The 89,351-nt window shown below is 42.4% G+C and carries 74 protein-coding genes and 2 pseudogenes; 32 read left to right on the top strand and 44 right to left on the bottom strand.

The window, feature by feature from the left end:
* Positions 1-778, top strand: a 778-nt coding sequence (locus M9194_RS17230) for a hypothetical protein (RefSeq protein ID WP_250613928.1), incomplete at its 5' end; no start/stop codon positions are given.
* Between the two features lie 375 nt (positions 779-1,153).
* On the opposite strand, the gene M9194_RS17225 is transcribed toward M9194_RS17230, so the two are convergent.
* A complete protein-coding gene (locus tag M9194_RS17225) occupies positions 1,154-1,717 on the bottom strand; it encodes a DUF1415 domain-containing protein (protein ID WP_250613927.1) in 564 nt (187 codons plus the stop codon).
* Between the two features lie 17 nt (positions 1,718-1,734).
* Positions 1,735-2,952, bottom strand: a complete 1,218-nt coding sequence (locus M9194_RS17220) for an MFS transporter (RefSeq protein WP_250613926.1) — start codon at positions 2,950-2,952, stop codon at positions 1,735-1,737.
* Positions 2,953-3,044: 92 nt separating this feature from the next.
* Here M9194_RS17220 and M9194_RS17215 point away from each other — a divergent pair, with 92 nt between their 5' ends.
* The gene (locus M9194_RS17215; protein ID WP_250613925.1) at positions 3,045-3,914 is read left to right on the top strand and encodes a LysR family transcriptional regulator; all 870 of its coding nucleotides are present in this window, start codon (positions 3,045-3,047) and stop codon (positions 3,912-3,914) included.
* Here M9194_RS17215 and M9194_RS17210 read toward each other — a convergent pair.
* Entirely contained in the window at positions 3,911-4,690 is a 780-nt protein-coding gene (locus M9194_RS17210) for a substrate-binding periplasmic protein (protein ID WP_250613924.1), read from the bottom strand. The genes M9194_RS17215 and M9194_RS17210 overlap by 4 nt on opposite strands.
* A 180-nt stretch (positions 4,691-4,870) precedes the next feature.
* Here M9194_RS17210 and M9194_RS17205 point away from each other — a divergent pair, with 180 nt between their 5' ends.
* Positions 4,871-5,230 carry a VOC family protein gene (locus M9194_RS17205; RefSeq protein ID WP_250613923.1) on the top strand — a complete coding sequence of 120 codons (360 nt, stop codon included), beginning with the start codon at positions 4,871-4,873 and terminating at the stop codon, positions 5,228-5,230.
* On the opposite strand, the gene pilW is transcribed toward M9194_RS17205, so the two are convergent.
* Entirely contained in the window at positions 5,220-5,906 is a 687-nt protein-coding gene (gene pilW / locus M9194_RS17200; protein ID WP_250613922.1) for a type IV pilus biogenesis/stability protein PilW, read from the bottom strand. The two genes, M9194_RS17205 and pilW, sit on opposite strands and share 11 nt — an antisense overlap.
* Positions 5,907-6,035: 129 nt before the next feature.
* Positions 6,036-6,977 (bottom strand): homoserine O-acetyltransferase MetA, encoded by a 942-nt coding sequence (metA, locus tag M9194_RS17195; protein ID WP_250613921.1) that lies wholly within the window; start codon positions 6,975-6,977, stop codon positions 6,036-6,038.
* Positions 6,978-7,098: 121 nt separating this feature from the next.
* Here metA and M9194_RS17190 point away from each other — a divergent pair, with 121 nt between their 5' ends.
* Positions 7,099-7,482 carry an AAA family ATPase gene (locus M9194_RS17190; RefSeq protein ID WP_250613920.1) on the top strand — a complete coding sequence of 128 codons (384 nt, stop codon included), beginning with the start codon at positions 7,099-7,101 and terminating at the stop codon, positions 7,480-7,482.
* A 10-nt stretch (positions 7,483-7,492) separates the two neighbouring features.
* Here the strand turns inward: M9194_RS17190 and M9194_RS17185 are convergent, their stop codons facing one another.
* From M9194_RS17185 to M9194_RS17085, 21 genes are all read right to left on the bottom strand, one after another.
* Complete coding sequence (locus tag M9194_RS17185) at positions 7,493-8,284, bottom strand: protein kinase domain-containing protein (protein ID WP_250613919.1); 792 nt, start codon at positions 8,282-8,284, stop codon at positions 7,493-7,495.
* On the bottom strand, positions 8,238-11,636 hold the full coding sequence (gene tssM, locus M9194_RS17180; RefSeq protein ID WP_250613918.1) for a type VI secretion system membrane subunit TssM: 3,399 nt from the start codon (positions 11,634-11,636) through the stop codon (positions 8,238-8,240). Before tssM ends, M9194_RS17185 begins: the two co-directional genes overlap by 47 nt.
* Before the next feature lie 2 nt (positions 11,637-11,638).
* Positions 11,639-12,835 (bottom strand): type IVB secretion system protein IcmH/DotU, encoded by a 1,197-nt coding sequence (gene icmH, locus M9194_RS17175; RefSeq protein WP_250613917.1) that lies wholly within the window; start codon positions 12,833-12,835, stop codon positions 11,639-11,641.
* Between the two features lie 4 nt (positions 12,836-12,839).
* Positions 12,840-14,171 (bottom strand): type VI secretion system baseplate subunit TssK, encoded by a 1,332-nt coding sequence (tssK, locus tag M9194_RS17170; protein ID WP_250613916.1) that lies wholly within the window; start codon positions 14,169-14,171, stop codon positions 12,840-12,842.
* A gap of 37 nt (positions 14,172-14,208) precedes the next feature.
* Entirely contained in the window at positions 14,209-14,691 is a 483-nt protein-coding gene (gene tssJ / locus M9194_RS17165) for a type VI secretion system lipoprotein TssJ (RefSeq protein ID WP_250613915.1), read from the bottom strand.
* Positions 14,688-15,659, bottom strand: coding sequence for an FHA domain-containing protein (locus tag M9194_RS17160; RefSeq protein WP_250613914.1), 972 nt, complete (start codon positions 15,657-15,659; stop codon positions 14,688-14,690). The genes tssJ and M9194_RS17160 overlap by 4 nt, the downstream gene beginning before the upstream one ends.
* Positions 15,660-15,662: 3 nt before the next feature.
* On the bottom strand, positions 15,663-16,394 hold the full coding sequence (locus M9194_RS17155; RefSeq protein ID WP_250613913.1) for a substrate-binding periplasmic protein: 732 nt from the start codon (positions 16,392-16,394) through the stop codon (positions 15,663-15,665).
* The gene (locus M9194_RS17150) at positions 16,394-17,413 is read right to left on the bottom strand and encodes an ABC transporter substrate-binding protein (protein WP_250613912.1); all 1,020 of its coding nucleotides are present in this window, start codon (positions 17,411-17,413) and stop codon (positions 16,394-16,396) included. The genes M9194_RS17155 and M9194_RS17150 overlap by 1 nt, the downstream gene beginning before the upstream one ends.
* Positions 17,410-19,974 (bottom strand): MFS transporter, encoded by a 2,565-nt coding sequence (locus M9194_RS17145; RefSeq protein ID WP_250613911.1) that lies wholly within the window; start codon positions 19,972-19,974, stop codon positions 17,410-17,412. Before M9194_RS17145 ends, M9194_RS17150 begins: the two co-directional genes overlap by 4 nt.
* Before the next feature lie 18 nt (positions 19,975-19,992).
* Complete coding sequence (tssH, locus tag M9194_RS17140) at positions 19,993-22,605, bottom strand: type VI secretion system ATPase TssH (protein WP_250613910.1); 2,613 nt, start codon at positions 22,603-22,605, stop codon at positions 19,993-19,995.
* Positions 22,606-22,652: 47 nt separating this feature from the next.
* The gene (locus tag M9194_RS17135) at positions 22,653-23,579 is read right to left on the bottom strand and encodes a type VI secretion system baseplate subunit TssG (protein ID WP_250613909.1); all 927 of its coding nucleotides are present in this window, start codon (positions 23,577-23,579) and stop codon (positions 22,653-22,655) included.
* Between the two features lie 29 nt (positions 23,580-23,608).
* A complete protein-coding gene (gene tssF, locus M9194_RS17130) occupies positions 23,609-25,360 on the bottom strand; it encodes a type VI secretion system baseplate subunit TssF (protein ID WP_250613908.1) in 1,752 nt (583 codons plus the stop codon).
* The gene (locus M9194_RS17125) at positions 25,353-25,778 is read right to left on the bottom strand and encodes a GPW/gp25 family protein (RefSeq protein ID WP_250613907.1); all 426 of its coding nucleotides are present in this window, start codon (positions 25,776-25,778) and stop codon (positions 25,353-25,355) included. The genes tssF and M9194_RS17125 overlap by 8 nt, the downstream gene beginning before the upstream one ends.
* Positions 25,779-27,173: a type VI secretion system contractile sheath domain-containing protein gene (locus tag M9194_RS17120; protein ID WP_250613906.1), complete on the bottom strand. Its 1,395-nt coding sequence runs from the start codon at positions 27,171-27,173 to the stop codon at positions 25,779-25,781. It lies immediately after the preceding gene.
* A gap of 49 nt (positions 27,174-27,222) precedes the next feature.
* The gene (tssC, locus tag M9194_RS17115) at positions 27,223-28,704 is read right to left on the bottom strand and encodes a type VI secretion system contractile sheath large subunit (protein ID WP_250613905.1); all 1,482 of its coding nucleotides are present in this window, start codon (positions 28,702-28,704) and stop codon (positions 27,223-27,225) included.
* The gene (gene tssB, locus M9194_RS17110; protein WP_250613904.1) at positions 28,704-29,210 is read right to left on the bottom strand and encodes a type VI secretion system contractile sheath small subunit; all 507 of its coding nucleotides are present in this window, start codon (positions 29,208-29,210) and stop codon (positions 28,704-28,706) included. Before tssB ends, tssC begins: the two co-directional genes overlap by 1 nt.
* A 21-nt stretch (positions 29,211-29,231) precedes the next feature.
* A complete protein-coding gene (locus tag M9194_RS17105; RefSeq protein WP_250613903.1) occupies positions 29,232-29,753 on the bottom strand; it encodes an Hcp family type VI secretion system effector in 522 nt (173 codons plus the stop codon).
* Between the two features lie 30 nt (positions 29,754-29,783).
* Complete coding sequence (locus M9194_RS17100; protein WP_250613902.1) at positions 29,784-31,130, bottom strand: type VI secretion system protein TssA; 1,347 nt, start codon at positions 31,128-31,130, stop codon at positions 29,784-29,786.
* A gap of 657 nt (positions 31,131-31,787) precedes the next feature.
* The gene (locus tag M9194_RS17095; protein ID WP_250613901.1) at positions 31,788-32,090 is read right to left on the bottom strand and encodes a PAAR domain-containing protein; all 303 of its coding nucleotides are present in this window, start codon (positions 32,088-32,090) and stop codon (positions 31,788-31,790) included.
* Positions 32,087-32,665: a DUF6931 family protein gene (locus M9194_RS17090; RefSeq protein WP_250613900.1), complete on the bottom strand. Its 579-nt coding sequence runs from the start codon at positions 32,663-32,665 to the stop codon at positions 32,087-32,089. Before M9194_RS17090 ends, M9194_RS17095 begins: the two co-directional genes overlap by 4 nt.
* 1 nt (position 32,666) lies before the next feature.
* On the bottom strand, positions 32,667-34,649 hold the full coding sequence (locus M9194_RS17085; RefSeq protein WP_250613899.1) for a type VI secretion system Vgr family protein: 1,983 nt from the start codon (positions 34,647-34,649) through the stop codon (positions 32,667-32,669).
* 290 nt (positions 34,650-34,939) lie between these two features.
* On the opposite strand from M9194_RS17085, the gene prpB reads away from it, so the two are divergent.
* The 4 genes from prpB (at position 34,940) to M9194_RS17065 (ending at position 39,080) form a co-directional block, all read left to right on the top strand.
* Entirely contained in the window at positions 34,940-35,833 is an 894-nt protein-coding gene (prpB, locus tag M9194_RS17080; RefSeq protein WP_250613898.1) for a methylisocitrate lyase, read from the top strand.
* Between the two features lie 70 nt (positions 35,834-35,903).
* Entirely contained in the window at positions 35,904-37,028 is a 1,125-nt protein-coding gene (gene prpC, locus M9194_RS17075) for a bifunctional 2-methylcitrate synthase/citrate synthase (RefSeq protein ID WP_250613897.1), read from the top strand.
* Between the two features lie 37 nt (positions 37,029-37,065).
* The gene (locus tag M9194_RS17070; protein ID WP_250613896.1) at positions 37,066-38,514 is read left to right on the top strand and encodes a bifunctional 2-methylcitrate dehydratase/aconitate hydratase; all 1,449 of its coding nucleotides are present in this window, start codon (positions 37,066-37,068) and stop codon (positions 38,512-38,514) included.
* A gap of 95 nt (positions 38,515-38,609) precedes the next feature.
* A complete protein-coding gene (locus tag M9194_RS17065; protein WP_250613895.1) occupies positions 38,610-39,080 on the top strand; it encodes a GNAT family N-acetyltransferase in 471 nt (156 codons plus the stop codon).
* A 1-nt stretch (position 39,081) separates the two neighbouring features.
* Here the strand turns inward: M9194_RS17065 and M9194_RS17060 are convergent, their stop codons facing one another.
* Positions 39,082-39,885 carry a Cof-type HAD-IIB family hydrolase gene (locus M9194_RS17060; protein ID WP_250613894.1) on the bottom strand — a complete coding sequence of 268 codons (804 nt, stop codon included), beginning with the start codon at positions 39,883-39,885 and terminating at the stop codon, positions 39,082-39,084.
* Positions 39,886-40,097: 212 nt separating this feature from the next.
* Between M9194_RS17060 and queE the strand changes: the two genes are divergently transcribed.
* Together queE and queC are read left to right on the top strand one after the other, a co-directional pair.
* Complete coding sequence (gene queE / locus M9194_RS17055) at positions 40,098-40,766, top strand: 7-carboxy-7-deazaguanine synthase QueE (RefSeq protein ID WP_250613893.1); 669 nt, start codon at positions 40,098-40,100, stop codon at positions 40,764-40,766.
* A gap of 18 nt (positions 40,767-40,784) precedes the next feature.
* Positions 40,785-41,492: pseudogene (queC, locus tag M9194_RS17050) on the top strand (7-cyano-7-deazaguanine synthase QueC); the annotation flags it as partial.
* An 89-nt stretch (positions 41,493-41,581) separates the two neighbouring features.
* Here queC and M9194_RS17045 read toward each other — a convergent pair.
* Both M9194_RS17045 and M9194_RS17040 read right to left on the bottom strand, forming a co-directional pair.
* Positions 41,582-41,935, bottom strand: coding sequence for a DUF2750 domain-containing protein (locus tag M9194_RS17045; protein WP_250613891.1), 354 nt, complete (start codon positions 41,933-41,935; stop codon positions 41,582-41,584).
* 61 nt (positions 41,936-41,996) lie between these two features.
* The gene (locus tag M9194_RS17040) at positions 41,997-43,190 is read right to left on the bottom strand and encodes a class I SAM-dependent methyltransferase (RefSeq protein WP_250613890.1); all 1,194 of its coding nucleotides are present in this window, start codon (positions 43,188-43,190) and stop codon (positions 41,997-41,999) included.
* Positions 43,191-43,334: 144 nt separating this feature from the next.
* Between M9194_RS17040 and yccX the strand changes: the two are divergent.
* Positions 43,335-43,607, top strand: a pseudogene (gene yccX, locus M9194_RS17035) (acylphosphatase).
* Positions 43,608-43,632: 25 nt separating this feature from the next.
* Here yccX and M9194_RS17030 read toward each other — a convergent pair.
* The 6 genes from M9194_RS17030 to M9194_RS17005 all read right to left on the bottom strand — a co-directional run bounded on the left by M9194_RS17030 (position 43,633) and on the right by M9194_RS17005 (position 49,119).
* Positions 43,633-43,962, bottom strand: a complete 330-nt coding sequence (locus M9194_RS17030) for a TusE/DsrC/DsvC family sulfur relay protein (RefSeq protein WP_250613889.1) — start codon at positions 43,960-43,962, stop codon at positions 43,633-43,635.
* Positions 43,963-44,099: 137 nt separating this feature from the next.
* Positions 44,100-44,762 (bottom strand): Bax inhibitor-1/YccA family protein, encoded by a 663-nt coding sequence (locus M9194_RS17025; RefSeq protein ID WP_250613888.1) that lies wholly within the window; start codon positions 44,760-44,762, stop codon positions 44,100-44,102.
* 152 nt (positions 44,763-44,914) lie between these two features.
* Positions 44,915-45,679: an amino acid ABC transporter ATP-binding protein gene (locus M9194_RS17020; protein ID WP_431769418.1), complete on the bottom strand. Its 765-nt coding sequence runs from the start codon at positions 45,677-45,679 to the stop codon at positions 44,915-44,917.
* A gap of 42 nt (positions 45,680-45,721) precedes the next feature.
* Positions 45,722-46,819, bottom strand: a complete 1,098-nt coding sequence (locus tag M9194_RS17015; protein ID WP_250613887.1) for an amino acid ABC transporter permease — start codon at positions 46,817-46,819, stop codon at positions 45,722-45,724.
* A gap of 3 nt (positions 46,820-46,822) precedes the next feature.
* Entirely contained in the window at positions 46,823-48,028 is a 1,206-nt protein-coding gene (locus M9194_RS17010; RefSeq protein ID WP_250613886.1) for an amino acid ABC transporter permease, read from the bottom strand.
* A 62-nt stretch (positions 48,029-48,090) separates the two neighbouring features.
* The gene (locus tag M9194_RS17005) at positions 48,091-49,119 is read right to left on the bottom strand and encodes an amino acid ABC transporter substrate-binding protein (protein ID WP_250613885.1); all 1,029 of its coding nucleotides are present in this window, start codon (positions 49,117-49,119) and stop codon (positions 48,091-48,093) included.
* Between the two features lie 571 nt (positions 49,120-49,690).
* Between M9194_RS17005 and M9194_RS17000 the strand changes: the two genes are divergently transcribed.
* Entirely contained in the window at positions 49,691-50,629 is a 939-nt protein-coding gene (locus tag M9194_RS17000) for a precorrin-2 dehydrogenase/sirohydrochlorin ferrochelatase family protein (protein ID WP_250613884.1), read from the top strand.
* A gap of 41 nt (positions 50,630-50,670) precedes the next feature.
* On the opposite strand, the gene M9194_RS16995 is transcribed toward M9194_RS17000, so the two are convergent.
* Positions 50,671-51,156 (bottom strand): YajQ family cyclic di-GMP-binding protein, encoded by a 486-nt coding sequence (locus M9194_RS16995; protein WP_250613883.1) that lies wholly within the window; start codon positions 51,154-51,156, stop codon positions 50,671-50,673.
* 21 nt (positions 51,157-51,177) lie between these two features.
* Positions 51,178-52,230 carry a 3-deoxy-7-phosphoheptulonate synthase gene (locus tag M9194_RS16990; protein ID WP_250613882.1) on the bottom strand — a complete coding sequence of 351 codons (1,053 nt, stop codon included), beginning with the start codon at positions 52,228-52,230 and terminating at the stop codon, positions 51,178-51,180.
* 191 nt (positions 52,231-52,421) lie between these two features.
* On the opposite strand from M9194_RS16990, the gene M9194_RS16985 reads away from it, so the two are divergent.
* Positions 52,422-52,898: a DUF4442 domain-containing protein gene (locus M9194_RS16985; protein WP_250613881.1), complete on the top strand. Its 477-nt coding sequence runs from the start codon at positions 52,422-52,424 to the stop codon at positions 52,896-52,898.
* Positions 52,899-52,937: 39 nt separating this feature from the next.
* On the opposite strand, the gene M9194_RS16980 is transcribed toward M9194_RS16985, so the two are convergent.
* Complete coding sequence (locus tag M9194_RS16980) at positions 52,938-54,287, bottom strand: hypothetical protein (protein WP_250613880.1); 1,350 nt, start codon at positions 54,285-54,287, stop codon at positions 52,938-52,940.
* A 95-nt stretch (positions 54,288-54,382) separates the two neighbouring features.
* Here M9194_RS16980 and M9194_RS16975 point away from each other — a divergent pair, with 95 nt between their 5' ends.
* A complete protein-coding gene (locus M9194_RS16975; protein WP_250613879.1) occupies positions 54,383-55,216 on the top strand; it encodes a CvfB family protein in 834 nt (277 codons plus the stop codon).
* A 57-nt stretch (positions 55,217-55,273) separates the two neighbouring features.
* Here the strand turns inward: M9194_RS16975 and M9194_RS16970 are convergent, their stop codons facing one another.
* The 4 genes from M9194_RS16970 to M9194_RS16955 all read right to left on the bottom strand — a co-directional run bounded on the left by M9194_RS16970 (position 55,274) and on the right by M9194_RS16955 (position 62,390).
* Positions 55,274-56,689, bottom strand: coding sequence for a hypothetical protein (locus tag M9194_RS16970; protein WP_250613878.1), 1,416 nt, complete (start codon positions 56,687-56,689; stop codon positions 55,274-55,276).
* 283 nt (positions 56,690-56,972) lie between these two features.
* Positions 56,973-58,397 carry a 16S rRNA (cytosine(1407)-C(5))-methyltransferase RsmF gene (gene rsmF / locus M9194_RS16965; RefSeq protein WP_250613877.1) on the bottom strand — a complete coding sequence of 475 codons (1,425 nt, stop codon included), beginning with the start codon at positions 58,395-58,397 and terminating at the stop codon, positions 56,973-56,975.
* A gap of 92 nt (positions 58,398-58,489) precedes the next feature.
* On the bottom strand, positions 58,490-61,105 hold the full coding sequence (locus M9194_RS16960) for an MlaD family protein (protein WP_250613876.1): 2,616 nt from the start codon (positions 61,103-61,105) through the stop codon (positions 58,490-58,492).
* A complete protein-coding gene (locus M9194_RS16955) occupies positions 61,098-62,390 on the bottom strand; it encodes a PqiA/YebS family transporter subunit (protein WP_431769419.1) in 1,293 nt (430 codons plus the stop codon). Before M9194_RS16955 ends, M9194_RS16960 begins: the two co-directional genes overlap by 8 nt.
* 133 nt (positions 62,391-62,523) lie before the next feature.
* Here M9194_RS16955 and M9194_RS16950 point away from each other — a divergent pair, with 133 nt between their 5' ends.
* The 14 genes from M9194_RS16950 (at position 62,524) to rmf (ending at position 83,813) form a co-directional block, all read left to right on the top strand.
* Positions 62,524-62,994: a GAF domain-containing protein gene (locus M9194_RS16950; protein WP_250613874.1), complete on the top strand. Its 471-nt coding sequence runs from the start codon at positions 62,524-62,526 to the stop codon at positions 62,992-62,994.
* 100 nt (positions 62,995-63,094) lie between these two features.
* On the top strand, positions 63,095-63,712 hold the full coding sequence (gene proQ / locus M9194_RS16945) for an RNA chaperone ProQ (RefSeq protein ID WP_250613873.1): 618 nt from the start codon (positions 63,095-63,097) through the stop codon (positions 63,710-63,712).
* Positions 63,713-63,729: 17 nt separating this feature from the next.
* Positions 63,730-65,724 carry a carboxy terminal-processing peptidase gene (prc, locus tag M9194_RS16940; protein WP_250613872.1) on the top strand — a complete coding sequence of 665 codons (1,995 nt, stop codon included), beginning with the start codon at positions 63,730-63,732 and terminating at the stop codon, positions 65,722-65,724.
* 150 nt (positions 65,725-65,874) lie between these two features.
* Entirely contained in the window at positions 65,875-66,537 is a 663-nt protein-coding gene (locus M9194_RS16935; RefSeq protein WP_250613871.1) for a hypothetical protein, read from the top strand.
* Between the two features lie 123 nt (positions 66,538-66,660).
* Positions 66,661-69,267, top strand: a complete 2,607-nt coding sequence (gene pepN, locus M9194_RS16930; RefSeq protein ID WP_250613870.1) for an aminopeptidase N — start codon at positions 66,661-66,663, stop codon at positions 69,265-69,267.
* Between the two features lie 64 nt (positions 69,268-69,331).
* Positions 69,332-69,550 carry a DUF2835 domain-containing protein gene (locus M9194_RS16925; RefSeq protein WP_250613869.1) on the top strand — a complete coding sequence of 73 codons (219 nt, stop codon included), beginning with the start codon at positions 69,332-69,334 and terminating at the stop codon, positions 69,548-69,550.
* 189 nt (positions 69,551-69,739) lie between these two features.
* Positions 69,740-74,581 carry an NAD-glutamate dehydrogenase gene (locus M9194_RS16920; protein ID WP_250613868.1) on the top strand — a complete coding sequence of 1,614 codons (4,842 nt, stop codon included), beginning with the start codon at positions 69,740-69,742 and terminating at the stop codon, positions 74,579-74,581.
* Between the two features lie 339 nt (positions 74,582-74,920).
* The gene (gene pyrD / locus M9194_RS16915; protein WP_250613867.1) at positions 74,921-75,931 is read left to right on the top strand and encodes a quinone-dependent dihydroorotate dehydrogenase; all 1,011 of its coding nucleotides are present in this window, start codon (positions 74,921-74,923) and stop codon (positions 75,929-75,931) included.
* A 193-nt stretch (positions 75,932-76,124) separates the two neighbouring features.
* Positions 76,125-76,670 (top strand): cell division protein ZapC, encoded by a 546-nt coding sequence (locus M9194_RS16910; RefSeq protein ID WP_250613866.1) that lies wholly within the window; start codon positions 76,125-76,127, stop codon positions 76,668-76,670.
* 765 nt (positions 76,671-77,435) lie between these two features.
* On the top strand, positions 77,436-79,577 hold the full coding sequence (gene rlmKL / locus M9194_RS16905) for a bifunctional 23S rRNA (guanine(2069)-N(7))-methyltransferase RlmK/23S rRNA (guanine(2445)-N(2))-methyltransferase RlmL (RefSeq protein ID WP_250613929.1): 2,142 nt from the start codon (positions 77,436-77,438) through the stop codon (positions 79,575-79,577).
* Positions 79,578-79,590: 13 nt separating this feature from the next.
* Positions 79,591-79,836 (top strand): glutaredoxin family protein, encoded by a 246-nt coding sequence (locus M9194_RS16900; RefSeq protein WP_250613865.1) that lies wholly within the window; start codon positions 79,591-79,593, stop codon positions 79,834-79,836.
* Positions 79,814-81,736 (top strand): ABC transporter ATP-binding protein, encoded by a 1,923-nt coding sequence (locus M9194_RS16895; RefSeq protein WP_250613864.1) that lies wholly within the window; start codon positions 79,814-79,816, stop codon positions 81,734-81,736. The genes M9194_RS16900 and M9194_RS16895 overlap by 23 nt, the downstream gene beginning before the upstream one ends.
* Before the next feature lie 7 nt (positions 81,737-81,743).
* Complete coding sequence (locus M9194_RS16890; RefSeq protein WP_250613863.1) at positions 81,744-83,462, top strand: DUF3466 family protein; 1,719 nt, start codon at positions 81,744-81,746, stop codon at positions 83,460-83,462.
* A gap of 177 nt (positions 83,463-83,639) precedes the next feature.
* Positions 83,640-83,813 (top strand): ribosome modulation factor, encoded by a 174-nt coding sequence (rmf, locus tag M9194_RS16885; protein ID WP_250613862.1) that lies wholly within the window; start codon positions 83,640-83,642, stop codon positions 83,811-83,813.
* 147 nt (positions 83,814-83,960) lie between these two features.
* Here the strand turns inward: rmf and fabA are convergent, their stop codons facing one another.
* Both fabA and M9194_RS16875 read right to left on the bottom strand, forming a co-directional pair.
* Positions 83,961-84,479 (bottom strand): bifunctional 3-hydroxydecanoyl-ACP dehydratase/trans-2-decenoyl-ACP isomerase, encoded by a 519-nt coding sequence (gene fabA / locus M9194_RS16880; RefSeq protein WP_250613860.1) that lies wholly within the window; start codon positions 84,477-84,479, stop codon positions 83,961-83,963.
* A gap of 72 nt (positions 84,480-84,551) precedes the next feature.
* The gene (locus M9194_RS16875; RefSeq protein WP_250613859.1) at positions 84,552-86,204 is read right to left on the bottom strand and encodes a S16 family serine protease; all 1,653 of its coding nucleotides are present in this window, start codon (positions 86,202-86,204) and stop codon (positions 84,552-84,554) included.
* A gap of 162 nt (positions 86,205-86,366) precedes the next feature.
* Between M9194_RS16875 and matP the strand changes: the two genes are divergently transcribed.
* The 4 genes from matP (at position 86,367) to M9194_RS16855 (ending at position 89,239) form a co-directional block, all read left to right on the top strand.
* The gene (matP, locus tag M9194_RS16870; protein ID WP_250613858.1) at positions 86,367-86,816 is read left to right on the top strand and encodes a macrodomain Ter protein MatP; all 450 of its coding nucleotides are present in this window, start codon (positions 86,367-86,369) and stop codon (positions 86,814-86,816) included.
* A 10-nt stretch (positions 86,817-86,826) separates the two neighbouring features.
* Positions 86,827-87,144, top strand: coding sequence for a DUF3634 family protein (locus M9194_RS16865; protein WP_250613857.1), 318 nt, complete (start codon positions 86,827-86,829; stop codon positions 87,142-87,144).
* A gap of 816 nt (positions 87,145-87,960) precedes the next feature.
* Positions 87,961-88,566 carry a hypothetical protein gene (locus tag M9194_RS16860; RefSeq protein WP_250613856.1) on the top strand — a complete coding sequence of 202 codons (606 nt, stop codon included), beginning with the start codon at positions 87,961-87,963 and terminating at the stop codon, positions 88,564-88,566.
* A 70-nt stretch (positions 88,567-88,636) separates the two neighbouring features.
* A complete protein-coding gene (locus M9194_RS16855) occupies positions 88,637-89,239 on the top strand; it encodes an AAA family ATPase (RefSeq protein WP_250613855.1) in 603 nt (200 codons plus the stop codon).
* Positions 89,240-89,351: the final 112 nt, after the last annotated feature.

Here is an 89,351-nt window from a genome sequence, read left to right as displayed (position 1 = left end):
GTTTAGTCTAGGCCGAGTAATCGTTTGCTCGAATATGCTGTCCATCTATAGAGTGGACCAAGCATGGACTAGAGAACATATTATATCTTGGTTGTCATGGGATGATATATATACATCTTCTATGGCTTGGCAATCCTTGCTCTGGTCTCCAAGGCTGCATAAAGGCTTCATTTATGAAATCAGAGACTACCTAATAAATACCGCAAAATACTTTGATTATCTTGGTGAGCTGAAAAGTCAATATGTTACTTTTATGACTCATTTATCCCTACAGGGGTACTCAGAGTTTAAAATAGGAGAGTTAGCAAAAGTCTTTAATACTATTCCTAACGAATCACTATATCATGTAGCGTCGGCCCTGAAGAATATCTTGTCTAGTTCAGGAGAAAAAGTTAATGAGTTTTGGCAGAATCGGGCTAAACCGTTTTTAACAAAGGTTTGGCCAAAGCAGGCTAAGGTTGATGATAATACGGTGACTCAACTTGCCTTGATATGTATAGCCGCGAAAGAAAACTTCAACGAAGCATATAAAATAATAAGGCATAACCTGAAGCGACAAAGTGATGCAGAGTATATAACAAGAACCTTAGAGCATAGTGGTTTGATTGATATCTACCCTCAGCTCGCGTTAGATTTTTTAGATAGCGTTATTGGTGAGCCAAAATACTATCCACCAACTAAGCTAGTTAATTGCCTAGATAAAATTGCTGGTGAAGAGCCGGAAGTTATAATCAACCCTGAGTTTGTAAGGTTAAAAACCATTACAAACAAGTTTTAAAAAAGCTAAAGCCCCTAGCATACGGGGCTTTAACTGTTTGGCTAAAGAGCCCTATCAAGTTGGTGTCTATTCACTTAGTCTACGCAACTAATACTAGAAACTCAGCGAGGAGACTTTTCCCACACTAAAACTAATCCACCAATTGCTAAATTAGCAAAGTAATTAACACGTTTCTGTCCAGAAATAAGCAAAAAAGTGGTCAAACTTTTTTGTACTTTTTTGGCTCTTTGGAAATGGTAGAGCTCCATAAAACGATCAAACTTTAGCTTTAAAAATGGCTATAGCTACCAGTTTTGAGTGCAAAACCGATCAAACATAATTGTCTCCCGATACCAACGCTTTAGTTGCTCCAAAGCCTAGAGCAACTAAAGGGGATTATCGAACCAGATATGGGAATAGTCTTGCAATGTCGCTTTGTGAAAGCTGATTGACCCGATTTATGTTCGTTTCTGGAATGGATTCTGGGTTTGGAAAGTGTCGTAGTGCACGTTCTAACCCTTCTTCTCTGATGAGGTGGAAAATCGGGTAAGGGGAGCGGTTGGTTAAGTTATCTGCGTCATCAGGCTGGTTTCCCGCAAAACAATAATCGGGGTGAAAGGTAGCAACTTGATAAATACCCTCTAGCTGCTCCTGCTTGATAAGCGCTTCGACCCAGGTGATGAAAAGGTTGTAATCGTCAAAGTCGGCCAGCATATTGGGCACAACAACCAGTGTTGTTTCTAACTCGTCTTCTGCTGTACTTTGCAATATATTCAGCTGTTGCAAAATATCACTTAGGAGTGATTCTTCATCTTTGGCATCACTGACCGCTATTTTAATCTGGTTGTTTCGAGCAGGTTTAGCGGCAAATGGGCACAAATTCAAACCGATGACGACTTGTTGTAGCCACTGCTCAACGTGAGCAGTAATCGTATCTTTGTCTTTTGGGGAAACGTTCAATAGTTGTTCTCTTTACTTTAGGCCTTAACGTTTGCAATATCGTAATTATTTTTCTGCTGCGACGAATTCAGCTTTAACAGGGCGGCACTGAGAAAAATAATAATGGCTATCAGTGCTGAGCCACCAAATAACACACCAGTCCAAGCCCAGCTTTGCCAGCAGAAAAGCAATAAAAATCCGCCTAAGCTTCCACCGATATAGTAGTGCACTAAATAAAGGGCCGTTGCCGTCGCTTTGGCTTCATGTGCATTTTGGCTTACCCATGAATAAGCTAATGTATGGGTAAAAAAGCCGCCCAAACTTACTAATAGCAAACTGAGTATCATGGTCGGCATTGTATCAAAGTAAGCCACCCATATGCCAAACAAAGTAATGATCGCCCCTAAGATAATACCGTGGATTGGGTGTTTGCTTTTGCACCATTTACCTGATAACGATGAACTTAGTGTACCTGCGAGGTAACACAGAAAGATCAGCGAGGCGAATCCGATAGAAAGATTATGTGGCGGGTTAACTAACCTAAATCCCATAACGGTATAGACATTAACAAATATCGCAAAATTAGCGCCACCAATAAGCATGGCGAACCAGATCCTTGTATTAGCAAGATGCTTGACGATCGCTCGGTTGTGATAAAAGAATAAGCCTTTTTGAGGCTTAAACTGTTTCTGCTGCGGCAACAATTTAACGACGAGCAGTGCACCAATAAAAGAAAGTACTGCGATATAGAGCGCGGCTTGCTTCCAACCGAGCCATTCTGTTAGCGTGCCACCTAACACACGCCCTGCGACGCCACCCAACGAGTTTGCAGCAATATAAATACCAATTGCGTGAGAAAATGCGCTGGGCGCCAGCTCTTCAACCATATAGGCGACGGCAACAGAAGCAAAAGCGGCGATCGCAATCCCCATTAGTGCTCGGCTAATAATCAAGGTATAAAAGCTGTTACCTAATACGAGCATGACACCGACCAAAGGAATCATGAATAAGCCGAACAACATGATTTTTCGTCGACCATAAGATTCAGAGCATATCGCCCAAGGAACCAGACAGACCGACAAAGCGAGTGTAGAAGCGGCGAAAATCCAGTTTATTTTTGTTTCCGAAACAGAGAATGAATGAGATAACAAAGGGAGTATCGGTTGAATGTAGTATAAGTTACAAAAGATTAAGAATGACCCTAAAGCTAGGCTTATCACGACACGTTTGTAATCTTGGGTATTATGCTCGATCATTTTTTTGTCTCTAATCAATAGTATGATCAAACTATCACTGATATTATTATATATAAAATATATTTAAACTATGGTCAGGATATATTTTATATATGGAAGTTCGCCAACTTAAACATTTTCTTGCAGTCGCAGAATGTGGTCACTTTACTCAGGCAGCCAAATTGTTAAATATTGCTCAGCCTGCACTCAGTATTTCTATTAAAAAGTTTGAACAGCAACTAGGAGTATCATTATTTAATCGAGCGGAGAGGCGAGCTGAATTGACTCAAGAAGGTCACGTGCTTCTTACTCACGCAAAAAAAATTCTTCAACAGATTGACGATGCTAAATTAGCGATTGATGAATTAGTGGGGCTAAAAAAGGGCGAAGTCCGCTTAGGCGCGCCGAGCATGGTCGGTTCTTATTTCTTTCCTGAAATTATCATGGCATTTAAAAGTCACTACCCGCAACTTACTCTTATTCTAATTGATGCCGGCACGCAGTCGATTCGAGAGATGTTGCTAAATGGTGAGTTGGATATCGGTGTCATCATCGATCAAGACGTGCCAGATGAGCTCGAGACCGATCACTTGCTTAACTGTGAAATGTTGGCGGTGATGGGTGAACAACACGCACTGGCAAATCGCTCGTCGATAACATTTTCGGACTTCTTCGACCAAGAGTTAGTGATGTTTAAACCTGGATATTTTCATAGAGATTACATGGATAGAGCATCAAGACGTTACGGACACGAGCTAAAACTTTCTTATGAAACCAATTTGCTAGCCATGATTTTAAATATTGTAAAGCGGGAGTTTGCGGTGACCGCTCTGTTAGATTTGGTCACTGAACATGAAAAGGGAATCAAGGGTATTCCTTTCGAGGATAGGATATATTTGGATCTTGCGTTGGCGTGGAGGAAAGATGGCTATCAGTCGATGGCAGACCGCGCATTTATTGATTTTGTTAAGCAGTATGTTTAGGGGGCGGTGACCTTTTGATTGTTCAATTGGTATTTAGATATAACTTGTTGATATTCTTCGCTCGCTAACAGCTTTTCGATGGCGATGTTAATATCACTTAACTTATCAATAAAACTAGACTTTTTCGATACCATTACATACATGAAATAGGGTTCAAAATTCACTCGGGTTTTAATGATTTCACCGTCGAGATTTAGGGTTTTAATTTGATGGTTCGCCACAATATCACCACCGATGTAGAGATCGGTTCGCTTAAGAGCGACTAAATTAATGGCTGACGAAACGCCCTTAATGTAAGTCGTTTGAATGCCTAGTGGTGCAAGGTTAGCCTTGTACCATCCATTGCCTAAGTAAGTGACGACGGTGAGCTGTTCTGACACTATATCGTTTGGCGTAGTAATGTTGTTTATGGTATCAAGGCGCTCATGATCCCGATAAGTGTAAACACTATTGTTGATATGATAAATCGGTTTTTCAGAAGCGACAGAGTATTTGATTCGCTCAGGCGTGTTGACTGTGACCATGAAGTCAATCAAGCCTGCTGCTATGTAGTTTTGGCAGCGCTTCCAAGGTAACTGCCTATATTCAATTTCCCAGCCAAGTTGTTGTTTAAACAGCACTCGTGTTAAATCAACAAATAACCCTGACGGTTTATTATTCTCATCTAAGTAATGAACTGGAGACCAAGGGCCAAAGCAATAGGTTATTTTAGGCGCAGCATGTAATTTGCCAGCTAGAATAACTGCAAATAAAGCGATGAATAGCAAGCTTCTCATTATCAAATTTCGCTTTTAGGCAAAAATATGGGCTATATTGCGGCAAACTTTCATAAAATAAGTCTTAATTTACATGATTGAGATGTTTATCAGTATGGCTCAACAGGTCGAGTTTTCAAGAGAATCACGTTTAGGAGCTTTTCCGTTAAATTGGGTATAGTTGTATCGTATGGAGAGAATATGAAAGAACATGAAAAGCTCAATTATGTTGAGTTTGCGGCGAAAGATTTGTCTGCAACCAAAGCCTTTTTTGAATCCGTTTTCGGTTGGACGTTTACAGATTTTGGGCCAGAATACACTGCGTTTTCTAACCAAGGGTTAGATGGCGGCTTTTACCACTCTAACGTCAGATGCGATGTCAAAACTGGTGGCGCATTGCTGGTTTTTTACAGCGCAAACATTCAACTAACCATGGACAAAGTGATTGATGCTGGTGGAACGATTGTGCGGCCAATCTTCGAGTTTCCGGGAGGATGCCGGTTTCACTTTCAAGAGCCGAGTGGTAATGAGTTCGCCGTTTGGTCTGAACTCAGTTCTTAACAGTTGTATCTAGCTTCTCAAGCTTGAGGAGTAATTCTAGAGTGACTTTTTGTGGACCGAATGATTGCTGGTACGCTTTGAGTTTGGCCTTTGCGCTTCGATAGTTTTTTCGCTTGATATCTATTTGGCACGCTTGAACAAGAGAAATGACGCGATCTGGTTGATAGGCCAATGCTCTCTCAAAGCTTTCTTTCGCTTTTATCTCTTCTCCTGATTTTAATAAACACAGTCCCAAATTTTCATAACTTGCTGCGATAAAAAGATATGACGAGTTCGATAACGCTTTATTGAAAAGCGTTTGAGCTTGAGTGTATTTCTCTTGTTTGCACAGAAATGCCGCATAGTTATTGAGTGCGTAGCTATCTTCAGGAAAGCTGCGCAGAGCGGATTGGTAAGAGAGGTTGGCTGAGTTGGTGTCGCCAACAACATCATAATAATGTGCGAAAGATAAGAGCACATATAGATTGTTGGGCGCTAAAGAGTAAGCCTTGATAAGGTTCTCTCGTGCAATGGTCGGGTTGTTATTGTTTAAGTAAGCAATACCAAGCTTAGCACGCGAAAGTGCCAGTGTTTCGTTGTCAGCGATGGGGATGTTGGGTGTCTGAGTAGGGGCTGTATTGGCGCATGCGGTAACGAAACCAAGACTTAGACTAATAGTGACTAGCATCTTTATCATAGGTGCCCCTAAATGTGTGTTGAACACCTATGATACGCGTACTGTATGTAGAGAAAGGCGCTAGCCTGTAAATCTACGAAAGGTATATCTCAAACTAATGCGATGACCACATGAGCTTTCGAAAAAATCTCAATCATCCACCGTAAAACGATCTTCACTGAAATGTGCCAAGTCGTAAGGAGTTTGTTGATAGACGCAATAGTTTAGCCAGTTAGAAAACAACAAATGGCCATGGCTTCGCCAGCTCGCTTTCGGTACGCTATTAGTATCATTATTTGGATAGTAGTTGACCGGGATGGCTGGTTCTAAACCTTCACTGAGATCACGTGTGTATTCCGTATGTAAGGTGAGCGCGTCGTACTCAGGATGCCCAGTAACAAATACGTTTCGCTTGTCTTTAGTTGCCGCCAAATACACGCCAGCAATATCGGAAGTGGCGAGAATGTCCAAATCTGTATTTTCTTCAATTGAGGTAGACGAAAAGTCAGCATATCGGGAGTGAGGCGCTAAAAAAGTATCGTCAAACCCTCTTAATATCGGATGAAATGGTTGATGAATTTCGTGTTGATACACACCAGAGAGTTTCTCTTGTCGGGTTTGCTTCGGCAAATTATACAAAAGTTTAAGTCCGGCTTGAGCGGCCCAGCAAACATATAGGGTTGACGTTACGTGGTCACTTGCCCAGTTCATGATTGTCTGCAAATGTTCCCAATAAATGACATCTTCAAACTGAACCAGCCCAAGCGGCGCACCGGTAATAATGAGTCCATCGTAATTTTGGTTCTTGATGGTTTCAAACTGACGGTAAAAGTTATCTAGGTGTTCCGAAGGCGTATTTTTGCTTGGCCGATTATCTATGCGTAACAATTCAACATCTACTTGCAGGGGGCTGTTAGAAAGCAGTCGGAGAAATTGCGTTTCTGTTTCTATTTTCTTAGGCATTAGATTTAGAATAAGCACTTTCAGTGGCCGTATTTCCTGACTAGAGGCCCGAGTTTCAGGCATAACAAAGATATTTTCTTGCCTCAATACATCAGATGCAGGTAATTGATCGGGAATTTTAATTGGCAAAGCAGTCTCCGTGTGCAATATAGACGTCTATACTTCTAAAGCTAACGCAATTGGGCTAAGTTGTCGATAGATAGGCGAGGATTTCTTTATCAAAACAAGTCAGTTATAGATAGGATAGATAATGAGCGATGATTTAACACTGACACTAATAAGGGGCTTGCCAGGTTCGGGAAAGTCAACCTTGGCGAAAACCTTTGGGGCCGCACATTTTGAAGCAGATATGTATTTTTTGGACAGTAACGGTGTGTATGTGTTTGACCCATCGAAATTGAGGCAAGCGCACGCATGGTGTCAGCTTAAAACAGGACAAGCCTTATCACTAGGCCAAAGCGTTGTGGTTTCTAATACCTTTTGTCGGCTATGGGAAATGCGCCCGTATGAGAAACTTGCTAAGCGTTACCGTGCGCAATTGCGAATATTGGAATGCACAGGTCAATACGATAACGTTCACGGAGTGCCTGATGAAGCTATTCGTGCGATGAAGAATAAATGGCAAGCGATTTAGACAGCCCTTTTTAAGGTGCTAAGAGTCTCGAAAGCAACCGGATTCTTTTCAATACAATCAGTTGATAGTGCGCTGGAAGTGAATTTATTTGAATCTCATTTTTCTCTAAGATGACCTCGTTAAGAGGTTTACCTTCGTACGGATGTTGACCCTGTAGTACAGCAAAAAGAATCGCAACCGAATACCAATCATCGAGTGCGTGGGCACTTAAGTGGTCCATCGAAGGATGAATGCCTGAAAAACTGGGTGTCCATGTGTTTACCAAACAATCTTTCAAGGGTGTGCCAATTTTGCGGCAGCTACCAAAGTCAATCAGACTCAGCTGGCCGTTATTGGGGTTGAAAATAATATTGCTTGGCTTGATATCGCCATGTACATAGCCTGTTTGGTGTAAAGCAAGTAAAAGGCGTTCTAATTGCTGCCTTGTGACAGGGTTCGGGGCATTGTTTTTGATCAACTCAGAGAGGGGAGATCCCTCAATGTAATTAATCACGAGTGCATCTATGGTTCTAAATGAGGTGTAATCAATGATACGAGGCCAGTGTGTGGCCGGATTACTGTTCAAAAACTCGGCTTCATTTTTTAGAATAGCTTTTCGAGGGGTAGACTTTGCAAACTTGAGTGTAATTTGACCCATGCTAGGGTGCTGGGCCAAAAATACATGGCTACTCAGTGGTGCCAAAAACTCAATGCCAGATTTACGAAAATAGCCAATGATGCTTTGATAGGCATCATTGGCTAACTGACCGGAGATCTTAGATTGCACTTGGTAAATTAAATGCTGAGAAGAACCCTGGAACAAATGGGTTTTCTCTTCCTTGTGTTTTTATTGCCAGCCTGACTTTGTCTTTACCAAAATCAAACTCAACTTGTGTGTCTTGGGCTGTTGTGTCTTTCACTCTTGGTTCGATCAGTCGGAACCAATTCCAATTACCTTGGTAGCTTTCTTTCGCAATGGTTTTAGATTGCGAGCTGACATCGACACTGAGAAGGTCTTCAAGTTGTGATTCTCCTTGCCATGATTGCTGGCTCCAAAGCGTCGGGCCGTGGCGATAAGTGAAAATAGGTTTATCCGTCGAGATGGAAAACTCTGTAATGCTAGGACTCATGTCCACCGCTTTCATCTGGAAACGTATAGAGATATTGTTGGGATCCGACAAGAATAGTGCTTTGCGAATATCTTTTGATTTATCCAACATTGTCCATAACTTAGGTGCGAGGGCGAGACCAGAGTTGGGTAGCAAGCCAGGTAAATAAGGTGTTTTGTTCGATTCGAAAGAGAAGTTTTTCAACGTTGTGTTGTAAAACTTATTAAGTATTCCTTCTGTTCCAAAAAAGGCCTTCACATCGGCGACGCTAGCATCCACTTTCGATTTTTTGTCAAACGGATAGAAAGGCTTGATTGTTTGTTGATAAGGTTTGTACACACTGGCGTTCCAACTAGAATTCAAATAGTCGTGTGCCAAAGACATGACCATGTCGTTACTTTGCTGAGTGACGTCAGTTAATAACGTGTTCACTAACGTAGGTTGACCGGAAGCCGACTTAGCTAACGTGCTAATTGGGTTTTGCACTTTCAAGGTTGCTGATAACGTCTGGAACGCAAGCTTCTCAGGCTCTTCACTGGTGTAGAACTTATCCAACCAGGTTTTCGCCTTAGTAATGGATTTCATTAAGCCATCTATCGGTCTCATGTTTTGAGAATTTTCATTCATTAATGTGTGATAGCTTCTAAAGTTAACCGTGATTTGTCTTGCTGATCGCTTAGAGTCCTGATCTTGCTGAAGCGCTTCTTTAGCCGCTTGCTTTTCTCCTTCCGTTTTTTGAACTTTAGGCATGGCCAGCTCAACAGATGTATATTTATTGACCACAGTTAGCAACTTGGTCATTGGATTGTCTGAGGTATTGGCGAGTAAATTGATTGCATTATTTAACTCGCTAGGGTTTTTGATGGGCTTCACCTTAACGTTGTTAACGAAATTGCGCCAATAATTGATGTAGTCATTTTGGTACATCTGTCTAAGGTCGCGGCTAATACGATACATTTCGATAGCACTTGGTGCCGTTCCCGCAACACCCTCATAGGCTTGAAGAGCGTCTTGAATGGCTGGAGAGTCCACAGACAAATCCAGATCATTGAACCCAGTTGGCGTATAGAGGTAAGGGACAAAGTATCCAACATAATTGGAGGAGAAGGAAAAGAGTTGATCAAAATTAGTGCCTAGCTCTTTTCTTATATCGATTCGATTGGCATATTTTGGCGAATGGATAATATGGTCATACAGTAGTGTCTCTATCCCAGTTTGGTTGATGACCTTTTTCGCCAGCTTTTCCAGATCCATATTGGGTTTTTTAGGTACGAGATCATTGGCAAACACGTCATCGAGCAGGGCTTTTAACTGGGCGACACTCACGGTGTCTGCATCGCCTTGGTCTTGAAGTGCATTAATGAAGTAGGACTTCAATTCTTCAATATTGGTTCGATCTGGATTAAACAACAGTCGGTAATCATTCAGCAAGGCCAGTGTTTTAGACTGATCTTCTAAGTTCACATACACGAACAGATCTTTTTCTAGCATATTTTCCATGGATGGAAGTAAAACGGCCTGTAGTTCACTAAAGTAGGCGTGCTCGACTTCTTTTTTGATACTTGGTCCAAGAATGATGGGCACCGCATACCAAGGTAGGGGCTGTCGGTATAAATCATAGATGCGATAGAGTGAATACAGATTTGGAATGTTTTCTTCCAAATTCTCAATGTCATAAGGTGAAGCTGATATTGATTCCTTATAACGTTCCAACATAGTATCGGCGCGAGAATCACGTCGACTTTGGAAATCGAAGTCTAGCTTTATCGTCATTAATACCCCAGCCAGCAATAATACCCAAAACAGAGTAAATGAGACTTGGCTAAGTATAAGAATGTTTTCCTTGCGTTTGTTTACTCCGGCTATTTCGTGTTCATTTAATACCACATGGCTCATGATTCTTTGCGCAAACAGAGTCTGATGAATCGGGATCTGTTGGTATTGGGTGAAGGTTTCATTACCCAAAGAGTGGTTGACGGTACTGGCTAACACATCATTTTGTGGATGCTCTTGGCCATTATGGGTGAAATAGAACCCGCGAAAGAATAGGCCATTACTTAATTGCTCACCACGGTACATGCGTTGCAAAAAGGCCCATAAATTTTGCTTAAGCAATCCAAATTGAAATGGTGCGCTGGCTATTGAGTTGCGAAACTCTTGGTTTAATTGGCCGGATAGGGCGTTACTCGTACTAGCAATTAACTGGCTGATTAAGTGGTCATATTCATCATTGAACCAGTTGGCATCGATTCCCCCATGTTTTTGGAAAGGAAAGGTAGCGCCAAATACGTCATCACGTTTTGATTCGTCGAAGGCGGAAAAAAACTGGCAGAAATCGCTGATACTGCCCATGTTGGTCACTATGTTATAAACGGGCAGGTTCAGACCAAATGCATGGTTATAGGTTTTGACTTGCGACTTAATTTGGTCGGCTTCATTCGATATAGTTTCGCTGTTTTCCAGTAAAAATGAAGCTTCGGTTGTCACTAAAATGCCGTTAATGGCTTGTCTTGGACGCCACTTGTTTAGGCATTTACAAAGTGTTTTTAGGTACTCTGGCCTTTGATCATCTTCGCGGCTAATAGAGATGAGTGTCGAGTGTTCGCCTAACCAAAACAGAATCGGAAATTCAATATCATTGCCGAAATCATCTACCTTATAGGCCTCGTATCCCATTTGGGTAATAATGTTTCTGTCCTGAGCTGGTTTTGAACTCAGCATCAAATATATTGGGTGATCGTACTTACTATGAAAGCGTCGCTTACGTTGTTGGAGACGCTGCATGCGATTAAAATGGGCAATCAGTAATTTACGTCTCTTATTGATGATTTCAGCTTCATTTGACGCTTCTTTTTTGTTGCCCTTGATGCGATTAAATAGCCAATAGGTCAGGACGCCAATGAGTAAAGCGAAAACGAAGTTGATCAGCAACATCAGGATCAAGTTAGACTTTAATGGCGTCAGCATCACAGCAGCGGCACCTGCTGTGTAGAAAAAGACAGAGGTGAGCGCTGAAAAGCTTAACGCCTTGCGTCGATTGGGTTTAGAAGATTTATCATCAGCCATAGTTACTTAGACTCTTCCTTGCTATTTGATGGTGAATCACCCCGAACGAGAATTGGTTTGATATTGGTATTATCTTGATACCATGATTTTACCGTCCGTGCGTTGTCTGCTGAACTAGTACGAACAATAACTCGATAATAATTTTTATATGGCAAGATTTCTGTTTTGTATTTCGAAGGTGCGAGCTTTGAAACAAATTTTTCAGCATTGTTTTTATTAGAGAATGTCGCAAGTTGAACAAACCAGGTCGATTTACTGGTGGCTAGGGTGCTCGGCGGTGTTTGAGACACGAGCTCAACTTTGCTTGCCCGTTTTGGAGCGGTAGCCAAATCAGAATCTTCACTAATAAATACAATGTCTTTAACTTGTCCAGATAGAACGTAACGTTCACTAAACTGCGGCAGAAAAGTGAAATCTCGCGCCCGTTGCGGCAGAGTTTTGGTGTACCAGAATTTTGTTAAGCCTAGACAAGTTGCAATAAGGATAAGGAAAAACAGCGACGTCATAAACGCTCTTTTTCTGCGAGTGGGTTTGCGTGTTTTAGGTAAAGACACCTTGGTATGGCAATAGATACTACCTGACTGCCGATACTGACTGATGATTTGTTCCAGTTGATGGACGAACAATTTGAGTTGTTCGCTGCCAGTTTCCCTATATTGCCCTTTAAACCCGACATTAATGAACAAATAGATAAGCTCTATTAGGTCTATCAGCTTATGGGGCTGTCTTACCGCTTTTTCCGCGACAGTGAAAAATAGTTCGCCGCCATTTCGCATCCCAAACAGATCGCTGAGTAGAGTTTTATTTTCCCACCCGCGTTTTTCTCCCCATTCGGTATAAATGATAAATTCATCGATGACAACGGCATAAAGAAAACACAGCTTATCGATGACAGCGACAGGGTAGGTGAGGCTTGCTCCTTTGGCTTTAATCGTGTTGATATCTTCAACCAAACGGCTTCTAAGCGAAGCGAGATCTTCTGGCTCTGGTAAGGTCGAAATTTTCAGAACCGTCGCTAACAACTCGCCACTAATATTGATCAGCTGATTTTCGGCTTTATCAAAGTGACGTAAAAACTCGACCTGAGCACTGGAGACCTTCACTCTGGCTTTTGAAGAGTTACCAGAAGCCTGTTGTTGCTCGTCTGTATCAGCCTCTTTTTCATCCCAGATCAGGGTGGCTTCATCTAAGTAATCCATAACTTTATCTCAGCGCATAAAGAACGACTTCTAATTCTGAAATACGTGCGTCAACGTGCAACGCGAGTGCATCCCTTGTTTCAAGCATATCTAACCAATTTCTATCACTTGCATCGACTTCGAAATAAGCGACTCCCTGCATGGGTTTTAGTTCGTTGGGTGCCAATGGTAATGGTGTCAGTGAGATCCCGGACAGTGAATTTCTTACCAGTTCAACGATTCTAGAGTTGCTACTGAGTTTGGCGGAAATTGGGAATAATTCGTTGAGCTCAGTACTACTGATATTGGATTTTACACTAAGGACAAAGCGGCGATTTGCTACGCTACTTGGGTCTTTAATGATGGTTCTAAGTAATCGACGTTTTTCAAATAGGGCGGTATCCCAGTGGAATTCAATAACAGAGTCCTGTTGAACCAACGTAAGCATATTACGCAAGCTGGAGAATAGAGGATTAAAGCTGCTGTATAAGTGATGGTATTGCAGTGGCAGGCTTGGATCTGGTATTGCGGGCGTCAATGCCATCACTTGGGCTTCAAACTGTCTTAGCTTCTCATAGAGAATATGTGTTTGCAGCTTTGGGTTAGCAATGGTCAGATCAAACCACGGAAGCCATGTGTTGAGTGTTTGCAACCATAGATAGTCTTGCATCATAGACTGGGCGCTTTTTTGTCCTTGGCCCGCTCGTATTCGTTGCAATAGGTTTTGCGCTCGATTGCTGGTCAACGCATGGATTTCTTTTAGTCTCTCTGTCAGAAACTGCGAAGCGCCGTAGTGCAAGCAAGCAGGGATGAAAGCCCTGTCTAATACCACGTCTCCCGACTCACTGCTTTCTAGGATCTTGGCAACAGGAATCAGTGTAAAACCCGAAGTGTCATCGTTATCTAATTTTAAAGTGGTGTTAAGGTGGGCAACATCAATTGAGATGCTCGCGTTCGCAGAAGTTGAGGTATCAAAAACATTGATGCCTCGGGTGAGATAGCGACTTTGGTCGGATTCGTCTTCACTGTAATCATTGTTGCCTTGAAGAGAAATAGGCAGCGCTAGGTGTGCGACTGTTTCAATGGTTCCCTGTGGGATATCAATGGCAATCTCATTGGAGAGTTCAAAATGGGTGCCGTCTGGGAAGACGCCAGCACAAGACGAGATTGAAAGTTTGCCTATTCTTAATAAGTCGTGATTAATAGTCAGTTCTGTAATGCCATAAAATGGCGAAAACCCCGCCAACGTTTCCACATTTTGACGGATATAATTTTGGACATATCGATCCTGTTGTTGAAAATGTTGGGGGGCAATAAACATACCTTCTTGCCAAACAACTTTTTTATATGCGTCCACGTTAATTCCCTATGTTCGTCGCCTATGCCAACTAGGCTTAAAATATTTGCCACCAACTAGATTTTGGTGTCACAACTTTTAACGTTGATTTGTTGTCCTTTATATCCAGTTCTAAATATTGTTTAGTCTGAGTCGGCACAAGCGTGACAGCTTTTGGCTGGCCATCTTGATAATTGGCAAACTCAACCAGAGTCGCGATGTATCTTGTGTCTTTGCTGACATCGAGTTCTATGTCTTTCTTACTTTTCGGTAAGACGACGGGTAAAACTTGTTTGGAGACCAAACTTGAACCGAGCAACTGTACGTCATTACTATACAGATCAATAAATGCTAGTTGTTTGAAAACCTGTTGATCTTTTAACTGATAAAGCTTCACGACCACAGGGTTTGATACGTTATTTTGATATTGATTGATACTAGCATCTGCGTTTACCACCAGTTTATATTTTGTAATGGCTGGTGTTGGATCTGAAGAGCAGCCGTAAAGTAACACTGAAAGCAATACTAGCCACTTTGTCATTTACTTTCCTTACTTTGTTTTTGCATGTTTTCCATGAATAGCGCTTTAAATTGTCTTTGAAAGTCACCACTTTCTTGTCGATGTTTGAAGTGTTTCCGATAAATGCGCCAATATTTCTTGTCTTTATTGGAAAATATCCCTCCGATATACTCATTAAATTGCTTCTCGAGGTTTCTTGGTTCGAAGTGCTCCAAAAATTCGTCGACGGTTTGTTCTAACGCGATAAACAGAGCTTCATGTTGTAACTGAGGGTTTTGTAAATACTGTTCATTTTTCTCCGCCATGGTAATTAATTTATCTATGGACTCGCGTAAATAGGTGCCGCGAGCCGCGACGGTATTAACGGGCAAATACTCTGAGTCTGATTCAGGAGCGGTAAATGGCCCGCTTGAGTCCATAGAATGCATATCCTCAAAGGGCTCAGCTTCAATGTTGGGTTCTATTTTGCTTTTCTCGATATCCTCAAATGGATCTGATTCGAAAGGGTCATCACTTAATACGTGATCTTGAGAAAAGCTTGATTTCGTTTGAGCTTGAGTATCAAATCCATTGGTATCCAAAAAGTCGGTCTCATCTTCTTGTAGTTCTAGGGTAAAATTTTGCGCAAATGGTTCGTCTGGTACTTCCTGTGGTTTAGGCTTTGCTTTTGAGTTGACTAGTGTGCTGATCAATATGGTGTAATTCTCGACCTTTAGAATATCACCATCGTTAAGTGGATATTCTTTGTCTCTTAACAGAGGTTTGTCGTTCAGCATCGACCGGTTAGGGCTTGTGTGCTGTACGGTGTAACCATTATCTGTCAGTTTTATTTGGCCATGAACGCGAGATATGCGCTTACTTTGGTCGGGTAGAGCAATATCACAAGATGGCGCACGACCAAAATTCCCACCGCTTTCCGGCAAATAAATCACTCGGGAAGCGACTACTTCTTCTTCAGGTATAGAAATTAAGTGAACACTTATCGACACCGCTTACCCCTCGCATTTTAAAATGGCGGCATTAAAGCTTTTCAGAAAACCTGGATACTTTTCTAAGAAGCGTTTAGAGAAATACACGCCCATGTTTTCGGTCTTTAATACTTTGTGTTTAAAATAATCGAGAGGCAGTGAGGCTTGTTTGAGCGCCTCGTTAAAAACAAGCTCATCCTCTAGTGCCACATCGATATCCCTATCTTTCAACAACTTCAATAACACTTTAGCATTACGAGGTTGCTTTACGACGTTAAATCCGTGACGTTTTAGCCAAAACCACTTGTTGGATCCGAACTTGGCTGAAAATTTCAAGTTTATCTTTGATAATTCAGTCACATTTGGCTCTATCCCAGGAGCGAAGTACCATTCTAGTTTCTGCTCTGCAATTGGCAGAGAAAGTGTGGCGTATTCGTCCCTTTCCTTGGTTTGGGTGGCGACAAAAAAGCCGTGTTGGTTGCCACTGTGTACTTTAAGTTGTGCTTCAGACCATTTCGTCATGGTTATCTGATATGGCTGTCCCATTTTACTTAATGCGCACTTAACTCTATCAAGAGCAATGCCTTGCATGGTGCCATTCTTATACTCTTGATATGGTGGCCAGTTTTGTGTGGTAAGCAATAGCCGAGCGGGTCCCACACTTGCCGTTTCAGCAAAAGCGGAGCCCGTCACACATAGAATACTTAACGTGACTACCCTGATATGATGTTTAGAGAGTATGAATTGCTTTAACATCAATTTTTATTTCCTACAAGTTCAGATATTTTCAAAATGGACACAGGTGGGTAATAGTCAAGTTGCTTCGCTGCCTCCATGTTCACGATGTAAGAATACTGACTCAAAGAGTCTATTGGGATTTTGCTAACATTCCGTTTGTTATCGAGTATTTGCTCAGCTTTATATGCAGCAAACTGTCCTGCATTATAGTATCGACTTACCACGCCAAATAAAGCATCGTATTTGCGAATTGGTGTTTCTGTTGCAGAAAACGTTGGAATGTTGGCACTTTGTAGCTTTTGAACTACCGCTTTTCCGTTAGCAATGATATAAGAATCAGGTGGTAAGTAAGCCAAATCAATATGATTCTCTTTCATTTTTGTGACGATATGATCCAAGGAGCCTAAGTTAGGTTGATTTTTGATTAGCCCAAGTGGATAGAGATAGACGTTCATTTTGAATTGACTAGCCAGAGCCATCATTTTTTTTGCAGTCAAAATCGAGTTGTGCTCGAGCGGGTTGTAGATGATGCCTATGGACCTGACACCTTTTAGCTGTGAGATTGCTTTGAACTGCACGGGTAATGGGACGATATGGCTGACACCAGTAAAATCTCGATGGCGTTCGCCAGTTTTTGGGATGAGCTTCGAACCAACGGGATCGGTAACGACGTTAAAGACCACTGGAATGTCATGCGTTTGTTCAAACTTTGAGGGATGTTCGTAGGTACCAAGTAATTCACGACTAATGGTTGTGCCAAAGGTGTAGATTAAATCTGGGTGATAGCTATCGATTGTGCGAATGTATTCTTTTAGTTTGTCCTTGTTTCTGTCCGCATTGAGGATAATAAATTCTACGTTTACTCTTGCCGAAAGGTAGTCCATAAAGCCTTTCTCAGCGTTGGTAACCCCTCGCCAAAGCAGCATAACCACATGTTTTTTTTCGGGTTGATTAGAGGTTGCTTGTTGAGCGTTTGCAACCGGGACGATGAATATAATGAAACTGAGTAGGGCGGATATCCACTTATTTAATTTCATGACACCACCTCAATACTACGCTGTTTGTCTTTTTTATAGAAAATGGAGTAAAAAATAAACAGAATGAAGGCGCTGAGTAATAAGGCAAAACCAAACACGACAATGGTTGTGTCGTAGCCTAATATTCCCAGTGCTAATCCTCCCAGTAGTGGCCCTGCAACGTTTCCTATTCGTTCAGTTAGCCTGAAAATGCCAATGACTTTTCCTTTGTCTACACCTTGATCTTGTAATAGCTCCATAACTAATGGTATTTGCGGAGATACACTGACACCGTGTGCAATACCAATCAGAATGACAATCAACAAAATACCAAACGAGCCTGAGAAGAACGTAAAGTTCAACATTGCTAGAGCAGAGAGAAGGCCACCGAAAACGATGAAGGCTATCTTGTTGCTGAACTTATCGACCAACATGGCACTGAGAGGAGAAATGATGATAATGGCTAAGCCATAGCCCATCATGATACGGCCTGAAGCGGCACTACTTTCGCCTAAATACTTTAAGTAGACCGGGACAATATAGTAAAGGAATCCAGTTAGGACGATTTTGGCAGGAATGGCACTGAAGAAGGTAATCAGCGCAAAGTATTTATTGCCTAGCAAAATTTTAAAGTCTTGTAACTTAACAGGTTTACTCGCGCTGTTGACACTGGACTTGTCGAAAAAGATAGCAACTAGGCCTGCACTAGCGAGTGCGAGCATCGACGCCATCAAAAACGTTTCAGAGTAGCCTAATTTGTCCGCGATAATTCCTCCAATTGCTGCGCCACATAATGAACCAGAAAAAAAGGCGGACAAGAAAGTCGCCATGCCTTTGGTTCTGTTTGAGTTGTTGGTTGCGTCTGTTACATAGCCTTGTGCAGAAATAAAGACGATACCGTAACCAACAGCGGTCAGCGCTCTTGTCAGTAGGAGGAGCTCGAGAGAGGAAGTCATTGCCGTAGCAAACAAACCAAAGCTGGTAATTAATGCGCCTGCGATTAACGAGAACCGTCGGCCAACCTTATCTGACCAATAGCCAGCAAACGGCAAGGACACCGCCCAAACAAGCATAAAGAGTGAGATAGGTAGGCTGGTGACCAGATGCTCTGGAATGAGGCTGTTCGAGTTATCTAACGATGCCACATAGTTGGGGAAGAATGCCAGTGAAGATGCTTCTGCGAATACCAAAAGAAACAACGGCAGTCGAATAAATCGGCAATCTCGCCTGTCGATATATTGGACGGGGTTATTTGGATTAAGTGAAACAACCGCCGTATTTATCTTGTTCAGCAGGCGACCAATTTCGTCTCCAGAGGTCACTTTAACCAGATAATTCACAATGTCTCTGTTGACCGAAATAAGGGATTGTTTGAGCTGCTGCCATGGAGAAAGAATCATAAAGTGGCAGAGGAACAAAATGATTTCGGCCACGACCAAGCTTGAGGCGACCAGCACGGTGATCATATCTAAAAAGCTGTCTTTTAATAGCTGGATAATGATGTTGTTATCAGTGATCAGTTTTAGAGTAATGCCTGTGTTTTTGCCAATGGGGATTTCATGGCCGATATCATTGGAAGTATCAGCATGACTATCTTGGTAGTCGTAAAGGTTGTTGCCATTTTTTTCTAGTGAAATGGCAACCAAGTCGTCGTGTCCAAGCACATAGTGTTTAAATTCCTGATCGAGTCCGTTTAGCTGGTTAACGGGCACGCCATGTTTGAGAAGTCGTTCTATCATGATGGAGAGCGAGTCACCAATTAGGTTAGACTTTTGCTCCAGTTTTTGCTGATATACGTTTGAAAATGTATTGATTGACTGATACGAAGAGCCTAAGTTGGCAACGATAGTCAGCAAAATAACCAAACCAATGATTAGTATTGGAAATTTTCTGAATTTAAATAATGCCCATTTACCGTCAGACTTAGTGGCGGTGATGGCCTTGTGTGCGCTGTTTAATTGCGCTGAATAATCATCATCTTGTGTACTATCTGACAGGTGGTTGCTTGCGCTTTTTACCTTGTTTAATAAGCCATCAAGTAAAAACTTCAAAGAGATAAAACCGACGGCGACGCACACCAATATCCAGCTCGCCGCATAAATAAGCTGGATTTTTAGTAGGCTGTTGATGACGCGATCTAATCGGGATGTTGAATAGTAAAGGCGAATTTCACCCACCTTTACACCAAATGTATTGTTGATGGGTACGGATAACAGCCGTTCACCAGTTGTAGAGTGGCTTCCCGAGCCAAACAGCCTTTTTCCATCTGTATCGACCACACTGAGTTCATTAATGCCTTGAACTAGCTTGGTTCGTCTTTCTAATATCGATTGAATATTGCTGATTGAGGATAAGGGCAAGCCCAAACTGATGGCTTGTGAAATGTCATTATGCGTCTCATCGACAACCGTCTGATAGATTGAATCAGACGTGCCAATGAGACGTTTTTCGAAGTTTAAGAAATTTAGGGTGGTATTGAGTCCAACAGAAAAGAGCAAAACAGAAACAATAGCCAAAACCAGTTTCACTCTAAGTGATAACGCAAATTTAGGTGTTTTGTTGTGAGATACAAGGTCCGTCATGCTCTTTTTAGTCCATTTTTAGCTGATATTTAACTCAAAGTCTTCACCGTTGTTTGACGCCGATACAGAAACTTGAGTAATAGGTTCTTTTCGACTTAACCTACCGATACATTCTTCTGCCAGTTTTGGCATTAGAGAGCGGTTAATGATTTGCTCAACGGCCCGGCCTCCCGTGGTTGGGTCGGTGTTTCTCCCTACAACGAATTCAATGAAAGCATCATCCCAGGTAAAGCTTGCTTGATATTGCTCTGCGATTTTTTTCTTGATGCGGTTGAGGGAAATCTCGGTGATTTTGCTCAGTTCGTCATCGTTAAGAGGGTAGTAAGGCACGATAGTTGTACGACCAAGAAACGCAGGCTTAAAGTATCGTTGTAAATCTGGCCTGATGGCTTCTAACAGTTCGTCGTTGTCTACTTTTTCAGAAGCGTCGGCACAAACATCACAAATAGCTTGGTCGGCTGCGTTGGATGTCATAATGATAATGGTGTTTTTGAAATCCACATTGCGACCTTCACTGTCTTTGATGTGGCCTTTATCGAAAATCTGATAGAAGAGATCATGAACACCAGGGTGTGCTTTTTCCATTTCATCTAACAGCAGAACCGAGTAGGGGTTACGGCGTATGGCTTCTGTTAACACGCCGCCTTCACCGAATCCAACATAGCCAGCTGGGGAGCCAAGTAACATAGATATCTTATGCTCCTCCTTAAATTCGGTCATGTTGATGATGGTGAGATCGTTATTACCTCCATACAGTTGCTCGGCCAGCGCCATGGCGGTTTCTGTCTTACCCACACCACTAGGGCCACACATTAAGAATACGCCGATCGGTTTTCTTGCGTCTGTTAGGCCTGCACGCGATATACGAATGGCTTTCGCTAGCTCTTGTTTGGCAACATCTTGACCGATCACTCGTTTGTTAAGTTCTTCTTCCAGAGTGAGCAGTTTTGCGATTTCATCACTCATCATGTTGCCGACAGGGATACCAGTCCAGCTCGCAATGACTTGAGCGATGGTGTTGGCGTCAACCATGGCGTTGACCAGCGGCTCTTCACCTTGCAACTCTTCGAGCTTATCTAACAGCTTATTGAGCTCGTCTTGCTTGGCTTTATCTACATTGCCTTCCAATTGCTGTTCAGTAATTTCTTGTTGAACAAGCTTAACTTGATCAACCAGCTCGACTTCTTTTTCCCATCGTTCTTGAAGCTTTTCCAATGTTGCTTGGTTGGCTTCAAGCTCGCTGGTGATTTCTTTAATTTGCTCAGCACTGTTACTAAATAGCGCTTCTTCTTTTTCCAGTGCGGCTTTTTCATTTTCTTGGTAGCGTATAGTTTGCTCTAAGCTTTCTATGACTTCAGGTTTAGCACCTTGAGTCAAAGCGATGCGAGCACTTGCTGTGTCAAGAAGGCTGATGGCTTTGTCAGGGAGTTGACGGCTTGGTAAATAGCGAATCGATAAATGTACGGCGGCTTCAATGGCGGACTCCGCGATAAAGGCACCATGGTGTTCTTGTAGAGACGCCGCTATACCGCGAAGCATTTGCATTGCATCTTCTGCATTCGGCTCTTCACAAGTCACTAATTGGAAGCGACGAGTCAGCGCTGGATCTTTTTCAAAGTATTTCTTGTACTCAGCCCAAGTTGTCGCGGCTATGGTCTTAAATTCTCCTCGCGCAAGGGCGGGCTTCAGTAGGTTGGCTGCATCATTTTGTCCTGCTGCGCCACCTGCACCAATAAGTGTGTGAGCTTCATCGATGAAAACAATAATAGGTACATCAGAGTTTTTAACCTCATTGATGACGTCTTTTAAGCGATTTTCGAATTCACCTTTTACACTGGCTCCTGCTTGTAGCAGACCAAGATCGAGAGAGTGAATTTGAACTCCCTGAACTGCGCCTGGGACGTCACCTGCAGCGATTCTTAGTGCTAACCCTTCGACAATTGCCGTTTTACCGACACCTGGTTCACCAACGATGATAGGATTGTTTTGTCTTTTACGACAAAGGATATCAATGGCTTTGCGCACTTCGGCGTTTCGCCCTGAGATTGGATCAATTTTGCCATCTAACGCTTGTTGAGTGAGGTTAATGGTGTATTTACTCAGTGCATCATTACCACTTGGGGTCATATCCGCTGATGCGCCAGCACTACCGCCCGTCGATGCTCTAACAATTGGTGTCTTGCTGATAAGACCTTGTAAGGACTCAAGAGAAACGTTTTCTAGGCTCTCTAATTGAAGCGTCTTAACCCCTAGAACATTTTGTTGGATAAGTGCCTGAATGAGGTGCAAGCTTACAATTTGTCCATGACCATAGTTGACCGAGGCTATCATCCAAGCATCTTTTATCAGCTCAGTTAACGCGTGACTTAAAGTAGGCTGTCCTTCGTTGCCTTTGGTTAGCTGCGCTATTTTTGTGGTTAGCTCATTCACTACCGTATCTTGAGAGATCTTTTGTGAGTCGAATAGTGCGACTAATTTTTCGTCGTTTTGGGAAATGAGTTGCAACAACCAATGTTCCACTTCGATAGCTGCCACGCCCTGGTTCATAGCAGCGCCAGCGGAAGACTCAAGCGCTTGCTTTAATTCCGGTGACAGTTTGCCAACTAAATTGGTTAGGGTTACCTGGGTCATATCAATGCTCCTTGTAGCTCGATAAGCTGGTTCGTATTTCTAAGTTGTTATTTAAGCAGTATCTTTACAGTCTCGTTTGGATTTCTTTCAGGAGCTAGACAGTCGACTTCTCCCAATCTTGCGGCTTTTGCGGCGTGCGCAGAAAGCAAAGGGCGTTCTAAGTAAGAACGCTTAACGATTAAATAGATAGATATTGGTGTGTTGTCCCTCAAATAATGCTGAGTGAGCTCGAGCATCGAACTTGCCAATGCCTTGTCAGCTTGGATCTCTTCAAACTCGACTCTTGTTTTCGGGGTGATGAACAATTGAATATGATTGTATTGGGCAAGGCAGGTATTACCGATCAAAAAGCCCTGACCGATTTTACTATTGAAGTGTTCAGCTTGGCCTAGCCGGGTCAGTGAATCCAACGGCAGTTGTCGGCGTTCATGCGTTTTGCACTTAACTTTGGTTGAATACGGAAAATAGTCATTTAAGATTTGATTTAACACACCCAGACTTCGGCTTGGTTTGCTGAGTAGCAAAGCATATTGCAGAAAGTCATACTTGGTGTCTAAGTTGGCAAGGTGATCAAGTAAGCCCACTAAATCTGGCACTTGCTCCTGTTCAAGCAGAAGCCATTTTTTGATGTTTGCTCTGTAAACAATTTCAAAATGACGTTGGTTGAACACATCTAGAAAGTCTTTTAAGGCGTGATCTTCTCGGTGCAGTGCCGCAAGCAATTCTTCAAAGATATAGTTTGGAATGACCCCTTTAGCTCCGGACAAGGCTTCCATCGCCAACCTAAGTTTGGCTTTGTTGTTTTTGAGTGAAAAGTACTGAATTTCTTCAGGATTACCTGTCGGCATGGCCTCAGCTTTTAGCTGTAGCTCGATCTGATTCGGGTTCAGTTTTTTAAAGCGATATAACAGCCTCATCGCCTGAGTAAAATCATATCGTTTTGGTTGTATCGTTAGATCTTTAACAAAACTCATAAAGGGTTACTCGACACTTAGTTCCAATGTTAAAGGCTTTGCTGGCTACCATGGATTTTGGGGTACTCTCTAGCAATGCCATCACGGCCATAGATCCTTATCTTCAGCTGTACGTATCGGTCAAAACTGCAAAACTGTTGGAAAAACCGGTTTAGAACGTCACTAAAAGATAAGTAAGGGCCTGAAGTATCAAGTGTAATTTCTATTTCCGTACCGGGCGAGAAAACGTTCTGGCCCAAAATACGTATAGCAGATACCTGTGACTTAAATGTGACGGTACGAATCATTTGAATTTCACTTGATGGCACTTGCTCTCGACTGCAAAGGCTTAACATCTGCTTGAGCGTATCGGTGGCGTTTTCTGCTTGCAGTAGTGAAGAGAAGTTACAGTTCATCAGGCCAATGAATTGCCAATGTACGTTCTGATCACGTTCTTTTTCTATTGGTGCTGATGGGGGGTAAATGGTTGAGAACTCTCCCGGCAAATCAATACTTTCTTGGCATTCAAGTACACCATCAACGGCACAGGCTTGTTTGCCGTTGGTACATAGTAAGCGAGTGCCATACAGTTTGTTAAATTCTGTCCCTGTTTGCTTGTTTAGAGTAATAGAAACACAGAATTCACCATTGGAATCTTTCTTCGATTGCCAAGAATCTCTTAGTTTGTCGGCGTGATATTTTTCTCTAAATACCGGAGTGAGTATTTTCTCCCCTGTCGGGGTAATTTCGTAGACGTCCAGCACTTCAACAACTTCGATGTAGTTATCACTATGGGAGTCTGCGTTAATGGGAATAGAGAGCTGCCTTTGGTCATAGGTGACGGGCTCACCGGTATGTTCGAATAAATTGATGGCTGGTACGACATTAAGCTTGAATACGTTTTTGTTAAAAAGCCTCATAAACTCAGAAGGGAGTGAGGACATGAACAGGTTGACAACCACTTCAGAAGTATCGAGCGCGGTACAATAATCTTTGAAACCTTTTAGGCGGAAAAACTGCCGCTTTTCTTTAAAGAAGAAAAACTCGCTGAGCAGTTGGTATCCAGAGAATTGGTTACCGTGTTCAGGCAAAAACTTAAAGCTCATGTCGCTGATACGGTTTTTCATCCGTTGGCTATCTACCGTGATGTGATTGACACATTCAATATCAGAGATAGAAATACAGGTCGTATTGCTGAGCATGAGCTCGACCAAAGAATCGGCATTATTTTCAAAACCTTGCACAAAAATATCGAGATCACCGATATCAAGGTGCCTAAAGAGTATTTCAGGATCGCCAGTGGAGAGGGAGATTTGTATGACCGCCGAACTTTGATCGGCTTCTTTTGGCCGGTTGAAGTTAAAGGGTGCGCTCAACGCAGAGATATGCGTAATAAAATAGGGAGCAATATGAAGTTCATCAACGGTGCTAAAGGTACATTCCGTTTCGTTAACCGTGCCGATAAACTGAGAGCCCGAGGGTAGGGTGGCCGTCTCTATAGGTTCATCTTCTGTATGTAACTGCAAATATGCGACACTCGGTACGGTTTGGATATAAGAAGGGTAAAGGACGCCGAGTAATCCGTTGATGACTTCCGGGAGCTGATCAGAAAGCTGCTTAACTACCGTTGCATTAAGCAATGCAACCCCATCCAGTAGTCGCGCCATGTTGGGATCTTCGATTGTCCCCTGATGAATATTCAAGCTTTCAGCATGAGAAGGGTACTCTTGGCCAAATTGACCGAGCGAACGGCGAACGAAAGCCAGCTCTTGTTCATAATACCTTAACAGGGGATCAGTCATAACTATCCTCCTCTAACGTTGCGGCAAGATCATTGAGTGCAATTTTAGATTCAAATACTAACTCGTTTTCACCAAACTCAGAAACAACTGTCGCTAATATATTAAAAGAGATAGAGTTTTCTCCTTGTTTACGTTCGGTAAGCTCAACGGTGACATTGCTAAGTCTTGGTTCAAATGCTGAGATAAGCGTTGATAATCTCACTGCCAACTGGGTGGGTTCGATACTTGCGCTTAGTAATTGTGAGTCTTCGATTCCGAAGCGAAAATTGGAACGGTTTATTTGGGTAAGTCGATCATCGAAGTCGATGAGAGAGGCTTCACTTTCAAACAGTCTCGTCAGGTTGTAACGGATATCATCGATTTCTCGGGGATCTTGGCCTAACTTATTATCAGATAAAAATGTGTTATAAAAACTCATCTATTCTGCCTCATTTAATTCGGTGGTTAATACCACTTCGCCGTTAAAGTAATCGTATTGATATTGAGGCGCGATTCTAAGAGTACAGGCGAAACTTCCAGGTTGGGTGACTGATTCAGTCACGGTCACTTTTGCGAAACTAAGGGGATACCTTGATAATGTTTCTTCAGTTGCAAAGGATACGTTGCTGGAAAACTTCTCAACCCACCGGGTGAGAAAGCTTTCACACTCCGCAGCGCTGTTAAAACTGCCTATCATTTCCCTGACCTGACATTTCAAGTAATGCGCCACACGACAGCACATCATCGTGGTTTGAAGTTGACCGAGTACTTTGTCGTTGTCGCTGCCATTGTTGAGCCAGATAGAGTTGTTCCCATTAAAAAAGTATTTTTCAGTCAAGGGGCTTTTGGTTAGCGGAATAAACCCTTGTTGGGAATAAAATGTGGAGAGCTGGCCAAACAAATTAACGTCCGTGAGTGGAGATTCTAAATATTCACAAGAAAGGTTTTTACTAAGTAAGTTGATCACTGCGCCTTGGCGTTTGCCATTCCACCGAGACTTTAGAAAGCCAAACCAGTTGACTCTATGGTGTTCTCTCATCACGGTTGATAAAAATGGAAACACGGCTTTGCCGTAAAGTCCTGCGCCTGACTCGTTGTAAATAAAGCCTACCTTGGCATTTTTGTAACAACTGCGCATCCGAATATTGGGTAGAACGATACCTAGAAACCTAGCGTAGGACTTTGATCGAACGTCTTGCCAAGCTTCGTAATCTGCGCTGCTAAGGATTTTTTCAATCCGCTCAATATCGGATAACCAATCCGCTTCGTTGTTGACGAAAAAGTTACGACCGGGTGAAATGACCATAGGACATAGCGTGGCTTCACCAAGCTTACCAATGAGTTCTAGGGTGAAAAGATCATCAAAGCTTGCATCGAATTCCATTTCTAATGATATGGAATGCGTAAACGCGATACAGCCAAATGGTGTGCCACCTAATGTATTTAATTCTTTATTGCCAATTTTGTTGTAGAGTGAGCTACTGCGGATGTTGTAGGCTTGGTTGAGATCGTCGGATATTTCATGCCAACTCATATCAATTAATTTCAAGTTGGTCTTTTGGTAGTTAACTGGCAGAGAAGCTAGTCCTTTTAATCCTAACCAGTTACGTTCTAGTCTTTGAAAGTCGGGGTGGTGGAGTATGCTATCTAACTGAGTAGATAGCAGTCGATCAAGTCTGGAAATCAAACGAGCAACCACGGAACGAGCATGAAATGGCCCGTTCAGTATGTTTTCATCCAATTTTGAAAGCAAAGAAAACGCCTCTAACATAAAAGCGTCATCTTTACTGTCTAATTGATTAAAAGCGTCTAACCATTGACTATTTAGCTGCATAGAAAATACGGCCGGATTGCTCCGGCCGTGTCACTGTTAGTTGTAAATATTAACCGCCAGGAATTTTTGCGACCATACGAACCGAAGTAGTAAGCTCTTCGAGTTGTAGCCATGGTCTAAGGTGTGCTACCGCGGAATAGGCACCTGGTTTACCTGGTTGTTCTACGACAGATATGGAAGATTCAGCAAGTGGGGTCTTTGATCTCTGTTCATTACCAATGGCACCGGCATTGGTGTATTGATCGATCCAAGACTGTAGCCTTTGCTTCACATCATCGGCTTCTAGGTTGGAACCCAACCAGTCACGACCCATTACTTTTAGGTAGTGGGCAATACGTCCACTTGCCATGATGTAGGGTAGTCGAGCAGAGATGGCTGCGTTTGAGGTTGCATCTGGGTCCGTATACGTCTTCGGTTTTTGCGTAGTTTGTCCACCAATAAAGACACCGTAATTAGAGGCTTTGTAGTGAACTAAAGGCAAGAAACCTAAGTCACTTAACTCTTTCTCACGTTCATCTGTGAGGTTGACTTCTGTTGGGCATTGTTGAACAAGATCGCCAGCTTCAGTCTTGTAAGTTAAGTTTGGAAGGTTTTCTACTTTACCACCATTGTCTAGGCCACGAATTGCTGTACACCAGCCAAATGCGGTAAAGGCTTGCGTCATTTTTAGTCCTAAGTCATAGGCTGCGTTAGACCAAACTAATTCACCGTTATTCTTAGGTTTCGGATTGCCGTCCATATCAGTATCAAGCTCTTCATAATGGAACAGATCGGTACCGAGTCCTTTTTCGCCGTAAGGCAGGCGAGCCATGCTTCTTGGCAGAGTCAATGTAACGTATCGAGCGTCATCACTTTCGCGAAACGAATTCCATGCAGCATACGCTGGTGAGTCAAACCCAGCAGCGACGGGTTTGTGTTCGTCAAACGTGGTGAAGTCATCGAATTCGAACATTTGAGCATTGGCGGCAGCGATAAAGGGAGAATGGCACGCAGCAGCTACTTCACCCATGTAGCGAAGCAGAGCAACATCTTCGTCTTTTGCGCTAAATTCATAATCACCAATAAATGTGCCATAGGGTTCGCCACCTGCGGTACCAAACTCATCTTGGTACAAGGCGTTGAATAGTGGACTACGATCAATCGCTGGTGCATCTTCAAATTGCTCTAGCAATTCGTCTTGTGAGAAGTCCACCATTTTGATTTTTAGGCTGCTACCTAGCTCACTCTCTTTGACCAGCTTTTGTAAACCGAGCCAAGACCCTTCAAGCTTTTGGAAGTCATCTTGTTGCATCACGGCAGATAACTGCTTGGACAGTTTCTTGTCAATTTCAGAAATAGCATTTTCTATGGTTAAAGTGACGTTCTTGTCCCAAGTCACCGTGCCTGAGAGTGCTTGCTCAGCCAGTACAGAGAAAAGCTCTTTGGTTGTATCAGCAGGGGTTTGAGTGGTCGCGCTGATCGCGCGATCCAAAAAGCTTACTGAGCCTTCTGCAGCTTCCCCTTGTCCTTGGTTTTCGGTTTCTGCACTCATTACTCATCTCCTCCTTCTTTGTTGATTCCAAGCTCATCTGACAAAGCATTGATGGTATCTGCGCTTTGTAGAACTTCTTTTAAGAGCTTTTCTAAATCTCTAGAACGATCAGACTTTGAAAGTAAAGTTTTGAGTTGGTTTCGAGTTTCAACCAGTTTCTTCAACGGTTCTACTTGTTCAACGATGGCTTCTGGTTTGAAGTCTTTCATCGAGTTGAATTTAAGAGCCGCTTCGAACTGGCTGTCATCGTCCGCTAAGACATTGTCCACTTTTAAGGTGAGTTCAGGACCAACACGTTTCATAACCGCATCAAAGTTATCTTTGTCTAGGTTATAAAACGTGCGGTCTTCTAAATCTTCCTTATCTTGCTTATGTCCAGAATAGTCACCAATCACCCCAACAACAAAGGGGAGCTCTTTGGTTTCTAATGCGCCATTAGTTTCCACGTCATAAGTAATACTTACACGGTTTTTACTTACGCGTTTATGTTGGGAGTTTAGTGCCACGGTATTACTCCTTTAATTCAATTAGCTTGCTAATGAAGTTGCTTGTCCTTTAGGTACATCAAAGGCCACTTCTGGTCCTTTCGTGATTTTGCCGCCTTCATCTTCGTAATAGTAAGCTTTTGTGATAGTAGAATAGACTAAACTAACACTCTCGGAAGGTAGAGAACCGTCATTACAACCCATGTTATAACTAGAAACACGTGCTTCAGTTAAGGTAATAAGCATGACAGGGACCATACCTTTACCACCACGGTCTGGCTTACTTACGACGAATTCGACTTTTTTACCTGTGTCACCTGGTGAATATAGGAAAGTAGTGAGGTAAGGAGATGCGCCATCTGCACCGCGAGAAAAGTTAATTTCCCCTAACGCCACCATACCTTGGTCAGCGTTATTGGCGTTACCTACATCGATTCCTACGCCACGAACTGCAGACCATGAAAGCGAATCAATAGCAATTAAGTTTTTCTTACCTCCAATATCTTCGACTGTTGCTGCGCCTTTTGGGGTATAGCCATCAATAGTCATATATAATCCAGCCATATTGTGTTCCTCTTATTAGATTGCAGTTAATTACCATTCAAAACCTGATGAATCATCAGATGGTGAAGGTTCGGATTCTTCAGATGTTGTTTCAGTTGTTCCGAAGTCTGTAGATTTGGTTTGTTCATTGCTACTTGCTGTTGTAAGCGAATCTGGTTGTTCAGCTGATCTTCGCTTTCGAATTGGTGTATCGTGGATAGAGATACTACTTAAATCGACTGTTTCAAGGTTATCCATACCAGTGAGTTGGTTGATATGATTGAGAGAGGAGTTTTCTGAACCCATCATTTCGGAGAAAAGCTCGGGTAGGCTTAAATACCCCCAGCGAATTGCTCTCTCCAATAGAAACGAAATCGGACTGTGCGGCTCGGTTTCTTTGAAATATTCAGAAATTTTTCTCAATTCTTTAAATGCGTGGTCTCTATTTAAAATTTCACCAGGTGCAATGGCTGCGACGGTCACCGTCGCTTGTTCGTTACTTTGAGTGTTCTGTGTCTGATCTGGCTGAGATGAAGTGTCAACTGCGTCAGTGTTATCTGCACTAGGTTGTTCAGTCAGAACGCGGTATTCGTTATCAAGTGGCCAAGGGCGGATTTTCTCTCCAACTAGATATTGAATCGCTTTAATCAGCTCTTCAATATTCCCCTTGATAAAGCGAAAGCTGAGGGCGGTAGCGCCATCTTCATTACATTTTTCAGCGATGGATTTTTCTGATTGCTGAAGGTTTACATAGGCTTCCGATAGTTGAAGTAAAATCTCTCTAGATTCGTTTGAATAAGATGATCTCGCTTGGTCTTTTAACGCGTTGAGTGTGCCGTTTTTCTCGGCCCGTAGATAATCACTGTAGGTGATGTCACCGATTATTGGTAACATTTGCAGAGGAACATAAATGGATGTTGACTCAGGTGTTTCGCCAACAAGCTGCAAAAGGGGCTTAATTCTAAATTCGGCCCATTCTTTAGTGCGACCACCGTCATCGGTAGACTTTAGCTTGTCCTCTGGTGGTTTTGGGTTGAGATCATGCCAATATTTCTCGACCATACCTCTAATAAGGCCAATACTTTGGGCAAGATTTTCGAATGGGGCATTGGTAAACAGTTGGCTAGTGATGAACCAACCTAAGATTTCTAAATCTTTGGTTTTTTTGAGTAAAGCTTCTTCGGTGATGTCTCTTAATTGTCCCCAACTATTGGCGTTATTTTCAAGCAGAGTTTCATCGTTAGATGCATCAGGTGTCTCGACCAACTGACGGAAGGATGATTGAGCAGCATTAAACGCGTTTCTGATTGATCTATAAGCACTTCTATCAAGCTTTAGGTAGCTTCCACAAGGCTCATCGTCTGAAATTGGAGCTAAAAAACTCTCCGTATCTATCATAGATTTCCCGTATTAAATAGTTGAAGTTTAATTATTTTTCTCAGTAAACACTGCTGTACATCAGTTCTTAGCCAAAGCGTAAGCCCTATCAGTAGGTCGCTTGTTCATATCTAGTAGAAATCCATTGAGTGTGTTTAGAGACAGTCACCTAAACCGTGTTCTTAGCATATCCGTGAACGTTACAAGTTATAAAATACAAAATAGAAACAAATTATTAATAGAAAAGTTACAGTGAACAGTATAGCAACGTTTGGATAATTTGAATGTGACTGACAAACTTTATGTGCGGCGCATCATTGTTTGTTATGATCAATTTCATAATTGTGGGAGAATAATCACTGGCCTATCAACTTTTATTGTTAATTAAGCCATCGGATAATAAATATCATAAGAACAAGCCCGCTACCTTTTGATACTTAAAGTAACAGTTGAAGAGAGAAATAGGTGCGCTAAGGTGCTTTTAATATAGCTCTAAATGGTAATAACAGTTATTACTACAATTTGTTAACAATTGGCCTCCTAACGTACTGAAAGTATGAAGCATATGTATTGGTAAAACTGCGAGTCTACTTTCTTTGTATTTTTATGAAATTTTACTCTTAGTGATAAATTACTAAGAGTAAAATTCGCAATGGAGAGGTGGTAGGTTGGCGTTGGTTATCCGCCAATGAGTACCGTTGGCATTCCCGCAACGATCGTTCCGCCATGAGAGGTGGTATCCCCCATGCGGGCGGCAGGTTGACTGGCAAAAAGGACAGTGGCGCTGCCTTTAATTATGGAATCTGGTGGCCCTACACAGGTGCACATGCAACCCATGGTCGCGGCAGGCAAATTTGCTACCAACACGGTTGGAGCGCCTGGAGATATGATAGGCCCTCCCACATGTGGAATCGGGGGGACAGCTGGTGTTTGCATTGGACAAACGTGCATATCGGTTAATCTTGCTGCAGGTAACGTCATGCCTCGACCTCCTTACCATTGCCACCAGCGGCGATATCTAACGCGGTACTGATGGCTTTTTCGTAATATTCTTTTGTTCCATCCCAATGCGGCAAAGCAGCGGCGTGGTTTACTGCGCCAGAAACCGCTTTAGAATACAAATGCGCGTCGGGAAGAACGACTGGGAGATCCGCCGCGACGATACTTCCGGACCCATTCCAAAATACAGCTTGAGCTAGCCATGAGGGACCACAATTTTGCTCTAATCGATTCGCAAATAGCTCGGCTTTTCGTCTGAGTTCCTCACTAGGACTTTTTACCCAATCACGTGCGGTGTTCACGCATTGCATTTGAATAGGGGACCAGACATCGCTGCGCATGTCAAGGCAAAGCGAAGCCCACCAGATAGACTCTCGAACCGGTAACCCGTGGGCAAGAAACTGGATAAGATCAAAATTCAGCTCAGCCTGTTTAAGGCTCTCAATAGATTCGGGCGCTGACATATCTTCAGTGATTAGAGCAACGGCATCCTCCGAGGCTTTAAAGCGATTCAATATTTGTAGACCAGACTTGTACGGTATCTTTTTATATATCATGTTAGTTAACCTTAACTATAGCGCCTTTAAGCTCTCCTAAAACACCGCCATCAAAAGTGCCTTTTAGCCCAGATTTGAATTCTGCACTGAGTTGTCCTTGAGCGCTTAAGGTAGTTTGTGCATCAATAGTGATACTCAATCCTTTAATCGAGTTAGAGGTTTGTGCCTCTAGTGCGGTTGTTGCACCAGAAATTTTGTTCGAAGATGTCGCTTTACTTTCAACGGTAACGCCTTGCATGCTAAGCGCGTTACTGGCTTTGATATCTATACTCGTTGCTTCTATTGCAATGGATGAGGTTGACATGGTTATTTTGCTCGAGCCTACTTTTAGCTCAATGGAGCTATCGGCCTCAATCGTAATATTTTGCGCTTTTTCAGTAATATCTTTGCTAGAGGTTAGGGAGTAATTATCTTCGGTAGAGATAGTCATTTGTTTGGTGACGCTCTGCTGATATTCACCTTTGATAGTGTCGGTCTGGTTGTTGTCTATCTCTTGTGTTAAGTCTTTGGTCGCGTGCAAATACACCAATTCATTGTCTTTTTTATCATCAAAATACAGCTCGTTGCTCACACCTTGTAATTTAGTGCTCATACCCGTTTTGGTCGTATTTGCTTCTGCATACGGCGGGGCGTTTTTGCTGTTGTATACACTGCCTGTGATGATAGGTTGGTCTGGATCACCATCGATAAAAGCGACCAACACTTCATGGCCGACGCGTGGGACAAACTGAGTACCATAACTGCTGCCGGCCATCATCTGTGCAACCCTTACATAACAACTGGTTTTGTCGCCACTGGCCTCAGTGTCCCAGTGAAATTGTATTCTAACTCGACCTTGTTCATCTTGGTTAATATCCCCCGCTGTAGAACCAGCAACAACGGCACTTTGCAGTCCGTGCACCCGCTGTTTAGGTAACACATCAGGGTAGTGTGGGGTAGAGGTTGAAATCAGTTCGACTTCACTAGTGCAGTTGTTATTTTGGTCGTAGTTCGTCGTCATTTTGGTCACCAAAAAGTCACCAAGCTGAGATTTGTCCAGATGACTGCTTAGAGAGAACCAAGTACCCACATAAAAGTAATCATTTTGGGAAGTGGCTTTAACTTGGCTATAGCACTGCTCTATGTGCTCAATTCTTCTTTTTACCAAGTTGCTTGCTAAATCCGTCATATCGCCAGTGATGCCTAGCGTGGGATAATGTAAAGCGGTGAGTTTGGAGTTATTACCCACAGAGTTGCTTGATTTACTCGCTTTACTTGAGACCAATTTTGTTTGAGAGTAGTCATAGGCAGTGAGTTCGATGCTGACACCATGAAAATCGGACATTGGCATCCACTTTTCAATAAGAGGGTTGGAGCCCGTCCTGGTTTCTGTCATATCGAACTTGGCAACATCTGATTTACTAAATGGGTTTTTTGCGTCCTGTAACACCAAGGTATGGTCACCATCACTGTGCTCGAAAAAATAGTGAATACCTTCTTCTGACAATAGTCTAGAAACAAAGTCAAAATCTGATTCGTTATATTGCAAGCAATACTCTCGCTTGGTCGAAGGTAAGCTATTGACTTTGAAAGAACCACTAAAGCCTGCATTGGTAAAGATGTCTGAGACGATGTCTTTCGTTGATTTCGTTTGATATACGCGAAAAGCGTGAGTTTGAGTGAGTAACCATAGCCAAGGTCGAAGAATGATCTCATAGCTGGTGTATTGCAAAGTAGAGTCTAAGCCAGTTTGTTGAATATGCGTGATGACACCGTTGTAGCTTCTAGAGAGTTTTAAACTGCCGGATTCGTTGTCATATCGATTAACGGTAAGTTTTTGCCCTATCTGAGAGCTGACTTCAAATGTACTCGACACTAAAGTGAGCTTGATTTCAAAGGGTTTCGATAGTTCTTCAGTGACAGTAAACTCTGTAACACTGTGTTCTTTCCCTTTGTAATCTTTAGCAGAAATGGAACTGGCTGAAGCGGTATACCTATCAGACATACATATATCCTAACTGTTACTTACGATCGCTAAATTTCATTTTATTAACCAGTCAAGTGACTGATTAAGTAACAAACACGTGTAGATTTAAAGACTTAATTCGCTTTCTCTATATAAAGGTAATCCATTTTTGCATTCAAAATGTAAGTTTGCTGGTTTTGAAGTCGATTAGTGTGATGTATCAAGCAATTCTCCGCTTGATCAGATTATCCAGCCACGCTTTAGAATGCACAGCTCGAAATAAAAGATTAGCCTAGCTCATTCCACATACAAGTGAAAGGAGTAATGGTATGGGACTCAGTCCAGGAGACAAGTTTAGAAAAGAAATTGAAAATAACGATCTGGTACAAATTGTCGGTACGGTAAATCCGTACTGTGCCATGATGGCAAAGAATGTAGGTCATAAGGCCATCTATCTATCTGGTGGTGGGGTGGCCAATGCATCATATGGCGTGCCAGATCTTGGCATCACGACGCTCAATGATGTGCTTACAGATGTAAATCGTATAACCAACGCATGTGACTTACCTTTGTTGGTAGATATCGATACGGGCTTCGGAGGTACGTTTAGTATCGCGAGGACCATTAGAGAGATGGAAAAAAGTGGTGTTGCAGCCGTTCATATAGAGGACCAAGTTAGCCAAAAGCGTTGTGGCCATCGACCAAACAAAGCGCTGGTTCCTGCTGAAGAAATGTGCGACCGCATTAAATCTGCTGTTGATGCAAGAGTCGATGAGAGCTTTGTTATTATGGCTCGAACGGATGCCTTGTCCGTTGAAGGGTTCGATAAAATGGTGCAAAGGGCCATTTCCTACATAGAAAATGGCGCAGATATGCTCTTTCCAGAAGCCATGACTTCTTTAGAGCAATATCAAATTTTTTCTCAAGAGGTTGACGCTGCTCTCGGAAAACATGTCCCAATACTCGCCAATATCACAGAATTTGGTCAAACACCTTTATATGATCGTCAGCAACTCATTTCATGTGGTGTAAATATGGCGTTATATCCGCTGAGTGCATTTCGTGCCATGAACAAAGCGGCAGAAAATATCTATCAGCAGTTGCTCTCAACAGGAACTCAGCAACACCTACTCAAAGACATGCAAACTCGCGAAGAGTTATACCAGCACCTGAATTATCACCAATATGAACAAACATTAGACGATTTGTTCTCTAACAAGTAATGCCCAAAGTCTACTGATAACAATTCGAATAAAACACTATCTTATTAACTTCTAAGTGAAGGAGTTTTACATGGAACAAGGACATAAAAGTACAGGCCTACGTGGACAAACGGCTGGAACAACAGCCTTATGTACTGTTGGTCAATCTGGAACCGGACTTACGTATCGTGGGTATGATATTGCCGACTTAGCCAAATACGCTGAATTTGAAGAAGTGGCATACTTACTGTTACGTGGTCACTTACCCAATGAATCTGAGTTAGCCCAATACAAGCAAAAGCTTAAATCGTTAAGAGGTTTACCTGACGTACTTAAAAGCGTGCTAGAAAACCTTCCTGCTAACTCTCACCCTATGGATGTACTGAGAACGTCTTGCTCAGTGTTAGGTAACCTTGAACAAGAAACCTCTTTTTCAGATCAAGTCGATCACGTAGAAAGAATGTTATCTGTATTCCCAGCCGCGGTTACTTACTGGTATCGATATACGCATGATGGTGTGAAAATTGATACAGAAGACCAGACAGAAGATGGAATTGCAGGGTATTTCCTTAACCTACTTTCTGGAGACAAGCCATCAGAGCTGTTTAAACAGGTGATGAACTGCTCACTGATTCTATACGCTGAGCATGAGTTTAACGCCTCAACATTTGCCGCGCGTGTTTGTGCATCAACATTGTCCGATATTCATTCGTGTGTCACAGCTGCGATAGGGACGCTCCGCGGCAATTTGCATGGCGGCGCGAATGAAGCTGCAATGGCGATGATCGAGGATTGGAAAACACCAGATGAAGCTGAGGCAAACATTCTTGGCATGTTGTCTCGTAAAGAAAAGATCATGGGATTTGGCCACGCAATATATAAAGAGTCTGATCCGCGAAATGAGCTAATCAAATACTGGTCTGAAAAGCTATCACAACATGTGGGCGATCAGTCTCTTTACGCCGTATCAGAAAGAGTAGAAGCGGTGATGAAAAGGGAAAAAGGCTTGTTCTGCAATGCGGATTTTTTCCATGCGTCTGCTTATCACTTTATGGATATCCCAACTAAACTATTCACGCCAATTTTTGTGATGAGTCGTGTAACAGGCTGGGCGGCACATATCTTTGAACAACGAGAAAATAACCGAATTATTCGACCAAGCGCCGAATATATTGGTCCAAGCCTGCAAGCATGGACACCAATAGAAAATAGATAGTTAAAAATAGATAGTTCAAAACGTGAAGGAAAAACCTGTGTACCAAAATGTTGATGAAAATGTGCGGCCGTCTCCTGATCAACTGTTAGTTGATATTGCCGACTATGTGATGGACAGCGAAATCTGTTCCGAAGAAGCTTTTAATACCGCGCGTAACTGTCTAATCGATGCCATTGGTTGTGGCATCTTGGCCCTAAAATTTCCAGAATGTACAAAACATTTGGGGCCAATCGTGCCAGGTACAACAGTGCAGTATGGGTGTAGCGTACCGGGAACCAGCTACAAACTGGACCCGGTAACAGGGGCATTTAATATCGGATGTATGATTCGATGGTTAGATTTCAATGACACATGGCTGGCGGCAGAGTGGGGACACCCTTCGGATAACCTTGGAGCGATTCTTGCCGTTGCTGACTACGTAAGCCAGCTATCCTTGTCTAAAGGCGAAAACCCATTAACCATGAAAGACGTTCTTGTCGCAATGATTAAGGCCTATGAAATTCAGGGCATCTTAGCATTGGAGAACAGTTATAATCGCGTCGGACTTGATCATGTCTTGCTGGTGAGAGTGGCCTCTGTTGCAGTGGTAACCAAGATGCTTGGTGGTAACCGCGAACAGGTGATTAACGCGTTAACACAAGCTTGGGTTGATGGTTGTTCGTTAAGAACATATCGTCATGCGCCAAATGCGGGGTCGCGTAAGTCGTGGGCAGCTGGTGATGCAACATCACGCGCTGTTCGCCTTGCTATGATTACCCTAAAGGGTGAGATGGGCATTCCATCAGTGCTGTCGGCACCAAAATGGGGCTTTTACGATGTTCAGTTTGATGGCAAGCCGTTCAAGGTTGAGCGAGCGTACTCAAGCTATGTGATGGAAAATATCTTACTGAAGATATCCTATCCTGCTGAATTCCATTCACAAACGGCTGTAGAGTGTGCGGTGAAACTCCATCCAGAAGTGAAAGATAAACTCCACTTAATTGACAAAATAGTCATAAAAACTCATGAGTCCGCGATTCGAATCATTTCCAAACAAGGGGCTCTGAACAACCCAGCCGATCGTGATCACTGTCTGCAATACATGGTGGCTGTACCGCTTATGCTAGGTACACTTACTGCTGACCATTATGAAGACGACTTCCACAGTGCTAATCCGCTTATCGATGAACTTAGAGATAAGATACACGTCGTTGAAGAAGAGCGTTATAGCCGAGAATATCTTGAAGCAGACAAGCGCTCTATCGCCAATGCGATTCAAGTGTTCTTTACTGATGGCTCATCTACTGAAGAAGTCAGTGTTGAGTACCCAATTGGGCATCGACGGAGAAGAGAAGAGGGCATTCCTGTACTAGAGAACAAGCTGCAGACAAACCTTTCTACCTTGTATCCGGCACAGGTTGTGGATCAAATCATGCGTGTATGTAAGAATCACGAAGAATTTGAAGCATTACCCGTCAATGAATTCTTGTCAATGTTCACGACGTAATATCGGTTGATTCCGTTTCTAGGGCCGTTAATATTAGGGGACATTCCCAATGTTAATGGCCTTTAGGTTTTAGCGGAACCTAACTTGGAACTCACATGCTTTTTACTATTCTATCTGCCCAGCCGACTGACTTAGATCAACTGAACAATCTTATGTACGATCTTCACCAAGAGCACCATGCTCAATGCCCAGAGCACTTTAAGTCTGCCGATGAGGTGGTGAAAGAAAAAAGTATTGCATCCTATTTGAATAACCCAGAGTGCGTTATTTTTGTTGCAAAAGAACAAAGTCAAATTGTTGGGTTTATAACTGGACATTTTTGTGAATTAGTGTCTGAAGTGAGTAAACCTGTGCAAATGGGCAGTATCGATGAGCTCTATGTAAAAACGGACTATCGAAATCTTGGTGTGGCAAAAGCTTTAGTAGAAAAACTAGAAGAGCGCTTTGAAGAATATGGGGTAAAACAGGTATTTGTTGAAGTGTGGGAGTTTAACCAAACCGCCCAGCACTTCTACGATAAGTTACAGTTTTCTGGTCACATTCGATGGCTCAGAAAAGCGTTGTAACCTAAAGAACAAACTTCTCAATGACGCTTGCCACGCCGTCCTGTTCATTGGTTAACGTAATATAGTCAGCCACCTCTTTCGTTGAGTCCATTGCATTACCCATTGCCACTCCTAACCCTGCCAACTCAATCATATGGTTATCGTTTTCAGCATCGCCGACTGCGATCATTTGATGTATGTCGATTCCAGTGTGATTTGAAATGGCTTGCAGTGCAAAGCCCTTACTGCTTTTTGGATTTAGAAACTCTAGAAAATGGCGTGAACTACGAACAACGTTGTATGTTTTCTTAAACGATTCAGGAATCTGGGGTATCGCATTGGTTAGTTTGCTTTCATCATCAACAATCATAGCTTTGATGATTGGATGCTCGTCTTCTAAAGCGTCAAAATCAACTTCCGTGACTTTTATACCATTCACTCTGGCCTCGATTTGAGAGTAGGGGTTCTCTTTAGGGGTGATAGCGCCTTGTGTCAAACTGAATGCGTGACAATGTAACTTTAATTGCTCAGCCAGAGCATGGACTTCCTTTGCATTTTTACCAGAAAGTATTTGTTGGTAAATCACTTCACCTGATCCGAGCTCAGTGACTAAACTGCCATTGTAATGCACCACAAACTGGTTATCTCCTTGAATACCAAGTTGTTCAAGGTATGGCAGCATGCCTTCTAGTGGCCGTCCCGAAGCGAGAACGAATTTGACTCCAATCGATTGAGCACGACTAATGGCGTCTTTGGTACGTTGAGAGATTTCCTTTCGTTCGTTGAGGAGCGTTCCATCCATATCGAGGGCAACTAGCTTATACATAACTTCTCCGCTATTTTGTCCTGCTGTACCTCATTTACTCTAGGAGCAGGGCTCGGAATAAATGGGATATAACCAGGATAATTGGCTAAAATAGGATACTGCTCTAACGAGTTTAATGATTTTGCTAGCATTTAACAGATAAATTTGACCTCAGGCGTGTACTCCTTTATGGTCACGTTTCTCAAGATTGTGTGATTAGGATCGGCAGAAAATTGTATAAGATTAATGAGATGTTTCAGACTATTCAAGGAGAAGGAAACTTCACTGGAGTTCCGTCCGTATTTGTGCGGATGCAGGGTTGCCCTGTGGGTTGTGCTTGGTGCGACACTAAGCAAACATGGGACGCTGATCCTAAAGATGCCAGTACATTTGAATCAGTCTTAAACAAAACCCAAGATGGGCCTTTGTGGGCGAGTGTGAGTGCAGAAGATATCATTAATGCCTATCGAGAAGCTGGGTACAGTGCGAAACACATTGTTATCACTGGTGGTGAGCCTTGCACCTATGACTTAACATTGTTAACAGAAGCGTTTGAAAATATTGGTTGTCGATGCCAAATAGAAACCAGTGGTACATCTGAAATTCGTGCCACCGCCAATACATGGGTGACAGTGTCACCTAAGATCGCGATGAAAGGTAAACTACCGGTGCTAACCAGCGCTATGGAGCGCGCAGATGAAATCAAACATCCTGTCGCCACGTCCAAAGATATCGATCAGTTGGATGAGTTGATATCTCGCTCAAAGCTAAAAGATAATGTGGACATTGCGCTGCAACCCATTAGTCAAAAAGATAGAGCGACTAAATTGTGCATAGACACATGCATTGAAAGAAATTGGCGTTTGTCTATTCAAACACATAAGTATTTGAATATTGCGTAAGCCAATAAAAACGTTAGGAATTCGAAAATGAACAAAGCGGTTGTTGTCTTTAGTGGGGGGCAAGATTCCACTACTTGCCTAGTCAAAGCATTAGAAGAGTACGATGAAGTACATGCCATTACATTTGATTATGGACAGAGACATAAGTTAGAGATTGAAGTCGCTAAAAATATTGCCGTAGAGCTTGGCGTTTCAGCGCATAAAATCATGGACGTTAACTTGCTCGGTGAATTGGCGGCGAGCTCGTTAACGCGTGAAAATATAGAAGTGTCCCATGAGCTGCAAGAAAATGGTTTCTTAAATACCTTTGTGCCAGGAAGGAACATTATGTTTCTGACATTGGCGGGTATTTACGCTTATCAAATTGGTGCAGATACGGTCATTACAGGCGTATGTGAAACAGACTTTTCCGGTTACCCAGATTGTAGAGATGAATTTGTAAAGGCGATGAACTCCGCCCTTGTCCTTGGTATGGATAAGAAACTGGATATTAAAACGCCTTTGATGTGGCTAGATAAAGCAGAGACATGGGCGTTAGCGGATCAATATCAAGCTTTGTCTTACGTTAGAGAAAAAACCTTAACGTGCTACAACGGCGTAGTTGGAGATGGTTGTGGAGAATGTCCAGCGTGCGGCCTAAGAAAAGCTGGCTTGGACAATTATCTTAGTAACCGCGAGTCAATTAGCGCGGAAGTCAAAAGAAAGCAAGCTCAGGGCGAAGCGTAAATCGCCCAGTAAAAAGCCAACAGCAGAATTGATCAGCGGTTGGCTTTTTAGTAGCAAGATTCGAGTTGCTGTTATTCAGCGTACATTAGTTATTCGGCGTACATTTTAGCGAGCTCTTCCGGCTCAACTTCTTTACCATCTAACTGAGCATTCCAGTTGGTTCCAATCAGCACGCCATCTTCCGCTAGGGTAAGAAGCCAATCTTCAACAAAGATGTCTAGTGGAATTTCCAAAACGTCAAATTCTTCCCACTCTTCGACATTGTGTGTCTCGGCGTCTGCCTTGTTAGACCAAAAAGGCATGACTTCACTGTTTTCGAACTCAGTGGACTCGCAAGATAGCCAACCTTCTTCATTTCGTAGACCCCAGACTAGCTGGGTAGATTTGCTCTCTTGGACAAACAGTTCTAGGTTTGCCTGGGTATCTTCGGTAAGTTTACTCATGGTATTTCTCTTTATTTACCCTTTACATAAACAACAGTAGCAGGGTTGGTATACAAAAACATTACAAGACTTTGCAAGCAAAACCTTTTAAGTAGAAACCTTCGGGATATGCGCTATCGGTAACATGATCGGCGGCTTGTTCGAATCGTTCAACAAACTTTACGCTGCGATTGGCGTCAAGGGCCGCGTCTGCGATGATTTTTTGGAATAAATTGGCATCCATCAAACCAGAGCAAGAGTAGGTAAGCAACGTACCACCGGGTTTTAAAATTTGCATGGCTAACATGTTGATGTCTTTATAGCCTTTCGCGCCAGAGGTCAGGTTTTGTTTACTGGAGACGAACTTTGGCGGGTCCATAATAACAACATCAAACTGAGTGCCTTGGTCACGGTACTCTCTCAATACTTGGAATACATCAGCATTTAAAAATACTGCACGTTTTTTCGAAATATCAAAATTGTTTGCTAATGCATTTTGCTTGGCAATATCTAAGGCTGGTTGGGAAACATCAACATTGATCACGCGTTTCGCTTCGCCTTTCAGCGCGTAAAGGCCAAAAGCACCTGTATACGAGAAGCAATTAAGTACCTCTTTATTATTGACGTACTTCATTGACTCTAAACGACTATCCCGTTGGTCGAGATAGAACCCAGTTTTATGGCCTTGTTTGATATCAACGAGAATTTTTAAATCGTTTTCATTGATCGATTGTAGCTCGTCTGGAGATTGTCCGTGCAAAACGCCCGTGCGCTCTTCAAGGCCTTCCTTTTTCCGCACTGCAACGTCGGAACGTTCGTAAACGTTACAATCTGGAAACACAGCTATCAATGCTTGAACTAGGGCGTCTTTTTGGTACTCAGCACCTGCACTGAGTAACTGACAAACCAAGAAGCTATCATACTTATCGATGGTGATACCTGGCAAACCATCTGATTCAGCGGCAATTAAACGAAAGCCTGTCAGGTTTGAGCGTGCAATTGTTTCTTGTCGAATCAAATAGGCATCTCGAATGCGTTTTTCGAAAAATTGTGCATTAACGGCTTCGTTTTTATCGAAAGTCCAGATTCTCGCTCGTATTTGTGAGTGTGGTGAGTATGCCGCGCGCGCTAACCATTCACCTTTGTGAGATAAGACGTCTATGGTTTCACCAAGTTGTGGATCTCCATCTATTCTGTCTATTCCGCGCGAAAATATCCAAGGGTGTTTTCTACGTACGGATTTGTCGCGTCCTTTAGCTAGGTGAATCGCTGGCATTTCTATTCTCTAATCAACTTTCAGAAAGGGCGCCATTGTCCTGTAACTGATCCCAAAATGCAATGTAATCCGTAGAAATCAATAGACTCGGTACTTTGGCCGAAGATACTATTTTAATTCACTGATCGTTTAGAGGTGAAGAAGATGGTTAAGAAGTGTGAAAAATTTACGGTTTCTGGGATCGTTTAAGGAGTAGGCTTTCGATATCATACTGCGCATCAAGGCATGGTTCATGGCCTAACTGGGTATGCGAAAAATCTCAATGATGGAGATGTTGAAGTTGTAGTCTGTGGAGAAGAAGATCAGATCAACCAAATGGCAGAGTGGTTAAATGACGGTCCTAGGACTGCTACGGTTGATAATGTTTTAAGAGTGGATACAGAATTTAAACAATATAAGGGTTTTGAAATACTGTAGCGCTTCGCGCTACAGTAGATAGTTTTTATAAGCACTTAACAGGTTTAGGTAGACCAGCAAGCTTCGTTGCTTGTTTTGCCGGTCCTTTTTTAAATAACTTGAATAAATACTTACTGTTGCCTTTTTCTGGCCCATGGGCTTTTTCCATTGCTTTCACGAGCATTCTAACCGCTGGCGAGGTATTAAACTCTTCATAAAAATCACGCACAAAGTGAACCACTTCCAAATGTGCGTCAGTTAATTCTATGCCTTCTTCTTGAGCAAGGACGGCAATCATGCCTTCTTCCCATTCTTTGTGATTGAGTAAATAGCCCTGAGAATCTGTTTGAATTTGTTTGCCGTTATAAATAAACATTACTTTTAAATTACGGATGGTACGTTTTACGTATAAGGGTACGAGTAGGGGAAGTAAATCTCAATAGGGTGGAAAGAAAAAAAGCCTGACTAGATAACCAGTCAGGCTTTTACATGGTTCTATTTTAACTTGTTTACTTAGTCTCGAGTTAGACCAAGAATGCTTAGTAAGCTAATAAAGATGTTGTAGATGGATACAAACAAAGTAATCGTTGCTGAGATATAGTTTGTTTCTCCGCCGCGAATGATACCTTGCGTTGTGTACAAAATCGCTAACGTTGAGAAGATGATAAACAAACTACTCAATACTAAGTGAAGTGTGGTGGACTGAAGGAAAATACTGGCAATCATACCCACAATTAACACCACAAATAGCGACATGATCAAACCACCGAGCATGGATAGGTCACGTTTAGTTGTCAACGCATACGCAGATGCACCAATAAACGCCAAACCTGTACCGCCTAATGCTGTTAGGACGATATCACCCATACCTGCACCGATATACATGTTGATCAGTGGGCCAACGGTATAGCCTAAGAATCCGGTAAATAGGAAGGTAAATACCAGTCCCATTCCGTTATTGCGGTTTTTCTCTGTTAAGAAAAGCAAACCATAAAAACCAACCAGCATAATAATGATGCCAGGGCTAGGAAGGTTTAATGCCATTGTGACACCCGCTACCATTGCAGACCAAAGTAGCGTTATGGCGAGAAGCGCATAAGTATTGCGCAAAACTTTATTTGTCTGTAATGCACTTTGCTGCTGGCTTGAAGTGCGAGTATACATCGGACTAGTCATAATCTTCCTCGTTAAAGGTGTTCCTATATAATTATGTACATTTATGGGGCTGAAAGTTCAGAAAATCAAGTCTTTTATGAAAACGGGTGATCGTAATGTGTAACACGATATAACATTTTCAAGCCTGATTTCCTGCACTTCACGATAATGTTTTAGTGATGTAGAATCTGAGCTAAGAAGTTTTGTGTTCTATCCGATTGAGGGTTTTCAAAGAAATCTACAGGGTTATTCTCCTCAATGATTTCTCCTGCGTCCATAAATATGACGCGATCGGCAACTTCTTTTGCAAACCCCATTTCGTGGGTGACGCACAACATGGTCATCCCTTCTTCGGCAAGCTCTACCATCACATCCAGAACTTCTCTTACCATCTCAGGGTCAAGTGCTGAAGTGGGCTCATCAAACAACATCACTTGAGGGCTCATACACAGTGAGCGTGCGATAGCAACGCGCTGCTGTTGTCCACCAGATAGTTGTCCAGGGTATTTTTCTGCTTGATCGGGTATTTTCACCCGCTCAAGGTACTTCATCGCAATATCTTCGGCTTCTGATTTTGGTAGTTTTTTTACCCAGATAGGGGCGAGTGTACAGTTTTCTAGTACGGTTAAGTGAGGAAATAGGTTGAAGTGCTGGAAGCACATTCCCACTTCTCGGCGTACGGCTTCGATGTTTTTGAGATCTTCGGTGAGCTCGTTACCCGAGACGATAATTTGTCCTTTCTGATGTTCTTCAAGTCGGTTGATGCAGCGAATCATTGTCGATTTACCTGAACCAGATGGTCCGCAAATGACAATCTTTTCTCCTTTGCGCACATCCAAATTGATGTTTTTAAGTACATGAAATTCACCATACCATTTGTTCATGTCCCGGATATGAATCATTGGCTCTGTTGAGTTATCGCTAGTTGGTTGTGTCATAATCTTTCCTCAAGCTGAATCAATTTGCTTCTTGTTCAATGGTTATCGTTTGTGTCCTGTATGTAGCCTGTTCTCTAACCATATAGAGTACCGCGACATACCGAAGCAAAAGATCCAAAAGACCAGTGCTACAAAAACGTAACTTTCAGTGGCAAAGCCCAGCCACTCAGGGTCGGTATTGGCGGCTTGGCCGATACCTAAAACATCAAACATACCTATGATTAACACTAGGCTGGTGTCCTTAAATAAGCCGATAAAGGTGTTTACAATAGAAGGGATAGTGATTTTTAATGCTTGGGGAAGGACAATAAGCCCCATTTTTTTCCAATAGGTTAAACCTAATGCGTCAGCAGCCTCATATTGCCCTTTGGGAATGGCTTGAAGTCCTCCACGAACCACCTCGGCCATATAGGCCGCACTGAACATAACAACCCCGATGAGGGCCCTCATCAATTTATCAGTTTCTGAGCCTTCCGCCAAAAACAGTGGAAGCATGACAGATGCCATGAAAAGCACCGTGATAAGCGGTACGCCACGCCATACTTCAATGTAAACAGTACAAATGCTGCGAATGATAGGCATGTCTGATCGTCGCCCGAGCGCAAGAACTACACCTATAGGTAGAGAAACGATGATGCCGACCAATGCTATGATGAGAGTGACAAGTAATCCTCCCCACTTGTGTGTGTCGACGACTTCCAGTCCAAACACGCCACCATAGAGCAGGCCAACCATAAGAAACGGATACACAGTAACGAAAAATAAGCAGATCCATAGCCGTTTAGGTGTTTTTTCGTAGGCAAGAAGCACAGTGAAAACCGCTAGGGTTGCGTAAAACAGACGTGGACGCCAAAGCTCTGCATGAGGATAAAACCCATACATGAACTGTTCCCACCTCACGCTGATGAATACCCAACAGGCACCATCACGACTACAATCATTTCTAGTGGTTCCTGACCAGTCGGCTTGTAAAAATGCCCAATCGAAAACATTCCACAGCATGGTTAGGGCAAAATAGCCCAGCAGAATGGTGACAATAGAGTTAAAAGGCCCGCTAAATAAATTTTTTCTTAACCAACCGATGACTCCAACGGTATTAGCGGGTGGCGGTAAATCTGGCAAAAACTGATGCTTACTCATAAATCACCTCTCCACCAGTGCGACTTTTCGGTTGTACGTATTCATGATGGCTGATGTCAGCAAACTTAACGTCAGATAGACAGCCATTGTCATAGCAATAATCTCAATCGCTTGCCCTGTCTGGTTTAGTGTTGTGCCCGCAAATACAGAGACAAGATCTGGGTAGCCAATTGCCATGGCGAGAGAAGAGTTTTTCGTCAGGTTTAAATATTGGCTGGTAAGAGGCGGAATAATGATTCTTAATGCTTGTGGGATCACAACCAGCTTTAACGTTTTGGTACGAGACAGCCCTAAACTCATTGCTGCCTCGGTTTGACCATGGCTGACAGCATTAATACCAGAACGGACGATTTCAGCAATGAAGGAGGCGGTGTAAATGGACAGTGCTAACAGCAATGCCGCTAGCTCTGGTATTATGCTTATCCCTCCAGTGAAATTAAACCCTTTTAAAGCAGGGTATTCAGCGCTAATTGGTGAACCCATTAGAAAGTAAACGACGACAGGAAAAACGACACACAGCAACAAGACAATTCTTCCCATTGGGGTTTGTTGCCCGGTTAATTTTTGTTTGTTGTTTGCCCAAACGTTAATCACGACCGAAGCGCAGATACCAGCTAGCAATGCGAGCAGCACAAATGAGCTCCCTGATTCAAAGACGGGAGCGGGCATGTATAGGCCACGTACATTTAAAAAGAATGCCTCACCTAGGCTCATACTTTGCCTTGGAGAAGGTAGCGCTTGTAGTACAGCGAAGTACCAGAAGAAAATCTGAAGCAGCAGTGGGATGTTACGGAAGGTTTCAATATAAACCGCGGCAAATCGGCTGACTAACCAGTTGGAAGACAATCTAGCGATACCGATAACAAACCCAAGAACCGTCGCCAAAATTATACCTAAAAATGAGACTAATGCGGTATTGAGAAGGCCAACAACAAAGGTTCGCCCATAAGAATAGGTTTCGTTGTAATCAATTAAACTCAGGCCAATGCCAAAACCAGCCTCTTGGTGCAAAAAGTCGAATCCGGTCGCGATACCACGAGACTCTAAGTTATTTAAGGCGTTGTTAACAATGGTGTAAAAAAAGAAGAAGAGTAAGAATATGGCGATGATTTGTATGGCCGCAGCGCGAAAAGTAGGGTTGTAAAATAGGTTTTTCCCTTGCGATCGGCCGTTCTGCGAGCTTGTAGATATCTTCTCAGTAGGCTTCATACAACAATAACCTCTAAAAATGTGTAGCAAGGGCGGGTTTCCCCGCCCAGTGATTTAAACGCTTATCGAATCGGTGGTGCGTACATAATGCCGCCCGCATTCCACAGGGCATTCATGCCTCGTGAAATTTGTAACGGTGAGCCCTTACCGACAGTTCGCTCAAAGCTTTCTCCATAGTTACCCACTTGTTTCACGATCTGATAACCCCAGTCATCACGAATACCTAACCCTTTTCCTTTTGGACCTTCAAGGCCTAGGATTCTCCTGATATTCGGATCTTTCGATTTAAGCATGGCGTCTGCGTTCTTCGATGTGATGCCATATTCCTCGGAGTTCACCATTGAGAACAGCACCCATTTAGCGATGTTGAACCATTGGTCATCACCCTGGCGAACAACTGGACCTAGTGGCTCTTTTGAAATAATTTCTGGCAATACGACGGCTGAGCTCGGGTCTTTTAGGTTGAGACGCAAAGCGTATAAGCCTGATTGGTCAGTGGTTAATACGTCACAACGTCCAGCGTCAAATCCTGAGGAAGTTTGTGGTGCGGTATCAAAAACAACGGGTTTGTATTTCATGCCATTGGTTCGGAAGTAGTCCGCTAGGTTGAGCTCGGTGGTTGTGCCTGATTGAACGCAAATCGAAGCACCATCCAACTCTTTAGCACTCGTGACGCCAAGTGACTTCTTGACCATAAAGCCTTGACCGTCATAATAATTTACGCCCGCAAAGTTGAGGCCTAACGCGGTGTCACGGTGGAGCGTCCATGTTGTATTTCGTGAAAGAACGTCAATTTCACCCGATTGCAATGCAGTAAAACGCTCTTTAGCTGTAAGTGGTACGTATTTAACTTTTTTCTTATCCCCGAGTACTGCGGCTGCAATCGCTTGGCAATACTCCACATCGATACCTTCCCATTCACCTTTAGAATTCGGGTTTGAAAAACCAGGTAAACCTGCGCTTACCCCACACGTCAAAAAGTCCTGCTTGGTTACTTTCTGCAGTGTGCTATCTGCCGCTGAAGCACTGTTTGCGACCAACGCAGTAGATGCAGCTACGACGGAAGCAAGAAGTGTTAGTTTATTTGCCATTTGTTTCCTTCCTGTATGAACTTTGTTAAACCGTTAAATTCAGATACAACCTAGTGAGCAAAAATTTGTTATAACTGAGCAGGCCGCATATGAGATAAGTGACTCACATGTAAATCAACCATTTATAAGGGTAGGAAAGGATTGCAATTTTCTCAAATGCATAATTTGAAAAAGATTTTTGACATTCCTCACACCTAAGCTCATTTATTAGAATGTCCAAATGTAAATTAAATGTAAATAAAGTGTTTTGTTTCATAGCTAAGGTCAATGAAACATAATACTGATGAGTGACTAAATTAAAAGCCATTGATCTAGTTTATGCAGTGGTTTGCTAGATATTTAAATGGTATTGATACTTAAAAATGGTGAAATATATATTTTTCATTCATATTGCGGATATGTGATGGGAAAGAATAATTGGGTTAAATTGCTCTGTTTAAGGCACAAAAGTGTCGCTATTGATTTGCAGTAGACTCTTAACCAAGAATTGTTGTAATTGGTGTGAATATCAAGCTTTTTTGCTAGTCTAGAGTCCTTATCACTCTCGTAATCTTGAACAAAAAGGGTCTCGATGCAATATTTTCCACTATTTTTCGATTTAAATCGCAAATCTGTTTTGGTGGTGGGCGGGGGAGAAGTTGCAACCCGCAAAGTTGACATGTTAATGCGAGCAGGTGCAATCGTCACTCTCATCTCTCCGAAGATTGATGCTCAATTACACAGCTGGGTCAAAGCAAAGCAGGTGCACTGGATACAAAATTTCTACTCAGCGGATTTATTGTCAAAGGATTTTGTTCAGTTGTGGGCGACAACGAACAACCCTGCTATTAACCACCAGATATATCAAGATGCAAAAGATATGGGCATCTTGGTCAACGTGGTCGATGACTTACCCTATTGCGACTTCATCACGCCATCCGTCGTCAATCGTGGCAGAATTCAAATCGCAATATCGAGTGGTGGTGCATCACCTGTGTTGGTCAGAAATATAAGACAAACGTTGGAGTCAGTTCTTGCTCATAACACGGCTTTACTCGGTGACTTTGCCGCGTCAAAGAGAAATGATATCAAGGAACATTTTGCCACAGTTACTGAAAGAAAAAGTTTTTGGGAATCCTTCTTTGCGTTGACTAGTGTCGCTGAGGCAACAAGTTGGGAGCAATTGGAATCTGTATATGTGCAGAAAATAAAAGGCAAACATGTAGAGACGCCCACACTCAGTTGGATAGAAGTAGGTCAAGATGTTGAGCTTTTAACTTTCAAAGCGTTACAACAAATGCAAAAAGCGGAAACGGTATTGTATTTTAAAGATTGTCCGTTCGAATTTGTTGATCTGGTTCGACGCGACGCTAGCCGTGAAGTATATAAAGATACTATGGAATTAGTGGCGTTATTGGAAAACAAACAAGAGAACGATGAGAGTATTTGCGTTTTAATTCCTGCCGACAGCAGTGAGTTCAACTTACTGATGGGGCATGGGAAGTGCTATAAACTTGGTATGGTTCAATAGACAGACTTTTCTTGCCAACAGGCAAGAAAAGTCGCGTTTGGTCAGTCTCTAAAGTTTTCAAACTGGAATGGCTGGCCCAAGTCAGCACCTTTAATAAGCGCAATTACGGCTTGAAGATCGTCTCGCTTCTTACCTGTTACACGCACCTTTTCACCTTGGATAGCGGCTTGCACTTTTAACTTGGCGTCTTTAATTGATTTGACGATTTTCTTTGCAGTAGGCGTATCAATACCTTGCTTGAACAAGACATTTTGGCTCCACATTTTGCCTGACTGTTCGGCTGTCTGTGAGTCCATGGAGTTCACATCCACGTTGCGTTTGGTCAAGTTGCCACGCAGAATGTCTCGCATTTGTTTTAGTTGAAAGTCAGCTTCCGCGCTTAGCTTCACTGTTTCTTCTTTTGATAGTTCAAACGAAGCTTCCACGCCACGAAAGTCAAATCGAGTTGATAGTTCACGAGAGGCGTTTTCTACCGCGTTTCTTAGCTCTACCGTATTGATTTCAGAAACAATATCAAATGATGGCATAGTATTTTCCTATTAAAATTTTTAGAATCGAGTCTTAACTGCATCAGATAATAAATCAAGCATTTCTACTGTATGTTCCCAGCTTAAACATGGATCAGTAATAGATTGGCCGTATTTAAGCGCAGAGATATCGTGCATGGGTTGGTTGCCTTCTTCAATAAAGCTTTCTGCCATGATACCAGCGACTAACTGACTGCCAGATTTGATCTGCTCGCATACGTCTTTTGCAACATCGATCTGCTTTCTATGCTGCTTTTGGCAGTTCGCATGGCTAAAATCAATAACCAGTCTTTGTGGTAAGTCAAACTCAGACAGTTTTGAGCACGCTAGTTCTACTGATTTACGATCAAAGTTAGGCCCTTTATCTCCACCCCTTAAGATAACGTGTCCGTGCGGGTTTCCACTGGTTCGATACACGGTCATACGGCCACTTTTGTCAGGAGAATAAAAGTAATGGGAGGCTTTAGCGGCACGAATGGCGTCGATGGAAATCTTGACGTTACCATTGGTTCCGTTTTTAAAGCCGACAGGGCAAGAAAGAGCCGATGCCATTTCTCTGTGTATCTGTGATTCTGTGGTTCTCGCGCCAATGGCACCCCAAGTGATCAAGTCGGCAATGTACTGGCCCGTAATCATATCTAGAAACTCGGTGGCGGTGGGTAGGCCAAGCTTGTTGATATCAAGAAGTAACTGACGGGCTTTGCTCAAGCCTGTTTCAAGAGCATAGGAGCCATCCAAGTTCGGATCTGTGATTAACCCTTTCCAACCGACGACGGTTCTAGGTTTTTCAAAGTAAGTTCGCATTACTATAAACAGTTCTTTTTCATAGTGCTTTTGCACGGCTGCTAGGCGGCTAGCGTAGTCAAGTGCTGCTTCCGTGTCGTGCACTGAACAAGGCCCAACAATCACAAGTAATCTTTTGTCTTCTCCTAGAAGGATTTTTTCTACTTGCTTTCTTGATTGTGCAATTCTTTCTGCAACTTCATCGGTGATAGGGTGGGCGTTGCTAAGTTCTGCTGGTGTTGGCATAGGACCAAGTGCTTGAGTTCTGAGTTCGTCGGTTTTTAATGGCATGCTGAATTCGTTTATTATTCCTATTTCGAAGACGTAAAGATAACGGAATTACGTAGAGTAATAAACGTTTATGTTGACGATAAGGACAATTGATAGAGTTTTAGATTCGCATCACTATGTTTACGGAAGATATTTGACAATATTGAACTCTCTGGTTTAACTGGTCAGATGACTTTCTTTAGGGTTCATCCATGTTATCCAGTGTTAAAAAAGCAAATCTATACTTAAAGAGTTTTGGTTTTTTCAAAGTCCCCCTGATTTGGCTTTGTCGTCCCAAAATCATTAGTTTAGATAGTCAATCTGTCGCCGTGAGAATGCCACTAAAAAGAAAAACCAAGAATCACCTTAACAGTATGTACTTCGGTGCGTTGGCGATTGGTGCTGACGTTGCAGGTGGATTTATGGCGATGAGTAAGTCCTCTCAAAGGGGGATCAACATTTCACTCGCATTTAAAGAGGTGGAAGGCAAGTTTCTAAAGCGAGCAGAAGGAGATGTTTTATTTGAATGCTCTGATGGTAAGCTCATCGACCAAATGTTAGACGAAGCGATCGAAACTAAGCAAAGAATCAATCGCAATGTATCAATAATCGCTCGGTGCCCTAACATTGACTCAGATAGCCATGTTGCAGAATTTACCTTAATGCTTTCGGTAAAGGTGAAGGAATAGCGCTTTTGACTATAGTTCTCTTAGTTACAGCTCTCTTAGTTACAGCTCTATTTGTTCAATGGCGACGATTTTGGTTCGGTTAAGAATGATTTTCCAACGATAGTATCGCGCCGCTTTCCCTGGACTACTTTCTCGAACGATTAAATTGAAGAGATGGCGCTTATCGACGGACTCTCGTGATACCTGCCCTTTGTTTAACATGTAGACTTTGTTTGAACCTTTATCCATGAGCCGAGTAAGTGGGCGCATGCTTATAAGCAGTGCATCTTTGGTTTCTTCGTAGCCACTCATAAACCTCGACGTCGACATTTCGGTCTCACAGCGATAGTGGAGAATTTGTTCTTCTCTCTGAACCACTCGCTTTTTGCGAATGGCTTTTATCTTATCGGGTAGTACGTCTCTGATTTTATAATCGAGCCATTCGAGTTTTTGGCCAACGGTTTTCTTTGTGGTTGGATCTAAATACCGTTTGCGCCACTTTGGTTTGTTTTTTCGTACCCATCTCCAGAGTACGTCACGTAAATCGTCTTTAAAAATTTCACGTAACGCATACAAAATCGACATGATGACGATAAAAGAAACGGTGATTTCTCCCCAGTAATCTCGGGCTGTAATCGCCATGATGGTCACGAATACCATGACAAAACCTGTCGCAATTCCTTTTGAAGCGCGGCGTAAGTTTTTGCCCAATGAGAGAGTTTGTTCTTGCAGTACTATCGGGTGTTCTATCAGTCGCCGAAGAAGTCGCATTTTGTTGCTCATGCGGGTGACATCTGAACGCACTTTTTCAGAGTTGTAGTTGTGCAATTCACGATGCTGTATTTCTTTCTCGGCGATACCTATCAATCGAGCCTTGACACTCGAGTAGGTATCATTTCTTGGCAAATGTGCGACTAAAGCGAGAAAATTCTGTTCTGTATACCAGGATAGATAGTTGTCGATATTCGCGTAATAACGTTTTAGGTTTTCATCATAAGGTACGCTGCGACGTAATCGTTTTAATATATCCAATGCGAGTTCTATGATCTCATCCAGCTCTTCTTGCATGATTTCATCCTTATCTTGCCCGATAAGGTTGTTAACGGCTTTGTCTAGCGCAATGACATACTGATAAGCAAACAAGCTCAAGCTAACACGGTATTGAGTGCTGGATAGGCGTTTTCGTTTGACCAATCGGCTGTGCACTAAGGGTAGTAGGGTCTCATCACTGTAGTATGTCCTGATTTGATGAATAGCACTGTAATAGAATTCAGATTCAGTGATGATTTCAGGTGTTAGGCCTAGCTCACCAGGTACAAATAAGTAGAGGTCAAGATCGGTGCGTTGAGAAGCGCCTAATGTGTGTGATATTTTCAGTGTGATGCCGTCATGTTTGTCAACAGTGACCAACGCCGCCTCCTAACGCAATTATAATTATAATGTTATAAGGAAAGCATACTAGAGATTGGGTATAATCACCGAAATTTTGATATGAGATATTTGACATGATAAGAGTTGGACAAGTAAACAATCTAGAAGTTGTGACGCTTGCAGATTTTGGCGTATTTTTGGACGCGGATGAGTTTGGTACCACCTTGCTACCCAATAAGTACGTACCTCAAGGGACCGAAGTCGGGCATAACCTAGATGTTTTTTTGTATTTTGACTCTGAAAACCAGCTGTCAGCAACAACAGACAAACCCGTTGCTCAAGTCGGTGAATGGGGCCTAATGACAGTTCAGGGCGTAAATAGTACAGGCGCGTTTGTGAACTGGGGTATCAAAGAAAAAGACTTGCTGGTGCCATTTAGTGAGCAACGCGGGCGTTTAAAACAGGGGCAAAAGTTGCTGGTTTATGTGTACACCGATAAAGCGTCAGGCCGAGTGGTTGGAACCACAAAATTTAATAAGATTTTGGACAAGTCTCCCGCAAACTATACCAACAATCAACAGGTTGATTTAATCATAGCTGAACGAAGTGAGCTGGGCTTTAAAGCCATTGTAAATGGCCAGCACTGGGGCATGATTTTTTCCTCAGATGTGTTTGGAAAGCTGTTTATTGGTAAGCGATTAAAAGGTTACATCAAAACCGTTCGCGAAGATGGCAAAATTGACTTGTCCTTGCAAAAGCTCGGTGTGGCTAGGCTTGATGACCTTAGTAGCAAAATTATTGAGCAACTTGAAAAACAGGGGGGCTTTTTGCCACTCAACGACAAATCAACACCAGATGCTATTTTCTCCGCGTTTAGAACCAGTAAAGGTACGTTCAAGAAAACCATTGGTGGTTTGTACAAGCAAGGCAAGATAACCATTGAGAAGGAAGGAATTCGTTTAGTTTGATGTAAAAGTTAGGCATGCAGACTTCAAGGTGAAAGCTGCATGCCAGCAAATTAACTTCTAATGATCAGAGACAATGGCCTCACGTCTTGAACGGTGTTTGCGATAGTGTTTTAGGTCGCGCTCAAATTCTTCGTGCCTTGTCTTACTACGTTCAAACACTTTATCCCTTCCGCCCGCTTCATAAACAAATTGATTACGGTTGATAGACATTTTTCTCCGTCCGCTCTCAATATATGCTAAGTAGGTTTTTAAGTCTTTACTCGTCAAGCGAGGATCTCTCAGGTGTTCTCTTATTTTGGCTGCGAGAATATTGCGAACCATTTCAGCGTCCAACGTATCCTGAGACTCACCTAGTTTTGGATAATAACTAGAATCTCTAAAAACTTGTTGCAAAGTCAGACACATAGTCCGTGTCGAAATAGAGTGTGAGAGATCGAAAATTTCTTCAACCCACCGGCCGCTGTCGGAAAGTAAAGCCAATGCATCAAAATCTGAATACTTCCTAGGAGCAAATACTTCGAGTGCGACTAAGTCATTTGCTAACACGATATCTTCGGCTAATTGAAGCTTTCTGTGCCTAGTATTTAAGCTGGCTGGGTTCTTGTAACCAGTAGAACTGATTTTGCCATCGTAATGAAGTTTGCGGTCGGTTACGTTCGATAGCCTATTTCGAATCTTTTTGTCCAGCATCAGCTTGTATGAGGTAAGCTGCATTTTCCTTATCGTTTTATAAGCGGCTTCATCTTCAATGTCTGCGTGATCTAAGATGAGTTCCATCGAGTTCGCATTTACGAGATGATACGCACCAGGATATTCTTTATACACTTCAGCAAAGGCACCGTGATTGCCTATAATTGAATCGACTTCCACACGCGTGAAAGCACTAAATTTCGGCATCAGTGGTTGAAAACCAAATGAATTAACATCATTCCTACCATTTTGGTCAGCGTAGGTTAGGTGTGCGAGGCGAACGAAACGATATTTAGACATATCAGCTAAGCGTTTTGCAACTGAGCTACCAATGCTGTTGGTGCTATTCATGTCTCCAGGCACGGTGTCTTTTAAATCTAAAACGACAGAGACTTTACTCGCAAGATTATTTTTTGCCTTACCAATATATTCAACCAGTTTTAATGCTGATATACATCCCCTCGAATGGCCAATAGCGTTAATTTTAAGAGGAATGGTTGGGTTTGACTGCTTAAAATAGGCTTCGATGATTTTTAGCGCTTCTTTCGCTCGAGCGCCTGTTCCATGGGCTGTAGCTCCAAACGGGTTATTCCATCTACCTATGTCGCAGCCATTGAATGCGTGAAATTCTCCTAGAAGGGAGTGTTTTCGACGCAGTATACTAAGTTCTGCTTCAAGAAAGCCTGAGCAGGTATCAGGCTTACCGGACCGTTTAGGTTGGCCCGCTTGGTTTGTGACGACCCGCCCGGTGCCACAAAAATAGAATATCATATGGTTAGTCATGTCATATTTACCTCAGTAATTGACATCACTATAAATAGAATTCGGTAAAAAACATTGGAATATTTAAAACTATGATAAGAATAAATAAAAATCCCACTTCAATATTTAAATCTTTCCTGAAATAGATATACAATTAAATTCTTATCATAGGGAAGTATTATATTTATCTTTGGCGTTTAATTTAATGCATCTATATTAGTATTCCTAAGTTATGTGCAAAAGTCACGTACAAAAAAGATCGCCGTGGGGCGACCTGTTGGTATTAAGGATGATTGTACGGGAGCTAAAACAGGTTTTTATCTCTCACTAACTCTCTCGGTAAACCATTTTTAATTCGACTGCCTACCCACTTTCCTAGTCCGATGATGAATCCGTCGTAGCGTACTAAAACAGAGCCTTTATCGGATGGAACGTCAGGGCGTACATCACGGCCCATATACCATTCCCTCGCTTGATCCTGGTTAATATCGACACAGCGCGCCTCTTGACCTGTCGCAAGCGCGGTCGCAATTTGGTGTTGCCATTTAAAGCCACTTTTATGTGACTCTGCGATTTTTATTCCCATTCTAGAAAAGCGCAATTCACCTAACAACGGTTCTAAGGATTCGGGAAATAGCCACACATCTTTATCGCGTGTCCAAATTGAATACTGGTTAGGTAAACGCACATTGAGCTCTTTTTCTAATAGTCCAGATAATTGTTCAGTGAGTTTACGGCTGGCTTTTTCAAAAGGAAACTTGCCCAGTTTCTTTTTAACATCGGGTGGTGAAATCGATGATGTCTTTTTAAATCTGGCAACAAAAAAACCTTCACAATCATATGTCTGAGGAAAGATGTGTACATAACCTTCAGATGTAATCGATTTGTCTACATCCGAAAAGAATTCAGTTAAAGGTTCTACCTCGATAGCGCCGTTAAACGTGTCTAACACGTGCGCGCAGACTTGTTGGTTTTCTTCTTGGCTTAACGCACATGTTGAATAAACCAATGTCCCGCCCGTTTTAAGTGTATAAAAGGCGCTTTCAATGAGTTGTTTTTGCACCTCAACAATCTTTTTGCTGCTTTCTAAGCTCCAGTTTTTTAGTGCGTCTGGGTCTTTCCGGATTGTGCCTTCACCTGAGCACGGAGCGTCCAGTAGCACGGCATCAAATTGTTCGGGAAGCCAGCTGCCAAACACCGTGCCATCAAAATTGGTGAGTGCACAGTTACGGACACCACACCTTTGAATGCTCGCGTGAAGGACTTTGACGCGGCTGGAAGACAGCTCATTTGCCACGACAACGCCAGAGTGTTTCATGTTGGCAGCAATTTGAGTGGTTTTTGAACCGGGTGCAGAGGCCATGTCCAACACTGTCTCAAACTTTTCGTCCTCTTGATGAAAGAGAGCAGAAACAGGCATCATCGAACTGGCTTCTTGAATGTAAAACAGCCCTGCCATATGCTCGGCTGTGTTACCTAGAGGTGTGGTGGATTCATCTATGTCAACCCAAAATCCAGTGTCGCACCAAGGAATAGGGTCTAGCTGCCAACCTTTACGTTCAGCGCGCTGTTTAAACGAGGTAACGGAAATCTTTAAGGTGTTAACACGGATACTTTTTCTAAGAGGCCGCTGGCACGCTGCAGTAAACTCTTCAAGTGATTCGCCTTCGGGAAGAATAGAAGAGATATGAGACAAAAATTCACTGGGTAGATACACGTCTTGCTGCAATGTTAATACTCACTCGATTTGGGGTGGCGCACATTATACTCAAGCATTCGGAAGATGCGAGTGTCCACTTCAGTTGACTGTCAGTCATCGTGTTACGATTTAGGAATCGGCAATCGCCAATTTTTCCATGATTGTTCAACGGCAGGATTAAGATAAAACGTTTGATCCTGCCTAGCTGGTGGCTGTAATTCCGAATTATCAGGAGTTGAAAAAGCGATCCCCCCACGTATTAGGCTGTCTACTGTGCCGGCTTTTAAGTTAGCGCCGGTTAGACCAATGGAAACATCAACACCAGACACATTCCAAAACACGCTGTTTTTCCTCACTAAATATGCGTAGTTTTTGTCAATTGAAATGGTGGTGATAATTCTGTCTGATAGATCGCCAAGTTCAACGTTCGTCACAGTGCCAACTTCCAGATCTCGATAGAGAACCGGTGTCCCTGCTTTAATCGAGCCTTTTTGGTCGCTTTGTAAGCGAAAGGTGATGCCTTGATTCAGCCTGGGGAGCGAATGCAAAACAAAGTAGTCCTGCTTTTCACCTTCGCCGGGGGTGACATAAATGTCGGTGCCTAAAATGTTTTCAATATTTTCTATGCCTGATGGGCTGATTTTGGTCTTTGCGAGCCAAAAGTAACTGCTTTTTTTAGCAATATGTGGGAAGTACCTTGAGTAGATAGTAACGGTTACCGTGGTGGTATTATTTTTGAAATTGGGTCTGACGTCAGTCACTTTACCAATGATTGTGCCTTGGTATTTAACGTTGGCTCCAGGTTTTAGTTTTACTGGAGACTGGGTAGTCAGCGTAATAGGTGTACCTGACTGCTGAATTTGTTTAAACCCTTTGTAAAGCTTCCAATCTGTGCCCGTTTTGTTATCTATATCTTTGATCTGCTCAAAGGCGATGCCACCGAGCAGTAGGCTTTTAAGTGGACCTGCGTTAACACTAATTTGTTCGAGTGTGGCTTCTACATCAATACCTGATTGATTCCAAAACACGGTGTCATTGGTAATTAAATGGCGATACTTGTGATTGATTTTGATACGAATCACCACACCAGATTTAGACAGAGTAAAGTTGACGACTTTCCCAACGGGAAGATTACGATATAAAATGGGGCTTCCCACTGAAAGAGAGGGCAGCTCGTCGGTCACTAAATTTAGATATCGAGCACCTTCGTTTTCTTCTTTAGCAATGATGGCCAATTGCTTGCTAGCATAAAGCGGATAGCTGGCAGGCCGTTTGTTACTGCCTTCGCTGGTAAAACTGATACTGCGTCCAATAAGGCGCTTTAGAGGTGGAGCGGAAATAGCGACACCAGATTCAGTCATATCAATATGAATGCCATTGGAAATAAAAAAGCGACTTTTAGACTTTATCAAATGTGCGTATTTCTTATTGATCAATAGATCAAGCTTAACCTTGTCTTTGACTAATTTGATATTGGCAACGCTACCAACCGGCAACCCTTTAAACAGAATACTCGCTCCCTTATCAAGCCCATGTGCGTCCTCAGAAGTTAGGTGCACTATGACGGCGTCATTTTTTTGCATATCGACATTGTTGTGTCGATAGGCGATAAAATCGCGGCTAGGCGTGCCTTTGCCAGGGACAATGGTGAGAAAGTTGCCCTTCACTAAGTTGGTCAAATTATCGAGAGAATACAAAGATAGTCTAGGTTCTTCTAAGATGAAGTGCGTGTTGTTATTCAACATGTCACTGAAGGCGGGCTCTATTGCTGCGTGGGCGACAATGTGTTGCTTTTTATTGTCGAGTTGTAGCGTGGTAATTTGTCCTATTTGAAGGCCTCGATACATAATAGGAGCACCCGATGTACTGATTTTATTGTTCTCGGGTAAAGAGATGGATATAGGGATACCGCGACCTGCGGTTTCGATATCGGGGTATAACTTAAATTCTTGGCCATTGGCCACTGGGCTTCCCTCATCAGGAGAGTCGACAGCAATAGCGCCAGCAAGCAGAGCACTCATGCTGGTTAAGTGGATGTCTACGCCATTAAACCCTACCGATGCACCAATACCACTGACATTCCAAAATCGACTGTCTGTGGTGATGACGTGCTGATATTCTGGTTTAATAGAGGCGCGGATTAATACATCTTCATGTTGTTTGCCCAATTGATAACTGTAGACTTCGCCTATCGGAATGCGGCGGTAGAGAATTTGCGACCCAATTGAGATCCCACCTAAGTCTTTTGCGTTTAACTTTATATTCAGTCCACCTCGAGTAAGAATGTCCGTTGGTGCAATGTCTAAAGCGCGAAACTTCGTTTCAGGCTCAGATTCAGCCGAACTGGGTTGGACAGCGATATAGTTTCCTGAAACTAGCGCATCTAAGCCTGTCACCCCAGACAAATTCGCGGTCGGTTTTACCAACCAAAACCGTGTGTTCTTTTTCAGCAAAGTTTCCGCTTCTGGGTAAACGTCGGCTTCGACATAAATACTTTTTAAATCCTTAGACAGCACGATGTCCCGCACAATGCCGACTTCCAAGCCGTGATAGCGAATGGTGGTTCTTCCTGCGATAAGCCCTTGTGCATCAGAAAATTGTATTTGTATCGTGGTGCCTGAGTCTCGAATAGACTTAGATAAAAGCCAGCCAACTAAAATAATGGTGACGATCGGCAATATCCACAGTGGGGAAATTCTATTGCTGTTCTTAATAACGGGGTTGGATTCACTACTCATGCAAGAAGTCCGTTTGTTGGTGAATACGACGGTTTAATTTCCATATCAATCGTGCATCTAAACTTTCCGCGGATAGCATAGTGCAAACAATCACAACACCAAAAGCGACCGCACCTAAACCTGGTGTAAAGTTCAACACCTGACCTCTATCTACTAACGTCAGCATAATAGAAATGACGAAAAGGTCCACCATGGACCATTTTCCTATCCATTTTAAAATGGCGTATATCTTCATGCACTGCTTCTGATATAAAGCTTTACCATAGGAAATGGAAATCAGCACATAGCCAATACCGACAATTTTAATAATAGGGACAAGAATACTCGCAATGAATATGATGACGGCGATAAAGAGTAAATCGTGCTGAACCAGAGACAGGACTCCGGAAAATATCGTGTCTTTGATTTGTTTGCCATTGGTCATCAAAATCGAGATAGGGATAAGATTGGCAGGAAGCAAAGCAGCCGTCGCGGTAATCAAATATGCCCAGGAGCGTTGTAATGAATGAGGCTTGAATGGCGACATTTTGTTGGTGCATCTTATACACCGTGTATGTGTTGAATCTTGGGTTAAATAACAACTCCCGCACTGTATATAACGTTCTGGGCAAAAAGAATCGCAGTCAACCGGTGTAGTCGACACACATTGCCAAGCATTCCAATACTGTTCGATGTTTATTCTAGATAATAAAAGTACAGCTAAAATTTGCAGAAGAATCAGAGAAAACAGGCCAGTATCTAAAGAAATATCGGCATAGTCTTGTAGCTTAAAACAAGATATCGCGATACTGACCAAAAAGACGTCAATCATGACCCAATGTCTAATTTGGCGCATCAGCTTCAAACATCTATCTAACACATGCAACAGTCGGTATTTCAACGCGACATGCGCTAGGATAACCACAGTAAACAAGGTGAAGGGGGCAATGGAGCTACAAAACATGACCAATAGAGCAAGAAATATATACCCTTCATGCGCCAGTGCCATTACACCTGAGAATAGGCTGCCAGAGAAAGAGACACCAAATAGGTTAATTTCAATAAAGTTATAAAAGTGGGCGGGTACCAGTAACAATATGCAGGTGACAGCAAGGGCCAAATTACCAGAGAGGCTAACTTGCTTTGCCTGGTAGACAACTTTGTCACATCTTGGGCAATGTGCTTTTTGGTTTTTCTGCAATGGCACGCGCGCCATTGGCCACTGGCAACTTTGACATTGCACTACCTGATGTAACTTGCCGCTTGATTGTTCCCTAATCATTTCTAATGAGGCCTCGTCAACCATCCTTAACACGCTAATCCGTAGCGTTGAAACGGTTACCATATTGATAGCTTGAAGTATAACAGCAATGTTTCATTGCGAACTGATTTTGAGATGTGATATACATCGAGGTGTTATCAATAATTTGGAAGTAACAATGAACATCGAACACTATCATCGTCTAACGAAACAAGCTGTTGCACTTTTGGAAGGTGAAACTGACCTGATTGCAAACCTCTCTAATCTAAGCGCACTTTTAAATATGGAGCTAGATAGAATTAATTGGGTTGGGTTCTACTTATTAAAACAGGATCAGTTAGTGTTAGGACCCTTTCAAGGAAAACCTGCTTGTGTTCGTATTCCTGTCGGCAGAGGGGTATGTGGCACGTCAATTGCGACCAATACGGTTCAAAGGATTGACGATGTTCATCAATTTGAAGGTCATATTGCTTGTGATGCAGCGAGCAATTCTGAAATTGTTATTCCGTTTTCCGTTGACGGTGAACTTGTGGGCGTGCTTGATATTGATAGCCCAGAAATATCAAGATTTAGCCAGATAGATGAAGAAGGGTTGGTATTTTTAGTCCGTGAAGTCGAAAAGGTGCTTAATTCGCGCTCTAATAAATGAGATTTTAATCTTTGAGTGTGGTTTTTCATTTGCAGGTCACTATAATACTTCAAATCTTTATCTACATGCTTGCGGAAGACCGCATTAACCAGGAATCCTCATGGAAAACACTGAAAAGTTGAAGAACAGCAAAGAAGTCATTGCTTATATTGCTGAATGTTTCCCTAAGTGCTTTACTTTAGAAGGTGAAGCAAAACCTTTGAAAATTGGCATTTTTCAAGATCTTGCCGAGAGATTAAGTGAAGACCCTAAGGTCAGCAAAACTCAACTTAGAGCGGCTTTAAGGCAATATACGTCTTCTTGGCGCTATCTACATGGCGTAAAGCCAGGTGCTACTCGTGTTGACTTAGATGGAAACACATGTGGAGAGTTAGAAGAAGAGCATGTTGAGCATGCGAAAACCACACTCGCGGAGAGCAAAGCTAGAGTTCAAGCGAAACGGAAGGAACAAGCTCAAAAAACAAAAGAAGAAAAAGCGAAAAAGGTGAGAAAGACTCAACCTCGTCGCACAACGTCGAAAGCTCATAAAGACGCTAAAAAACCAGTTAAAACAAGAGCTTTGAATGCAGATGAAATGATTGTCGGCAAACAAGTGAATGTGAACATGGGCAAAGGGAATATGGCTGCAACCATTGTTGAAATCAATAAGGAAGATGTACGTGTTCAACTTGTAAACGGCTTACAAATGGTCGTTAAAGCGGAGCACTTGCGCGCCTAAAGGAGATACTCCTACGCATGAAAACCCGTTTAAAATTGACGCTGATTGCTGCTAGCCTCTGGTTAGCAGTAACCCCAGTTCAGGCACTAGAAGCCAACATCAGTAAGAAGGACCTTCCTGTACTTGCTCCTGAAACCCAACACGAAACAGCAAGTAAACGGGTAATGTGGCGATTCACTCAAAACCACTATAAGCACTTCGACCTCAATGATCAGTTCTCAGAAGGCATCTTCGAACGTTATTTAGAGCTCCTTGACTTCAACAGAAATATTTTCACCCAATCTGATATTGACTCCTTTAATAAATGGTCCGACAAACTCGACGATCAGCTGAAGTCGGGCAACAACCAAATTGCATTCGATGTTTACAACTTGTCTATGCGCAAGCGATATGATCGATTTAAATACGCGCTTTCTCTGCTAGACGAAGAAATGAAATTTGATGTTGATGAGTCACTGCAGTTAGATAGGAGCAAAGCCGCTTGGCCAAAAGATGAGGCTGAGCTCAATGAACTGTGGCGCAAGCGTGTTAAATACGATGCACTGAATCTGAAAATGACGGGTAAAACTTGGCCTGAAATTAAAGAGATTCTGGGTAAGCGGTATAACAATGCGATACGTCGTCTAAGTCAAACTCATAACGAAGACGCGTTTCAGCTTTACATGAATGCGTTTGCTCGTGAAGTCGACCCTCATACCAGCTATCTTTCTCCTAGAAATGCCGAACAATTCCAGTCAGAGATGAACTTATCTCTTGAAGGAATAGGGGCAGTATTGCAAATGACGGATGATTACACGGTCATTCGCTCTTTGGTTGCTGGTGGCCCAGCATCTAAAAGTAAACAACTGGGTGAAGGAGATCGAATAGTCGGGGTTGGTCAAGATGGAGAAGCGATAGTTGATGTGATTGGCTGGCGCTTGGATGACGTTGTACAACTGATTAAAGGTCCGAAAGGGACTAAAGTTAAGCTCGAAATACTGCCAGACAGTAAAGATGCTAAAAGTCACGTTGTCACAATAACGCGCGATAAGATCCGTCTCGAAGATAGAGCAGTCAAATCTGAGGTGATCGAGAAAGATGGCAAGAAAATTGGTGTTCTAGAGGTACCGAGTTTTTATGTTGGTTTATCAAGAGACACAGAGAAGCTACTGACGGATCTTAAATCTCAGGGCGTGGATGGGATTGTTGTCGATCTTCGCAATAATGGTGGTGGCGCATTAACAGAAGCCACCGCGCTGTCCGGGTTGTTTATTAAAAGTGGTCCTATTGTCCAAGTAAGAGATAGTTATGGTCGAGTCAATGTGAATAGTGATACTGACGGAAACATAAGCTATGAAGGTCCGATGATTGTGTTGATTAATCGCTATAGTGCGTCGGCCTCTGAAATCTTTGCCGCTGCGATGCAAGATTATGGCCGTGCTATTGTGGTTGGTGAAAACTCTTTTGGTAAGGGAACCGTGCAGCAACATCGGTCACTCAATCAGATTTACGATTTGTTCGATAAAGAGTTGGGTTACGTTCAGTATACGATTCAAAAGTTCTATCGTATCAATGGCGGAAGCACTCAAAATAAGGGCGTGGTTCCCGACATCGCTTATCCATCGTTAGTTGATCCTTCCGAAACTGGAGAGAGTGTCGAAGCTAACGCACTGCCTTGGGACCAAATTGCTCAAGCGAAATATCAGTCTCTCAATAATTTTAAGCCTCTGATTGATAAACTCTCTGAAGAGCATAAGCTTCGTATTAAAGATGATATGGAGTTTAAGTTCATTGAAGAGGATATTGAACACTACAAAGAGACAAAAGATGATAACTTCATCTCTCTAAGTGAGAAAGTCAGAGAAGAGGAAAGCGCCAAAGCCGATGACTTAAGACTTTCACGAATTAATGAAAGGCAAAAAGCAAAAGGGCTAAAACCTTATGCTTCTTTGGATGATGTTCCTAAGGATTATGAGAAACCAGATGCTTACTTAGATGAAACTGTGTCGATTATGGTGGATATGACTAAGTGACTTACATCTAAAATAAACTTCTAATAAGCGGGCTCTCGTAGCTCGCTTTTTTGTATGTATTTTATATTGATCAATATGCATATGTAATGCCAATTAGTTTCGCTTTCTCGCTTTTATGGGCCTAAGCTTTAAAAAAAGAGGGAACGTGAAATGAGATGTATGTTGCTAATTTGTGCTTGTGTGAGTTTTTCCGTTTCAAGCGCGCCGACACCAAAAAGCGTCGATTTGACTCAGTTTGATTTGCCATTTTTACTTGGCGACTGGTATCTCGTTAATCCAAACCCTAATGACTCAACAGAAAACTTTCGTACCATTAAGTTGACACTCAATTCTAATTACGATTTTCAAATCAATATTCAAAAGAAAGATTATAGCGTTGAGCACTGGCAAGGCTCGTATACTGCGGACAATGACACCTTGATACTAGGGATGAACTCTGAGGATCCTCAAGTTTATGCCTATACCGGAAACCACAATTTGTTGAGCTTGAATGGTGTCACGTTTGTCAAAGCTTTGTCGAATACGCTCGCTGGAATTTGGTCGAGCGAGCATCTCAGTGGTGATGACCTCATGGCCAGTGAGGTAGAAAAAATGGACCTTATCCTTCAGCCTGATTTCGTGTTTCTATTTCGAGTGATTAATCAAGATGGTGAAGAAGCCGTACATAAAGGGGTTTACTATACCGAGGATGACAACTTGGTTTTGATTTATGAGAATGGTGAACACAGTACTCGCTACTCACTGACAAGAGATCAGCTGACACTTGAAGGAGAAGGTGGGGGAATGTACGCGGTTCTTAACCGTGTGGAATAGCTTACCGCTTTAACAATATGTAAATAACAATACCTCAATTTTATATATTGTTCTTGTATATTGACGAAACTCCGAGTAGAAATAGACGGGTAAAATTTTTATCAGTCATAAGGATTCTCGGACATGGCGCAAACTCCTCAAGCCAAATATCGTAAAGATTATCAATCTCCTTCTCATACTATTACCGATGTCGACCTAACCTTTGAGTTGCAAGAAACTCAAACGACTGTGACTGCAATCTCCAATGTAACTCAGTTAGGTGATCAAACGTCGTTAAAGCTCGATGGTGAGTCACTGACATTAAAGACTGTATCCGTTAACGGTGAAACGTGGGCAAATTACACCGAAACAGAAGGTGGATTAGAGATACACGCGTTACCAAATCAGTTTGAACTGACCATTGTTACGGAACTCAACCCAGCAGAAAATACGGCTCTTGAAGGTTTGTATCTTTCTGATGGCGCATTTTGCACTCAATGTGAAGCGGAAGGTTTTCGTCGTATCACTTACTTTTTAGATCGTCCAGATGTACTTGCTAAATACACAACAACAGTAATAGCAGATCAAGAGAAATTTCCGTCACTACTGAGTAATGGTAACCGCATTGATCAAGGGACTCTAAAGGGTAATAAGCATTGGGTTAAGTGGCAAGATCCTCATCCAAAACCAAGCTACCTATTTGCGTTAGTGGCTGGTGACTTTGACATTCTCCGTGATAACTATAAAACGAAATCAGGAAGAGATGTTCAATTAGAGATTTATGTTGATAAAGGAAACCTGGATCGTGCTAACCACGCCATGGTCTCACTCATCAATGCGATGAAATGGGATGAAGAGCGGTTTGATCTTGAATACGATCTCGATATTTACATGATTGTAGCCGTAGATTTCTTCAATATGGGGGCAATGGAGAATAAGGGCCTGAATGTCTTTAACTCAAAGTTTGTTCTAGCCAATGAAAAAACGGCGACGGATACAGATTATCTTGGTATTGAAGCGGTGATAGGCCATGAGTATTTCCATAACTGGACAGGTAATCGTGTTACTTGTCGCGATTGGTTCCAGTTAAGCCTTAAAGAAGGTCTTACGGTATTTAGGGATCAAGAGTTTTCTTCTGACTTAGGCTCTAGAGCGGTCAATCGCATTAATAACGTACGGATTATTCGTGGGCCACAATTTGCAGAAGACGCAAGTCCAATGTCTCATCCTATTCGCCCAGAAAAAGTGATAGAAATGAATAACTTCTACACTTTAACTGTATATGAGAAGGGCAGTGAAGTTATCCGTATGATCCATACTTTGCTCGGTGAAGAGAAATTCCAAAAAGGGATAAAGCTTTATTTTGAGCGTCACGATGGGACAGCGGCGACGTGCGAAGATTTTGTTTCCGCTATGGAAGATGCTTCCGGCATTAGCCTAAAGCATTTCCGCTTATGGTACAGTCAATCGGGTACTCCTACCGTTGAAGTATCAAGTGATTTTGATGAAAGCCATTCGACTTACACACTGAAAGTTAAGCAGCACACGGCACCAACTGCTGATCAGGCAGAAAAACAAGCACTGCATATCCCATTTGCTGTCGAATTGTATAACTCTGATGGCACGACTATTGACCTAGTGTCAAATGGCCAATCTGTGTCGAACGTTTTGAGCCTGACTGAAAGCGAACAAGTGTTCACTTTCGAAGGGGTAAATGAAAAGCCAGTTCCATCATTGTTCTTAGAGTTCTCTGCGCCCGTAAAACTTGAATATGACTATGATGATCAAGAGCTTAGCTTCTTAATGGTTCATGCTAATAACGAGTTTTCTCGTTGGGACGCGGGTCAAATGCTATTGGCCAAGCACATCAAGTCTAATATTGAACGTGTTCAACAAAATCAAGAATGTATTGTTCCTGAATCGATCCTTGCAGCGTTTAAAGGTGTGCTAGCGAATAAAGAGCTCGACCCCGCGCTTGTAGCGGAAATGATGACATTGCCAAGTTTCAATGAAGTATCGGGTTGGTATGACTTGATTGACGTTGATGCTATCGATAATGTTCTGACCGTCTTTAAGGCGTCGCTTGCTAACGAGCTGAAGAGCGAACTTGAGCAGGTTTACCAAAGATTGGAGCAAGGTGAATATTCACTAGAGCATAGTGCTATTGGTCAACGTGCACTGAGAAACTGCTGTTTGGCATACTTGGCACGTACTGAAAGTGGTCAACAGCTGGTAGAGCAGCAATACCAATCGGCACACAACATGACAGACACAATGGCTGCGATGCAGGCCGCGAATAGCGCGCAGCTTTCATGCCGTAGTGGATTGATGGAAGACTACAGCCAAAAATGGAAACATGATGGTTTGGTCATGGATAAATGGTTCCAGTTGCAGGGTAGTAATCCTGATGCTGGTGCTCTCAAGGCCATCAAAGAAACGATGAATCACGAAGCGTTTTCGATGAAAAACCCTAACCGAGTCAGAAGCTTAATTGGTGCGTTTATGAATACCAACCCAGTTAACTTCCATGCTAAATCGGGTGAAGGTTATCAATTTGCTGGTGAAATTTTAAGAGAGCTTAACGAAAGTAACCCGCAAGTGGCATCAAGACTTTTAGATCCACTACTTAAATTGAAAAAGTATGATTCACATAGACAAGCGTTAATACGAAATGAATTAGTCACGCTAAAGAATATGAATAACCTTGCAAAAGATTTATATGAAAAAGTAACAAAAGCTCTCGAAGAGTAAATAATAAAGCAAGGTGGTTAAATAATAATGCCACCTTGCTTAATATTATTTAACAATTGGCCATATGAAATATTATTTATTCTCTCTTTCCATCTCTTATCAGTCCTTTGTGGCCCACTATTCGGGCGCTGCGAGCCACGTGCAAGTGGTGACAAACGAGGGAATGAAAATCCGACTACCTGCTTCGCGCTTTCGCCCTTTCTTAACCCAACGGGGTATCAATGGTCAATTTAGACTGACCACAGACCACAGCAATAAGTTTATTAAGTTAGAAAGCTTATGACTTTGGCTGGATATTTAATCCGCAAATATAACCATTATCACATTCTTGATAAATTTGTTTCATTGTGACACTGAAACAATTCACCAAATCATAGTAAAGCTCTTACAATAAGGCCGTGCATTACCCTGAGTAAGCACTATGCTTACTCCAACCCCTACAAAAATATAATCAATATTGTGGAGTGTAAATATGACCGCGCGTGATACTTTAATGCCGGTGCTGCTTGAAAAAGTGTATAAACTCATTCAAGACAAACTAGAGCTAGCTCAACAGCCATTTGTTACACAACTTGCGAATCATCTATTCGGAAATGTTTCTCACGATGATTTACATGAAAGGAATGAATCTGATCTCTATGGAGCAGTTATAAGCCTTTGGCATCATATCAATGAGAAAAAGGCAGAGGATGTATCTGTTAGGGTGTTTAACCCTACCGTAAGTCGACATGGATGGCAGTCAACTCACACAATCGTGGAGATAGTTGTACCTGATAGCCCGTTTCTTGTGGATTCAATAAAAATGGCGTTAAGCCGATTGGATCTCGCTTCTCACCTAATGCTACATGGTCCAACTCAAATAGACAGAACCAAAAAAGGGGTAGTGAATGGAATCAATAGTGGTTCGGGCGTCTTCCAATCACTATTCCATATCGAAGTCGATAGGCTAAGTGCCAAAGAAACCATGACAACATTGAAAAATGAATTGTTAAAGGTACTTTCGGATACGGGTCTAGTGGTTAAAGACTGGCTTTTGATGGTCGAAAAGTTAGAAGAAGTGACGGTTCAACTTCAATCTCAAGAAGATGAATTACCCATCGAAAAAGACCACTACGTTGAAACAGTCAAATTCCTTCGTTGGTTGGGTGATCATAACTTCACTTTCATGGGGTATAAAGAATACGACTTAGTCGACATTGAAGGGGACACCGAACTACGCCCTACGAAAGAAAAAGGCTTGGGGCTGTTTGCAGACCCGGCGCGTGTTAGAAGCACGAAGCTGTCGGAGTTTTCTGACTCGGCGAGACTCGAAGCAAGAAAGCCCTTCTTATTGATTGTCACTAAAGGCAATGCACAATCACACATCCACAGGCCAGCGTATACCGATTACATTGGCATTAAAAAGTTTGATAAAGATGGCAAAGTCATCGGTGAGCATCGCTTTACTGGCTTATATACCTCTGCTGTGTATAACCAAAGTGTGGCGGGCATCCCACTTATTCGCGAGAAAGTCGAGCGTATTCTAGATGCCAGTGGTTATCGTGATGGATCTTATTCCTACAAAGCGCTAAACAATATCTTAGAAAACTACCCGAGAGATGAGCTACTTCAAGCAAACGAAGACGAATTGCTAGAAGTAGGCATGGGTGTGGTCCAAATGCAGGACCGAGATCTACTAAGACTGTTCGTGCGTAAAGACCCGTTTGGTCGATTCTTTAGCTGTATGGTGTATGTCACCAAAGATCGCTACAACACTGAGTTACGCCGTCACACGCAAAGAATTTTAAAAGCTTCATTTGGTTGTGAACAAGATGTCGAATTCACAACGTACTTTTCAGAAAGTCCTCTAGCTAGGACTCACTACATTGTCCGAGTCGACAATAACAACATGAATGTGAACGTAAAAAATATAGAACAAAACTTAATGGAAGTGTCATCCAACTGGGATGATCGCTTGTCTGAAGCCATCGTCGCGAACTTTGGTGAAAGTAAAGGCTTGCCTTTATCTAAAGAGTACATGCGTGCTTTCCCAAGATCGTACAAAGAAGATGTCATGCCTGGCTCTGCGGTTGCAGACATTGAGCGACTTGAAGCATTAGACGACAACCATAAATTGGACATGTTGTTCTATCGACCTCAAGAAGAAGCGGCAGACTCTAAAGCGGTGCGACTAAAGCTTTATCATCGTGACGAGCCAATTCATCTTTCTGATGTGATGCCAATGTTGGAAAACCTCGGCCTACGTGTGATCGGGGAGTCGCCTTATGAAGTGCATAAAACCAATGGACAAACCTATTGGATACTGGATTTCTCGATGCTGCATAAGAGCGACAAAAATGTCGATTTAAGAGAAGCAAGAGATCATTTCCAACAAGCATTCGCCGCAATTTGGGCAGGCGATCTAGAAAGCGATGGCTTTAACCGTTTGGTTTTAGGTGCCTCATTAACAGGGCGTGAAATCTCAATATTACGTGCATACGCAAGATATATGCGCCAAGTCGGATTCCCGTTCAGTCAAGCCTATATTGAGGAAACGCTCAGTCACTATCCTGGATTGGCGAAAGGGCTGGTTGAACTTTTCGCTAAGCGCTTTGATCCAAAATTCAAAGGCAGTAAAAAAGGTCAAGATGATCTGATCAAGAAGATGACCGAACAGCTTGATCACGTAGAAAGTCTCGATGATGACAGAATCATTCGCCGTTACATGGAAATGATTACGGCTACGTTGAGAACTAACTACTATCAGCTTGATGAAAACAAGCAGTCGAAGCCTTGGCTATCTTTGAAGATGAGCCCAAGAGATATCCCAGATATTCCAAAGCCTGTGCCAGCGTTTGAGATTTTTGTTTATGCGCCGGATATTGAAGGTGTTCACTTAAGAGGTGGCAAGGTCGCTCGTGGTGGACTTCGTTGGTCTGATCGTCAAGAAGATTTCCGTACTGAAATTCTTGGCTTGGTTAAAGCGCAACAAGTTAAAAACACAGTGATTGTTCCAGTTGGAGCAAAAGGTGGATTTGTTTGTAAACGCCAGCACAACCTTTCTTCACGCGATGAGATATTTGCCGAAGGTCAACGCTGCTATAAACGTTTCATCAGAGCATTATTGGATGTATCTGACAATGTTGTTGATGGCGATATTGTTCCACCGAAACAGGTCGTTCGTCATGATGAAGACGATCCGTATCTAGTTGTTGCAGCAGATAAAGGAACAGCCACGTTCTCAGATTTGGCCAACTCAGTATCTGAAGAATACAACTTCTGGTTGGGCGATGCGTTTGCATCGGGTGGTTCAAACGGTTATGACCATAAAGCCATGGGTATTACTGCCAAAGGCGGATGGGAATCGGTTAAACGCCACTTTAGAGAAATGGGCATCGACTGCCAGAAAACTGACTTTACGGCTATCGGTGTTGGTGATATGGCCGGTGATGTGTTTGGTAATGGTATGTTGCTTTCCAAGCATACTCGTCTCCAAGCGGCATTTAACCACCTACATATCTTTATTGATCCGGATCCTAAATCGGCTCCAAGTTGGAAAGAACGTAATCGCTTATTCAATTTGCCACGCTCAAGTTGGGAAGATTACGATGCAAAATTGATTTCAAAAGGCGGTGGTGTCTTCTCTCGCCGTGCCAAGTCAATTAGCCTATCTCCTGAAATTCAAAAAATGTTAGGGACCAAAAGGTCATCCGTCGCACCAAACGATCTTATTAAGATGATCCTTTCCATGGAGGTGGATTTACTTTGGAACGGTGGTATTGGTACCTATGTTAAAGCCTCTACTGAAACGCATACTGAAGTCGGCGATCGCGCCAATGATGTATTGCGTATCGACGGTAAAGATCTAAAAGCCAAAGTGGTGGGTGAAGGTGGTAACCTTGGTCTGACTCAACTTGGTCGTGTTGAATTCGCACTAAATGGTGGCCGAGTTAACACCGACTTTGTAGATAACGTTGGTGGTGTGGATTGCTCGGATAACGAAGTTAACATCAAGATCTTCCTAAATGGTTTGGTTGCTCAGGGTGACTTAACAATTAAACAACGCAATAACATTTTGGAATCCATGGAAGAAGAAGTGGGCGAAATTGTGTTGGATGACGCTTATTGTCAGTCCGAGTCCATTTCTGTCACTGAGCAACATGGTGTCGCTATTGTTAAAGAGCAAATTCGTTTTATTCATGCAATGGAAAAAGCCGGTCACTTGGACCGAGCGTTAGAATACATTCCTGATGACGAAACCTTGCTTGAAAGAGAAAAGCTTGGACTTGCTCTGACTAGACCTGAGCTGTCGGTATTAGTGGCCTACGGTAAGATGGTATTGAAGGAAGAATTGGCGCACGATGATATTTCGAATGACGAATATCATGAACAACAGCTTACCAATTACTTCCCAACATTGCTGCGCGAAAAATTCTCTAAGCACATGCACAACCACCCACTTAGAGCGGAAATTATTGCAACAGCACTGGCGAACCAAATGGTCAATGAAGTAGGGTGCAACTTTATTACTCGTCTGCAAGAGGAAACAGGTTCAACCGCCGTAGACATTGCTAATGCTTACAGCGCTGCACGAGAAATTTTTGCACTAGGTGATGTGCTGAAAAAAGTACGTGCGTTAGATAACAAAGCTGATGCAGCAACGCAATATGATGTACTTTACTTTGTTCGCCGTACTTTACGCAGACTAACTCGCTGGTTGCTTCGCAATCGAACTGGCAAGCTGTCGGTAAAAGAAGTCATCGAGCTTTATCGCAACGATGTGTTAACCATTGCTGACAACCTAGAGAAAATGCTGGTTCCAGATGAAGTGGAAGAGCACAATCAAGTTGCTCAAGCTTGGATTGAAAAAGGTATTGACGCTAAAACGGCAAACTATGTTGCTCGCTTGTCTAGCTTGTACTCGGTATTGGATATTTCTTCCGTTGCGAGAGAGAGCAAACAAACTATCGAGCAAACCGGTAAACTTTATTTCAATTTAGGTGATCGCCTGTCCTTGCATTGGTTCTTAAAACAAATCAATACTCAAGCGGTAGAAAACCATTGGCAAGCTCTAGCAAGAGCTGCGTTTAGAGAAGATTTGGATTGGCAACAACGTCAGCTAACCGCGCAAGTACTTAACTGTGGTTGTGCTCCAGAAAAACTCGACGTGTTAAAAGCTCTGGATGAATGGATTGAGCAAAATGAAGTCGCCTTGCATCGTTGGGAAAATATTCTCAATGAATTCAAAGTGGGTTCGGTACATGAATTTGCTAAGTTCTCAGTCGCATTAAGGGAGTTGAACCTACTCAACTTGAACTGTGCCACGAAGGAATAATTCATACAGTCGGTTCTATCTATAAACTTAGGCCCGCTCTTGTAGCGGGCTTTTTTATATCTACTGATAATTCCTTCTATTATAACCAAAATCAACTAGTTACAATGTCACCTTTTGGCGTGATTGCTAGTTTGATTTACACAGTTGGTTTTAACACGAAAGGGGAGTAGAGAATGTGAAAGATATACGTGCGGATACTAATATAAGGATTTTGTTTATTATTGAAGTAAACCAATTACAAATAAAATTGTTTGGCTATAAGCAAAATATCAATTGAATTAAATTGGAAATGCGTAAATAATATTGTCCCGTTTACACGGGATTTTTATCGGAGGCACAATGCTTTACCGTATTGCACGAGCGGGCTTTTTTCAACTAGATGCTGAAAAAGCGCACGATTTAGCTATTCAAAACTTCAAGCGTTTTAATGGAACCCCATTAGATCTTCTTTATCGTCAGCAACTACCTCATCGACCAGTCGAATGCATGGGGTTAACATTTCGTAATCCTGTTGGCCTTGCTGCCGGTCTCGACAAAAACGGCGAGTGCATAGAAGCATTTGATGCCATGGGTTTTGGTTTTGTTGAAGTAGGGACAGTAACCCCAAGACCCCAGTCAGGTAATGATAAGCCAAGATTATTTAGGCTTGTTGAAGCAGAAGGGATCATCAACCGAATGGGTTTTAATAACCTAGGTGTAGATAATTTGGTTGAGAACGTTAAAAACTCAACATTCAAATGTTTACTCGGTATTAATATTGGAAAAAATAAAGATACACCAATTGAAAAAGGCGTTGATGATTATCTTATTTGCATGGATAAAGTGTACGAACATGCAAGTTACATTGCGGTAAATATATCCTCACCCAACACGCCTGATCTAAGAAGCCTCCAGTATGGTGAAGCGCTTGATGAACTGCTGTCTGCATTAAAAGAAAAGCAAAAGAAACTAGAGAATATTCACGGAAAATACGTACCTCTAGCATTAAAGATCGCACCAGATCTTAGCGATCAAGAAATCAAGCAGATATGCCAGTCGCTTGTTAAACACAAGATTGACGGTGTTATCGCAACCAATACAACCCTTGATAGAACCTTGGTTGAAGGAATGAAAAATTCCAATGAAGCTGGCGGGTTAAGTGGACGACCGCTGCAAACAAGAAGTACTGAGGTTGTTCGACTATTAAATCAAGAGCTTAAAGGTAAGTTGCCAATTATTGGAGTAGGGGGCATCGACTCATACGTAGCCGCGAAAGAGAAGCTGCTATCAGGTGCGAGCCTAGTCCAAGTATATTCTGGATTTATATATCAAGGCCCATCATTAATAAAAGATATTGTCAAAAATCTTTGAATAATCTGACAAAATACTAGTGACGCTGTCACTTAAAAATGGTATAAATTAGTCATTAATTTTCAAGAAATTGAAGAGGAATAGCCGAAGCTTTTCCTCTTTTTTTTTATTCAATCCTTCATAGAATTACAAAGTGTTATATAGGCAATCAATCATTTGTCTATCTGATAACAAAAAAGAGTGAAAAGGAACGATGTTGAAACCAAGTGATAAATGGGCTTGGTACTATGACGAAAGGGAAGGCTACTTAATGCTAGACCTAGGAGATGACATAGTATTTAAGACCAATCTGCCAAAAAAGCTGTTAGTAGATTGTGCTTTCGGTATCAATGAATTCTCTGTTGACGATGCATCAGCGTTTCAAACGTTCAGGGAGCAAATCGCAACATTAGATATAGATGAGCCACGACAAGCAGAATTAACTTTATATTGTGTCGCGGCGAAAAGATTTCATAAGACCGTCCAACCAAGAAGTTGGTTTTTCGATCGCGCGAGTCACAGTAGCGACGCTCCAGAAGAAGGGGATATCATCTATCTGGAGAACCAACACAATAGAGGACACTTTATTGTACTTGATGTGGGCGACTCTGCTAGCTTGTGCTCTTTTATTGATTTAGAAGACTACATTCTCGCTCCGGGTAAGGAGCTAGAGTTTGGACAAGCGATAAAAGTAATGCATGACCGATTTACGGTCATCGATAAGGTTCATACACGTCAGCCCGTGTTTATGGCTGGCTAACCAAATTCGTTCCTTTGCTTTATTTTGTGTCGGCCTTCGGGCCGTTTTTTTTGCCTGCTATTTGTCGCAAAATGGCAGCACGCTCTGATGAAAAACACCTCAATTTCTTGCTAAATACTCTCAGGTAATTTGAAGATAAAAACATCATTCTAATCTCGTAGCACGAACATTCTTTTCAACCAGGCCCACCAAGATGTTTACTGTGCAACCTGACCGAGTTTAGTATCAAATTGGCTCAATGTAATCCATGTTCAACCGGTTCCTTCGAGGAAAAGTAGGCTGAGATTTGTGACTCAGTGAACGCCTCTCTATGACTTTCTCATATATTTATTTCTAATAGTTTGCACTTGGTATCATACAAATTCGACACTTCTAAACGGTAGGGATTGTAAAATCTTTCACCTTTTTCATCTCTTTACATATTAATTTGACTAAGTTTAAAGCGATTTTCCACCTTCAAACTACCAATAATCTTCCTCTTTTCGACTTGTATGTCATTAAATTACTGCCATATTTTATATCTGGTATAGACCAGATTGGTATTGCATAACCATTCATGCTGCCATTGTTTCTTGATATCAACAGAAGCGGCAAGTTCAATAGTAGGAGGAGTGGAGGGCGGCAAGGATAACGAAACAAAGTGGTTCGGTATATACCCAGTTACTCTTAATACTGCATTTAGAAGTAACTTGGGAATATGTTCGATTTCATCGTAAACGAATGTCAGGTATAATCCGCTGTCATTCAATCTTATTTAATAGTGTCATGCATCAATATCTTGCAGTTACCTCTAATGGGCTAGAAAACCTGTTAGTTGAAGAGTTATCAGAACTAGGTATATCCAACGCAAAACCCGTCCAAGCCGGAGTAAAATTCAAAGCAACGAATGAGCAAATTTATCGTTGTTGTTTGTGGAGCAGATTAGCCTCAAGGTTTGTTCGTATCCTATCTGAATTCAACTGTAACGATGACATGGATTTGTACTTGTCGACAACGTCTGTCAACTGGCTCAATGCTTTCCACAGTACGAAAAAATTCGTCGTCGATTTCAACGGTACCAATCGCGAAATTCGTAATAGCCAATATGGTGCGATGAAGGTAAAAGATGGCATTGTCGATTGCTTCGAAAAGAAAAATTTGCCGAGACCTTCTATTAGTAAAGAAAGACCAGATTTACGCATTCATGTTCGCCTGCATCGAGACAAAGCACTGATCGGCATCGACATGGTGGGTGGTGGCCTTCATCAACGTGGTTATCGTCCTAGCTCTGGCCGAGCGCCTTTGCGAGAAACACTGGCTAACGCCATCATCAAGCGTAGTGGCTGGACGGTAGACAAAGCGCTGCTCGATCCTATGTGTGGCTCAGGTACGTTACTTATCGAAGCGGCGATGATTGCAGGTAATATAGCGCCTGGCGTACAACGCGAAAAATGGGGTTTTGAGGCGTTAGAAGATTTCGAACCAGAGCTGTGGGCAGAGATAAAATCAGAGGCCAGCATCCAAGGTCGTCGTGGTGTCAAAAAAGTTGACTGTAAGTTTTATGGCTTTGATAACGATGCAAAGGTGCTAAAGATTGCGAGAGATAATGCTCGTAGAGCCGGTGTGGAATCACTGATCGAATTTAAACAAGCCGATGCTGTGACACTAACCAGACCAGAAGGCTTTGATACTGGTGTTATCGTGTCTAACCCACCTTACGGTGAACGTTTGGGCACACACCCAGGCTTAATTGCACTGTATACCACATTTGGCGCTCAGCTTAAGTCCGAGTTTCCGGGCTCAATTGCTTCAATATTCTCAAGCGATAATGAGTTATTAAGTTGTTTACGCATGCGTGCCGAAAAGCAATTCAAGTTAAACAACGGTGCGTTACAATGTCACCAAAAGAACTACCAAATATCTAGTACACCTTCATCGCAATCGAACACTGAAAATGGAAAGGCAGAGTCAGCTGGACAGTCTTTAGTCGCACCAGATTTCGCCAATCGATTGAAGAAGAATATCGGTAAAATTGGCAAGTGGGCGCGAAAAGAAGGGCTCGATTGCTACCGCATTTATGATGCAGATTTGCCTGAGTACAACGTTGCTATCGATCTCTATCAAGAATATATGGTGATCCAAGAATACGCAGCGCCAAAAGACATTCCAGAAGAGAAAGCCAGTCGTCGTTTGACAGACATTATTCGTGCTTCTATTCAAGTAACAGGAATGGACGCAAACAAAGTGGTGTTAAAAGTTCGCCAAAAGCAGAAAGGGCGTTCGCAATATCAAAAACTCAGTAGTGAATCTGAAAAACTTCATGCCAACGAATATGGAGTGAAGTTAATCGTTAACTTGTATGATTACCTCGATACTGGTCTGTTCTTGGATCACAAGCTGACGCGAAAAATGCTCGGTGAAATGGCCCAAGGGAAAGATTTCCTAAACTTGTTCGCCTACACGGGCTCGGCAACGGTACATGCAGCATGTGGTGGCGCGAAATCGACAACGACAGTCGATATGTCGAACACCTACTTAGATTGGGCGAAAGATAATATGCAGCTCAATGGTCAAGTGGGGCGACAGCACCAATACGAGCAAGCGGATTGTCTGCAGTGGTTAGAAAAGAGCGCCAAGCAGTTCGACTTGATTTTTATTGATCCGCCTACGTTCTCTAATTCTAAGCGTATGGAACAAAGCTTCGATGTTCAGCGTGATCACATAATGTTGATGACTAACTTAAAGCGTTTGCTCAAAGAGGGCGGCACGATTGTGTTCTCCAATAACAAGCGCCACTTCAAAATGGACATGGATGCACTAAACGAGCTTGGATTAGAGGCGCGTAATATTTCCGCAAAAACATTGCCACTTGATTTTTCGCGTAACAAACACATCCACAATTGCTGGTTAATCACACATAAGGCATAAAGAGGTAGATTCAATGACGCTCAAATTGTACAGCACGGAAGGGTGCCACCTATGTGAATTGGCATTTGGGCTCATTTCTGAATTGAATTTGGGACTTAAGGTAGAGATAGTCGACATCGCATTTGATGATAAGCTGTTTGAACGCTACGGTGTCACAATTCCCGTCTTGTCCTATGGCGCTTCAGAGTTAGGCTGGCCCTTCGACTCAATACAATTACAACAATGGTTAGAAAATAATGGCATTACTCACAATTCATAATGGTCAGTTAGCATTCGGTGACCATCCACTGCTGGATCATGCAGACTTTGCGCTACAAGAGTCGGAAAGAGTATGTTTGGTTGGGCGCAATGGCGCTGGTAAATCAACCTTGATGAAAGTCATCGCAGGAGAAATCTTGCTAGATGACGGCAAATTTCAAGTGTCACAAGATGTAGTGGTGTCACGACTAGAACAAGATCCGCCGAGAAATGAAACGGCCACCGTGTTTGACTATGTGGCTGATGGCTTGGCTGAGATAGGTGAGCAGCTGAAGATCTATCAAGATCTGCTCGATCTTGTTGCTGAGTCACCGACTGAGCAAAACATTCAAAAGCTTGCTCGAGTGCAAGAGCAGCTTGAACACGCAGGCGCATGGCGATTTGAAGATCGCATCAAGAACATTCTAGGTGCGTTAAATCTTGATGGTCATACTAAGTTAACCGAGTTATCAGGCGGTTGGCAGCGCAAAGCGGCGTTAGCAAGAGCGTTGGTCTGCGATCCAGACGTGCTATTGTTGGACGAGCCGACTAACCACTTAGACGTGACAACCATTGAGTGGCTAGAAGGGTTTCTTAAGGACTTCCGTGGTTCGATTATCTTTATTTCTCACGACCGTGCGTTCATCAAATCCATGGCGACCCGAATTGTTGATTTGGACCGTGGCCAGTTGAACTCTTTCCCTGGTGATTATGAAAATTACCTCCAAGAGAAAGAAGAGCTGCTCCGTATTGAAGAAATGCAAAACGCAGAATTCGACAAAAAGCTCGCCCAAGAAGAAGTGTGGATTCGCCAAGGTATTAAAGCACGACGTACCCGTAATGAAGGCCGCGTAAGAGCCCTGAAGAAGCTTCGCCAAGAGCGTAGTGAACGTGTTGAGGTGCAAGGTAAGGTTAATCTGCAAATCGATGATGCGGTTCGCTCTGGCAAGATTGTCTTTGAAGCAGAAAACCTCAATTACGAGTACGAAAATCAAAGCATAGTTAAAGACTTTAGCTTTAATATCATGCGTGGCGACAGAATTGCTCTGATTGGCCCGAATGGTTGCGGTAAAAGTACGCTGTTAAAAATCTTACTTGGCGATCTTCAGGCCGATAGCGGCAGGCTGCATTGTGGCACTAAGCTGGAAGTGGCGTATTTTGACCAATATCGTGAAGCGTTGGATCCTGAAAAAACCGTTATCGACAATCTAGCGGACGGTAAGCAAGAGGTGATGGTGGGAGGCCGCCAGCGTCATGCCTTAAGTTATTTGCAAGACTTCTTGTTTCCCCCTAAACGTGCTCGAACGCCTGTTAAGGCTTTGTCTGGAGGGGAGAAAAACCGTTTATTGCTCGCCCGAATCTTTCTAAAGTCTAACAACTTGCTTGTGTTGGATGAACCTACTAACGATTTAGATATCGAAACTTTGGAACTTTTAGAAGATTTGCTTGCCAATTATCAGGGTACTTTGCTTCTTGTAAGCCACGATCGTGAATTTGTTGATAACACCGTCACGACCAGCTGGATATTTGAAGGCAATGGAATCATTGAAGAGTTTGTCGGTGGTTATCATGATGCCCAACAGCAACGTGAGCAAGTGCTACAGTCCAGAGAGCGAGAGAACCCAAAACCGAATACACCAAGTAAACCTGAAAGAGTAAAGGAACCACAGGTTACGAAAAGCAACAAAAGCAAAAAGTTATCTTATAAATTGCAACGAGAACTAGAGTCTCTTCCCGCTCGATTAGAAGAGCTAGAAGAGCAGATCGATACTTTGCAAGCGCAAGTGAATGATCCAGAGTTTTTCAGTCAATCCGTAGAGGTAACCCAACCCGTTTTAGATCAACTTTCTGCTCATGAGCAGGAATTAGAAATTGCCTTCGAGCGATGGGAAGAACTTGAAGCAATGCAACAGGAAAGTTAATAAATCAATGAGTAGTAAAATGTTTAAGCGTACCGCAATTGCAGCATCATTATTGGCCGTCACGCAGGCTCACGCGGCTTTGTATCGGGTTTATGAGCCAACGATCAATAGTAGTATTATTTCCAATGGTCAGTACACCGAAGCTATGGGTGTTGCCATTGAGCCTAGTAGCTATCCCTCCAATAGTTTAGGTTGTTTTGCTGGTAGTGCGACCTGTAGTACGGATGCTAACCTTGACCAATATAAGCTTGCTATTCAAACACTTATGTATGAAGATGATGGGGCTCGATATAGAGAAGAAGTCCCGTTTGCCATGGATAACGCATTTCAATATATCCAATCAAACTCTGATTATGTTAGTTACTGCACAACGGAGCTTGGTTATAACAGTGATTACTGTCAGGCTTGGGCAAATATCAGATATGACAAAGTATGGGCTCCTGAACAAAGTGGTGCGGCACAGAGTTCACCTACTGATTACATAAATGCCAAAGTATATGTGGAGGGAGATAGTACCAACTACAATGACAACGGGAATACAGTAGTCAACAGTTTACAAGGAACAAATCCGATAGGAAATAAAAGTGACTACACACAAGGTGTCACTAAACGTAATGTTGCCTTTAATGGCTCCACTAGCTATTCGTTCAGTGGTCTATTGTCACCGACTCCCGATCAAAGTCGAGCTTTCTATGCCGATGGAACGTATGTTGCGGGTAGTACCTCTTATCAGAGCAATAATGATAATGGTACATATTCGTATTCCAAAGCGACAATTTGGGATGGTTCTGATGCTGTAGCAATACCATATGACGGTGGTTCAACACTATCTGACAACAAATTTGGTGAAGGAAGTATCCGCAGTTTCTACCGGGACACAACCAATAATAAGATCTATGCAGTTGGTTATAACACATACGCAAACCAATATATGGATGCCACAATCTTTACTGGTAGCACGGATGATATTACTACAGCCAGTTGGACATCTACTCCAGTCCAAGACGCTCAGGTAGACGCCGGGGGTAGCTTCACTTATTCTAATTCTGTGCTGACAGGTGTTAACCAAAATCTTGTTGCTATTGGCAATGCTAAACGTAGTGGCTCAAAACCATATGATGGTGCGGCTGCAAACAGGATGTTCTTAGTTTCTAATGTTTCAGCTAATTCACCCACAGCTTCATTCTTTTCTGGTGGAATATTCTTTGATGGCGCCGGGGGAAGAGCTAATGCTATCAATAATTTCGACGAAATCGTTGGTGAAGTAGATGCAGAAAATGTGAGTGAAATTGGGGGAACACCAAGAAGACAGCGTGCATTTATTTATCCTTATGCAGGGACAAACTCAAATGCAGCTCGAAGAGATATCTTCGATAACAAAGCTTGGTGGTTAGATGACTTAACGAATGGTGGAACTTATTCAAGTGCTAATAATGCGTTCCGAATTATCGATGCTACTGGCATTAACGATCAAGGGATCATTTCTGCTACCGCAATAAAATGCTCAGCTTCTGGTGGGTATAGTTCAACCAATGACTATGCAACTTGTAATGGGTCAGAATCTACTGTGGCAGTCAAGCTTATTCCAATTGCAGGTGCTACTAAGGCAGACATCGATCCTCGCGATAAAAGCTACCCAAAAACCGAACGCAAAGGCGGCAGTGTAGGGTGGTTAGGCTTATCTGTTTTGGCTCTGATCGGGCTACAAAGAAGGCGTCGAACCTAAAATCAATCGGTTAAACTTTATACAATAGCACAGAATCACATTTTTGCTTCTGTGCTATTTTTATTGCTTGCTACAGAGCAAATTTTGAGCGATTCTTAATACTAGGGTCATAAAAGATCCACATGGACGTAACACTTGTCAGTTGCGTTACACATTATAAAGTATGAGGATGACACTATGAAGAGACAAAAGCGTGACCGTCTTGAAAGAGCACAATCCAAGGGTTATAAAGCTGGCTTAAACGGACGTTCTTCCGAGGCTTGCCCTTATCAGCAAATGGAGGCTCGCTCGTGCTGGTTAGGCGGTTGGCGTGATGCCAGAGTTGACTTACAATCTGGTCTCTACAAATAATTTAATCACCTCGAAAATCTGACTATTTTTAGCAAAGTCCTATAAGCCCCCAATCGGGGCTTTTTAAGGTGCCTATAACGCACTATAACTAAATATGCTTTAACAAAATTAAAGCAGCTACCAAAGGTAACTGCCATAAATTCGCAATTAAAACTTAGACGTATCTTGGAAGAGACCGACCTTAAGATCTTTTGCTACGTAGATTTCTTTACCATCTACCAAAACGCGGCCATCAGCAAGGCCCATTACAAGCTTACGGTTAACAACACGCTTCATGTTTATTTCATACGTAACTTTCTTCGCAGTAGGTAGGATTTGACCCGTGAATTTCACTTCGCCAACACCAAGTGCGCGGCCTTTACCTTTACCGCCAACCCAACCAAGGAAGAAACCAACCAGCTGCCACATCGCATCCAAACCTAGACAACCAGGCATAACTGGGTCGCCAGGGAAGTGGCAGTCAAAGAACCATAGATCTGGAGTAATATCTAGCTCCGCTAAAATAAGACCTTTACCGTATTCGCCCTCAGTTTCAGACATTTTAGTAACGCGGTCCATCATTAACATATTTGGAGCAGGAAGCTGAGGATATCCTGGCCCAAATAGCTCTCCTTGGCTTGATGCTAGAAGGTCTTCACGGGTATAAGAATCTTTTTTGTTTTGCATTAGTAAATCACTCTAATTTTAAGTAGTGTGCATGTTAGTGAACAGGTGTAAGCTTAACAAGTCCGATGAGTGTTATACAAACCAATTTTTAATCCAGCTCAATATTCCAGTAGAATGTTCATGCCTTTCAAAGCCTTCAATTCGTTTGGCGATTTGGCTGATCACACTGGCGTTATCATCACCTCTAAACGGGTGGTTCATCAAAATCGGTACGGCTTCATCCACGGTGGAGACAGACCAAATATGAAATTCTTCCTTCTTAATGCTTTCCACCACGTCTTTATGTAGTGATAGATGCTTTAAATTGGATTTAGGTAAAATAACGCCTTGTTTACCGGTTAGGCCTTGGTGTTTACACACATGGTAAAAGCCTTCGATCTTCTCGTTAAGCCCACCTACGGCTTGAACGCGGCCAAACTGGTCAACGGCACCAGTGACCGCAATTTGTTGATTAATTGGGTATTCAGAAAGGGCACTGACAAACGAACATAACTCAGCAAGAGATGCACTATCGCCATCCACTTCACAGTAAGATTGTTCAAAAACCACAGAAGCCGAGTAGGGAAGCGGCTCATCCAGCTTTAATGCTGAAGAAACAAAAGCCTGCATGATCATCATGCCTTTTGCGTGTAGATTGCCACCTAATTCTGCTTTTCTTTCAACGTCAGATATATCGCCATCACCAAAGTGAATCACACAGGATATCCGGGCAGGCTCACCATAAGAAAGAGGATGGCCAGGGACATCGATAACGGTCAAGCCGTTAACTTGGCCAACACATTCGCCTTTGGTTTCAATGATCACTTGTCCATCAAAGATATCAGAGAGTGCACGTTCTGGAAGGTAAGATTCTCTAAAATACTTAGCTTCAATTGCCTTCGCGATATCTTCACCCGTTAACACCGAATGTGACTGGCTTTCCAAAGTGGCACTTTCTAGCAGTGAACGATACCAAGTGATATCAAGGGGAAGGTAATGTTGATCTTCAGTAAATCGGGTGCCTTCAGCCATTAACTTGACCAAGCCAGATTTATCAAGCGTTGGAAGATGATACTTGCTGCACAGCCATTTCAGAAATCCAAGGTAAGTTGAAATGGATTCTTCGGTGAGCTCAATTTCAGGCTCATACTCAGTGTAAAGGTTCAAACCATAGTGAATATCTGGGTCAAGATATTGGAAGTCATCTAACGATTCTCGACTACCGATAGCGATGATTTTCACATCATAGACTTTACTTAGATCAATCGATGGTATGCATTTGGGAGTTAAGTTAATGGGCGACAGCTTTTCTCCCAGTAACGCGGATTTGAGTTTGAACCAACCCACTGGGTTTGCAGTAAACATATTGGCCGATACCAAGATATACCCACCATCGGCTTTTTCAATGAGTCCAGCTTGCTGCTGAGTGATATTGCCTTTTTTGTCGACAGCATAGGTGCCAAGGACTGACTCAATGCTTAAATCTTCAGTGGAAACAACAGGGACGTGCTCTTGTGTCATTGAGCTTAGTGATTCAGCAAACAGTTGGCGATAAATGGCATTATCAGGTGCGTTAACCGTCAATACTTTGGTTACACCCGACGATTTAACAAAAGCCTCGAAGCTTTTTTTGAGTCGTAATTGAGAATTTAGATAGTAAATTTCTGAAATTGATTGGTATTGTTCTAAGGTAGAACTAAAATTATCAAATTGGGGTGTAACAGCTCGCCAGCTTTCGTGGTTCATTGATTTCAGTGTCGTATGTCTTATGAGATCATAAAGTATATAGAATATCTAAGCGTTATGTTAGTCACAAATGACCCAACACACTGTTTAAATCAACACTATTGCACAAGTTATCCATTATGAGTTACGCTGTAACAAATGTTAGAAGGGAATTGTATCTTAATGAAATATCAGCAGCTTGAAAACCTTGAGTGTGGATGGAAATGGCAGTATCTAGTAAAAAAATGGAAAGAAGGTGAGGCAATCACTCGTCACTTGGATTCCAGTGAAGCGGAGTCCGCCGTTCAAGAGTTGTTGGTAATTGAGCATGAACCGACTAAAGTTTTATCTTGGATAGAACAAAATATGTCTCTGGAGCTGGACAATAAATTAAAACAAGCGATCAGAGCTAAACGCAAACGGCATTTCAATGCCGAGCAAGTGCATACTAAGAAAAAGTCGATAGATTTGGACTATCGCGTGTGGGAAAAATTATCTAACAGAGCCAACGAGCTAGGCTGTACTTTATCTGATGCGATAGAGTACCTTTTGAGTGAAGCGTCAAGAAGTGAAAAAGCGAGTAAGACCGTCAACAATTTAAAACAGGATCTTACCAAGCTATTGTCTGATTAAGGAGTATCGGATGTTATATGCATTTTTGATTATCGTTCTTGTTGTAGCCTGTTGGATTGCAGCCCAAGATAAACCTGTATTGCATGTCAAATTTAAGGGTGGGGTGATTGTGTGGTCAAAAGGCCATTTTCCTCAAATGTTCAAACACAATGTGATTGAAATTGGTGAGGTCGTGCCGTTTGATGGTGAGCTGAGGGTCTACCAAAAGCGAAGTGGACCAGTTCTAAAATTCTCAAGTCTCGTTCCGATGAAAGTAAAGCAACGTATTAATAATGTATTTCCTCACCAAGGATTTGTTCCTGATGAAGAAGGAAAGAAAATGGGATAGGAAATCTATTTCACCTTATAGTTTATTTAATTATATTAACTCTTCGGAATATTCTTATAGACACTAAAGAAGCTCTAAGCTTCTATTTAGCCTTTATTTATCTCCACAGCTTCATCTCATTTATTAAATTCATAACACCATGAATAATATATATTTATTTCCACATTGGCGCTTTGTTGCACATATATGTTGAGCCATAGATAAAATCTAAATCCTGCTAGACGTAATATTGAGTATTTTCCAATCTAGAAAGTTAAATATAACATTTCAGTTTTGTACGTCGACGATCTGAAATGACAGGAATATATTGAATTTAACGACTAACAAGAGGAGATCTATTATGAAAGTTGTGGTTGAATTTCTAGAGTCTGGACGCTTCAGAGACAATTTTTGGGATGGTGAGTTCTACGTAAATCGTGGTGAGCGTAGGGCAGTTACTCCATCATATGCGGCCCAGTTGATCACTAATCAGATAGCTTCACTACGCTACATCGAGGAAACGAAGGATTCGTAACCCTAAATCAAAAGGAGTTTTGAGCCGGTCAAAACAGTTGTTCGGCTTAAACCATCCACAAGCTTACCTTTTCTAACCCGTTGAACTGTATACTCTCCCTATAAATAATCTTCACATTATCACACTGTATTAAATCCTCACTGTTACATAGTTTCATACGCACTTTGTGTAGTTGATTGCACCCACTTTCCCAGATCTTTGATAGTCTAAATGCGATTTAGCGCGTCGATAATAATAAACTGCTAGACAACCATTTAAAACGAGAGGTACTCGTTGATCAAATCAAATAAGGGAACAGCTTTATGGTTGAATCGAGGGAAACGTTAGCGCGATGGCTTATGTCTATAGGCATCGTGATTTTTGTTGGCATCATTATCTACGCAAGTATGAGTAGAGAAACGTTTGCCGACAACCAAAATAAAACACTGGCCGAGTTTAAGAAACTGACACAAGCGCAAAGGCACAGTATCGTAAACGACTATATGTCTCTTCAGCATATCGACAAAAAAAAGGCTAACGACTTTTATGCATGTGTCAGTGAGAAAGCGTTCACCAAAGATCCCAATACACACCTAAACTACGTTGTTAAATCCTGCAAGCGAGCCTACGACAATAATCTTCTGTCTAAGTATGTGAGCTTTGATGGTTTTGCAAACGGTTTCGATTCAAGTAGCGGCTCGTACCTTGAACTCGACAGCATTGTTAAAAACACCATTCAAGACTCTCGTTCATATCACCCAATAGAGACGACGTATCGTTTTATTACTTATGGGACCAATACTCCAAAAGCAATCGTGAATACATTGTTTAGTGAGGTAAACAGCTCTGGCAGACTGGTGAGACATGATGTAACTGCCGCCGTTGATGTGGCCACGGGCAAAGTGTTAAAAGTGATCAGCGTATTGTAAATTTGATGACACGCTAGGGTTTGTTTTTGCGTACTATACAGACAAGACAAACATATTGGCGATTATTGCGATGAACATTTCTTTCATTGGTGCCCAAGGTACTGGCAAGACAACGGCATTGAATCAGCTCGTCAACCGACTCGACAAGGTTACACATATCATTCCAGATCAGTACCGCAATATTTGCCAAGACTTAAACTACAGCAGACCTAGAGACATCGTTTTAGAAGAGGGTTTGACACAAAGCAGCCAGGCAATGAGTGCGTTTGTTAGTACCGCGTTAGCCAGCTTTTCTCAGCTTAGCGTGAGCCGGACTGAATTTAACTTAGCCGACCTCGATCCCATCAGCTATTACGCTTTTTACGAGTACTGGATTACAAGATCCGCGAAAGAAAATGGCACCGAGCCAACTTATTTACCTTTCATCAAAAAGCTTGCGCAGCACTATAGCGAGCTGTTCGATATTAATTTCTATTTCCCAATCGGCGTCATCCCATTAGTTGGAGATGAGATGCGCGCAGTAGACTTGGAGTTTCAATCAGAGATCGACAAAATCATCCTCAAGAATCTAGATGATTTTAAGCCACACAATGTCATTACGATCGAAAGTGATACTGAACAAGGCAGGTGTGAAGAAATGCTTGAGTGGATTTCGAATCTTACTCGCAGCTAATGTGTTTCCACTATTGCACGTTTTTCGCAGTTTTAATATAGATTAGAAAACCTAAAATGATTTGAATAAATATAATTAGATTATTGTTTGTTCAGTGGCTAATCTTATTAAT

Origin of the sequence: Vibrio sinus (assembly GCF_023634645.1) — a bacterium.
GTDB classification, from domain to species: domain Bacteria; phylum Pseudomonadota; class Gammaproteobacteria; order Enterobacterales; family Vibrionaceae; genus Vibrio; species Vibrio sinus.
The sequence above is the reverse complement of the archived record's forward strand: the minus strand, read 5'-3'. Positions and strand labels throughout refer to the sequence as shown.

Excerpts from the sequence above, each read along its gene's own strand:
- M9194_RS17220 (WP_250613926.1), bottom strand. The coding sequence starts at position 2,952 with ATGATCGAGCATAATACCCAAGATTACAAACGTGTCGTGATAAGCCTA.
- M9194_RS17215 (WP_250613925.1), top strand. The coding sequence starts at position 3,045 with ATGGAAGTTCGCCAACTTAAACATTTTCTTGCAGTCGCAGAATGTGGT.
- M9194_RS17210 (WP_250613924.1), bottom strand. The coding sequence starts at position 4,690 with ATGAGAAGCTTGCTATTCATCGCTTTATTTGCAGTTATTCTAGCTGGC.
- M9194_RS17205 (WP_250613923.1), top strand. The coding sequence starts at position 4,871 with ATGAAAGAACATGAAAAGCTCAATTATGTTGAGTTTGCGGCGAAAGAT.
- pilW (WP_250613922.1), bottom strand. The coding sequence starts at position 5,906 with ATGATAAAGATGCTAGTCACTATTAGTCTAAGTCTTGGTTTCGTTACC.
- M9194_RS17190 (WP_250613920.1), top strand. The coding sequence starts at position 7,099 with ATGAGCGATGATTTAACACTGACACTAATAAGGGGCTTGCCAGGTTCG.
- tssM (WP_250613918.1), bottom strand. The coding sequence starts at position 11,636 with ATGGCTGATGATAAATCTTCTAAACCCAATCGACGCAAGGCGTTAAGC.
- icmH (WP_250613917.1), bottom strand. The coding sequence starts at position 12,835 with ATGGATTACTTAGATGAAGCCACCCTGATCTGGGATGAAAAAGAGGCT.
- tssJ (WP_250613915.1), bottom strand. The coding sequence starts at position 14,691 with ATGACAAAGTGGCTAGTATTGCTTTCAGTGTTACTTTACGGCTGCTCT.
- M9194_RS17155 (WP_250613913.1), bottom strand. The coding sequence starts at position 16,394 with ATGTTAAAGCAATTCATACTCTCTAAACATCATATCAGGGTAGTCACG.
- M9194_RS17150 (WP_250613912.1), bottom strand. The coding sequence starts at position 17,413 with ATGAAATTAAATAAGTGGATATCCGCCCTACTCAGTTTCATTATATTC.
- M9194_RS17145 (WP_250613911.1), bottom strand. The coding sequence starts at position 19,974 with ATGACGGACCTTGTATCTCACAACAAAACACCTAAATTTGCGTTATCA.
- tssH (WP_250613910.1), bottom strand. The coding sequence starts at position 22,605 with ATGACCCAGGTAACCCTAACCAATTTAGTTGGCAAACTGTCACCGGAA.
- M9194_RS17135 (WP_250613909.1), bottom strand. The coding sequence starts at position 23,579 with ATGAGTTTTGTTAAAGATCTAACGATACAACCAAAACGATATGATTTT.
- tssF (WP_250613908.1), bottom strand. The coding sequence starts at position 25,360 with ATGACTGATCCCCTGTTAAGGTATTATGAACAAGAGCTGGCTTTCGTT.
- M9194_RS17125 (WP_250613907.1), bottom strand. The coding sequence starts at position 25,778 with ATGAGTTTTTATAACACATTTTTATCTGATAATAAGTTAGGCCAAGAT.
- M9194_RS17120 (WP_250613906.1), bottom strand. The coding sequence starts at position 27,173 with ATGCAGCTAAATAGTCAATGGTTAGACGCTTTTAATCAATTAGACAGT.
- tssC (WP_250613905.1), bottom strand. The coding sequence starts at position 28,704 with ATGAGTGCAGAAACCGAAAACCAAGGACAAGGGGAAGCTGCAGAAGGC.
- M9194_RS17105 (WP_250613903.1), bottom strand. The coding sequence starts at position 29,753 with ATGGCTGGATTATATATGACTATTGATGGCTATACCCCAAAAGGCGCA.
- M9194_RS17100 (WP_250613902.1), bottom strand. The coding sequence starts at position 31,130 with ATGATAGATACGGAGAGTTTTTTAGCTCCAATTTCAGACGATGAGCCT.
- M9194_RS17095 (WP_250613901.1), bottom strand. The coding sequence starts at position 32,090 with ATGACGTTACCTGCAGCAAGATTAACCGATATGCACGTTTGTCCAATG.
- M9194_RS17090 (WP_250613900.1), bottom strand. The coding sequence starts at position 32,665 with ATGATATATAAAAAGATACCGTACAAGTCTGGTCTACAAATATTGAAT.
- M9194_RS17085 (WP_250613899.1), bottom strand. The coding sequence starts at position 34,649 with ATGTCTGATAGGTATACCGCTTCAGCCAGTTCCATTTCTGCTAAAGAT.
- prpB (WP_250613898.1), top strand. The coding sequence starts at position 34,940 with ATGGGACTCAGTCCAGGAGACAAGTTTAGAAAAGAAATTGAAAATAAC.
- prpC (WP_250613897.1), top strand. The coding sequence starts at position 35,904 with ATGGAACAAGGACATAAAAGTACAGGCCTACGTGGACAAACGGCTGGA.
- M9194_RS17065 (WP_250613895.1), top strand. The coding sequence starts at position 38,610 with ATGCTTTTTACTATTCTATCTGCCCAGCCGACTGACTTAGATCAACTG.
- M9194_RS17060 (WP_250613894.1), bottom strand. The coding sequence starts at position 39,885 with ATGTATAAGCTAGTTGCCCTCGATATGGATGGAACGCTCCTCAACGAA.
- M9194_RS17045 (WP_250613891.1), bottom strand. The coding sequence starts at position 41,935 with ATGAGTAAACTTACCGAAGATACCCAGGCAAACCTAGAACTGTTTGTC.
- M9194_RS17040 (WP_250613890.1), bottom strand. The coding sequence starts at position 43,190 with ATGCCAGCGATTCACCTAGCTAAAGGACGCGACAAATCCGTACGTAGA.
- M9194_RS17030 (WP_250613889.1), bottom strand. The coding sequence starts at position 43,962 with ATGTTTATTTATAACGGCAAACAAATTCAAACAGATTCTCAGGGCTAT.
- M9194_RS17025 (WP_250613888.1), bottom strand. The coding sequence starts at position 44,762 with ATGACTAGTCCGATGTATACTCGCACTTCAAGCCAGCAGCAAAGTGCA.
- M9194_RS17020 (WP_431769418.1), bottom strand. The coding sequence starts at position 45,679 with ATGACACAACCAACTAGCGATAACTCAACAGAGCCAATGATTCATATC.
- M9194_RS17015 (WP_250613887.1), bottom strand. The coding sequence starts at position 46,819 with ATGAGTAAGCATCAGTTTTTGCCAGATTTACCGCCACCCGCTAATACC.
- M9194_RS17010 (WP_250613886.1), bottom strand. The coding sequence starts at position 48,028 with ATGAAGCCTACTGAGAAGATATCTACAAGCTCGCAGAACGGCCGATCG.
- M9194_RS17005 (WP_250613885.1), bottom strand. The coding sequence starts at position 49,119 with ATGGCAAATAAACTAACACTTCTTGCTTCCGTCGTAGCTGCATCTACT.
- M9194_RS17000 (WP_250613884.1), top strand. The coding sequence starts at position 49,691 with ATGCAATATTTTCCACTATTTTTCGATTTAAATCGCAAATCTGTTTTG.
- M9194_RS16995 (WP_250613883.1), bottom strand. The coding sequence starts at position 51,156 with ATGCCATCATTTGATATTGTTTCTGAAATCAATACGGTAGAGCTAAGA.
- M9194_RS16990 (WP_250613882.1), bottom strand. The coding sequence starts at position 52,230 with ATGCCATTAAAAACCGACGAACTCAGAACTCAAGCACTTGGTCCTATG.
- M9194_RS16985 (WP_250613881.1), top strand. The coding sequence starts at position 52,422 with ATGTTATCCAGTGTTAAAAAAGCAAATCTATACTTAAAGAGTTTTGGT.
- M9194_RS16975 (WP_250613879.1), top strand. The coding sequence starts at position 54,383 with ATGATAAGAGTTGGACAAGTAAACAATCTAGAAGTTGTGACGCTTGCA.
- M9194_RS16970 (WP_250613878.1), bottom strand. The coding sequence starts at position 56,689 with ATGACTAACCATATGATATTCTATTTTTGTGGCACCGGGCGGGTCGTC.
- M9194_RS16960 (WP_250613876.1), bottom strand. The coding sequence starts at position 61,105 with ATGAGTAGTGAATCCAACCCCGTTATTAAGAACAGCAATAGAATTTCC.
- M9194_RS16955 (WP_431769419.1), bottom strand. The coding sequence starts at position 62,390 with ATGGTTGACGAGGCCTCATTAGAAATGATTAGGGAACAATCAAGCGGC.
- M9194_RS16950 (WP_250613874.1), top strand. The coding sequence starts at position 62,524 with ATGAACATCGAACACTATCATCGTCTAACGAAACAAGCTGTTGCACTT.
- proQ (WP_250613873.1), top strand. The coding sequence starts at position 63,095 with ATGGAAAACACTGAAAAGTTGAAGAACAGCAAAGAAGTCATTGCTTAT.
- prc (WP_250613872.1), top strand. The coding sequence starts at position 63,730 with ATGAAAACCCGTTTAAAATTGACGCTGATTGCTGCTAGCCTCTGGTTA.
- M9194_RS16935 (WP_250613871.1), top strand. The coding sequence starts at position 65,875 with ATGAGATGTATGTTGCTAATTTGTGCTTGTGTGAGTTTTTCCGTTTCA.
- pepN (WP_250613870.1), top strand. The coding sequence starts at position 66,661 with ATGGCGCAAACTCCTCAAGCCAAATATCGTAAAGATTATCAATCTCCT.
- M9194_RS16925 (WP_250613869.1), top strand. The coding sequence starts at position 69,332 with ATGAAATATTATTTATTCTCTCTTTCCATCTCTTATCAGTCCTTTGTG.
- M9194_RS16920 (WP_250613868.1), top strand. The coding sequence starts at position 69,740 with ATGACCGCGCGTGATACTTTAATGCCGGTGCTGCTTGAAAAAGTGTAT.
- pyrD (WP_250613867.1), top strand. The coding sequence starts at position 74,921 with ATGCTTTACCGTATTGCACGAGCGGGCTTTTTTCAACTAGATGCTGAA.
- M9194_RS16910 (WP_250613866.1), top strand. The coding sequence starts at position 76,125 with ATGTTGAAACCAAGTGATAAATGGGCTTGGTACTATGACGAAAGGGAA.
- rlmKL (WP_250613929.1), top strand. The coding sequence starts at position 77,436 with ATGCATCAATATCTTGCAGTTACCTCTAATGGGCTAGAAAACCTGTTA.
- M9194_RS16900 (WP_250613865.1), top strand. The coding sequence starts at position 79,591 with ATGACGCTCAAATTGTACAGCACGGAAGGGTGCCACCTATGTGAATTG.
- M9194_RS16895 (WP_250613864.1), top strand. The coding sequence starts at position 79,814 with ATGGCATTACTCACAATTCATAATGGTCAGTTAGCATTCGGTGACCAT.
- M9194_RS16890 (WP_250613863.1), top strand. The coding sequence starts at position 81,744 with ATGAGTAGTAAAATGTTTAAGCGTACCGCAATTGCAGCATCATTATTG.
- rmf (WP_250613862.1), top strand. The coding sequence starts at position 83,640 with ATGAAGAGACAAAAGCGTGACCGTCTTGAAAGAGCACAATCCAAGGGT.
- fabA (WP_250613860.1), bottom strand. The coding sequence starts at position 84,479 with ATGCAAAACAAAAAAGATTCTTATACCCGTGAAGACCTTCTAGCATCA.
- M9194_RS16875 (WP_250613859.1), bottom strand. The coding sequence starts at position 86,204 with ATGAACCACGAAAGCTGGCGAGCTGTTACACCCCAATTTGATAATTTT.
- matP (WP_250613858.1), top strand. The coding sequence starts at position 86,367 with ATGAAATATCAGCAGCTTGAAAACCTTGAGTGTGGATGGAAATGGCAG.
- M9194_RS16865 (WP_250613857.1), top strand. The coding sequence starts at position 86,827 with ATGTTATATGCATTTTTGATTATCGTTCTTGTTGTAGCCTGTTGGATT.
- M9194_RS16860 (WP_250613856.1), top strand. The coding sequence starts at position 87,961 with ATGGTTGAATCGAGGGAAACGTTAGCGCGATGGCTTATGTCTATAGGC.
- M9194_RS16855 (WP_250613855.1), top strand. The coding sequence starts at position 88,637 with ATGAACATTTCTTTCATTGGTGCCCAAGGTACTGGCAAGACAACGGCA.